The sequence below is a fragment of the Polyangium spumosum genome, assembly GCF_009649845.1.
In the GTDB taxonomy this organism is placed as follows: Bacteria; Myxococcota_A; Polyangia; order Polyangiales; family Polyangiaceae; genus Polyangium; species Polyangium spumosum.
Map to the genome: position 1 here is coordinate 115344 of NZ_WJIE01000014.1, position 107719 is coordinate 223062.

Below are 107719 nucleotides of genomic sequence, written 5' to 3' on the forward strand. Positions count from 1 at the left end.
AGCAAACCCGCGGGGCGCGCGGCACGGCCGCGGCGCGTGGAAGAGGCTGGAGATCCGGGCGCGCGCGCGAGAGGGCGGCGACGGAGCCGGGATCCAGCTTGACGCAGGCGAGGGCGGCGAGTACCTCCGTCGGCAATGGAATCGGTCGAATCGGTGGAGCCCGCCGGGCCTCCCGCGCAGAGCGGGGCTCCCGCGCGCCTGCGTCAAGCCCTGGTGACGCTGGCGCTCGTGGCGGGCATCGGCGTCTTCGGTTGGGTGGTCCACACCCACTACGCGATCCCGAAGTGGCTCTTCTGGCGGTATGCGGGCTACTGGCTCGGCACCCTCGCGGTGGGATTGGCGAGTTATGGCCTCGGCCACGCCGTGCTCCACCGGGTCCTCCGGACGCGGATGCCGCTCCTCGAGCATGCAATGGTCTCCCTGGCGCTCGGGGTCTACGGCTTCGAGATCCTGATGTACCTCCTCGGCCTGCTCGGGCTCTACCGCACGGCCACGTTTTTCGTCCTGCCCGTCGCGCTCCTCGCCGCCGTCGCGCTCCCGCTCTACCGGCACGCGCTGCACATTCGCCGCGTCATCGCCCGCTCCGCCTCGACCCGCCCGAGGCTCGGCCTCTCCGCGCTCGCCCTCGCGTTTGGCCTGCTCGGCCTGGGGATGATTTATTTTTACGTCATCACCCCGACGAACATCCAGTTCGACTCGCGCTGGAAACACATGGCCCTCGCCGAGCAGTACGCGGTGCAAGGCGCCGTGCGGCCTGCGGTCGAGGGCTGGGTCTTCACGGCCCGCCCGCATTTCACGTCGTACCTTTATACGTGGGCCTTCCTCGTCCCCGGGCGCCTCTTCGACAAGATGGAGCTCGCGGCGCACCTCGAGTTCGGCCTCTTCGTGATGACGACCGTCGTCGGCATCCCGGCCCTCGTGCGGCGCCTCGTGCCGCGCGCCGATCCGCGCTGGATCTGGGCCGTGCGCTTCGTCTTCCCCGGCGTCCTGCTCTACGACAGCTCCGTCGCCGGCGGCGCCGACCACGTCGGCGCGATGTTCGGGGCGGCGATCGCGCTCGTCCTCTTCCACGTGCTGCGCGACCTCGACCTCCGGTACATCTCGATCCTCGGCGTCCTCTGCGCCGCCGCGGCGCTCACGAAGGAGACGGTGGCCATCATGGTCGTGCCGGCGCCGCTCCTGCTCGTGGTGATTCGCGGGGCCACCCTCGGGGTGCAATCGTTCCGGGGTCGCGCCGCGCCCGACCTCGGGCGCCGCTGGCTCGTCGCGCCGCTCCTGCTCGGCGGCGTCGGGCTCGCGGCGAGCTCGCCGCTCTGGCTCAAGAACTTCCTCTTCTACGGTGACCCCGTCTATCCGCTGCTCGGCGCCAAGCTGAACGCGCACCCCTTCACCGACCAGGCCGCGTATCGATTCAAATTCGGTTATGCCGAGGGCCTGCTCTGGCGCCCGACCCGGGATCTCCGGGGCCTCCTCCAGACCCTCGTCGCGCTCGTCGATTTCTCGTTCGTCCCGAACGACTGGCCCAAGTTCCACCGGAACGTGCCCGTTTTCGGCTCGATGTTCACGCTCCTGCTCGGCTGCCTCCCCTTCCTGAAAAAGACGAAGCGGATCTGGCTCGTCGTGCTCCTCGTGCACGTCGGCATCTTCGTCTGGTACAGCGTCCATCACCAGGACCGCTACCTCCAGGCGCTCATGCCGCTCATGACGGCGGTCACGGCGGCGATCGCGCTGCGCGTCTGGCGCTCGTTCGGCACAGGCGCGCGTGTCGCCCTCGCGACCCTGCTCGGGCTGCAGATCGTGTGGGGCGGCGACGTGTATTTCTTCCAGACGCACGCCCACGCGCGCTCCCCGCTCAAGAACAGCATCGACCTCCTGAGCGCCGGCTTCGAGAAAAAATACGACGCGCGCTTCGACATCCAGGGACACTGGCAGGAGGTCGGCCGGGCGACGCCCCCGGACGCGAAGCTGCTCCTGCACATCTGGCCCGACCACCATGCCCACGTCGGGACGTGGCGCAGGACGGTGCTCGACGCGTACCTCTGGCAATTCGGCGTCGAGTACGGCGCGGCCGGCTCGACCGAGGGGGTCCGCACGACGCTGCGCGACCTCGGCGTCACGCACGTCTTCGCCGAGCCCAACAAGGAGAGCGACGCCGCGAACTCGATCGCGGCCGACCTCCTCTTCTGGGACTTCGTCACCCACCTCGGCGGACGCAAGACCATTGGCCAGGGGGTCCTCGGCGTGGTCCCGGACAAGCCCCTCCCGGCGCCCTCGAATGACCTCGTCGCGGTCCTGACCTGCACGACGGCGCCGCCCAAGGGCCTCTTCCACGTGCGGGACCTGCGCGTCCTGCCGTTTGGCCCGGAGAAGTTCCCTGCGCCCGTCAAGCCCGCGAAGACCAAGGAGGAGGCCGAGGCCCTGCTCGTCCATGCCCAGTTCGCGGTCTTGGAGCGTGACTGTTACGCCAAAAAAGCCAAGCCCGCCGGCCTCGGGGGTGTGTTCGAGCTGATCGCGAACCGCAGGAAGTACGGGCCCTTCAAGCCGATGGAGCTCTACCGCCGCCGGCCCTCCGTCCCGCCGCGGCCCCTCGCGCCCTGATCAGTTCACCCGCGCCGCCTGCGGGGCCGCCGCGACGAGCACGTCGTCCGCGCACACGTGCCCCCAGTGCCCCGTGGACTCGTCCACGATCACCACGCGCCCCATCTTGCCGACGTAGGCGCTCGTCGAGAGCTCGGCGGGCCTCAGGATCTCGTCGTTCCTGCCGCAGGCCCGCGCGACGACGCGGCCTTCGACCTCCAGGCCCACGAACGTCTTCTGGCAATCCCTCCCGCCGCCCACGAGGACGTGAATGGTCTGCCCGTCGAGCGTCATCGGCGGCAGCGCGACCTTGCCTTTCGACGCGTCTCCCCCGTGATACCCGTTCACGAAGCCGCGCCCGAGCCACCCTGTGACGTCCGACTGATTGCCGATCGGGCCCGCCGCCGGCGCCTTGCCGAACGCCGTGCCCGTGACCTCCGTCCCCTTGGGGAACGCCTCGTCGAAGCGCCATTGCACGGAGAAACGCGCCGCGAAGGTGCGCACGTCGGGATCCGACTCGGGCAGCTCCATACGCGCCGCGCGGAAGAGCTCGACCCCGTTGCCGGGCAGGTTCGCTCGGAGCCGGGCGCGGACGTCGTCTCCCCTGCCGCCCGACCAGTGGATCCCGTCGATGTAGAGGCCCATCCCGCGGCCTTTGTCCTCGTCGACGATCCGGAGCGTGGCGCTCTTTCCCTGCAGATCCTCGATTTGCCAGGCCTCGGGCGTGAGCTTCTTGTCGGTGCGGGGCCGCGCCGTGCGCGCGACCTGCCCGTCCACCACGAGCTCCACCCGCAATCCCGGGCTCGATCGGCCGCCGAGCGCGAAACGTAGCTCGGGCCGCGCCAAGGCCCCGAGGTGGATCTCCAGGGTCCCCGTGCCGTCACCTTCGTCCGGCAGCGAGGCGAGCAGGCTCTTTCCCGTCGCGCCCGGGCGTTTGCCCTGCTCGATCCGCAGCCCCGACCCCTGCACCGTCGCGCCCTTCGGCAGGTCATCCTCGAAATCGGCGATCTCGGCGAGCCGCGCCCGCAGCTCGCCGAGCAGCTTGTCCCGATCCGGGTGGCGCTCCAGGAAGACCTCGTAGAAATGCATGGAATCGAGCAGCTCGTTCCGCGGGCCGGTGCGCACGAGCGCCCGGATGTCGCGGGCCGGATCCGGGATCGAGGCGCTCTTCGCGGTCGCGCGGAGCACCTTCGCGACCTCCGGGTCCCAGCGGATGAAATGGAACGTGTGCCCGTCGACGTTCGCGCGGGTGTTTTCCTTGAACTTCTCGCCCCAGGGATTGCCGAGGTCGACGACCGCGCCCTCCGCGAGCCGATCCTCCAGGTTGCCGCGCTTCTCGTGCCCCGGCCGCCCGCGCTTCTCGATCGGCTTGTGCGCGATGCGCCGGTTGGCGAGGCCATAGAGGTCGACGATGGGCAGGTCGGCGTACCAGCCCACGAGCCCGATACAATCGATGGAGAGGCGGGGCTTCAATCCGCGGGCGACGAAGAGCTTGTCGAGCTTCTGGCCCATGCCCGCGTAGGTCGAGCCGGATTCCAGGGGGAAGACGCTCTTCAGGGGGTAAAACGTGTTCTCCTCGGCGAGGTTCCAGCGCTTCTCGTAGGGCTTGAGCACGCGGACGGGCAGGACGGCGAGCGCGACGGCGAGCGCCGCGGCCGAGCCGAAGAACACGCGGGCGGGCGCGGAGACCTCACGCAGGCGATATCGAAGGGCGACCTCGGTCGTGGCCGCGAGGATGGGCAGGAGCGAGATGAAGAAGCGATGCTCCATGAAATCGCCGCCGACCTTCATGACGTACTGGCCGTAGACGAGGGCCGAGAGGATCGCGAAGAAGCGGAGGCGGGTCTCGGCGCGGTTCCGGGGCCGGCCGAGGATCGCGGCGAGGAAGAGGGGCAACCAGAGGACGGCGCCGCTCGTGAACAGGAAATGGGCGCCGTAGACGGCGCCCTGGGCCCAGTACGTGAGGTTGCCGGATTTGGCGTAATAGGTATTCGGGAAGAAATCGCCGTACGCGTGCCAGCGCCAGAAGAAATAGGGGACGTAGATCAGGACGAGGGGGGCGCCGTAGGCGAAATAGCGGCGGAGGTCGAGCCTGTTCCAGAGGGGCCGCTCCTCGTTGTGGACGAGGTCCTCGGCGACGAGGGCGAGGCCCATGCATCCATAAAGGAGCAGGTGATCGGGCCGGGTGAGCGTGGCGGCGGTGAGGGCGAGCCCGGCCCAGAGCGCGCCATTCTTGCGGAGCGAGGCCCACATGCCGACGGCGACGAGCATCGCGGCCGGCATGGTCTCGAGGCCGGAGGAGGCGAAGGTGTGGAACGGTCGGCTCGCGGCGAGGGCGATCGCGGCGAAGGGGAAAATCGCGGGCTTCGGGCTCGCCTTGCGCACGACGAGGGCGACGAAGACGATCGCGAGCACGTACGAGGCGAGATTGCCGAAGAGCCCGGCGTGCGGGATGGAGACGCGGACCTTGGCGAGCAGGCCGAGGACCAGCGTCCACAGAAAATTCGTGTACCCCTCGACCCACTCGCCCGGGTTGAAGACGAGGCCGTCGCCGCGGGCGAAGTTGCGCGCATACCGGAACGAGATGAACGCGTCGTCACAGAGCCATCGAATCTTCCAGGCGAAGAAGAGCCCCGCGCCGACGCCGGCGAGCAGGGTGATCGCGTAGAGGACACGCTTGACGGCGCGGGAGACGCGGCCCGCGAGGAAACGCTCGAGGAGGAGCAGGAGGGCGGCGCCGAGGATCAAGCCGGCGAGGAGGGGGAGGCTCTGCTGGATGGCGGTGGCCGCGGCGCGGGCGATTTCGAGGAGGGTCACGGGGACGGGCGGGAGACTAGTACATCCAGGGGGAAGTTCTAGGGGGGTCGTGCGGGGCGGGAGGCGTGTGAGGGCGAAGGCTTCCGCGCGGATGGCACGTGAGCATCGGAGCCGGATGTATCTTCAGCCGTCGGGACTAGAACACCGCGGAGCAAGCCACCACGAGGTTGAGGAAGTTCGCATTGCACTGCGCCTGCAGCGCGGCATTCCCCCCTGCGGCGTTGAGGCAGAACGTGTACCCCGTGAGGTTGGTGTCGAGGCACAACTCGTAAGCGGCGAGAGACGCGGTGAGCGCGAGCGCGCCCTCTCCGGTATCGTCGGGCGGATCCGCGGCTTCCGGGAGGTTCATGGAGAGCCTCCTGCCACGCGCGACCTGGCGGACGACACTCTCCAGGTTCCTCCCCGCTGCATTGACGCGGTTCGCCGAGTAGCGGAGCCTCGTGGCGCTGGCGAATCGATTGCGCTTGAAGCCCGCGAGCTCGATGTAGAGCTGACGGGCTGCGTTCTTGACGGCGGGGACCGGGATCTGCTCGATCTGCGCCGGCGAGGGGAGAGAGATGTTCTGCGCGACCCGCATGAGCTCGCGCCTCCCCACCACCGCGGGCTGAACGACGAGGTCATCGACGGCCGGCGCCGCCTCGTCCTCGGGTGCCTCGACGGTCGCGACGCAGCCCTGCCCGGCGAGCAGGGTGCTTCCCGCGAGGAGCCCGAAGGCGAGCGCGGCGCGCCTCATCTTCAACTTCTGAACCCAATGGATCGAGAAAAAGCGGTTCGACATCGCGACCTCCTGGCGCCGGTTTCGACGCCTGATGAGATCGTTGAGCCCCGCGGGCCTCCGTCAATCAGGCGTGCGCGGCGCGGCGAGACGCGGCCGTCGTCCTCCCCGCGCGCCGCTCACCGGCCCTCGTTCTGCAGCCGCTCCGCGACCGAGGTGTGCACCGCGATGTACGCCGGCAGATCCTCGTGGTCGTCGTGGATCACGCGATAACCATGCTTCCCGAGCCACGCGGGCGGCCTCCCTGCGTCGAAGATGATCACCGGGGGGGTGAGGTTGCACCTCTGCTCGAGCTCCTTTCCGTGCTCGATGACGTACTTGAGCTCGATATACACCCCGTGCACGAGGCGCCGCTGCGCGCGCGGGGGCACGCAGCCGGCGAGCTCCTTCGACGACAGGTTGTACAGGTCGAGGAAATGCATCGCGCCGTGATACCTCTGCATCACGTGATACGGCACCATCCCCGCCTGGCCCGAGACGAAAGAGAGGGGCCGCTCGCGCGTCGGGCCGAGCTTCTCGAGCGTCTCCAGGAGCACGGGCAGGAGCTTCGCGTCGCGGCGGTGCGGGCGGTTCGCGAGCTCCGGGAAGGAGAGGTCCGCCATGCCGGGTTTGTCGCGCGCCGCGCGCGCGTGTTTCGTGGCCTCGGTCCACCGGTGGCTCATGTTCGAAGGCGACCGGCCGTAATCGATCACGGCGCTCAGGTTGAGCCAGAGGAGCGTCGCCCCGAACAAAAAGCCCGCCGCCGCCCGATCTCGCGCGGCGCGGTCGATCACGAAGAGCACGAGCACGACGTACGCCGGCATGGCGGGCACGAGGAATCGGGCCCCCGTCATCCAGTCGCCCCCGCTCATCAGGACGAATGCCGTCGAAGCAAATGCGAGCGCCGCCGTGAGCACGACGGACATCGGCAGACGGCGCTTCACCACGCCCCAGGCGACCATGACGAGCGCCACGCAGAGGAGGGGCACGTACGCCGAATTCGTCCCCTCGAAGCCCGCTCGCGCGTAACGAAACCCGTGCTCGAGGTCGAACCCCCCCGATTTCATGGCCGCGGGGTTCGGCACGGCGCTGCCGAAGACCACCTTGCGATAGATGACGAGCGCTGCCACGGACACGACCGACGCGCCGAAGATGTGCAGGCTCCTGAAAAAACGCCGCCGCGCCTCCCCCGTCTTCTCGAGCGCGCGAAGCAAAAACGAATACGTCGCCGCCGTCGCCGCGAGCCCCAGCAAGATCACGGGTGACTCCGGCCGCGCGCCGGCGAGACCCGCGGATACGAGGACGACGGGCGCGAGGGCGCGAAGGGCCTGGCCACGCGTCCGCGCCGCGGGCGGGTCCGCCTCCACGTACCGCGTGATCACGAGCACGGCGAGCACGCCGAGCAGCGCCGTCATGGAGGTCTCCATGCCGCTCGTGCTCCAGTACAAGAAACACATGCTCGTCGCGAGCAGCGGCGCCGCGAGCGGCGAGAGCCGCGGGGACACGCCACGCGCGAGGGCCGTCACGACCCCGAGGGCGAGCGCCGCGCAGCCTATGCTGGTGATCCAGCCGAGGAGCGGCGCGCCCGCGCCCGTGAGCTTCTCGGCGAGCGCGAGCCACACGACGAGCGAGAGGCTCGAGCTCTGCTCGATACGCTGGCCATTGTAATTGACGATCGACCCGAATCGCGCGAGCGCGTGGGAGGCCCAGTACGTGATGTGGCTGTCGTCATGCCCGGCCGAGGGGAAGTAGGTGGCGCCGAGCACGACGCCGAGGAGCAGACCCAGGGCGAGCCCGACCCAAGGGGCATGCTCGCGTAGCCGTTGCAGGAGACGCGTCATCATCGTGACCTTCGCGCCTCTCCTACCACGAGTTCCCCCACCCCGAGCACACGCACGCCCCTCCCTCCCCGCCTGGATCGTCCCCCGTGCCTCACGCACGGCCCTCGCTCGCCGTCTCCATCCCCCTCCGCGCGCCACGCAAGATGCTCCCTCGGCGCTCCGAGTCACCCCCGCGCCTCACGCAAGATGCTCCCTTGGCGCTCCGAGTGACCCTCGTGCGTCACGCAAGATGCTCCCTCGGCGCTCCGAGTGACCCCCGTGCGCCACGCACGACGTCCACACCCGACACCAAGCGCGCCCCGTGCGCCCCCCACGGCGCCCCTCCTCACCTACGACCCGACGATCCGCCCCCGATTCGCCTCGTACCAGGCGATCGTCTTCCCCAGCCCCTCCTCCAGCGTCGTCCGCGCCTCGAACCCGAACCACTCCCGCGCTCGCGTCACGTCCAGCATCCGGCGCGGTTGACCGTTCGGGCGCGACGTGTCCCACACGATCGCCCCCTCGTACCCACACCCCTGCGCGATCCGCCCCGCCAGATCCCGCATCGACACCTCACGCCCCGCGCCCAGGTTCACCGGCTCCTCGCCGTCGTACCGCTCCGCCGCCAGCACCAGCCCCTCCGCCGCGTCCTCCACGTACAAAAACTCCCGCGTCGGTGAGCCGTCGCCCCAGAGCGTCACCGTCTGCTCGCCCGAGCGGCGCGCCTCCACGAACTTGCGGATCATCGCCGGGATCACGTGCGAGTCCTCGAGGTCGAAGTTGTCCCGCGGCCCGTAGAGGTTCACCGGGAAGACGACGACAAACTTCGACCCGAACTCTTTCCGGTACGCCTGCGCCATCACGAGCAGCGCCTTCTTGGCGATGCCGTACGGCGCGTTCGTCTCCTCCGGATACCCGTTCCACAGGTCCTCCTCCCGGAACGGCACCGGCGCGTATTTCGGATAAGCACAGATGGTCCCTGCCACCAGCACCTTCGGCGTCCCCGCCCGCCGCGCCTCTTCGAGCACGTGCAGCCCCATCTGCATGTTGTCCCGGAAGAACGTGCCCGGGTGCCGCCGGTTCGCGCCGATCCCGCCCACGCGCGCCGCCAGATGCAAGACCAGGTCGGGCCGGACCGTTTCGAAGAGAGACCGCGCCGCCCGCGCGTCCGTCAGATCGAACGCCGACGAGCGCGGGACCACGACCTCCCGCGCCCCACGCGCCTTCAGCACTTCCACGACGTGCGAGCCAAGGAACCCGGCGCCGCCGGTGACGAGGATCTTGGAGGAAGTCAGAGGAAACATCGGCATGGGAAGCACGACCCGGACGTAGGCGATACCAAACCCCCCGAGCGAATGCAGCCAGTCGATCGAGAAATAGCGAGAAGCACATGCCGCGCAGAGTCCGCCCCAAGAAGCTCTTCCTCTCCATCGGCGAGCGCCTGAAGGCGTTTCGCCTCGCGGCAGGGCTCACCCAGGAGGAGGTCGCCGAAGGCCACGACCCGGACGAGTCGTTCGCCAACAAGGGCCACATCTCCAGCATCGAGCACGGCCTGGCGAACCCGACCGTCGAGACGTTGCAGCGTATCGCCGAGGCCCTCGGCGTGGAGCTCGTCGACCTGGTCGTCTCGCCCGACGAGAGCCCCCGTCACGCGCTCATCGCCCTCTCGCGCACGCTCTCCGACGAGGCGCTCGCCGAGATCCTGAAGAAACACGGGCCCGTGCCGGAGCTCGTGCCCCGCAAACGGAAACGGATGCATCACCGGGCGAGCGGGGCGCGGTCGAAGGCGCGGTGACTACCGGGACATGCCCCGGTACCACGCCACGAACCGCTCGATCCCCTCCCGAATCCCCGTCGTCGGCGTATACCCGAGCGAAGCGCGCGCGCGCGTGATGTCCGCGATCGTGTGCTCGACGTCGCCGACGACGCTCGGCCCGCGGTGGACGATCGCAGGCTTGCCGAGGGCCTCGGAGAGCAACACGACGACCTCGTTCAACGTCGTCGGCGCGCCGCCGGCGCCGAGGTTGTACACGCGGTAGCCCTCGCCCACCCGGTCGATCGCGCGGAGCGTGCCGTCGATCACGTCGTCGACGTAGGTGTAGTCGCGGCTCGCCTCGCCCGTGCCGTAGAGCTCGATCGGCTCGCCTCGATCGATCGCGCGGCAGAAGGCGTGGATGGCCATCTCGGGGCGCTGGCGCGGGCCGTAGACCGTGAAGTAACGCAAGCTCGTCACGCCGAGGCCGTGCGTGTGCACGAGCGCGCGCAAGACGAGCTCGGCCGCGCGCTTGCTCGCGGCGTACGGGCTCAACGGCTCGTCGGCGTGGTCGTCCTCCGCGAAGGGAAAGCGCTTGCTCGCGCCGTACACCGAGGAGCTCGACGCGAAGACGAAGCGGCGCACGCCCCGCGCACGAGCGTGCTCGGCCAGGCGCGTCGTGCCCTCGACGTTCACGCGCTGGTAACGCGAAGGCGAAGAGAGGCTCGGGCGCACGCCCGCGAGGCCCGCGAGGTGCACGACGACGTCGAAGTCCGTCGCCGAAAAGACCTCGGTCACGGCCGCCTCGTCGAGCAGGCAGGCCTCGACGACGTGGGCGCGGCCGCGGATCTTCGCGAGGTTCCGCTCCTTGAGCGAGCGCGGGTAGAACGGGTCGAAGCTGTCGAGGCCAACGACGGTGTCGCCCCGATCGAGCAGGCGCTCGGCGAGGTGAGATCCGATGAACCCGGCGATGCCGGTCACGAGCAGCTTCATCGCGGGCGCGAGGGTAGCACCGCGATCTCGTTCTGCCTGCACGGGAGGCGCTCGTGCGGACGGACCGTTCTGCTATCCTCGGCCGCCGTGAGCGCCGTGGACATCACCCAGCCCTCCCCGGGCGAGCCTGCCGCCATCGCCCTGACCCGGAAGGTGGGCGAGAGCCCGGTGATCCTGCTGCCGCGGGTCTCGCTCGTGGTCCCCGGGCTGAACGAGTCGGCGAGCCTGCCCGAGCTCGCCCGGCGTATCCACGAGGCCCTCGCGGGCAAGGAGCAATACGAGCTCATCTTCGTCGACGACGGCAGCACGGACGACTCGTGGTCCGTGATCAAGCGCCTCGCCTCGGAGAACCCGAACATCCGCGGCGTGCGCCTGCGCAAGAACTTCGGCAAGGCCCAGGCCCTCACGGCGGGCTTCCGCCGGGCGCGTGGCTCGATCTACGTGACGATGGACGCCGACCTGCAGGACGACCCGGCCGACCTGCCGAACTTCTTCACGAAGCTCGAGGAGGGCCACGACGTCGTGGTCGGCTGGAAGGTGCAGCGCCTCGACCCGACGAACCGCCTCTTGCTGTCGCGGATCTTCAACGGGACCGTGGGCCTTCTGACGGGCGTGAAGCTGCACGACATGAACTGCGGCTTCAAGGCGTACCGGAGCGAGGTCATCCGCTCGATCCCGATCTACGGCGACCTGTTCCGGTTCATCCCGGCCCTCGCGGCGTCGCAGGGCTTCAGCGTCACCGAGATCCCGATCAAGCACCACGCGCGCAAGTACGGCCGTTCGCGCTACGGGCTCGAGCGGATCCTGCGCGGCTCGTTCGACCTGATGAGCGTGCTCTTCTTGACCCGCTACCAGAAGCGGCCGATGCACCTCTTCGGCTTCGCGGGCCTGCTCCTGGCGGGGATCGGCGTGCTCATCGAGGCCTACCTGACGGTGCTCTGGTTCCTCGGGCACAAGATCGGCGACCGGCCGCTCTTGATCCTCGGCGTGCTGATGATCGTCACGGGCATCCAGCTCTTCTCGACGGGCTTCATCGGCGAGTTCCTCACCTACCAGTCCCAGACCCGCCACCTCGAAGACGAGCCGCCCATCCGCGAAGAGACCCTGTGATCCCCACCTCGTAGCAGCACGCGGCAGTGCGCTCCTTTCGCGCACTCGACGCTGCCGCTGCCGCTGTGCGCGATCCACGCTCGTCCCCAGCCCTGGATCCTGGCTCTCACAGCCCCCAAACGTTGACGCGCCGCGCGGAAGGCGACCCCCGACAAACCTTCCGCCAGACGCCTCGCCTCGGCGCGCGTCTGTGCCCCGGCTGGACGAACCTTCCGGCGGAGACAACCTCTCCACGCTCTGGCCGCGAGCTTGCATGGGCGTTCGCGCGCGCGACCCACGTCCACGAACTGCGAGGCGATACCTCATGGCGCTCGACCTATCGATCTCCCACGGACAACGTACGGCCCTTGGTCCTCAGCCCGACACGGACGGGCAGGACCATGCACAGCCCGCGTCCACGTCCCGCGCGGACGACGTGTCCCCGGTGACGCGAGCCCTGACGCTCGCGCAAGCGCTGGCCGACGCGCTGGTCGATACCGGACGCTTCGGGCTCAGCGCCGCAGCACAACACGAGCTCTCGCTCGCCCACTCGCTCGCCTCCCACGTCGTGGACATCCTCGCCAGCCTGCCCCCCGAGTCCGTACGGACGAGGACGCCCGCCTCCGACGCGGAGGAATGATCTACACGGCCCTCAGGACGGCGGCCCCGCCTCGATCGCCCGCCGGTACCGCTCCCGCCGCGTCCCGTCCTTCAGGATCTCGTACGCCTCGTCGAGCACCTCGATCACCAGGCGCACGTCGCTCTGGAGGTCGGCCGTCGCCGCCGTGAGCAGGCGCGAAGGCTCGAAGAAGCGCCGGAGCTCCAGGTACGCCCGCCGGATTTCGTAATTCGTCGCCGTCCGCGTGATGCCGAGCAACGCGAAGTAGTCGCCATCCTCGACGAGCGCGAGCCGCGCCCGCACCCGCATCCGGATCGCCTCCTCGTCGAGCGGATCCTCCGCCGGTCGGCGCTCGGACGTGGTCGCGCGCGCCGGCACGAGGGCCACGAGGACCTCCAGGCAAACCAGCGCATACAGAAGCGTCGCGACGTCGGGCCCGGTGCGTGACGTGTGCTCACCCACGGTGCTGCCGGGCGCCTGTCCCACGAGCGTGGCTTCGTCCGGCAGGAGCGCGCATTCGGAGAGGAGCGACATGCGCGGGCCGGCGTCGAGCCGCGCGGCCGGGCCGCCGAGGCGCGCGAGGGCGAGCTCGGGCGGGATGACGCGCCGGACGATCTCGACGAAGACCTCGGCCCCGGTGGCCCCGCCGAAGACGTTGGGCTCGGCGCGAAGGCGCCCCGGCGGCTCGGACTCGAGCTCCAGGGTGCCAGCCTCGACGAGGATCGCCCGGCCGATGATCCACTCGGCGTGGGCGCGGAGGACGGGCCAGAGCGCGTCCTGCTGGAGAAAACCGTGCGCGATCAGCGCAGCTCCTGCGTGCCGGCCCGAGGGCGGGAGCTTGCCCACGAGCCGGTGCGCGACGTCCCGCTCGATGTCGCCGCGGGCCGAGAGGAAGGAGAGGAGCGCCTCGTCGGCGAGGCCCGAGCCCGCCGTGACCACGTCGCCGTCCTGCAGGACGATCCGCCGCACCGAGCCGCCGTCGTTCATCGCGAGCGAGCCCGTGGCGCGGCTGGCGATGGCGCGGGCGAGGGCGCGCGGCGCGTCGCCGGGCCCGAGCACCGTGGGGCGGGCGCTCGTCGGGCCCTGCGCGCCACGCGCGGGCTGCGAGGACGGGAGCGGCGCAGGCGGCGGCGGCACGGGCGGGGCGAGGCGCACCGAAGGCGGCGGGGCGTCCGAGTTCCGCGTGAGGATGCTGGGAGCCGTGGGGGGAGATTGGGGGTTCGGGGGCGTAGCTCCGCTCGCCGGAGCATAACCCCCGAGCGTCGACGCCAGGCGAACGGCGCTCGACCAGCGCGCTGGAAACACCGTCGGCGGCGGGACGTCGATGACAGGCTCGATCACGGGCGGCGGCGGGCGCGGCGGCGTGGGCGTGGCGACGGGGCGGGAGTCGGCCGGCCGGCCGGGCGTGGTGTCCATCGGCCGGACCGGCGTGCCCGCGTCGGGATCGGTCCGGCTCGGGCGCGGCTCCCAGGCGGTCGCCGGGGCCTCGGACATGGCGCCGCGTGCCTCGGGCGAGCGCGGGGTCGAGCGCCCGGGCGCGGTCGTGCCGGCGGCGGTCGACTCGCTCGGCTGCGGGGTCGGCGGCATGTCGAGCGCGAGGTCGCCGATGCTCGGCGGCTCGAGGGAGCCGGTCTGGGAGAGCGCGGGGTTCGGGGCGAAGGGCGCCGAAGCGTTGCCTTCGGTCGTGGCGAACGCGCCCGTGGTCAGGCTCAAGGCGTTTGGCCCGGTGCCCGGGTCGATGCCGCCGGTGTGGCCGAGGTCGGACTGGGAGCTGTCGGCCTCGGCGTCGAGGGGCTCTTCGAGGATGGCGAGGTACTCGTCGGCGAGGACGATGTCGACCTCCTCCTCGGCGATCGCGGGCGGGGGCGCGGACGAGGCCGACGTGGTCTCGGCGAGCACCCGCTGCTCGGCCGAGGCGAGCAGGCTCATGAGCTCGGGCGAGACCTGCATGGGGTGCGCGGGGAGCAAGGTGGGAGGCGACGGCCCTTCGCCGTCGTCGGGCGGGAAGATCGACGCGCCCATCTCGGCGAGCTCGGGGGCGCCGGGGAACGCGGACTGGAAGGCCGGGGGGAAGGCGCCGCTGCCGTCGTCGAGCAGGCCGGGCGGGATGGTCTCGCCGGGCCGGATGGCGGCGACGCCGCGGTCGTCGACGATCGAGTCGTCGAGGTCGAGCGGGGCCGGCTCGGCGAGCGCGGCGATCTGGGCGACAATCGCGTGGATGTCGAGTGGCCTCGCGAAGGAGCGGCCGGCGGCGGAGGTCGCGCCGATCTCGGCGGCGCGCAGGTGGCTGCCGAGACAAACGAGCTCGGCGTCTGCGCCGCCGGGCAGCTCGCGCAGCCGCTCGATCGCGTCCCGCGCGCCGGGTTGATCGATGTCGACGAGCAGGACCCTCGGCGACTCGTCGAGCACGCGCGCCTCGAGCCGCTCGATCGGCGCGAAGGCCACGGCGAAGCCTTGCGCGCGTAGCGCCGCGGCGATCGTTTGCCCTTCGGCGGAGGCGTCCGCGATCAGGATCACGTCGCGACGCGGCGTGTTCGGGGCTTCCTCCATCGCGGGCACGGCGTGATCCTTCGACCCGATGCGGCAGGCTGTCAACGCGTGCTCCTCGGGCTCTTCCCTTCCTACGTCCAAGGCGGGGTTCGTTCCAACATTTGGGCCGATCCTGGCCGCTCTGGTGGTAGCCTTCCGTCGATGTCCGCCTTCGGCACCCCCCACGAGCTCGCCCTCGTCGCCTTCCTGGTCGGGCTCGTGGTCATCCACTCGGTCGTCCCGCGGATCGGCGAGGCCATCGGAGGGCTGTTCGAGCGAGGAAACAAGGGCAACGGGGCGCCGAAGGGCGCCGGGTGACTTGCATTCTACGTTTGCAGAACGTAGCGTCGATACATGGCGGAAGCCCCGCGTGATCTCGCTCTGATCCGCGACGAGAAGCGCGCCTCCATCGTCGCGCAGATCCCCGCGGGTTACAGCCCCACGTTCCACTTCGTGTTCCCCGGCCTGCTCGGGCTCTCCGTGCTCGTGGCGTCGCTCCTCGGGATCGAGGCGCTCCGGCCGATCGAGCTCCTCGCGGTGCCGATCACGCTGCTCGCCGGCTTCGGCTTCGAGTGGCGCGCGCACAAGGACATCCTGCACAAGCGGATGCCGCTGCTCGGCGTGCTCTACGAGCGGCACGAGCTCAGCCATCACGTGATCTACACCGACCGCGACATGGCCATGAAGGGCCCGCGCGAGATGTGGCTCATCCTGATGCCGCCCTACGCGATCGTGCTCGTCTTCTTCACGCTCGTCCTGCCGCTCGCGGTGGGCCTGACGTACGCCCTCGGCACGAACGTGGCCATGCTCGCGACGGCGACGTCGATGGTGTTTTTCCTGTCGTACGAGTGGCTCCACCTCGCCTACCACCTGCCGGACGAGCACCCGATCGCGCGGATCGGCCTCGTCGCCCGGCTCCGCGAGCATCACCGCCGCCACCACGAGCCGCGCCTGATGAAGCGCTGGAACTTCAACGTGACCGTGCCGCTCTTCGACTGGCTGCACGGCACGACGTGGTCGCCCGAGCGGGAGGCGCGGCGGCGCGAGCGGCAGGCCTCGCGGCAAGCGAGCCGCGCCCCCTCCTGAAAAACGTGGTAGGGCTTCGGCCCGTGCAGACGCGCACGCGAAACGCCCTGGTCTTCGCGGCCACCGCGGCCGTGGTCGTCGCGGCCGTCGCGTGGTTGTGGCAAAAACGCGAGGTGGCGCGCCCGCTGCCCGGGACGCTCGACGCGATCCCCGAAGGCGCGTTGCTCGTGGCCACGGCCGACCTCGGCGCCCTCCGGCGCTCGCCGTCCTTCGCGCCCCTGCTCTCCGAGACCCGCGAGATCCCCGGCCTCGGCAAGGTCCGCGACGTCTGCGGCTTCGATCCGATGGCAGGCCTGAACGAGCTCGGCGTGGCCGTGCCGGCGGCGGGTGAAGGCGGCGACTTCGGCCTCGTCGCCTCGGGCACGATCGACCCGGACGCCCTGCTCGCATGCGCGAGCAAGGTCATCGAGGCGCGCGGCGGCCGCTCGGTGGTGAACCCGATCGGCGGGTTTCGCACGGTGCGCGACGCGAGCCTGTCGACGAGCGGCGCGGAGATCGCGGTGCGCGAGGGCGGGCCCGTGTTGCTCGGCGCGGGCAGCTACCTGCGCTCGATGATCGACGCGGCCGAGGGACGCGTGCCCTCCGCGCGCGCCGACAGCGATCACACGAAGCTCGCCGCGGAGGCGGGCCCGGGCGCGTTACGCGTGACCGTGGTGCTCACGCCCGAGCAGCGGCGCACGTTGCTCGAGGAGATCGCGCTCTCCGGCGCGCAGGGCTCGCCGGCGGCGTCGGTCGTGGGCCTGGGCCTCTCGGTCTCGATCGGCGAGCGCGTGGGTTTGTCGGCGGTCGTGGCCTGCGACGCGGCGGCCCCGTGCGCCGAGCTGGCGACGGTCTTCGAGGGAAGACGCGTGGCGCAGGCGGACGACATGCTCGTGCGCCTGATGGGCCTCGGGCCGATCCTCTCGCGGCTCGAGATCGGCGCGAAGGGCCCGCGCATCTCGGCGCGCGTGGACATGTCGACGGACGAGGCGACCGAGCTCGTGACGCGCGTGATCGCGTTGCGCGCTGCGGCAGGACGGCAGCGAGATCCGGTGGACGAACCGCGCGAGCCTCCGCCTCCTCCGCCGACGGCCGCGCCGACCTCGTCTTCCTCTGCGGGCCCGGCGCCGGACAAGGACGTCTTCGGGCATCGCTGAATCTTCCGGACCCGTCCGATTTTCGAGTGCAACGAACGGCGCGGGGCTCGTCTAGACTCGGCGTCCCATGTCTACGCCGAACGAGACCATCCCTGGCCGCCTGTTCAAGCAGGCCGAACGCAGGCCCGACGCGCCTGCCCACCACGTCAAATCGGGCGGCGTGTACCGGCCGAAGAGTTATCGCGAGCTCGCGGACGAGGTCAAACGCCTGGGCAAGGCGATGATCGCGCTCGGCCAGAAGCCGGGCTTCACCACGTGTATCCTCGGCTTCAACAAGAGCGAGTGGGTCGCCTTCGACGTCGCGACGATGGCCGTGGGCGGCGCGCCCGCGGGCATCTACACGACGTGTTCGCCCGAGGAGGTCGCGTACATCGTCCACCACGCCGAGAGCGAGATCGTCCTCCTCGAGGACGGCGGGCAGTGGGCGAAGATCGAGAAGATGCTGGGCGAGCTGCCCCGGCTGAAGCACGTGGTCACGATGCGTGGCGCGCCGCGTATCGATCATCCGATGGTCGTCTCGTACGAGGCCTTCCTCGACAAGGGCAACGACGTCAGCGACGTGGACTTCTTCGCGCGGATCGACGCGCTCGAGCCGCAGGGCCTCGCGACGCTCATCTACACCTCCGGCACGACGGGCCCGCCCAAGGGCGTGATGCTCTCGCACGAGAACCTCGCGTGGACCGCGGACGCGGCGCAGAAGCTCGTCGGCGGCAACGCGCAGGACAGCGTGCTCTCGTACCTGCCGCTCTCGCACATCGCCGAGCAGATGTTCACCATCCACGGCTGCATCACGATGGGCGCCGCGGCCTACTTCGCCGAGGGCATCGACAAGGTCCCGGACAACCTGAAAGAGGTGCAGCCGACGCTCTTCTTCGGCGTGCCGCGCATCTGGGAGAAGTTCTACGCGGGCGTCCAGGGCAAGCTCAAGGAGGCGAAGGGCGCGAAGAAGGCGCTCGTCGCGTGGGCGATGGACGTCGCGCGCGACGCGACGGCGGAGAGGATGCGCGGGCGCGAGCCACGCGGCGCGCTGGGGCTGCAGTACAAGCTCGCGCAGAGGCTCGTCTTCTCGAAGCTCAAGGCGGCGATCGGCCTGTCGCGCGCGCGCACGTGTGTCTCCGGCGCCGCGCCCGTCTCGAAGGAGATCCTCGAGTTCTTCGCGAGCCTCGACATCATCGTCTCCGAGGTCTATGGCCAGAGCGAGGACACGGGCCCGACGACGTTCAACCGGACGAACAACACCAAGCTCGGCACCGTGGGCACCAAGCTCGACGGCGTCGAGGTGAAGATCGGCGAGGACGGCGAGATCCTGGTGAAGGGCCCGAACGTGTTCCTCGGCTACTACAAGGAGCAGCAGGCGACGGCCGACACGCTCGTCGACGGCTGGCTGCACTCGGGCGACCTCGGGCAGTTCGACAAGGACGGCTTCCTGTCGATCACGGGGCGCAAGAAGGAGATCATCATCACGGCAGGCGGGAAAAACATCGCCCCGAAGAACATCGAGGCGGCCCTGAAGAACCACCCGCCCATCGCCGAGGCCGTCGTGATCGGCGACCGGCGCAAGTTCCTCACGGCGCTCGTGGTGATCGATCCCGCAGCCGCCGGCGAGCTCGCAGGGGCACCCGGGGCGGACCTGGCGAAGCTGCGCGAGGATCCCTCGGTGGTGGCCGCGGTCCAGAAGGCCGTCGACAGTGTGAATTCCACGCTCGCTCGTGTGGAGACCGTGAAGAAATTTCACATCCTGGATCGGGCCTTCACGATCGAGAGTGGTGAGCTCACGCCCACCCTCAAACTCAAGCGCCGCGTGGTCCACGACCACTACGCCAGCGAAATCGACCGCATGTACGAAGGCGCGAACGACGCCTGAAGTCGCCGCAGATCCCCCGGGCGAGCCCGCTCCGTGCTAACGGACGGTCGCCATGCACGCCGTCACCTTCGACTTCGGACAAACGCTCGTCGCGCTCGACACGGACCTCACGGCCGCGCGCCTCGCCGAGCGGAGCCTACCGTTTGACCCCCAACGAATCGAGGTCGCCCTCCCCGAGGCATGGCGCGCCTACGATGACGCCATCCACCGCGGGCTCGGAGGGCACCCCTGGAAGGTCTTCATGCGCGCCCTGCTCGAGCAAGCTGCCCCCTCGCCGCTCGGCGAGGAGGCGCTCGCGGACGCGGTGGATTTCCTCTGGTCCGAGCAGCCGCGCAAGAACCTCTGGCGACGGCCGATCCCCGGCATGCTCGAGCTCGCCGACGACCTCAACGACGCGGGCGTGCCCGTCGGCATCGTTTCGAACTCGGAGGGGCGGCTCGCCGAGCTCGTCGCCGAGCTCGGCTGGGACGATCGTTTCCTCGTGATCGCCGACAGCGGCAGGCTCGGCATGGACAAGCCGGACCCCGCGATCTTCGCCTGGACCGCCGCGCGGCTCGGCAAGTCGCTCGATCGGATCGTGCACATCGGCGACTCGCTCGCGGCCGACGTGGAGGGCGCGCTCGCCGCAGGCATGCGCGCCGTGTGGTTCGGCGGAGATCCGAAACGCGCGCTCGGAGAGAAGGCGCGCGTCGCGAGGGACGCGAGCGAGCTCAGGAGGGTGCTCGCCGACCTCGGCGTGCCCGGGGTGGCCGAGCGGGCGCCCGCGCCTACTCGAGCTTCGAACCGGCCTGGATCCAGGCCGCGATCGACTTGATCTCGGCCTCCGTCAGGGGCTCGCCCGAGAGCGGCATGAGCGCCGTCATGTCCGCGCGCCCCTCGCAGTGCGGATCCACCTTGCAGAGCAGGTAACTCGCCGCCGGTTGCCCCGGCACCACACGTTGCGCGCCCGTCTGCACGGAGGGCGCGTTGATCACGTTCGCCAGGAACGTCTCCGCGTCGGGCGTGAGATCCAGGTCCCCCACCTTGTCCGTGGCGTCGTGGCACTTCGCGGTCGCGCACCGCGAGCCCATGAGCGTACGCACGCTCCCCCACGTGCCCGCCGTGTTCGGATCGGGCGCGTCGGGGTCGGTGGGGCAGTCTCCGTAGTCGATCGGATCGAGGCTCGAGAGCTCCCCCGCCTCTGCGTCCGGCTTCATGCCCCGGATCCAGCACCACACCGCCCGCGTCGCGAGCGCGCTCCACGTGCGCTCGATGAGCGGCATGCGCGGGCCGAGCGTGTCCGAGAGCAGCCGCTTGTAGAGGTAACTCCGCCCCGGATCACCCGGCGAGACGAGCGACCACGGCGCGGCCGAGGGATGCGCGCTGCCGTTGCCGTTCGCGTCGCCGACGCGCACGCGATCGAGATCGGTCACGCGCACGTCGAGGAAACCTTTCAGCGCGGCGGGCGCCGCGCCGAGGCCCACGAGCACGCCCGACGGCGTCGGTCCTGGGCTGATCGTCGCGCCGTCGAGGGGCACGCTGAGCACCTCGACGCCCGCGTCGTCGAGCCTGCGGATACGCGTGCCGGCAGGGCCGGTCGACGGCACCGGCGCGCCGAGGACAAGCTCCACAATCGACGGCGGGAAGGCCTCGTTCTGGGCGATGTAGACCTGCAAGATCTCCTGTTCCAACCCGCCGAGCACGAGTTTGTCCCCGGGCCGCTCGCACTCGTCGGGCACGAGGCTCGGCTCGGCCGCGGCGATCTGGCAGGGCGCGTTCACGAGCGCGAGCATGTCCTTCACGGCGCCGAGCTCGGGGTACTGCCGCGACGCGTGGCACACGCCCTGGTTGAGCGAGCACGTCTGCGCGACGCCGAGCTGATGCAGCGCCGCGATGTTCGGATAGATCAGCTCCGCCGGATCGTCGCTCCCGCCCGCGCCGCCGCCGCCTGCGCCGCCGCTGCCGCCTGCGCCGCCGGTCCCGCCCACGCCCGCGCCGCCTTCGCCGCCCGTGAGCATCACGTCCTCGTCGGCCCCGCATCCGGCCAGAAGCGCGAGGGTGATCGAGACAGCGCCGATCACCCTGGCCGCGCGCGACAATCCCATCCGAACCGCCCTTTCCGTTACAGCTTCTTCGCGCTGATCGTACCCGGCCCGCAGGTGATCGTGTACGGCGCGCTGATCTGCCCCGCGACGTACGACACGTAGCCGCACGTACCCTCGTACGAGATCTCCGACGGCGTCAGCTTCGGCACCTCGGTCGCGTCCTTCGCGGGGATCCCGCCGAGCATGAACTGCGGCGCCGCGACGAGGACGCCGCAGAACGAGCGCAGCTTCGCGTCGAGGCCCGTGAGGTTCGTGTCCTCGAGCGTCGCCTGCACGAGCGCCTCGATCTGCGGCTTCTCGGTCGTGGGCTCGACCCACGGCTCGCCGAGCAGGCGATCCTTCAGCGCGATCACCGCGTCGCCCACGGTCGCGCCCGGCGTCGCCTGGGCTCGCGCCACGATCTTGTGGATGAAGTCGTTCCCGCTGAGCGGCTTGCACGCGCCGTACGACGCCTCCCACGAAAGGCGCCCCTGGAAGTCGAGGCCGCGGAAGCCCGGCTCGGCGTCCTTCAAGGCGAAGCCGATCGCGAGCTGGAAGCCCTGCTCCGTGCCGTCGTTCGGATACTCGCTGTAGTGCGGCCACTCCATGGCGCGGTGCAGGCTCCGGCGCAGCGGGCGCGACGAGATCGCGAAGACGCCGTCGGCGGGGCTGTTGCCGCGCCGGCCGAGGTCCTTGTCCGCGATCGTCCACGGATCGAAGATCCGCGGCACCTCGTACGGCGCCGCGCCGCAGCCCTCCTCGGGCGCCTTCAGGTTGAAGGCCGGGTGCGCGAGCATGTCGCTCAAGAGCTCGCGCAACGAGAAGTGCGACGCGACGAACTTCTCCGTGAGCCCCATCAAGATGTCGCGCTGCACCTCGGTGCGCGGGAAGTAGTTCGCGATCGTCAGGCGCGTGCCCATCACCTCGGCCCACACGACGTCGACCACGTTCTGCGCGACCATGTACGCGAACGCTTCGTCCGGATCGGCGAGCACGCCGCCCGGCAGGCGGCGGAGCCCGTGGGCCGCGAGCTGATCCACGCCGCGCTTGAGCGAGCGCTCGAGGTCCCACACGCTGGCGCGGCGGCCCTTGTTCGGGGCCTCGGGCGTGGAGCGGATCGAGCCGAAGTACGTGTCGACGCCGAGCGGATCGTCCTCCGAGGGCACGCGGAAGGTGCCACACGCGTTGCCGTTCCAGCCGTAGGGCGCGCTCCCGCCGCCGTCGCCGACGCCCCAGTAACGCAGCATCGAGATGGCGCGCATCTCGTCCGTGCCCTTCGTCTCTTGCTCCTCGATCGGGTGCATGCCGGCCGAGTTCCCGTAGAGCGCGACCTCGAAGAGCCCCGGCACCGGCCACGCGCGGTTCAGCGCCGGATCGTCGCTGTACGTCACGGAGAACTCGCTGTTGTGGCAGGTCAAGCACACGCGATCGCGGTGCAGGTACGCGCGCTCGAAGATCGCGCCGAAGTTCTGCCGCCGCGCGCGCTCCATCTCGTACTCGCCCACGTTCGCGCCCGAGTACGGCTGCGACATCATCGCGAAGAGGTTCGCGCGGTAGACGGGCGAGAGGTCGTCGAGCTCGATCGCCGACGAGAGCAGGTGGTTCATGGTGAAGGCGAGCGGCGGCGACTTCGCGGTCGCGTCGTTGTCGCGCACGTACGCGGCGAGGCCGCCGCTGTCGAAGGCCGCGGCCGTCGGCGCGCCGTAACACTGCTGCAGCGACTTCGTCTCGATGCGGTTGACCCGCAGCGTGTCCATGAAGAAGTCGCTCCACCGCTGCCGGAAGGCGTCCTCGCGCATGAGCGCGCGCGCCACGATCTTGCGCGCGTTCACGAGGTCGTCGCCGTACGGAGGCAACGCGCCGCCGAGCTCGCCGAACTTGCCGGCGGCCTCGAGGTCCGCCTTGCGGAGCGCGGTGATCGCGTCCGTGTACGCGTTCACCTCGGCCTGGCCCCACGGCTTGCGGCCGCTCACCGCGACGATCGCGCGGCGCACCCAGGCTTGATCACTCGCCTGGCACTCGGTCCACACGTGCTCGGGCGTGTGCGGCCTCGGCTCCTCGCCGCCGCCCCCGCCCTCGCCGCCGCCGCCCGTGCCGTGCACGTCCTCGCCGCCGCCCCCGCCGGCGCCCGGCCCGGTCGGAGGGTCGGGCTCGTTCCCGCCGCCGCTGCACGCGGGCATCACGGCCATCGCGGCCGCGCAGGAGATCACCAGGGTGAGGGCGGGGAGCCCGAAGAGTTGCCTCGTCTTCATGCCACCACCCCCAGTTGCCGCTGCTGCACGAGGAGCGCGGCGTCGATCTCCGTCGAAGCGCCCGGCACGTCGGAGACGTTGAAGCTCTCCTGCGCGAAGGGCCAGATCCCCAGCGAGAGCAGCGCCGCCATGCGGTTCTCCTGCGGCGTCGAGGCGACCACCGCGCGCCCGTCCTCTCCACACGCGCCGAACACGCCCTTGCCGGTGGAGCGCACCGGGCCGCCGATGAACACGATCGGGAAGCCGTACGGCCAGTGGTTCCTCCCCTGGCTGCCTTGCTTGAACGGGCTCCGCCCGAACTCCGTCGTCAGCACGATCAGCGTCTTGTCGAGGTCGATCTTCGCCGGGTTGTTCTCGCCCGGCGCGTTCACCATCGAGAGGAGCTGCCTCAGCGTGTGCGAGAGGTTCCGCGCCTGCGTGAACGAGTTCTCGCCGTGCGTGTCGTAACCGCCGCCGCCGTCGGCCGAGATGAGCCCCGTGTCGACGATGCACACGTACCTCGCGGGCACCGTCGGGTGCTTGAGCAGGTGCGCGGCGAGCTTGAGGTTCATGCTCATCGCGTCGGTGTTCGCGGTGTCGCCGCAGTTCGACCCGCCGATCTTCGTGAAGAACTGCGGCTCGAGCACGCCCGAGATCGCCTGCGCGTTCGCGATCGAGCTCGACGCCGCCTCGAGCTCGCCGAGGCGCGGCGCGCGCAGCGGGTTCGCTTGCCCCTTCCAGCGCAGCCGCTCGTGGTACCGATCGATGTAGCCCTGCATCAGCGCGTCGTACTGCGCGCGGTTCCCCCCGACGGTGCCGCGGGCGAGCAGGCTCGTCAGGTCACCGGCCGCGTCGACCTTGATGGCGAGCGGGCGCGCCGCGCCGGGGTGCATGCCGATCGACACGACGCTGCGCACGTTGTCCGTGGGCAGCCCGTTCGCGCCGTTCGACATCAGCGCGTACGAGTACGGCGCGCGGCCGGCCACGTTCTCGCGCTCGAGGAAGTACCGCTGCACGTGCGCGCCGAGCCCCGAGAACGCCGGATGCCCGAGCCCGCGACCGCCGAGCATCATGGGGATCGCGCCCTCGTGTGGCTCGAGGTCGTGCGCCGAGACCGAGATACGCGTCCGCTCCATCACGTCCGGCCGCTCGCGCAGGGGCATGACGAAGGGCCCGAGGTGCACGGCTTGTCCGAGCGAGTCGGCGGCGAAGGGCTCGGTCAGCGGGCCCTGGAAGGCGCACTCTGCGACGGCGGCCTCGACGTGCCCGGAGTTCAGGTACGCGTGCCACTGCGTCCCGCTCGCCTGTCCGAGCGACGGCACGCAGTAAAACGACTCGTACTGGCTCACGCCGCCGTAGAGAAAGATCTCGAGGATGTTTTCGGCCTGCAGCTCGGGCGGCAACATCGCGCCCGCGGCCTCCTTCGGCACCTCTCCGAACGCGCGCGCTTGCCGCATGCCCCAGAGCGATACGCCGAGACCGCTGGCCGCGGTGGCGGCGACGAGACCTGCGCCCTTGAGAAAATCGCGACGCTTCACGTGAGCCTCCGTGCCTCCGTGCCGAGACGAACCGAGCCGCTCGGCACACGTCTACGTTCTCTCGTGCAGATCGGGTGGTCAATCAAGTTTTCATCGGTCTTCCATGGGTTCCGATGAGGGCGTGAAATGCCGCGTGTATCGAAGACCGACGGCAAGGACGTCGCCTTGACGCACCCCGGCGCGGCTCTTGTCCCGAGGGGGACGCCTCGCGTCCCCCTCTCGGCCAGGCGGAGCCCGGCCGATTCACCCCCTTGAGGCGAGCTCGCTTTCGCGATCTCGCGAGCATCGAACGGTTCGATGCTCTATCATCCGCGCCGATGTCGCGCGTCGTCTGGTCCTCGTCCCTCGCCCTCTTGCTCGTTGGTTGTGCTGGATCGACGCCGCCGCCCGACGCGCCTCCGAATCCGAATGCGCAGGCGAGCGCCCCGCCGCCCGCGGAGGCCGCGCCGCCCCCCGCGGCGAGCGCCGCGCCCGAGGCGCCGAACAAGCCAGCGGACGTGGCCCCCGCGCCCGCGCCCGAGGCGCCGAAGGGCAGGCTCCCGCCGGCCGAGATCCAGAAGGTCGTCCGCGGCAACTTCCAGGTGATGCGGACCTGCTACGAGAAAGGCCTGCAGAAGAACCCGAGCCTCGAAGGCCGCATCGCCGTTCGTTTCGTCATCGGCACGGACGGCAAGGTCCAGAGCGCCGGCGAGGACGCGCAGGCCTTCCCCGATCCCGCCGTCGCCAGGTGCGTGCTCGACGCCTTCCAGGCCCTTCAGTTCCCGCAGCCCGAGGGCGGTATCGTCACGGTCGTGTATCCGATCCGGTTCGCGGCGAACGCGGACGATTGCAAGACGACCACGGAGGAGAAGGACGGCATTCGCACCGTCTCGCTCACCTGCGAGAAGCAATCGATGAAGGTCACGGACATGCCCGTGAAGGCCGTGGACGACAAGCTCGCGGAGGCATTCCTCACCGGATTCGAGCAGCAATCGCCCAAGATGCGCCGCACCCGCACGAAGCCGACGATCGAAGGCAAGAGCTGCTGGATGACGTCGGTCGACGGCGTGACCTGGTCGTCGATGCTGCTCGTCACGGAGGCCGTCGCCGGCCGCGCGCTCGTCGTCTCCTGCCTCGACGAGAGCCAGGGAGGCACGTCCGCGAAATGTAATACGATGGTCGCGGACATCATCAAACGTACGGTCGCCCCGCCCGTGGTGGCCACGCCCGAGGCCACGCCGAAGCGCCCGCTGCCCACGACCACGGTGACCGGCAGCGGATTCTGAGAGGGTGTTCCACAGGCTGCTGCGCGGCGCGATGCGTCGGTCGGACTCGCTCAGCGTACAGAGTACGCCTCGCTCGCCCTCCCTAGCCTCGCCCCGCTCGCGACGCCTGTGGAACACCCTCTGACGGCTCTCCCGGATCTTGCCGCCTCGTCCGCGGCCCTGTACGTTCGCCCGCATGCCCTCGCCGCTCCCGCGCCGCCTCTTCCTGGTCGGCGCCGCGCTGCTCGCCCTCGCCGCTGGCTGCAACTTGAAGACGCGGGGCCCTGCGCTCGCCGCCGCGACCCCGGCGCCTTCGTTTTTGCTCCCCGCGCACACGGGCGAGGCCGTCTCCCTCGCGGACCTCACGCAAAAAGGCCCCGCGGTCGTGGTGTTTTACCGCGGCCACTGGTGACTGTACTGTCGTAACCAGCTCGGGCAGCTGGCAAGCTTGAACGACAGGTTCCGCAGGCTCGGCGTGGGCCTCGCGGCGATCAGCGTCGACACCGAGGCGGAGTCCCGCGCGCTCGCCGATAAGCTCGGCGTCCGTTATCCGCTCCTGCGCGACGACGGATTGAAGACCGCGCTCGCGTACGGCGTCGCCATGCAAGGCCAGGACATCGCGGTCCCCGCGGTGTTCGTGATCCTGCCGGATGGGCGAATCTTCTTCCGGCAGGTCGGCGAGAGCATCAACGACCGGCCGAGCAACGCAGAGCTGCTCGATATCGTCGATCGCGCGCTGGTCGAATCACGGCGCGATTGAGCGGCGCCTCCGCCCCCGAAGCGCCGCGAGCAGGCCGAGGCCCACGACGACCCCCGCCGCGCCTTCTTCGCCCGTCACGGCACAACCGCCACATCCGCTCGACGCGCGCGTGGGCGGCGGTGCGTTCGGCGGAGGCTCGCCGGGCGCGCTCGATTCCTGCGGAGCAGCCTCGTCCCGCGCCGGGGGCCGCGCGACGCCGGGCGGATCGGGCCGTTTTCCGTCGGCTGCATAGTCGAGCGTCACCTTCTGCCCGTCGTCGAGCGAATAAACCACCTGCGCGAGCCGGGCGACGAAGACCCCGGCGTCGAGCTTCTCGACCCGCACGACGTCGTGCACCCCCTTCACCGGCCAGCGCTCGGGCACGTAATGCACCGGCGAGATCCGGAGGCCCGACGAGATGAGCGTCTTTTCCTTCTCGAAGAACGCTTCGAGGTCCTCTCCCTGGAGCTTGCGCAGCGAGGACGCCTCGAAATCGGCCTTCTTCATCGCGTAAACGACGGGGTTGACATACTTCCCCACGATCATCGGCATCTGGCCGAGCACACAGAGCTCGGGGTTGGGCGCGCCGAAGGACGTCGTGTACGGGTGCGCCAGGAACACGTGGTCGGGGAAGTTCGAGCCGTTTTCGAGAGAGAACGTGTACTCGACACGTTTCTCCCCGTCGGGGATGAGATCGGCCCGCGCCTCGCCGGCGACGAGCAGCCCGAGCGCGGCCAGGACGAGGAACGTGCGTCGCGTCTTCATGAAATCATGCCCTCGCGCTCCATCCTACACGCCCCGCCCACGTCCCCGGCCAAAAACTTGTCCCACGCCCCGCGTCCGTGAGACCCCCCTCCCACCATGACGATCCCCCGCTCGCAGGCCGAGCTCGTCACGCTGCGCAAGCTCGCCCAGGACCTGGCCGCTGCGCGCAAGGAGCGCCCGACGAGCGTGCACCTCCTCGCCGCCATCGCCTCCCGGGAAGGTCAGGCCGGCGAGCTGCTCCGCGAGCGGCGCCTCGAGGCAGACGCGCTCCTCAAGGCAGGTCGATCCTTCGACGAAGACAGCCCCGATCCTCTCGCCCGCGCCGTCGTCGCGGCCCGCGAGCTCGGCAAGCGCGCTCCCCTCGGCGAGCCGAACGCCCTGCACTTGATCCTCGCCCTGCTCGCCGACCGCAGCTCCGCCGCGCACCGCGCCCTCGTCCAGGCCGGCGTCGATACGGCGCGCCTGCGCACGGCGGCCATGCAGCGCTCGCTCGGGGTCGTCGCGGCGCGGCGATTGCCGCAAACGGCAGGAGGCAAGACCACGGAGGCCGATCGCCGGCCCGCCCTGCAGAAGCCCACGCGGATCGACCTCGACAAACCCACGCCCACGAAAAGGCCCACGGGCACGGGCGTCACGGTCCCGCTTTTCCCGCCGCCGGGTCGCCTCGGCCAGGAGCAACGACCGCCCGCGAAATCGGCTCCGATTCCCCCGACCAGCGCGACCGCGACGCCGATCCCGCTCTCCGCGCCTGCGCCCGCGAAGCCCGCCGAGAACCCCCCGAAGCAGGCGGCGCGGCAGGACGCGGCGATCGTCCCTGTGATCCCGGAGGGGCACCCGCTCGCGCTCGATCGGGCGAAGACGCCGACGCTCGCCGCGCTCGGGAAGAACCTCACGCTCGCGGCTTGCCTCGGCGAAATGGAGCCCGTCATCGGCCGGGACCTCGAGGTCGACGCGGCGCTCGATATCCTCGCCAAGAAAAACCAGAATAGCTGCCTGCTCGTCGGGCCGGCCGGCGTCGGGAAGACCTCGGTCGCGCGTGGCATCGCCGAGCGCCTCGCCCGCGAGGCCGACGCGGACCCCTCGTCGGCGCGGCTCTTCGTGGAGCTCGCCGTCTCCGAGCTCGTCGCCGGCACGGGGACACGTGGCGCGCTCGCCGAGCGCATGAACGCCATTTTGCGTGAGATTCGCGAGGAGGGGCGCGTGGTCATCCTCTTCGTCGACGAGATCCACGAGCTCTTCTCGGGTGGCCTCGACGAGGCCACGGCCGAGATCAAGCTCGCCCTCGCCCGCGGCGACCTCCGGATGGTCGGCGCCACGACGCCCGAGGAGCAGAGGCGCTCGTTCGAGCCCGACCCCGCCCTCGCGCGGCGATTCTCGGTCGTCGAGATCGAGGAGCCGGACGAGGAATCGGCGTTTTTGCTCTGCAAACAGGTCTGCGCCGGGCTCGGCGCGCATCACGGCCTCTCGTATGCGGACGAGTCGATCGCGTCCGCGGTCTCGTGGTCGGTGCGATACCTGCCGGGCCGCGCCTTGCCTGACAAGGCGATCGGGATCCTCGACCTCGCCGGGGCCCGCGTGAAGCGGCGCGCGGGGCCTGGAAAACTCCCGCCCGTGGGTCCGCCCGAGGTGGCCGAGGTCCTCGCGAGCCTCGCCGACATCCCCGAGGAGCGATTGCTCGAGACCGACCGCGAGCGAATGCTCAACCTGGAGAAGCTGCTCGCCGATCGGGTCGTCGGCCATTCTGCGCCGCTCGGGCGTATCGCGCGGGTCTTGCGCCGCAATGCCGCTGGCATCCGGGCGGATCGGCCGCTCGGCACGTTCCTCTTGCTCGGCCCGACGGGCGTCGGCAAGACGGAGACCGCGAAGGCCATCGCCGAGGCGCTCTTCCATTCGGTCGACGCCATGACGCGGCTCGACCTCTCCGAATACAGCGAGGCGCACGCGACGGCGCGTCTCATCGGCGCGCCGCCCGGGTATGTCGGGCACGAGGCCGGCGGTCAGCTCACCGAGGCCGTGCGCCGCCGCGCCTACCAGGTGATCTTGCTCGACGAGATTGAAAAGGCGCACCGCGACGTGCTCGAGGCCTTCCTGCAGGTCTTCGACGAGGGCCGCATGACGGACGGCCGCGGCCGGCGCGTCGATTTCACGAACACGGTCATCGTCTTGACCTCGAACCTCGGCGCGGCCGAGGCGGGCGCCCTGAAGAGCGAGCGCTCCGTGGGTTTTTCGCGGGGCGCGACGCAGGTCTCCCCGGACAAGCTCGAATCCACGATGCTCGCCGCCGCGCGCGGGGCGCTTCCGCCGGAGCTCTACAATCGCATCGACGAGGTCTTGGTCTTCGGTCCCCTCGGCAAGGTCGAGGTGAAGGAGGTCGCGCGCAGGCTGCTCGCGGCGCTCGGCCGGGGGCTCGAGGAGAAGGGGATCCGGCTCGACGTGGAGCCGGCGGTGCTCGACGTGTTGCTCGCGGAGGGCGGCTTCGACGAGGGGCTCGGCGCGCGCCCGATGAAGCGCGCGATCATGCGGCACGTCGAGGCGCCGATCGCGGAGATGATCCTGCGCGGGGAGTTGCCGTCGGGATCGGTGGCGCTGCTGTCGGTGGATCGAGGGCAGATCGTGGTCGATGCGGTGGATGAGGCGGGGGGGGAGTTGGCGACGGGGGCGTGAGGCGCTCTGGCCCCGGCGCCGCGGCTCCCGCTACTCGTTTGCCGTGAGGACCTGGTAATAGACGGAGAGCTTCTCCTCGCCGCCATACCCGAAATTGCAGTTTTCCCCCACGATCTTTCCGGGCTGCCAACCGCGATATTGTGCTCGGCAGATGTACAGGTTGGGACGTCCGGGCTCGTAGCCGCCGGAGACGGCGCCTTCGGGGACGACCCCGTGGCTCGCGTCGATCCACTGGACACGCCATTGGTCCCCTACGAGCACCTCGTAGGCATTGAGGAGGACCTCTCGCCCGCCCCAGCCGATGTTGCAGTTCGCTCCCACGATCTTTCCAGGGTGCAGCCCTCCCTGATACCACCCGTGACAGATGTACAGAATGCGCCCCGGCTCCGAGCCACCAGGGATCGCCCCCGGGGGCACGTAGCCGTTCGTCCCGAAGACCCACGAAAAGCCCTCCGGCAGCGCGATCGCCGAACGAAGCGCGAGCCCCGAAGCGACCATCCCCGAAAGAAGAGCAAAGCCCACCGCCAGCTTGCGTTGCACCCTCTTCAGCATTCTTCACCTCCCGCGCGGAATCGGTGCAACGATCGAGCCACGTGTGCGAGCGCAACACGCGCAAGGGGTCCGGGGCCCCTCGGCGAGGCGGCCGGCCCTCGGCGGAAATCTTCCCCGGAGTCGAGGCGCCCGGACCGCCCCGTTCCCCTCGCCACCTCCCCTCCCTCGCGCACGCAAGGCGCTCTCCTCCTTGTGCCCCAACCTCCAAAACAGGGACAAGCACCCGACAGGAGCGGCGCGGACCTTCTGCACGACGGGAAACGGGCTCTCCACGCCCGCGACACCCCACCCGCGCGCCGGGAAATCGCCTCGCCCGATCCGTGGAAAGGCACTTGCTCGCCGCGCAAACGCCTCTCCACGACCTCGGCGGTGCGTTACCTCACGCGCAAGCGCCCTTCCGGGGACGTGGAAAGGCATTTGCTCGCGACGCAAACGGCCTTCCGGCCTCGTGGAAGCGTGTTCGCCCGCCGCGCGGGCGCGATTCCTGGATGTGGAGAGCTTGATTCTCGAAAGGAGGAGGCGCCCCTCGCGTCCTCTCCTCCCGATTACGCTTCGGCGCCGTCCTTCGGGGCCGCTTCTTCGTCCGTATCCGCCGCGCCGGGCGCGGTCGCGCTGGGCCGGAAGAACGAATCCGCCGCCTTCGTGTCACCACTTCATTACTTATTGCGGATCGTGGCCAAGATCCTCGGCACGTACGACGAGCCGACGGGGGACCACGCGGAGAAGCGGGCCGCGTTGCTCGCGCCGGTGGTGAAGCAAAACGAGGCCATCCGGCAGCACCTCCGCGCGCGGAGGAGCGCGCCGGATGTGGATCCGAAGACGGGGGAGGAGCTGCTTTCGGAGGAGGCGGCGCCGGGGGACGGGGGCTGAGCGGAACACGCTCTCGGCCTCGCGTGTCGATCAAGACCCCCTCGCGTTTCCGTGCGTCGCGGGGTAACATGGCCCCGCTCGCCACGGAGATCTCCCCATGAAGCGCCCCCGTCCTCTCGTTGCCGTCGCGCTCGCTACGCTTTGTCTCCTTGGTGTGGGCCTGGGGGCGTACCAAGGCGAGTCGGGGCGCTCGACGGGGTCGAGCGTCGAAGTCTGCAGCGACGTCGAGGCGCTGTTCGAGGGCTACTGCAAGCCCGGGCTCGAGGGGAGCCGGTGCGCGACCGTCACGGATGCGTACGCGGACGCGTGCCAGGCTGGCTGCGTGATGGGGGTGTGCCCACAGCAGGTACCATGCACGGGCCACGACCCGATCTGGTGCACTTCCTGCGACGACATGTTGGGCGCACGATTCTGGGATGACATCAATGCATCGTCATCTCGCTGCGGGGAAAAGCTTCAAATCGAACGTCGGAAGGTGAGCAACGACGAGTTTGCCACTTGTTTCAAGGCAGACATGGAGCAGCATTGTCGTGCGCTCACCGGCACGAATTGGCATGCGAAGCTCCAGGCTGCCCTGAGGCAGTGAGCGACGCGAGCAAGCACCACAGGGGGCAACCGCCGCGCGCAAAGCCCGCTGACGTCACTCGGAGCCCCCGACCCCTCCCTCACCGGGCGCTTCGCTGACCCCTCCCTCGCCGCCGATGCCGTCGGCCCCATCGTCGTCGAACCAGTAATCACCGCTCCCGGCCCCCACGCCGACCGTGACCAAGGTGCCTCCCGAGGGGCTGGGTCCCCCAGGTCCGCCCGATCCCCCGTCCGCATCGAGGCAGATGATCGCAGGAGACACCTCGATCTTGCAATCAGGACTGAAACCCTTGCGCCTGACGGCTTCGATGCAGCGATTCCTGTTCCACGACTCTCTCTGGCGATCGACGATGGTCGGGTCGTCTCCTCCTTGGAGCGCAAATCTATCATCGGGGCGCCCGCCATAGCGGGGGCAAGTAAGGACCACGTTGCATTTCATCTGAGGTCCTTCGATTTGTTGGTTGTTCTCTGTGTCGGTTCCCCTCGCCGGATTCTTGCACTCATCGTCGGTGCACCCCGTCGCGAACGCGACACTCCATACCGCGAACAACCCGATGACGATCGTATTCATACATTCCCCACCCGGCAGCCCCCGCTCCTGCGGTCTGCGCGAATCACCCGCTCGGGCCATGCGTCGATGCGCGGCGCACGCGTGCGATTCGAAGTGTGGCTTCCGATTGCCACGCCGCGCACGAGGAGGCCAAATTTCCGTAACGCTCACAACCCGGCTCTGCCGGTTTGCGCTCGATCGCAGGCGCAGAGTAGGCGGCTTCGTTATGCTCCGACGTCTCGCGCCTGCGTGCCCGACCCGAATCTCGTCGTGCCCCCTGCGCAGTGCGAGCCGTGCACCTGCCCGCCTCCGAGGCCACGTGTGTCGGGCTTCCCTCCGCCATCGAGGTCCGCGCTGGTACGGGCGGGGAGGATGGAGCCCCCTCGCTCCCGCGAGTCGTGCCCAGCGACGAGCGCGCAGCCCGCGGTCACGAAGCCGAAGGCCGCATGCACGTTACTGTTCGTCGAGCAACCTCTTTGGTCGCTCGTCGACTTGGTCAGGTCTCGCGACCCACGAGCCTGCCGCTTCTCTCGATACCCGTCTTAAAGCCCCACGTCCTCGGACGAAGCCATCGACGACGGCGCCGTCGACACGCCGTTCGACGACTCCGGGCGCGGGGGCCGCTGGCGGCGCTCGCCGCGGCTCACCGCGCGATCTTGCCCCTCGTCCTTCGGGGCTTCCGCCTTCTTGCCCTTGTCGCCGCCCTCGCCGGGCTTCTTGCGCAGGCTGATCCGGTCGGCCTCGCGCATCGTGAGGCAGGCGCGCAGGCCGTCCTTCAGCGTGCGCAGCGTCATCAGGCCGCCGAGGTGCACGCCGATCTCCACGAGCGTACGCGCCACGTCGGGGCGAACGCCCGTGAGGATACACTTCGCGCCGAGAAGCTTCGCCGCGTGCGTCAGCCGCACGAGGTGCGCGGCCGTCATCGTGTCGACCACGTCGACGCCCGTCAGATCGATGATCACGTACTCCGCGCCGCGATCGGCGATCCGCTGCAGGAGCTTCTCCGTCATCTCCGCGGCGCGCGCGCTGTCGATCGCGCCGACGAGCGGGAGCGTGAGCACGTCGTCCCACACGTCGATGATCGGCACGCTGAGCTCGCGGATCGCGATGCGTTGCCGCTCCACCGTGGCGAGCTGCTCCTCGAGGTCGCGCCGCGACGCCTCGAGATCACTCATCGCCTTGTCGTGCTCTTCGCGCGTCTGCTTGAGCTCGCGCAGGAGCACCAGCAGGCTCTCCTCGAGCGCACCGAACCGATCCTCGGTCAGCGCGCCGGAGAGCCCGATGGCCTCGTCGAAGGCCCCGACCGAAGCGAGCGAGAGCGCCTCCAAGACGCGCTCGATCCGCTTCCCCTCCACCACCACCGACTCGTCGGTCGCGTCCGTCATCCCCGATGATCTCCCGATGCGTCCCTCCTACATACGAGAAAAGACCCACGAGCATCAAGGTCCACCTGACGCGGAGGCGCGGGAAACCGTGCTCCCCCCCGAGACGTCGCGCGGCGCGGGTCCGGGGAGAGCGGAAATCCGGCCGCTCAGGGGGGCGGGAGGACCTTGACGGCGATCTCGGCGTCGGTGTCGGTCGTCGTGAGGGTGACGATGGCGTCGCCGGGCTCGCCGCCCACGAAGATGAAGACGGCGCGTGGCTCGTCCGCGGCGGGCCGCTGATACGCGTCGCCCGGCGCGAGCAGGTCCACGAAGCCGGGCAAGACGCGCACGATCGCGGGGTCGCTCGAGCTCGCGGTCGCGTTCTCGCAGGGGTCGCCCACGTAGGTGCACTCGATCGCGAGCGCGATGCCCTGCGAGAGGCGCACGTCCTTGGCGGCGTTGTCAACCTCGGCGACGGCCGTGGGCGGCGCGACGGTGAGGGCGACGAGGGTAGGCTCGCAACCCGCGGAGAACACGGCGGCGGCGAGCAGCCAAAGGGAGGCGCGGGGGCTCACGGGTTCACCTCCAGCACGGAGAGCGCGACCGCGACCTCGATCCCGACGGCCTTGACGGTGACGTTCGTCTCGCCCGCCTTCGTGGCGACGATCCGCCGGCTGCCGGGCACGCCCTCGTCGAGCATCATGACCACCTGCGGATCGGCCTCGAAGGCCGCGTCGAGCTCGCCGAGCAGGCGCTGCGGGCCGCGGTGCGGCGCAGCGACGAGGGTGAGCTCGTCGCCGACGAGCATCTCCATCGCGGCCGGCAGGGGCGAGGTCTGAAGGCCCCCGCGCGTCACGCGGTGGAGCCTGAGCGCGTCGGCCTCCGCGACCCAGACGTGGAGGAAATCCACGACGATATCGCCTTCCATGGTGATGAGCATCGACGCGAGCCCCGGCTCCTTCGCGTGGATGCGGGCGTCGTGGATGGTGAAGACGTCCGGGTTCGCCGAAGCGAACGAGAGCGGCGGGGTCGCGCTGCCCTCGGAGGTGACGGAGACGTCGATGGGCAAGGCGGCGCCCTTGGCGATGGGGGCGTCGATGCCGGAGACGGCGCAGACGAGCTCGCTCGGAGGACAAGCCGCGGTCGTATCCGTCTGGCCGAGCGCGCCGGCCGAGCCCTGGGCGCATCCCGTCACGAAAACGAGGAAAGGAAGCAAGAGGCGAAGGATTGGCATGGCCTCCCGACTTTACCATCATCACCGGCGCGGCGATTGCACGATGAGAGGTGTTCGGGGGAGGAGCCCCCGATGAGGCACGAAAGGGGAAACGGGGATGGCGACGTCGCTCCTTACGACAGTCGAGAATCGCTCGAGCGTCGATGCATGGGCGGAGGCCGTGCACCGGCCGGTCCAGTCGGTCCTGCAGAAGCGGCCGGAGCTCCGGACCACGCTCGACGGGACGTGGCTCGGTCACCCGCTGCACGCGGCGCTCACCGATTTCCCGGTCGGCGCGTGGGCGACGGGGGTCGTCCTGGACATCGCCGGGCTCGGACGGCCGCGGAAGAAGGGCCTGCACGACGCGGCGTTCACGGCGCACGCCTTCGGCCTGGCGGCCGCGGGCGTGGCGGCGCTCGCCGGGCTCGCGGACTGGAGTTACCTCGACGGCAAGCCGCGGCGCGTGGGCTTCGTGCACGCGGCGCTGAACACGGTCGCGGCCGGCCTCTTCGGCATTTCGTTGCTCCTGCGGAAAAACGGGCGGCGCGGCGCGGGCATCGCGGCGTCGACGACGGGGTTCGCCGTGGTGATGGGCAGCGCGTGGCTCGGCGGGGTCATGTCGTACCATTACGGGATCGGCGTGAGTCACCGCGCCTTCGAGCAGGGAGGCCCCTCGGGCTTCATGCCGGTGCTGCGGAATGACGAGCTCGCCGAAGGGCAGCTCCGCCGCGTGGTGGCCGAGGGCGCGCCGATCCTGCTCGCCCGCGCGAACGGGCGCGTGCACGCGATCGGCGATACCTGCACGCACCTCGGCTGCTCGCTGAGCCGGGGCCGCCTCGACGGCGAGCGCGTGGTCTGCGCCTGCCACGGCTCGCAGTTCCGGCTGCGCGACGGGCGGGTGATGGTCGGGCCCGCGACGGACTCGGAGCCACATTACGAGACGCGCGTGCGCGACGGCCAGATCGAGGTCCGGCGCTCCGGGCTCGACGGCGCTTCGTAGCCGGGTCCGCCCGCCGCTCCTTGGGCCCTCGTTTGCATCGGGACGTCGTGGACGCCGCCTCGCGGCAGGAATCGCCCACGGAGCAAGGAATGGTCCGTACCGAGAGCGTGGCCGATCATCATCGAAAAGCCGCCGAGCATTTCGAGAACGCAGCCGTGCACCATCGGATGGCCGCGGAGCAGCACGAGCGAGGAAATGAAGCCGAGGCCCTCCGGCACGCGATCGAAGCCCGGCGGTATCACGAGCAGGGAATGCGGCACGAGCAGGAGGCCGAGAAGCGGCACGCCGCGTGAAACCAGTCGTCCGAGGAGGAAACCATGACATGGCCCCGATGGATGAATGTCGCCCTAGGTATCTGGCTGCTGATCGCCCCGGGGGTGCTCGGGTACGTCGACGCACGCGCGGTGAACAATGACCGCCTGCTCGGCATCCTGGTCGCGGCCTCGGCGATCGTCGCGCTCTGGGCGCCGAAGGCGCGGTTCGTGAACGTCGTGCTCGGCGCGTGGCTGATCATCGCGCCGTTCGTCCTCGGGTACTTCGGCGGCAGGGCCGTGGCGAACGACATCGTGGTCGGCATCGCCGTCGCGGTCTTCGCCTTCATCCCGAGCCGCTCCGTCACGCGCACCACGACGACCCCGGGCAACACGAGCGGCCTGAGCTGAGCCTGATCGAAATTTGGCCCGGGACCTCTCTGCATGGGAGGTCTCGGCCATGTCCATCCGCGTCGCCCGGCCCTGGCTCGTGGCCTCCGGCCTCGCGCTCGGCCTCGTCACGCTCCTGCCCCTGCCCGCGCGAGCCTGGGTCGACGTGCACGTCGCGGGCGACGACGTCCGCGTCGACGTGAACAAGGACGGCTCGGCCCGCGTCGAGCACAAGATCACCCTGCGTGTCTCCGGCGGGCCGCTCAAGTCGATCGACCTCAAAGGCATCGACGCCGACGCCGTGCCCGAGCCCGACGGCTACGTGGTCCCGGCCCGCGACGCCGCCACGAACTCGCTCGCGTCGGCCTCGCCCGTGAGCACGGAGATGCTGCCGCCGCCGAGCCGCCCGCGCGAAGACGGCGCGCCAAACCCCTCGGCCATGCGCATCCGCTTCGACGCCGACAAGGGTCTGTCGCGGGGCGTGTTCGTGGTGTTCGTCCGTTACCGGACCGAGCTCTTCCGCCGCGGCCTCGTCCGGCGCGATGGCTCCATGGCCCGCCTCCGCTGGAGCGGGCTCGTCTGGGAAGACGGCTTCGACTCGGCCCGCGCCACCTTCGTCCTGCCCGCCGGCCCGACCGAGCCGCGCCCCGACGAGGCCGCCGCCGCCGAGGATCCCTCGAGCGAGTCGGCCGCGCCGCCCTCGGTCCTGTCCACGATCCGCCGCGGCGCGGGCAAGGACGAGCTCGAGCTCCTGCGGCCCTACGCGCCCAAAGGCGAGCCCGTCAGCTGGCTCGTCCGCTTCGACGCCCGCGCCCTCGACGTCACGGCCCCCCGCGCCGAGCCCGCCCCCGCGTCGGCCCCCGGGCCCGCCGCGCTCGCCCCCGACAGGCGCCTCTTCGTGCTGATCGGCGGCGGCGTCGCGTTTGTCCTGTATGCCCTGCTCGTCGCCCTCAAGTCGCGCGAGGTCGAGCGCGCCGCGCGCGCCGCCGGCGCCGAGCCTCGCCCCTTGATCCCGGCCCCGCTCTTCGTGCGCGCCACGGGCGCGGGCCTCGCGCTCGTCGCGGGCCTCGCCTTGCAGCTCGCCTTGCCCACGGGCACGGCGGGCGCGCTGCTCGTCGCCCTCGCCGCGGCGCTCGCGGCGTTCCGCGCCCCGCGCTGGATCCGCGCCTCCTCGTTGCGGGGCCCGGGCACGTGGCTCCCGGTCACCGAAGAAGAGGCCTTTTCCCGCGCCGCGCGGCCCCGCGGCGCCCTGCTCGACGTCTCCACGCGCGCCGGAAAGGCCCTCTTCGCGCTCGGCCTCGGGCTGCTCGGCGTCGGCGTGTGGTTCGTCTCGCGCACCTCGATGTACCACGCCGAGCTCTTCGCCTACGACGTGGTGGCCCTGCTCGCGCTCTTCTGCACGGGCCGCCTCGCCGAGCTGCCGCCGGATCCGGTCGCCTCCGCGGCGCCGCTCCTTCGCGACGTGGCCAAGCGCGTCCGAAAAGCGACCAAAAAGGCGGGCGAGGAGGTGCGCATCGTCCCGCGTTTCCGGGTGCCCGAGGGCAGCGCCAAGGCCGACGAGCTCCGTCTCGCGGTCGTGCCGCGCTCGCCGCTGCCGGGTTTCGCGGGGCTCGAGGTCGGCGTGGTGCTCACGCCGGCCGCGGGCTCGACGTTGCGCTCGCCGGAGGTGCTGCTGCGCGTGACGTCGGGGACGGCGTGCGAGGAGGCGACTTCGGCGATCACGCGGCAGGGCCGTTCGCAACGAGGAAAGCGCCCGACGGAGCGCGCCATCACCCTGGTCCCGCGCTTGCCGACAGCGTGGATGACCGCGGATCTCGTCACGCGCCTCGTCGGCCTGCTGCGTGAAGGTCGCAAGGCCGCGGAGGAGCGCTCGGGGATCCGCCGCTCCGCCCAGGTCGTCGCCGCCTCCGAGGACGGCCGAGCGGCTTGACGCCGGGCAGGTTTTCCCGCTTGTTTCGAGGGCGCCCGTGACCGCCCCTCCCGACAAACCCCCGCGCCTGTTCGCCCGGATCGCCGCTGTCGTGTTGCTGCTCGGCGTCTTCGGCTTCCTGGTCGCCGCGCAGAGCGACCCCTCCGCGCCCGCGCCTTCGGCCTCGCCGGCGGGCGGAGAGCCGCCCCCGCCCGCCGAGCCCTTCGGCCCGAGCCCCACGCCGCCCGATCCAGCGCTCGTCGTGTTGCTGGACGGCATGACGGTGGGGCACGAGGTGAATGGGTGGAAGGTGGTGAACTTCTACCCGACGAACGAAAAGGTCGCGTGGGTGGAGCTGCAAAGAGGCGAGTTGTTCTTCTCGGTGGGGATCGGGCCCAAGGGGACGGGCAAACCACCGCCGCCGATCCAGACGGACGTGTACGAGGTGGGCTACGGAATGCAAAGGCCGCGGGACGCGGGGATCTCGCAGCAGGAGATGACGGCGGCAGCGGAGTATGTGGCGACGCGGATCCGGAAGCGGGAGAAAGAGGTCCCGCGGCCGAGGGGGTTGTAGAAGGATGCTCTCTGCGCTGCACATCAAGGACGTGGGCCCCGCGGACCGGATGGATCTCGAGTTCGGCGAGCGGCTGAACGTCCTGACGGGCGATAACGGACTCGGGAAGAGTTTTGTCCTGGAGGTCGCCTGGTGGGCGCTCACGGGGACGTGGGTGGAGCGGCCGGTGTTGCCGCAGCGGGGGAAGGAGGAGAGTGCGGAGATCGTGCCGGCAGTGGCGTGGCGTGGAAAGAATCCCACGAAGCCGCACAAGCTTCATGGCCTGCCGCAGTTCAACCGCGTGGTTCAGCAATGGGAGCTCCCTTTCCAGTATCACTCAAGGGGCTACCAACCGCACAACAACATTTACACGCCCGTCTGGCTCCTCGACACGTTTCCAACGCTCTACGTGCGCACCAACGGAGCATTTGCCTTGTGGGATCCGGCACGGAATCATCAGATCGGCACGGTCGATCTCTCCGGTCCCACCACAGCAGTCGTCGCGGTTCCACCCTTCGTCTTCAATGAAGCTGCCGTCTGGGATGGTCTCGAACACAAGGGCAAACCTCTCTGCAACGGCCTGATCGAAGACTGGGTTACCTGGCAACTCGAGGCGCAGAACGAGACGGATCACCCGTTCCACCTCCTCACGCGCATCCTCACCCGGCTCTCCCATCCGGACGAACCCATGAAACCGGGCAAGCCCGTTCGTCCTTACCTCGACGATGTACGAAGGTTCCCCGCCATCGAGCTGCCTTACGAAACGATCCCCATCACGCACGCCTCCGCAGGCATGAAGCGCATCATCGCGCTCACCTACGTGCTCACGTGGATGTGGTCCGAGCACGTACGGGCTTGCTCGATGCTCGGCTGGAAGCCCGCGGAGCGCGTCGTCGTGCTCTTCGAGGAGCCCGAGACGCACCTGCATCCGAAATGGCAACGCCACATCGTGCCCGCGCTGCTCGACGTGCTCGGCTCGTTGTCTTCAGAGATGCATCCACAGGTCCTGCTCACGACCCACGCGCCGCTCGTGCTCGCCTCACTCGAACCGATCTTCGATGAGGAGCGGGACAAACTCATTCACTTCGGGCTCGAACGCAACCAGGTCAGCGTGGAGGAAATCCCCTGGACCAAACAGGGAGACACCGTCAACTGGTTGGTCTCCGAGAGCTTCGGCCTGAAGCAAGCCCGCTCCGCCGCAGCGGAAATCGCAATTGAAGCAGCAGAAGCCTTCATGCGTGGGGACCTCGGTGCGCTCCCGGAGGGACTGCGCACCAGCGAGGACATTCACCAGGAACTGCTCCGCGTGTTGCCCGGGCACGATCCCTTCTGGCCACGATGGATCGTGCACAATGAGAAGCGAACGGAGGCTCCGTGATCCCTGTCAAGCGCGTCCCGGAGCCTCCCGATTTCGACGCTCGTGCTCGCAAACCCGGTCAGGAATGGCTGGCGAAGAATCCTGGCGCACGACGTCCCAAAGACTACTGGTCGCCCTTCAAGAGCATCCTCGACGACGGCTTCGGACATCGATGCGGGTACACGGCCATGTACGAACCCGTAGGATCGATCGATCACTTCGTGAGCTGCAAGAACGAGCCACGCCTCGCCTACGAGTGGAGCAACTACCGCTTCGCGCAGGAGTGGATCAACAAGAGCAAACAAACGCTCGATGAAGCCGTCCTCGATCCTCACGAGGTCGAAGACGGTTGGTTCGAGATCCTGCTTCCGTCTTTGCAGCTCCGGGTGACGGACAAGGTTCCTCCGTCCCATCGATTCCGGGCGGAGTTCACCCTGACTCGTCTTCGCCTGCGGGACGACGAACGGACGCTACGACAGCGCCGAGAATGGTACCGCATGTATCAGGAGGGCGAGATCAGCCTCGAAGGTCTGCGCGCAAAGGCTCCGCTCATCGCCGCTGCGGTCGAAAAACAGAGCGCCGCGTCAGGCCAGGCCCCCTCCCGCTGAATCACCCGCCCTCTTCCCCCACGATCGCCCCGATATCCCCCGGAAGCGCCGAGCTCGCCGTGAACGCCGGCACCTTCGCGTCCCCGCCCCACGTGATCCGCGACGCGTGTAATGCATGCCGCTCGAGCCCCGGCACGCTCGCACCGCCATAAAGCGTGTCCCCCGCCAGCGGATGCCCGATCGCCGCGAAATGCGCGCGAATCTGGTGCCGCGACGCCTTCCCCGCACGCGCCTCCACCAGCGCCCATTCGCCCCGCTCCGACACCTTTCGGTACGTCGTATGCGCCGGCCGCGGCGAATACCGCTCCACGTCGCGCGGGTGCACGCACGGGTATACCCGACGCCGATCCTTCGGGTGTGGCGCCAGCGGGATCTCGATCGTCCCCGTCTCCGGCAAATCCTTCGCCGCGCAGACCAGCAAATATCGTTTGTCGAGGCGCTCTTCCTTGATCGCCCCCGTCAGCACCTCGAACGCCTCCCGCGTCCGCGCCGCCAGCACGAGCCCGCTCGTCTCCGTGTCCAGCCGATGGCAGAGCCCAGGCTCCCGCGTCGAAAAGCCGATCCCCGCGCACTCCGGGTAACGCGAGACCAGCGCGTTCGCCAGCGTGCCTCGCTCCCCAGGCTCGAGCGGCGCCGTCGGTTGCCCGGCCGGCTTGTCGAGGACGACCACCTGGTCCGTCTCGAGCACCACCACGAGCGGCGCCTCCGCGTCCGGCAGCGCCCCGCCCGACAAGGACGCCGGATCGAGCTCGACCGAGACCACGTCCCCCGCCCGCGCCACGTCCCCCTTCGACACCCGCCGCCCGCGCTCGCCGCCGCCCTCGTGCAGGCGGACCTTGCCCGCCTCGAACAGCCGCTTCGCCCCCGCTCGACCGAGCGTCGGCATCACCTCGAGCAGGAGCTTGTCCAACCGAACCCCCGCCTGCACCTCGTTCACCGTGATCTTCATCTTCTTGCCGTCTCGTTCGAGCGGACGAACCTCTACCGCAACGCCCCGCTCCACGATAGCCCCACGACGGGCGCGCGCCGCTCTCCCACGATGCTCTGCCCGATCACCCCGAAGACCGGCATCGCGCCCTCCACCAGATCGTGCGCTTGCTTCCGCGGCTTCTTCGCCGGCTCCGCCTTCGGCTTCGTCATCAACCACCCGATCGCCGCCCCTGCGAGCGTCATGCCGCCCGTCAGCCCCACCCACGCCCGCTGCTGCGTCTCCGTCGGCCCGTCGAGCAAGAGCGGGCTGCCGAGCGCCGCTCCGCCGAGCCCGCCGAGCAGCGCCCCGAGATCCATCGCCACCACCCGATGCGCCGCAGGCCGCCAGTGCACCGCGAGCGCCGCCGCCCCGAGCCAGCCGAGCCCCGCGCCGTAGCCCATCCCCGCGATCGGGAACGCGTCCACGTTGCCCCGCACGAGCGCCTCCGTCATGCCCCCGAACACGAGCCCGAGCCCGCCGCCCGAATGCGCGAGCAACGCGCCGCCCTCCGACATCCCCCGCAGCGCGAGCCCCAGCGTCGAGAGCGTGAGCCCCGTCGTGCCCGCCACGAGCCCCGCCGTCCACTGCTCGCCCTCGCCCCCCGAGCCGCCGAACCGACCCGCGTAGATCAGGTGCCCCGCGAGCGTCGGCCACCACGCGCCCGACGCGAGGAACCACGCCGATCCCACCCCGACGTCCCACTCCTCCGCGGCCAGGATCGACATGACCAGCCCGCCCCCCGCGCCGACCGCGAGCAGCGGATACAAAAGCCGCGGATCCTCCGACCCGCTCGCCCGCTGGATCGAGTACCCGAGCAGCCCGCCGAAAAGCGTCGCGTTCACCCCGAGCGCCGTGCGGCCCGCGCTCTTCGCGGGGTACGTGAGCGTCCCCGCGGGCGCGCGCGTCGGCTCTTCCTTGCGCACAGGCGACGCGCGCAGGGCCGTGACGAGGTCCCGCAACATCACCACCGCGCGCACCGGCAGATCGACCCGGCTCGTCCGCTCGATCCGCACGCGCAGCTCGGGCGAGGCGGCCTCCACGAGCACGATCCGCAGCTCGATCTCGTCGTCCCGCGCGCGCACGCTCGGCACGATCAACGTGCCGCCGAGCGAGCCCGCGAGCGCCGGGAGCTCCGCCTCCTCGGGCGCCTGGCCGCGCTCGTCGAGGTCCAGCACGAGCCCGAGATCCTGCGCCGCGTCCGCGAGCAACGCGTCGAGCTGCCCCGCGATCGGCGCGAGCTCCGCGCCCTCGCCGTCCGCGCCCACGCCCGCGGGCTTGCGCGTGATCTTCGTGGGAAACAGGACCGCCGAGCGGCCCGTCACCGCTTGGGGCTTCGGATCGCCTTGCGGCGTCCTGCGCCCCAAACCCCCAGCCGGCTCTGCCGTCGCCGGGCCGCTCGTCCGCGGCGCCTCGGCCGAGGCAGGACCCGCGGAGCCGAGCGCCGCGAGGACCACCAGGAGCCGAGCCGCGCGGCCGCCTCTCAGAACATCACCACGCCGCTCGCGAAGACGTCGAAGGTGTTGCTGTCGCTCACCCAGAAGCGCCTCCCGACCGCGTTGATCGTGGGACGATAGTTCGGGTTCGGAATACCCGTGGCCGAGACGAACTCGCCGACGTTGAGCTCGTTGCCGCTCTTGCACGGGCCCGACTGACCGATGTCGTCCTTGAACGTCGGGTTGCACGGCTGATCCCCGCTGATCCCGTGCTTCTGATCGTGCGTGAACCCGATGCCCAGCGTGAACTTGACGAACTCGCTCGCCTGCCACGTGACCGAGCCCTGCCCGCGGATCGACGCGTACTGCTGCACGTCGGTCAGGCCCGTGACGTACGTCTTCTGCGAGTTCTGGTCGATGATCGAGATCGGCTCCCGCATGCCCGCCGGCGCGTTCTCGTTGAAGTTCGGGTTGCGCTGGTACTTCGCCCACTGCGGCTGGCGCATCGAGCCCGCGCTGCTCGACCCGATCGCGTCGAAGATCTCCGAGTAGTCGCGGCCCTCCGACGTGTACGTGCCCTGCACGCGCATGTCGAAGGTCAGCCGGCCGAACTTCTCGCGGTTCTCCCACGGGATGATCATGAGGCCGAGCGTCATCGTGCCCCGGATCGGCGGGCGGTTCACGAGCGAGCCCTCGAGGTCCGTGATGCCGTAGTCCGAGTCCTCCTGCTGGAACTCGAAGAGCGCCGAGAAGCCGCCGTACGGCTCGAGGTACTTGATGCGCTTCGAGACGAGCGTGTGCACCTCGAGCCCGATCGTCCCGCGCGTCACGCCCGGATCACGCTCGCCGACGTCGAAGCCCTCGAGGTCACCGTCGCGCACGCCGTCGCGGTCGATGTCCGACGGATGCGCGCACTGGAGCTGGCCCGTGGCGGGCTGCGTGTTGCACGCGTGCATGGGCGTGCCGAGCGCGAAGCGACCCTCGACGCCGAAGAGCAGCGTGGGCTTCGTGCGATCCCGCGCCTGGTTCATGAAGGCGCTCGTGTCGATACCGACCGCGAGGTACTCGAGGCCGCTGCGATCGGGCGAGGTGAACGGCAGGCCGAAGAGCTGCTCGCCCGGCGCGCCCGCGAGCACGATGTTCTGCACGTTCGAGCTGCCGTCGAGGTCCGTGAGCTCGCGCGAGTTGTTGAGGATGATCGGCGCGCGGAAGTAGACCGCGAGGTCCTTGTAGACGCCGATGTCGACGCGCGGGATCAGGCGTGACGTCTGCTCGCTGTACGAGGCCACGTTGAGCAGGTTCGACGTGAACCCGCCCGACGTGAGGCCCGGCCCGAAGATGTTCGTCTCGCGCTGGATCTTCGCGCTCTTCGTCGAGTACTGGAAGCCCAGGCTGATCGCGATGTCGAACGGATCGCCGTCGTCGAAGGCGTCGATCACGTTCACCACCTCGCCGGGCTCCTGCATCACGCGCGGCTCGGTGGCGCTGCGCGGCTCATCGGCGAGCGCCGAGCCCGTCACGAGCGTCACGAGCGACGACGCGAGCCCGACGGCGAGACCGAGGCGAAAGCCATTGCCCTTGCGATCGCAGAACTTTACGCCTTCCATGGCAGACCTTTCCGTTGGACGGACGCTACCGGCGCCGGGCGGAACGTGTCAATCAGAAGTGCATTTCAGGGCCCCGACGGGGGCGATTGTTCCGAGGGGGGCTCGGGGAGGTAGCTGTCGCGCGGCCGCGGCTCGGTCACGGGCGCGTCGTCCGGCCCCGGCTCGATCTCGTCCGGGAAGATCGCGTCCGTGATGTCCTCGGCGTTGAGCTCCTCGCGCGCCGAGCTGAGATCCCGCGAGGTCTGATCGAGCCTGTCGGCGAGCACGCCGAGGAACTGCCAGAGCAGCTTCACCGCGAGCTCGTGCTCCTTGCGCAGGATCTCGAAGAAGTCGTTGCGGTGCAAAACGATGAGCTCACTCGGCTCGATCGCCGTCACCGTGGCCGAGCGCGGCATCGCGCGGATCAGCGCCATCTCGCCGAAGTGCTCGCCGGGGCCGAACTCGTTCAGCAGCGTCTCGCCGCGGCTGATGCGCACCTGGCCCGAGAGCACGATGAAGAGCTCGTCGCCGCGATCACCCTCCGCGACGACGACCTGATCGACGTCGTACGAGAGCACGTCCGCGACCTGCATGATCCGGAGCATCTCGCGCTCGGCCAGGCGCGAGAAGAGCGGCATCTTCGCGAGCACCTCGCGCTTGAGGTGCAGGCGCCGCGCGCGGTTGTCGTCCTGTTTGTCGCCGGCGCCGAGGCGGACCAGGATCGCGGTGATGTTGTCCTTGCCGCCCTTGCGGTTGGCGAGGTCGATGAGCTCACGCGTCGCCGTCTCGCCGTCGGCCTCCTCGAAGTACGGCTCGAGCTCCGCCGTGTGCGCGATGTACCCGTGCAGGCCGTCCGAGGCGAGCAGGAACTGGTCGCCGGGCAGGACCTCGATCGTCAGCGTGTCGACCTCGACCCGCTCGTAGACGCCGACGGCGCGCGTGATCGCGTTCTTCTGCGCGACCTTCTCGATCTGATCGCGCGTGAGCTTCCCGCGCTTGATGAGCTCGTTGTAGACCGTGTGATCCTCGGTGATTTGCTGCACCTTCCCGCCGCGCAGGAGGTAGATGCGGCTGTCGCCGACGTGCGCGATGAAGCCGTGCGAGGCCACGATCAGGAGCGCCGACAGCGTCGTGCCCATGCCGCGTTTGTTCGCGTCCTGCTTGGCCTCGTCGTGGATCTTCGCGCAGGCTCGTTGCACCGCGAGCTCCATGATCGCGAGGATCTCCTTGGCGCCTGCCCGGCTGCTCACGCCCTCGCGCGCGTACTTCTCGACGACGTCCTTGTGCTTCTTGACCTCCTCGTGGATGATCCGCACCGCGAGCGCGCTCGCCACCTCGCCGGCCGCATGCCCGCCCATGCCATCCGCGACGATGGACAGCGCGAGCTTCTTGTCGACGAGGAAGTTGTCCTCGTTGTGATCACGTACGCGGCCAACGTCCGTCGCGGCGTAGAACTGGATATTTTCGGACAGCGCCATCGAGCCGCGAGGCTACCACGGGGAGTCTCGCGGCTACTACCCCCTGCCCCGGAGGCCCCTCCGGCCGTGGGAAACGCCTTCGCGCGCTCCGCAGAGCCGAGTTCCAGATGGAACTCGTGATCGCGGCGACAACAAAGGCGTCCGTCAAACGACGGACGAGTTCGCGCTTACAACGAAGGCGTCCGTCAAACGACGGACGGCTTCGCGGTCGCCCCGAAGGCGTCCGTCGAACCACGGACGGGTTCGCGGTCGCCCCGAAGGCGTCCGTCGAACCACGGACGGGTTCGCGGTCGCCCCGAAGGCGTCCGTCGCCAAAAAGTCGGCTTCGCGCCCGCCGCGAGGTTGCCATCGGGCGCCCGTGACCCAGGTTCGCATCGTGGTGACGAGGCCGGTCGCCCGACGCGCCGCCGTGCTGCGCGAGAAGACGGAGAAACCGGATGGACGCCCCGCACGCCGTGCTGGAAGTGCTCGCAGCCCGTGGTCTGGACGTGCGGAAATGCCGCGTCCGCGTGATGAGGTCCTATCGATATCGCCCCATTTTCCATTACTCGCTCACCTGCTTCGACGAGGCCACGGGCGCCCTCGTCCGGAAGGTCGTCATCGGCAAGCGTTACGCCGGCGAGGGCGGGGCCGCGATGTTCGAGGTCCTGCGTGAGCTCTGGCAGAATGGATTCGGCGGCGACCCCCGCCTCACCATTCCAGAGCCGATCGCCTACGTACCCGCGCTCGGGCTTCTTCTCCAGGACCTCGCCCGAGGAAAGGATCTCCACCACCACATCGATCATCCAGCGCGCTCGCTCCGACACGTACGCCGGGCGGCGCGGTGGCTCGCGAAGCTCCACGGCATGCCCGCTTCGCGCGCCCCGCTCTTGCGCCTCTCGGACGAAGCCGAGAGCGCCGCCCGGCACGGCCGCGCGCTGGGCGAGCTCTTCCCCGCGTTCGCCCGCCGCGTCGAGGCGATCGCCGGGCGCGTGGTCGCCTCGATGACGACGCTCGGCGCGCGCCCCTCCGTGCCCACCCACGGGGATTTCCAGCCGAAGAACATCCACGTCTCGGGCGACCGGATCACCGTCTTCGACTTCGATCGTTTCGCCCTCGGGCACCCCGCGCGAGACCTGGGTCAATTCATCGCGCAATGCCTGACCATGTCCTACACGCGCGCCGGGACGTTCCGCGAGGTCGAGCCATGGAACGCGGCCTTCCTGGAGGAGTACCGGCGTCACGCCCCGCCGGAGGCGACGTCGGCGCTCTCGACCTTCGTGCCGCGCTCGTTCCTGGAGATCCTGCATCACAAGCTCTTCGTGTTTCCCGTGGCCGATCCTTCCTTCCTGCCGGCTTGGCTCGACGCGTGCGAGCAGTGGGAGGACCTCGGCTGACATGGAGCGAAAATGCCATGCAGGGATCGAAGAAGCAGCCGGCGCTGGCCATCGTGCAGCATGGACACCAGTACCTGATCACCGACGGGTACGACAATCGCGAGGGCCTCTCGGAGGTGCTCGAGGGCTTCGCGACGGTCTTCGCGTTGCACCTGAAATACGAGGTCCCGCTCAACCTCCACCTGAGCGGGACGCTGATCGAGGCGATCGCCTGGCACGCGCCGTCGTTCTTCGGCTGGATCCACGCGCTCCGTCGCGCCGGCCTGCTCGAGCTCCTCGGCAGCACCTACGCGCAGAACATCATGCCGTTGTTCTCCGACGAGCACAACCTCCGCCAGATCGACGAGGCGCTCTCGCTCTATCGACGCCACCTCGGCGTGGAGCCCGAGGCGATCAAGGGTTTCTGGGTCCCGGAGCGGGTCTGGCATACCGAGAAGCTCGCGCGCGTGCTCCGCAGCGACTCGCTCCTCAATGGGGGCTACGCGTACGTGCTGCTCGACGATCGGCTGGCGTATCCGCTCGACGGCCCCTACGCCTTCAGCGCGCGTCAGCGCTTCGACGCGCGCACGCCCCCCACCGGACGCGCGCACGAGGCGCCCCCGGGGGGCGACCTCCCCTCGCTCCTGCCTTACCGCCTCGAGAATGGCGAGGGGCTCTGCGTCGTGCCGATCTCGGCCGTCCTGCGTTATGCCGTCCCGCCGCGACATGCTCGGCAATGGGAGGACGCGCGGGAGGTTTTGCGTCGCGTCGCCGCGGCCCCCGCGGGGGCGATCGCGGTCTACGGCGACGACCTGGAGAAGGCGGCCGCGGTGGGGCCGTGGACGAACGGTCGCTGGACACGCGCCAAGGTCGATCCTTATGAGAAATGGCTCGCCTGGATCGGGGCAGGGGCCGAGGTGAGGCCGGTCCTCCTCGCGTCGTTTTTGCGTGAGCACCCTGCGAGCCCTCCGCGTCGTGTCGACCCGGGCACGTATTTCGAACTCGCCCACGGGATGCGCGCGGGGGAAGATTATGCCGGCTTCTGGCTGGGCTCGTCGTGGCGGCCTCACCGCGAGCTCCTGCTCGAGGCCGAGGCCTTGCTCCGGCGCGCCCGCGCCCCCCGCTCGGGCCTCTGGGAGCTCGCGTGGAAGCAGCTCATGGCCTCGAGCTGCGAGACCGCCTGGCACGACGTCGGGCAGGACGGCGAATGCCGCCCGGCGCCGTGGGCGCGGGCGATCTGCGCGCATGCAAAGAGCGTCTTCGTGATCGCCGCCGCCGCCGAATGGCAACGGCAGCGCGACGGACGCGCCCACGTCGAGCGCCTGGACGTCGATCACGACGGCGCGGACGAGGTGATCCTCAAGAACGATCACCTCTATGCCGTGCTCGCGCCGGATCACGGAGGCCGCCTCGTTTATCTGTTCGACCTGACGGCGGAGGGCGGGCGGCTCGTCGTCGGCAACCCGGCGGACGACTGGAACTGGCAGGAGGAGCAGAACCGCTACATGGAAATACCCTCGAACCACCCGGGCGCCTTCGCCGACGCCGGGCACGAAAAGGACCCTTACCGGGTGCTCGCGGCGTTCACGCGGGAGGGCGGCGTCGAGGTTCAGCTCGTCCATCACGAGCCCGAGAGCCCGCTCGCCGGGGCGCTCAAGGTCTTTCGTTTGGCCGCGGACGCGCGGCGGATCGACGTCTCGTACGTGCTCCCGCGCGCGCCCGAGCGTTTCGGCGTCGGTGTCGCTCTTTCACCCGATTATCTGTCGCTGCTACACGAAGGAGGACGGGCGCTTCGGCCCATGAAGCGGAACGCGACGCGAGGGTGGCGCAACCGGACGGCCTCGGTATGGGTCCACATCCCGCCGGGCGAGCCGGTGATGTGGGATCGACCCGAGCGCCCGGCGTGTGGACACGGCATGCTCCTGCGAGCGACGGCCTACGGCCGCTCCTTCGGCCTGTCGCTCGGCGTGGGCGCGATGCCTTCGCGGCGCGACGCCGCGCGGGCACGGCGAGAGCCGCGGCGTATCGAGGCGATCGGCGAGGCGCTCATGGCCTACGACCTGGGCCTCTGGGAATCGGTGCGGCCCCTGCCAGGGGCCAAGAACGACCATTACGAGATCACCACGAACCGCGGGCGGTACGTCCTCCGGCGGTCCCGGCCCACGAAGACGCTCGAGGCCCTGCGCTTCGAGCACGAGCTGATGTCCTTTTTGCGCTCCCGCGGTCTGCCGGTCCCGGCGATCGTGCCCCCCGCGGCCGGAGGTACATGGGTGGTCGTGGAGGATCACCTGTATCGCGTCACGGCCTTCGTGCACGGCGCCCCCTACCGGTCCGGCGAGCTCCGAAAGCTCCAGGCGGTCGCGCGCGCGCTCGGCGCCTACCATCAACACGCGGCGGCGTTCCGGCCGTCCGCGCCCTGCCCCGGAGAGCCCTCGCTCGAGGAGGGCTTGCGCGAGCGTATCGCCAGAGGCCCCGCGCGTAGGGCCGACGCTCCCGCGCGCCTCTCCGCGCTGCATTCTCGCGCGCTCGCGCAGGCGGAGGCGACCCTCGTGTCCCTCGCGCCCCTGTATTCGACGCTTCCGCGGCAGCTCATCCACGGGGGATGCCGCCGCGACAGCTTCGTGTTCTCCGGCGACGACCCGTGCGGCCTGCTCGACTTCGACAGCGCGCGTTTCGAGGCGCGCGCGCTCGATCTGGCCGTGGCGATTCACGACTTCGCGAGGATGGAATGCGCGGCGGCGCTGGATCTGGCCGTCGTGGCCGCGTTCGTGGAGGCCTACCAGGCAGTGGAGCCGCTCTCCCCGGTCGAGCTCCACGCGCTACCGCTTTTGCTGAAAGCGAGGCGGCTGAAGCGGCTCCTCGGCCGGTGCGCGCGGCTCTCGGGCTGTGACGCGCCGACGCAGAAGGACATGGCCGAAGCCGAGCAGGAGGCCGCTCGCATTCAATGGCTCGAGAGCCACGAAGCGGAGGTATACGCAGCGCTGGCGAGCCTCAAAGCGGATCGCCGCGGAGCATCGAGAGCAGCACGCGCTTCTCGGTGGCGTCGGTGACGACCTCGAGGACGCGGTTGATCTCGCGCACGGCGGCCGCGACGAGCAGGGCGCGGGCCCGCGGATCGTCCTTCGCTTTCGCGGCGAGGGCGCGCACGGCCGGATGTGAGCGGTTGAGGACGAGCCGGCCCGATTTTGCGTCGAACCGAAGAGGCCGCCCGGTCCGCGCATAACGCACGCCGGTCACGACCTTCGTCGGCGCGAGGCCGAGTTTGTCGATCGCCGCGAGCAACGAGGGGCCGAGCTCACGCGTGGCCGGCGACGCAGGCTCGGGCGGGTCGAAGAGGTGCACCACCCGCGAGACGAGCCCGAAAAACCACGTCGAGGCCGGCTCCTCCTCGAAGACGTCGGGCGGCGCCGGGCGGCTCGGCTCGGCGACGTCCGGCGCGACGAACGGCGTGACCTCCAGGATCGACGGCGCGGGCGCGGGCGCAATCGAGGCCGTTTCAGGTACGGAGGGCTCGGCGGGCGCGCCGCGCGGCGGGACTTGCCATTTCGTGAGGAACTCTTCCGCCTGCGCGACCACCCGCGCCCGCAGGCGCTCGCGCGGCGCGTGCCCCTTGATCCCGTCGAAGCCCTTGTTTGCCGGGAGGTGATCGTCGTTCACCACGGCGAGCAGCGGCCAGCCGTCGCCCTCGAGCATCCGGCAGAGCGGCCGCCGCGTCGTGTACACGTGAATGCCACGCGCGGCGGCGTGTTCGGGCGCGAGGATGCCGATCTCGCCCGAGACGCCCTCGCCGCGGAAGGGCAGGACCTCCAGGCATTTCGCCCGCTGCTGCGCGTCGAGGCCGACGAAATCGAGCGGCGGGGCATTCCTGCGCTTCTCCGCCGCAAGCTCGCGCCGGAGCGCCTGCGAGACGTCCTCGAACACGGCGCGCGAGCGGATCGCCGCGATCTCCTCGGCCGTGAGGGCGAGCGGCGGGCACGGGCGCGGCGCGGTGGGATAGGGCGGCGGGAAGTCGACGTAGGGATAGGGGCGCACGCCGGAGGCCTCGATCTCGGCGAGCGAATGGTACGCGCCGAGGATGTCCGGAAAGACGCGCATCGCGGCGCGGCGCTTGGAGAGGGTCCGATCCTTGCGCGAATGGGCGACGACGACGCGGCGGAGCGAGGTCCGCACGAACGCGGGCAGCTCGTCGAGCTTGCCGTCGAGGCCTTCGAGGTGCTTCTTCGCCGATTTCGTGAGATCCACGGCGAGCTGATGCTTGTCCTTCTCGTCGAGCTCGACGTCCCAGGCCCGCACCTTCGCGCGGAAGGGGAACATGCCCTCGACGTCGAGCGCCACGTTCTCGCCGCGCAAGGTCTCGACCTGCACGTCGGCGCGCCCGCTCTCCGTGAGCTCGATTTCTCCCTCGTAATGCGAGTTCAAGGCGGCGAGATCGACGCGGAGCAAAGGATGCGCCGGCGACCCCGAGAGCCTCGGCCGCCCCTGCCCCGCCTCCCCCGTGCGCCGCGCCTGCAGCGCCGCGAGGGCGTCGCTCACGTCGACGAGCTCGTAGCCCATGAAGCCGAGGATCTCCCGCACGAGGTCCCCCTCCCGCGCGGGCGGCAGGTACACGATCGGCGCGTCGAGCTCGCTCGATCCACGCGCCGCCGGTTGCCAGGCCGAATACCGCGCCCGCCCGAAATAGAGCCTGGACGCGCCCGGGACGAGCTCGGGGAACGCGCGCTCGTCGCCTTGCACCGTGGGCCAGCGGAAATCGACGGCGCGGAGCGCGAAATCCGCCTGGAGGATCTCGGAGCGCGTGGCATCGGCGGCCGAGACCCTGTAAAGCGCGGCGACGAGGCGGAGGGCCCGCAGATCGCCAAAAAACGCCGCCTGCTCTCGCCCCTTCGCGCGCTCGACGAGCCCGGCCGCGAGCGAGCAGGCCGCCGCATACACACGCGCCTCCGCGGTCGCCACGCCCGCGGGCGTCACGTCCGAGAAGGGCACGACGAACACCTCCGAGGCGAGGTGGATCCGCGCCACGACGGGGACGGGCATTCCCGTGAGCGCGCGCGTGCAGAGCAGCCGTTTGTCGAGGAGGAACTCGACCTCGGCCGCGTGCATTTCGAGCCCGCGCCGCGGGAGGGCCGCCGCGACCGACATCGAGGTTTGGGTGGGCTCCTCCTCGTACCAGAGCGCGGTGAGCCCCTCGGGCTCGGCGAGTGGCCCGCAGACGAAGGGATCGAGCGCGGGTTTGGCGTGGAACGAGCGCCGCTCCCATTCGGTCTGCGCGCCCTTCCTGCGCGCCTCGAGCTCGTCCCGCGCGTCTCGGGCGCGCCCGCCCGCCCACCGCTCGAACGCATACGCCTCGCGGTCGTCGACGCAAAAAACCGGGCGCCAGGAGAGGGTGGGAAAATCCGGCTTCGCGCGGAGCAGCGGGATCGGGGCCGGGGGCGGATGCCATTGTTGGATGGATGCGAGCGAGGCGAGCCTGGGCGCCCCCTGCTCGTCGAGGACCGGGACGAGCGGGAGCGCCTCGATCCGCGCCGCGAGCTCGCCATTTCGGTGCCGGGTGACCGCCTCGACGAGATAAGCCCGGAGGAGCGGGCCCGGCTCGCCCGTCGGGGCGCCCCGCAATGACGTCCGCGCCTCCGGATCCCCTTCGAGGGCCGCGACGATGCGCCGCAAGAGCTCGTTGCGCACGGGCACGAGGAAAGCGGCGTCACGCGTCCACGCGATTCGATCCCACGAGGGCGCGGGGACGATGCCGTCGTATTCGACGACGATCGTGGCCGGCTCGATGTATTTGCTGGTGGCGACCGTCTGGAGCAAGACCCCCGCGTGGAGCCAGAGGATCTCGTCCTTGCGCGCCGCCGCGATGACCCCACGCCCGTGCGGGACCTCGAAAGGCATGGAGGGCAGGACCTCGGCGGACGGCCCGGCTTCGCGCCGCGACGCGCAGAGGTCGTGGAACATGGCGAGCCGCGGCGGCGCGGGCTCGCGGGGTGGGCGCAAGGCGCGGGCATAAGGGACCAGCGTCACGCCCCGAAAAACCTTTTCGAGCCAGCCGAGCTCGAGGTCCGTGACGGCCACGACGGGCCGCTTGTCCGGAGCAACCCCCGTAGTCCCCGGGGGCACGTGGCAAAGGGCGTTCGTGCGGTCGACGTAGGTGCGGAGCTCGGCGAGGCTCAAAGGGAGCCTGTCCGGATCGGCCGACGGCCAGAAGCTCCGGGTCCAGAGGGGGGTATACGCGGAGAGCAAGGGCTCGGCCGGAGGATGTTCGACGCCGAGCGCCTCGGCCGCGAGCACGAACGCCCCGACCGCCGAGCGCGCGAGCGCGCGGAGTTTGTCGAGGTCCATGGCCCCTCTTCCCTGGGCGATCCGCTCGACGTGCGAGCCGAGCGCGAGGAGCGAGAGGCGCGTGAGCTGAAAAATGGCGAGGCGCAAAGCTTCGCTGTCGTGCACGCCCTCGTAGGAGAACTTCGGCAGGATCTGCCCGTCCCAGGCGAGGGCCGCGTCGATCGCCAGCGGGAGTTTGTCGCGGTCGATGGTGATCGTGTCGAGGTGCCGCCCCTCGACGTAGACCCGGACCGACGAAGGCCGCTGCCCCGAGCCGATCCCCTCCGCGCCGAGCGCGAGCTGCCCGCGCAGCCCGCGAAAAGGGCCGTCCTTGATGTGGAACGACTCCTTGACGATGTGATCGGGCTCCGGCGGCACGGCGGGTTCGCTGCTCGGCCGCGCGTGGAGGCGGCGCCTGCGCTCGTGCGCCACCTGCGCGGCCGAAAGGCGCGCGTCCGCGGACTGGCGCTCGAAATCGACGAGGATACGCTCGACGAGCCGCCCCCGGAGCCAGACGACGTCTTCGAGCCAGGGCGCGAGCTCCGCGGGCGCCGGCTCGTCCCCCTCGTACACGAAGACGGGCGCATTGCCCCGCGAGAGCAAGACCATGGGCGTGAGCGGCCCACCCACCGCATTGCGGAGCAGCGGCAATTCGAGGATCACCCGCGCCTGGTCCCCCACGTCCGTCCCGCGCTGCAAGGCCCCCGCCGCGACACAAACGAACGCGCCGAGCGCGTCTTCGAGGCGGGCTTTGTCGTGGTCGAGGACCTCGACGTCCGGCAAGGGTTTTCCCTCCCCCGTGACGAGCGCGACGAGGGTGCGCAGCGCATCGACGAGCCCGCTGCGCGCCGCCTGCTCCGCGCGCGACGCGAGCCCCGAATCCTCGCGTAATGCCGAGCGAGACGCATTCGTGGGCAGCTCGTCCGCGTCGACGAGGACGCGGACCGGGAGCTCGACCTGCGCGTGCGCCGCGCTCGGGAACATGGGCTCGGCCGCGAAGGGCCGCCGCAAGAGGAGGACGCCGAGCTCGAGATACTCGACGACCGGCGGCCCCGCCTGCGCCGCGAGGATCTCCACGGCCCCGCGCTTGATGTCCCGCTCGCGAAACCACACGCGCAAGAGGGCCGGCGGCCGAGGCGAAACGGAGAGCTTCTCCGCGCCCCGCCGGAGCGCGAGCGGCGCGTCCCGCAAGGCGTCGACGAGCAGCGTGATCTCGCGCGGCAGCTCCCGCTTCGCCGCGCGCTTCAGCGTCTCGAGCCCGAGGCGCCTCCGCACCTGCACGCGGACGCCACGCGCGGGCATTCCCTTCGGCGAGACGACCCGCTCGATTTCGGGCAGCGGCGCGTCCTCCCCGGCGAGGACGGACGGGACGAACCTCACGCGCGTGGCCTTCGCCTCTCCCGCGGCGCGGCTATGAATGTCGACGAACGAAGGCCCGAGCCCGAGCGCCGCATTGACGCCGAGCGCGAGCCCGCGGAGCGCGCGCCCCGTGCCCCCCGGATCGCCGAGCACGTGATCGAGCAGCCGCGGCAGCTCGCCCTCCGGGACGGGCTCGCCGTCGAACACGAGGACGACGTCGTCCGTGTCGTGTTGCACGTCGAGGAACGTGGCCCCCGAGGCCGCCGCGGCCCGCGCGATCTCGGCGGCATACAGGTGCAAGTCGACGAGCAGGTGCTCGCGCAGCTTGGCGAGCGCGCGCCGCGCGTCGACACGAATACGCCCCCGGGCGAGGATCTCGCGCCCCTCCTCCGCCGTTCGACTCATGCAATCACCTTCGCCGAAGCCTCGATGAGCGAATCGGAGATTTTACCGGCTGGGTCCTGGCGCGAGAGCAGGAGGACCCGCGCGAGCAAATGCGCCGCGACGAACGTATCGTCCCGGGCCCGCTCGCGCGCGGCGATGACGACCTCGTCGTGCACGTGGAGGAGGAGCCCGCCCCGGACCTTCTCCTCGGCCCACCCCCGCTCGGCAAAAGCAATACGACACAACCAGGCCCCGACCCCGACGCAGCGCACGTCGCCCTGGACGAGGACACAAGGCGCGGAGACATAGGTATTCGGTCGCGCGAATGCCACCCGATCGACGCGCATCCCCGCGCCGCGCAGGGCCTTCTGCAAGCCGAGGCAAAGCTCGTGATCGGACGCCGTGACGTCGTCCGCCGAAACCTCGCGCCAGAGCACCCAATGTTTTTCGACGGCGAGCGGCCCCGGCAAAGGCCCGCGTGAAGAGAGCGAGGCGACGATGGCCGGATGCGGCGCGAGCACGACGGGCTCGCCGATCTGCGCGAGCGAAAGGCCGAGCTCATCGACGACCGGCGCGACGAACATCTCCTTGCGCCGAAAGAGCTGCTCCTCGGAGGCGACCGGCTTCCCCTCCCAGGGCGCGACGAGCGGCAAGACGATCTCGTCTTTGCGCAAAACCAGCGGCGCCGCGCAAGCGGCCTCGAGCAAGGCGACATAAGAAAGGACGATCTCCTCGTCATGAGGCGGCTTCGCCCGCGCGAGATCCCGCGCCGCACGCGCGAGCCGCGAGACGAGCTCCCGCCGGAGCGACCCCGAGACGAGCTCCCGCACGCGCGCGACGGCTTTGTGGAATGCCTTGTCCCGGAGCACGTTGTCGCGGCTCAACGTATGCCGCAAATGGGGGCTATCGACCCGGAATCGCACCTGCTCGAGCCCGGGCAGGAGGGGCTCGGTGGTCTCGAACAGGGTGAGCCCGCGATTGTAAAACCCCGCGAACGTGGCCTTGCCCCACGCCGGATCCTCGGGCGCGGGCGGCGTCGCGCAGAACCGATCGGTCCCGGTCGAGGGCCCGACGACGATATGCTCGCCGGCCCGATGCGTCTCGACGAAGATGGGCGCCGGCACCCCGAGGGGCCCGTCGATCCGCCGCGCGCCGCTGCCCTCGTGGTGATCCGGATCGACGACCTGGAGCTCGATGGAGACGGCCGCGTACCTGCACCACCGCAAGAGCGCCCCCTCGATCCGCGCCCGATGCTCCTCGAACCGCGCCGCGTCCATGGTCTGATGCAGCGAGACGCGTGTCCCGCTCCCCTCGCGCGGCGCGAGCCTCTCGAGCTCGTACCGATGGTCGCGAAAGAGCCGCACCCGATGGGACACGCCCGCGCGCCAGGTGTCGATCTCGACGACCTCGGGATCAACGGCGAACACGCTGACGAACCCGACGCCATACTTGCCGATCTTCGACGAATCCCCCTCCTTGGAGGAATTGAACAGGGTGAGCAGGGGCCCCTCGATGACGGCCCGATCCATGCCCGCGCCGTCGTCCTCGACGACGGTCGTGACGCTCGCCCCCGCGCGCTCGATCCGCACGACGATCGCCGTGGCCCCCGCGTCGATGCTGTTCTGCACGAGCTCACGGACGAACGCATGAGGATCGGCGAACTGCCGGACCATCTCGGCCACGGGCCCAGCCTCGGGCCTCTCGGCCACGTCGCGCTTGCGCTCGGAACGATACGGCACGCCGCGAGGTTACCACAACCCCGCGGCGCCGCGGATTGACAAGCTTCGTGCGGACGTTACTCGAACGTCGCCTGGAGGCTGAACGGCCCCCCCTTGGCAGGCGGGATCGTATCGACGACGACGGTCACCTCTTTGCCCGCGACGAGCGGCAAGGCGAGGTCCTCGACGCTGTTCGGGGGCCAGCCCGTGTTCGAACACGAAAGCAGCGTGGCCTCGGTCGCGGCCCCGCAGCCGTCGAGCACGTAGAGGGCGAAATTCTCGCTCGACTCGTCGACGTGCAGCTTCAGCGTCCCGTCCTTCGGCGCGACATAACGATACATCACCTCGCCGCCGGTGCTGAAGGTGCAGTACCCGTCGGTGTTGTTCAGGTCCGGCGCGCTCAGGGTGTCGCCGACATTGGGCGCCGACGTGGAGAGCGCCGCGAGGCCATTGCAGACCGCGGGCCAGTCGGGGCTCAGGCAATCGGCCGAGCAGAAGCCCTCGTCCTGCATCGTATTGCCGTCGTCACAGGCCTCGGGTCCGACGGCGACCCCATCGCCGCAGACCGCCGGCGTGAAGGCCGCGCGCAGCGTGAAGGGACCCACGTCCGGGATCGCGTGGCCACGCACGACGATCATCACGGGGCCGCTCGGCGCGGTCGCGAAGTCGAGCTCGAGCTCCTCGGTCGAAAGGGCCGTGCTCTTGCAGGCGAGCTCGCTGCCGCTCGGATCGGCGCAATCGCCGAGCACGAGCAGATCGAGGTCCACGTCCGACGTGAGGCGCAGCGAGAGCCGGCCCGGCCCCGGCACGTCGAAGGAGAACGTCTTCGAGGGCACCACGATATAGAGCTCGCAGCTCCCGCCATACCCCGTGGACCCGCCTTCCGTCGTGCTCTGGAGGTCGACGTCGAGCGGGAGCGGCTCGGCGGACTGGCAAAGCACGTCGAACTCGGCCGTGTCGCAGTCGCCCGCGCATCCGTCGCCCGAGGCGGCGTTGCCGTCGTCGCAGATTTCGTTGAGCGGGTCGAGCACGCCGTCGCCGCAGGTCGGGGTCTTCCAGCAGATGCCGATGTTGGTATTCGAGAAGATGCCCGCGCAGTATTCACCCGCGGGGCAATCGTCGTCGCCCATCCGGCACATGCGCTCGCAATGCTCGACCGTCTCTTCGGGGTAGAGGCTCAAGCAGAGGCCGCGGAACGCCTCGCCGTCGGCGCCGCAGCCTCGATACGGCACCCAGCCCGGCTGGCAAGCGCCGCCGATCGGCGCCGGATCTCCGCTCTCGGGCGCGAGGCACACGTTCGACAGGCCGCACACGCGTCCTTCGGGGCATCCGGGGTCTTGCGTGAGGAAACCACAGGTCTTTTCGCACGCGGCGGGCACGCCCGCGCAAATGCTCCCGACCTCGCAGCCCGTCGAGACGTCGGGCTCGTCGCACGCCTCGCCGGGCGCGCCTTCGCCCGTCGGACGGCAGACGCCGAGGTTCTGCACGGGGTCGATGGCGATACATTCTTCGCCCGCGGAGCAGCCGCCCGAGGCGAACGGGGTGCACGCCTTGTAACAAGCGCCGATCGAGTTCTCGCTGGGCACCTGCGCGACACATTGCTCGCCGTCGGGGCAAAGGAGGTCGAACGTGAAGAGGCACTCGTACGGCGCGCATGTCTTCGTCTTCGGCGAGCAGACCTGGAGCTTCGTGTTGCCGCAGTCCTCGGCCTTTTCGCAGGGAATGCCGTCCACCGGCGTCGTGTCGAACGACCACGAGGGGATCACGAAGCAGCCGCCCCCGGGCACGGCTTCCCACGTCCCATCCTCCTTCCGCGCGACCTCGGAGAGCGTGACGTTCTCGACCTTGCCGGCCGCGATGCTCGAGTCGTTCGGATCGAGCTTCGTGAGCTCGATCGTGCCGCCCGTCTGGAAAAACGTGCGCGTCGGGATCTCGCTCGAATCCGGCGTGATCACCGTGACGCAATGCTGGCAGGTCCCGTAAGCGTCGTTCGGCGCCGCCCCGAGATCGAAGGTGCCGGACGCGAGCGGAGGCAAATGCGGGGACGTCCACTCGTTGTAGAGCTCGATCACGGCGAGCGTCTGGTATGCATCCTGGGCCCCGGGCGATACCTTCGCCTGCACGGAGAAATAGGCGTCCGTAAAGCGATACACCTGCGTGAGCGAGACGTCGAGCGTGGGGCATCCGCCCTCCCCGCCCTGTCCGCCGGCGCCGCCCGAGCCGCCCGTGTTGTCCGGCGGCCTCGGGACGTCGTCCGAGCAACCCGCGAGGAGCGCCAGCGCGCACCCTGCCGTGGCAAACATAAGCTTACGAATCATGATCATGACCTCGTCGTTAAGACTGGGCCGGAACCATGGCGGACGGAGCGCGGCGCGTCTCGTTGAAGTTTTGCTTCAAGGCAGGAAAAAAGACGCCCCGACCCACCGCGTGGAGGAGTTTGTCCGGCGGGCAACGGGGGCACATGACGGACGCCCCCGTTTTACGCGTCAATCGAACGAGAGCTCCGAGAGCAGGTAGGCGAGCGCCTCGGCCTCGTCGGCGAATACGGGCGCCCTGCCTTTGTCGCGGGTCATACGCGCGGCCTGGAGCTTGCCCGTGGCGCCCTCGACGAGGACGGCCGAACGCGCGAACCCCGAGAGGAGCCGCGCGCCGGCCTCGCTCATGCGCCGCTCCAGGTCGAGATCCGTGGCCATCGGCGCCTCCCGCGAGTCGAGGAGCAGGACGAACTGGCCACGCATGAGCGGCGGGAAGAACCGGTCGAAGAACACGAGCAGGTCCGTCAAGGCCGGATCGTCGAGCGGGACGTCGGTCCGGCGGACACGCAAGAGCCGCCCGGAGGCCTCTCGCGACAGCACGAACTGGCTGGACCGAAAGACCTCGCCTTCCGTGAGCCTCGCCCTGCTCATGCTGCTCGCCATGACGAACCCCAGTCTATCGCATTACGACGGACGGTGTCAGCAGGTGCGGGCGTACGGGGCACGATTTCATCACTTGCAGACCAGCTTGCCATTCTGGCAGGCGCCCGAACAGCACTCCGCGTCGTCCGCGCAGCTCTCGCCGACCGCCTTGCAGAGAGCGGCGCTGTCGTCGACGTCCGCCACGCTGCCGCCGAGGAGGTAGCCGAGCGCGTCCTTGACCTGCAGGAGGCCATGACCAAACGAAGCGTCGCGGCCGGCCGCGCCGAGGTCCATCGCCTTCGCGTTGAGCGCATTGCGGATCTGGGTGTTCGTCGCCGTCGACCTCTGGCTCCAGAGGAGCGCGGCGGCGCCCGCGACGTGCGGCGTCGCCATCGACGTGCCATTCCACCACTCGTATCCCGAGCCCGGCTTGTCCCGGGTCGTACTCAGCTCGGCGGTCGCGCCGAGCCACTTCGCGAGGAGGTCCTTGCCGTCGTCCCCTCGCAGGGTGATCGCCGGGATCGTGCTCGTCACGCCCGCGCCGAGCGAGTCCCAGAACCAGCCGGAGACGGTGTTGTAGACGATCACGCCCCTGCCGCCGGCGCTCTGCACCTTCGCGACCTTGGTCGCGGCGGTGACCGTGCCACGCTTGCAAAGCACGATCTTGTTCGCCCACGCGGCGTTCATGGAATCGCACAGGCCGCCGTCGACGAGCGCGCCGGTGGCCTTCGTGATCGCCGCACCCGTGATGAGCCCGCCGTCATCCACGTTCGAGCCCACGCTGATGCGCGGCGTCGCCCAGGGGACGGTCGAGAGCACCCCGACGCCCGGCGCGGCGATCTCGACGTCGGCATTACGCTGCGAGAAGCTGGCGAGCGCCTTGTTCGCGTCGACGGCCGCCACCGACACGACCGACGAATATCCGGCCGGATACAACGTCGACGTGTTGCCGGCGTTGCCCGCGGCCGCGATCGAGAGGACGCCGGCGTTGTAGGCGCTCTGGAAAGCGAAGCTCTCGAAGAAGCTCGATCCCGAGCCGCCGAGGCTCATGTTGACGACCTTCGCGCCCGCACTCCTGCACCTGTCGAGCGCGTTCACGAGGGACGAAGCGTATGCCCAGGAGCAATTGTCGCCGAAGACGCGCACGATATATAGGGATACGTTTCTCGGGGCGACGCCGACGACGCCCCGCGTGTTGGCCGCCGCGGCGATGGTGCCGGCGACGTGCGTGCCGTGGCCGCAGCCGTCCACGTTCCAGGGTAGGTTGCCATTGTACCCGCTGACGGGGATGCCCTGGAGATCGGCGTGCCCGGTGTAGAGGCCCGAATCGATGATGCAGACCTTCGTGCTAGCGGCGCTCAGCTCCGTGGGGTCCACGTCCGACGCCTGCACCAGATCGATGCCGTACGGCGGCCATTGCGTGGAGAGCTCGCGTCGCGGGTCGACCTCGATGTACTCGACGTTCGGGTTCTTGGCGATGGCTTGAACGGCCGGCTCGGGCAGCGTGACGGCGAGGGCGTCGTGGTCGGGCAGCTCGAGCTCGACCTGGCCGCCTCCGGCCGCCGCGAGCACCTCGCTTCGCTTGGAATAATTTTTGAACTTTACGATGTACCGGCCATCCGGGGAGAGGGCGGCCGGGGCGGTCCCCACGTCCTCCTCCGCGCCCTCGTCCGCGCCTTCTCCGCAAGCCAAGAGGCCAAACGAAAAGAGCACGCCAATGATTACACGTCCAAGCCTGTGTCTCATGTCGGTTCCTTCCGGGATGGACGAATGCACGACGTCCGATCGATTCACGATCGACGTCGTGGTCGCCACGTCGAAGTCGACCACCAGGGCAAGGGACTCTGCCCCGCAAATGCGATGTTAGCAACAATCCATGGCTCGACGAGGGAACCGCCCAGCGCGGTTCACCGCCGGAGCAAAAGCCCACGACGCAACCATCCGGCCGCCCAGGGCCGTAGGTGCCCCGGCGTAAACGCGGAATTCTGGAGGGAATGCGGAAGTGCGATCAGGAAGCGCCGGGAGCGTGGCCCGCCTGCACGCGGGCGGGCCACGGATCCCCTGTCATTGTCGCCGAGCCGCCTTCATTGGCAGGCCATCCCCACCTCGTTCGCCGGACCGACATCGCCGAGCTGCGCCTCGACCATATCGAACCCGAGGCCCATGGAGATGCCGTCGCACGTCTTCGTCGGGTCCTGGCTGCCGTCGGTCAGGATGTCCGACGCCTGCCGGACCTGATTCACGAGGTTATCGAACAGCGGATTGCCGCACAGGCTGAGCAGGGCGCCGATCTTGTTGACCTCGGCCACGAACTCCTCGGTGTTGAGCACGCCGCCGATCATGCCGCTCGTCGCGCTCTTGCGATCGTCGGAGAGGTTCATGGTCATGCGCGCCGAGTACAAGGTCAGCTTGATCGACGTGCTGTCGTTCGCCGTCCGCACCGGGACCGAGAGGATGACCTGCACGTTTTTCCCCGAATCGTAGAGCGTGCCCGTCACCGAGCTCTTCGGGAAGGTGATCGTCGTCGAGAGCGGATCCATCGGATCGCTGAGGAGCGCGGGCTCGACCGGCCACGTGTCCGTCCCGTCGAACTTGGGCATCGCGCCGAGCGCCGTACCGCCGAAGAGCAAGGTGTTGAGCGCCGGGGCGTCGCCCGACGCCGGCAGGCACTCCACCTTCGTCAGCGCGGTGAAATTGCCGTTCTGGATTCCATTGTTGACGTCCTGGACCCACGTCGGATACAGCGAGAGGATCGTGGGCAGGAGGTTCTTGCCGAACGAATTGTCGATGCCGTCATCACCGTCCGGGTGCGCGTTCTGCGCCGAGCCGCCCGAGTTCGGCATGCATACGTCGCTCGAGAGCCCGGTCGACACCTGGCCGTCGACGTTGAAGCCGAATTTCTTCCACTCCCCGCTGTTCCCCTCGCCGAAGAAGAGCTCACGGACGGCGAACACCGTGCCCTCCTTCGTCGGGCAGCTCGCCACGGCGCCGCCGCCGCCGCCGTCGCCGCCCTCGCCGCCGCTGCCCGAGGAACTCGAGGAGGAGGTGCTCCCGCCCGCCCCGCCGCTGCCGCCCCTGCCGCCGGTGTTGTCGCTGTCCACGCCGCCGCCGCAGCCCACGGCCGCGGCGGTGATCACGGTGGTCACGAACGCGAGGGCCCAATGCATTCGATCCATTTTAAGCATGTCGTCCTACGTTTTCTTGGTTAAGGGTCGAGGGTCAAGCCATCAATTGAGGACCGAGTTGCAGCCGAAGAGCACGTCGACCTTCGCGTTGAGGTCACCCTGCACCGTGGTGCAAGACGTGGGGCAGAGGATGATCTTCGTCGGATCCACGTTGTTGTCGTAGTACCAGCCAGGCAGATCGCTGCAGTCGCCGAGATCGTCGGCGCGGGGGATGATCTTCGGCGTGCCCACGCCCTTCGGCATGTACGTGAAGTTCACCTCGTTCGGCTCGATCTCCATGCCGTTCGGCGCCTCCGGGATCTCGAAATCACAACCGAGCGCCTCCTGGCGGATCTCGGCCATCTTCGCGGCGAACTCGCTGATGTCCTGCGTGATGTCGTAGGCCTTGTTCGTCCCGCCGCCCACCGCGATCTTGTTGAGGGTCGCGATCTGCGAGCCGGCCACGCCGATGACATAGGTGCGCACGCCGTTGTAGTTGCGCGCGCTCTCGGCGATCGCCGCGATGTCGTCCACCGTCTTCGGCTCGCAGCCGAGGGGCTCGCCGTCGGTGGCGAGGACGACGACGACCTTGTGCGTCGGGTTCGCCTCCTGGTGAGCGGTCGCCGCCGAGAGCACCCCCTTCAGCGCGCCCCAGGTCGGCGTGCCGATGCCCGTGGCGTCGAAGGGCATGGAGTTCGTCAAGGAAAACGCATTCTGCGGCAGCAGGCCGATGGGCACGTCGAGGAGCGCGTAATGCGTGGGGTTGCAGTCGTACGGCTCCTGGGTCGGGAAATAGACCATGCCGGCGCCGATGCCAATCGAAGCCGGATCGTTGAAGAACGTGTTCAGGGCCGATTTGGTCCCGTTCCACTTCCCGCCCGACATGCTGCCCGACTGGTCGATGAGGAAGATGATGTCGAGCGGGATGCGGCGGGCCTCCGCGTTCGTCGTGGCGCAGGCGCCGCCGTCCCCGCCGCCGCCGACACCCCCGTCGATGTCGAATCCCCCGGCGCCACCCGCGCCGCTCCCGCCGGCGCCGCCCTCGCCGGAGGAGCTACTGCTGGGGTTGCCCGTCGTCTCCCCGTTGTTCCCCGTGGCGCACCCTCCCCACGCGGCGGCGACGCAGGTCAGGGTGAGCGACGCAAAGATAAGCCTATGAAGCTTCGTACTGCAACGCATGGACTGCCCCTCACTCGATGAAGATATCGTCGATGTAGACACCGGGGTGGGTCCCGGAAGAATCGCTCTGGAAGCCGAAGCGCAGGCGGACGACCTGACCCGCATAAGCCGAGAGATCGGCCTGGAAGAGCTGCCAGCCGAGCGCGGACTGGTTCCCACCCCACGCGGGCTGGGTGGCGATGGTCAGCGGGTACGGCGGCAAGACGCTGTTCAGGACCGAATAGGTCATCCCGCCGTCGGTGCTGATCTTCAGGTTGACGCCGTCGTACGTCGAGCCCTCGGTATGGAGCCACATCCGGAACGTCAGCTTCGGGTTCGCCGAGGCCGTGAGGTCGATGTCGGGTGACGTCGCGGTCGTCCCCGCCCACGTCTGAAGGACGTTGTAATTGCTGGCGAGCTGCGTGGCGAGGCACTGCGTCCCGACGTATGCGGTCGCGGGGCCGACGCTCGAGGGGACGCCGCACTGCCAATCGCCGGTCAACGTCCAGCCGTCCGGGCACGCGCCCTCGAAGCTCGTGTAGTACGCATTCGACTTGACGTTGAAGGTGAACGTCTTCTCCGCGTAGTTCGAGGGCAACATCGGCTCCTCCGCGACGCGCACGGTGACCGTCACCGGCCCGGCCTCCGCCGCCGAGGGCGTGCCCCCGAGCAAACCGGTCGCCGGATCGATGGTCATCCAGGCCGTGTTCTGGCCGCCGGGCTTGATGCTCCAGAGCGCGTTCGCCGTGCCGCCCACCTTGGCGATCTGCGCCGAATAGGCCATCCCCGCATACACGTCCGGCAGCGGCGACGTCGTGGTGATATAGGTCGGGATCTGCAGCGGCTCGGCGACGACGACCTCGTCGACGTAGACGCCCGGGAAGACCGTGGCGCCGTCGCTGCGGAACGCGAAGCGCAGGATGACCGTCTGTCCGGCATAGGCGCTCAGATCCGCCATATAAGGCTGCCAGCCCACCCCCGACTGATCACCGCCCCACGCGGGCTGGCTGAGGATGTTCAGGCTGTAGGCCGGCGTCACGGCCGTGACCGTCGAGAAGCTCTGCCCGCCGTTCGTGCTGACCTTCAGGTTCCAGCCGTCGAACGAGCCGCCCTCCGTGTGGACCCAGGCCCAGAAGGAGACCATCGGGCTCGTCGCCCCGGTCAGGTCGATGGGCGGCGAGCTCGCGACGGCGGACGTGAAGAGCTGATTGACGTGGTACAGGCCGGCGACCTGCGTGGCGAGGACGCCGCTGCCGATGTGCGCCGAGGCCGGCCCCACGTTATCGGGCGTGCCGCACTCCCAGTCGCCGCCGAAGGTCCAGTCGCTCGGGCAGACCTCGAAGCCCTCGTGGAGGTACGTCGAGCAGGTCGTGACCGGGCCGCCGCCCTCGCAAGCGCCGGCCACGCATTGCTCGCCGCTGGTGCAAGCGTTGTAGTCGTTGCACGGGCTGCCATTGGCCGCGAGCGAGGCGAGGCACTCGCCTTTCACGTCGCACGAGCCCACCTGGCACTCGGCGATGCCGTCGGTGCAGGTGGTGCCGACCGGCGCGGGCGCCGGGGAGCAGAGGCCGTTCGCGGGGTCGCACTCGCCTCGCTGGCAGCCGACGTTGAGCGCCGAGCAATCCTTGGGCGCGCCGCCCACGCATTGCCCGGACGAGCACCGCCGGTTGACGGTGCAAAGGTCGCCCGTGAGCACGCACGGGACGTTGTCCTTGGTGGGGTCGGGTTTACCGACGCACTTGCCCGTGGCCGGATCGCAGGACACCTGGTTGCACTCGCTCAGCGGCGAGAACGTGCAGTCCTTGGGCTCGCCCACGCACTGACCGATCTTGCATACGCCGTTGATCTGGCAGAGGTCCTTCGGGCTGCACGGCGTCCCGTCGTTCACCGGCAGGGTGTCGCAGGACTTCAATTCTTCGTAGCAAATGATCGACGAGCACTCCGGGTTCGTGATCCCGCAGGTGTTCTGGGTGCCGCCGACGCACGTGCCGTTGTCGCAGGTGTCGTTCGTGGTGCAGAACTTCCCGTCGTCGCAGCCGGTGCCCTTCGGCGCGGGGACCACGACGCAGGTGTTCAGCGGACCGGCCACCTGCCCGGTGTTGCACACCGCGACCATGCACTGCGGCGTCTCGAACTTCGAGCAGTCCACGCCGCAAGGCCCGAGATCCGGCCCCGCGTCTTCTTCGACGGGGCCAGCATCTTCGCTGATGGGTACCTCGCCCACGGTGCAGCTCGCGAGCATCCAGGTCACCGGGAGCAAGAGCAAAGGAAGAAAGTTTCTGATGCGACCGTGCATAACCTCGTCATCCATGTACCACACCTTGAAGCCGCGCGGGTACAGGGAGCAGGCCATTTCTTGCTGTACCCCCCGCCTCCGGGCCCCGAGCACGGATCTGTTCTTGATTTTTCCCCCGACTTGTGCTCGCCGCCGGCCAGCCGAGCGCCGACGACGCGCGATCGCGGGGGGCACGCGCGCGGCGAGCCCCCCACCGGCGCCCCGGATTTCCGTTTGGCCGGCAAGTCTCCGATTGGGCCGTCGAAATGGCTCTCACCAGCGCGCCGGCGAAGCCGAGACCGGCGGGGGCGAGGCCTTGACAGGGCCGGCTCCGGACACAGGATGTGCAGCCCGAATGAGCACCCAGGCCTCCCTTCACCTCGCCCGAGCCAGCAAAGCCGCGAAGCTGATGAAGGAGGCTACCTCGCAGGAAGAAGCTGCGCTCTTGCTGGAGGCGGGCCTCTACGAGCTGAACGCGGCCCTCGCCGCGGCGCCGAAGGCGATCGCCGAGCGCGTTCAGCGTGTGGTGAACGACATCGCCCGGCAGATGATGAGCGTCGTCCACGAGGATGTGCTCACCGAGGCGGTCGAGGCGGCGCAGGCCTGACGGGCGCGGCGGTCCTGGAGGGCGCCGTCGATAGGGGCCCGTCCACCGAAGAAGCGTCACCCATGTCATCCATTCATGCCACGCATGTCGCCGACGCTCCGACCGGGGCCGAGCTCTCGCGTTCGCTCGTGCTCCTCCTGGCCGCCGGCGCCGGGCTGAGCGTCGCGTCGCTCTATTACAGTCAGCCGATGCTCGGGGTGCTCGGCGCGGAGCTCCACGCCGACGACCGGCTCGTGGGCCTCTTGCCGATGGCGACGCAGCTCGGTTATGCCCTGGGGATCTTGCTGCTCGCCCCCTTGGGCGACCGCTACGACCGGCGCCTCATCATCCTGGCGAAGGCCGCGTTGCTCTCCTTGGCGCTCCTCGTGGGCGGCTTCGCCCCGGGGGTCGGCTCGCTGCTCGGGGCGAGCCTGGCCGTCGGGCTGACGGCGACGCTCGCGCAGGACATCGTGCCGGCCGCCGCGACCCTGGCGCCGGAATCGCAACGCGGCAAGGTCGTGGGCACGGTCATGACCGGCCTGCTCCTCGGCATCCTGCTCTCGCGCGTGGTCAGCGGCCTCGTGGCCGAACATCTCGGCTGGCGCGCCGTGTACATCGCCGCCTCGGCGGGCATTGCGATGATCGGCGTCGTCACGTGGCGGGGCCTGCCGCGTTTCGCGCCCACGACCCAGCTCGGTTATCGCGCCTTGATGGGCTCGCTGGTCGCGTTATGGCGCCGTTACCCGGCGCTGCGCCAGGCGACGCTCTCGCAGGCATTGCTGTCTCTCGGCTTCAGCGCCTTCTGGTCGACGCTCGCGGTCATGCTGCGCGAGAGCTTCCACCTGGGCAGCGCCGCCGCCGGCGCGTTCGGGCTGGCCGGCGCGGCGGGCGCCCTCGCCGCGCCGCTGGCCGGGCGTCTCTCCGACCGACGCGGACCGGAGCTCGTCACGCGCCTCGGCGCAGGGTTGACCGCGGTGTCGTTCGCGAGCATGGGGCTCTCCCCCCTCTTGCCGACCCCGGCGCAGCTCGGCCTGCTCCTCGTCGCCGCGATCGGCTTCGACTTCGGCATCCAGGCCTCGCTGATCGCGCACCAGACCCTGGTGTATGGCATCGAGCCCGGCGCGCGGAGCCGCCTGAACGCGCTCCTCGTGACCGGTATGTTCATCGGCATGGCCGCAGGCGCGGCGCTCGGCAGCGTGGCGCTCTCGCAATGGGGCTGGATGGGCGTCGTCGCGCTCTCGACGGCGGCCTCCATCGCCGCGCTGGCAGCGCGGATGTCAGGTCGAACGGGCACGGAGCGCGGCGCGGCGCGCACGTGACCGCGGCGCCGCGGCTCACCTCGGCGAGCTCGTTCGCGGACCGGCGTTGTCGTCCTGCGGCGGCGCGCGTAAGGTGCGCGGCCCATGAACCTTTTGGATCGCCGCGCGCGCGGCCTTCTCCTTTGCAGCACCCTCGCCCTCGCCGCCTGCGGCGGTGACGAAAATCCCCCTCCCCCTCCCGCGGGCCCGGGTACGCCGGAGCTGCCGGCCCCCCTGGTCGCGGGGACGCCCGAGACCGACGCCCTCGCCGACGCCCCGGCCCGCTGCGGGCAGGCCGACCACGCCTGGCAGAGGGATCTCTCGCTCGGCGAGGTCACCACGCATCGGGCGACGGCCACCTATCCCAAGGGCCTGCTCGACGCAATCGCGGCCGAGGCGCTCGGCGACCTGCCCGTCTCGCTGAAGTACGACGTCGTGACCCACGCCTTCACGTACGTGACGCAGGATCGCGGCGAGACGGTGGAGGCGACGGCGCTGCTCGCGTGGCCGACGACCGTCCCCGAGGACGCCGAGGCGCTGCCGACGCTGATGGTCCTGCACGGCACGAGCGGATTCACGGATGGATGTGGCCCGAGCTCGGCGACGGAGACCGCGGCGCTCGCGGCCGCGCTCGCGTCGACCGGCTACATCGTCGTGGCGCCCGATTACATCGGCCTCAAGAACGAGGCGCCGCCCACGGGCTTCTTGCATCCGTATCTGGTCGGTCAGGCGACGGCCATCGCCTCGCTCGACGCGGCCCGCGCGGTGCTGCGCCTGCCCGAGGAGATCCGCGAGGGCGGCGCGCGGCCCTCGGCGCGCCTCGTGGTGGTGGGCGGATCGCAGGGCGGGCACGCGGCGCTCTGGGTCGATCGTCTCGCGCCTTATTATGCGCGCGAGCTCGACATCATGGGCATCGCGGCCACGGTCCCGCCCGCGGACCTGCTCGGCGAGGGCACGCTCGCGCTCACCACGAAGCGAGACTCCACCGCCAACATCATCGCCTTTTACGGCGCGAGCGCAGGGTGGTACGGCGCGGATGACAAGCTCGCGGAGGTGCTGCTCCCGCCGCTCGATCAGGACGTGCCCGCGGCCCTGGGATCGGGCTGTGATCCCGGGGATGTCCTCTCGGGCAGCGAGATGCTCTCGTCGATGTTCCAGCCCGCGCTGCTCGACGCCGTCGCGTCGGGCAAGCTCGGCGAGCTCGCGCCGTGGGGCTGTATGGCCACCGAGAATGGCTTGCCCACCACGAGCGTGTCGCGCATCCAGAAGGACGCGGCGAGTTATGGCATCCTCTTCGTCACGGGCGAGTCGGACACGCTCGTCGACACGCCGACCGAACGTGCTGCATTCGAGGCGCTGTGCGAGGCGGGGATGCCCATGCGTTACCTCGAGTGCGCCGGCGCCTCGCACACGAAGGCCACGACGTGGGCGCTGCCGGAGATCCTGACCTTCCTCGAGGAGCGCGTCGCGGGCAAACCCTTCGAGAAGGCCTGCGCCGCGGGCGCCCCCGTCACCTGCGCGGGGACCCCGGCGCCCTGAGGGCGTCCGCGATCCCACGCCTCACGCGCCGAGCTCGAAGAGCTGCATCGCCACCAGCGCGACACAATCGGGCTCGCGCGAGTCCGATACGATCTGCCGAAGCTCGTGGAAATATCGCACGTGCAAGGCGCGCAGCCGCTCGAGGTCGGCGCGCGCGACGCTGACCAGGTTGTAGGAATACAGGCCCGGATCGCCGCGAAGCTGCCGGCGCGCGGCGACGTCGAGCCAGTGCGCCTTCAATCGTTGTCGCGGCTCGGCCGCGCCGCGGGTCATGTCGACCGTCTCGGCCGTGGCGGCGTACCGCCCCTCCTGCCATCGGACCAGGCCCGCCCGCAACAGGGCTTCGAGGCAAGCGCGCACCTCGTCCTCGGGCAAACCGAGGCGCGCGGCGACCCAGGCGTCGTCATGGCAAGAGAGGGCGGCGTAACTCGCGAGCTCGAGGACACGCAGGACGGCGTGCGACCAGGGCAGCTCGGTGGCGATCCGTCGGCGCTCCTCCAGCACGCGAAGGTCACGCGCGACCGAGGGCAACCCGCTCGGGGGGACGAAAAGGGCGAGGAAATCGAGGAGCCGGTCGGTGGTCGCGTCGACGATGGCCAGCACGTCGGGGAGCCGCGGCTGGGACGTGCCGGCCATGAAGCGCGACACCTGCGACGCGCTGCGCCCGATACGCGCGCCGATCTCGGCGTTGCTCAGGCCTCCTTTGAGGGCCTGAAAGAGGATCGCCGTGAGGGCCGGGTCGGAGACGGCGACGTCCGCGCCGAGGGCCGACTCCTGACGCACGAAATCCGAGAGCGCGCGATGAACGTCGATGCCGTTGTACGCCGCGACGCGCAGCAGGGTGGGCAGCGTGGGAAAACGCCGCCCGGACTCCCAGCCGAAGGCGACGTTCGTCCCGTACCCGAGCCGCCGGCTGAGCTGCCGTTGCGAGCGCCGGCCGCGGAGCGCTCGGCAGAAATCCTTCGCGATCTCGGCAAAGTACGCCAGCTTGTATCGCATATATGCACATAGTATAGCAGATCGGCGCGATGGAGAATGCGTATGTGCACTACGCGGCGCTTGCGCTCACGGCGCTGCTGCGGCAAGACAGGGCGCAGGAGGCTTTTGATGAACGCACGACTTGCGCTTGGGCTTTTGATGGGGCTGCTCGTGGGGTGCTCGCAGACCGGGGGGCAGACGGGGGAGATCGCCGCGGATCCCTGCGACTTCCAGCCCGGAAGGACGGGAGGAGGCTGGCCGCGCGTGGACCATGGCCTCACCGACCCGACGCCGGTGGGCGTGAGCGGCCAGGAGGCGATCGACGCGACGGGCGGGTCCGGGAGCTTCGAGGTGGCGTGGGCCAATGGAAAGAAGAGCGCCGTGAGCTGGTCGCTCGCCGCCGATATCGAGAGCTCGCCGGTGGTGCAATCCATCGACCGCAAAGGCGACTGCGGCGACGAGCTCTTGCAGGTCCTCGTGCTCGGGGACTTCTCGAGCGCCGATGGCACCCTCGATCACGAGCAGCGAGGGGAGCTTTATCGGGGCGAGGACGGGGCCTCGGACCTTCGTCTGGCCTTTTTCTTCAACGAGAACCCGTTCCCGGACGTCCACGCAGGCGGCGGGGCGGGCGATAGCTGCGCAGATTGCAGCGGCAACTTCGAGCTCTCGTTCGAATTGCGCTGGGAGGCGGGCGCGTCGGCCCCGCGGGGCCGCGTGGACCTCATCGAGAACGGGAAGCTGCTCGGCGAAGTCGGCACGTTCTAATCGTTCGAACGGAGCGGGCGCACCTCCGCGCCCTTGATCTCCAGCACCTCGGGTTTGCCCCCGTAGTACTTCGACATCCCCACGTCGATACGCCAGACCTGCTCGTCACACGCGGAGGTGATGCCGCCGCGCTGCACCGTGTGGCCGACGACCATACGTTTGGCCGGGATCAACGCCAGGGTCTCCTTCAGCACACGACAGTCCTCCGGACCGGGCGCGGCCGAGTAACGCCGCAGCCAGACAGGGCCGTCCTCCGCGGTGATGATCGCGGGCACGTCCTTCGCAGAGCCGTCCATCCAGGCGCGCGCCTCGCGGTTCATGCGATCGATGCCATAACGGACGTGCTTGGGCGAGATGCCCCCATGCACGAAGACCGTGTCGCCGACGACGGCGATGAGGTCGCGCTTCGCGAGCATCTTCGCATACGGGCCGCCGGGGAGAAACGCGGCCGCGCGCGCCCTGGCCGGCTCCGCCACGCGGTCGAGGCGCCGATCCGCGGTCGCGACGCCGGAGACCCCCACGAAATCCTTGAATGCGTCGTCGGTCACGTAGCGGAGATCGAGCTGGACGTTCATCACCTCGTGGTTGCCGTTGAGCGCGATCACGGCGCCGCCCGCGCGTTTGGCCTCGTCGGCGAGGCGCTCGAAGAGGTCGAGGATGTCGCGATCCTCGTCGCCGCGATCGATCTCGTCTCCGACCTGCACGATCATGAGATCCTTGCCGACCCAGTGATCCTTCTCGTCGATCGCCCCGGCCATTCGAAGCGCCGCGCGTGTCGCCGCGAGGTCGCCGTGGACGTCGCCGATCGCGACGATCCTCGCCGGCGCGGCAATACGCTGCACCGGCGTGGGGGCCGCCGTGGCGGTCGGCGTGGGGGCGCCGGAGGCCACCTTCGGCCCCGTGGTGATCGGGGCCGCCGCGGGGCCCGGCTCCGGGATGCTCTTGTCGCAGGCGGTGAGGGCGAAGACGAGGAAAACGAGGGAGGACGAGCGGATCCGCGGGTGCATCGCCCTCGCTTCTACCACAGGGCCCCGTCGGATTCATGCCGATCCTCGCGCAGCGACGCCACGAGCGGTGTAGAGTCGCGCGGCGATGGCCACGATCCACTACGCGCCCGACGGGATCTCCGTCGATGCCCCGGAAGGACAGACTCTCCTCGCCGCCGCGCTCTCCGCGGGCGTTCCGCACATTCGCGCCTGCGGCGGCAATGCGCGCTGCTCCACGTGCCGCGTGGTCGTGCTCGAGGGGCTCGAGCACGTCGACCCTCGCAATGAGCGGGAGCAGTCGCTCGCCGAATGGTTCGGGCTGCCGCCGAGCGTCCGCATGGCGTGCCAGACGACCACGCGTGGCCCCGTCCGCGTCCGCAGGCTGGCGCTCGATCAGGAGGACGTGCAGATCATCAGCCGTCTCCGCGCGGGGAAGGCGGCCGCGCTCGGGGCCAGGCTGCCCGTCGCGATCCTCGTCGCCGATATCCGCGGCTTCACGGAGTTCTCGGCGTCGCTCGAGCCGTATGACGTGATTTACGTGCTGAATCGTTACTTCGAGGCCATGGGGCGCGTCGTCGCGGCCGAGGGAGGCTTCATCAACAACTACATGGGTGACGGCCTCTCGGCGCTCTTCGGCGCGGACGGGCAGCCGGAGGCGGCCTCGCGCGCGGTGCGGGCGGCGCTCGGGATGCTCGAAGCCACGGCGCAGCTCGCGCCGTACCTCGTGACGAGCCATGGCCGGGCCTTCGACATCGGGATCGGGATCCACCTCGACGAGGTCGTGGTCGGGCCCGCGGGCGCGAGCGACACGAAGCTCGTCGCTGCCATGGGCGGCGCGGTCGACTTCGCCTGCCGCGTCGAATCGGCGAACGAGGAGGTCGGCAGCCGGCTCCTCGTCTCGGAGCCCGTCTACCGCGCGGTCGCGGACAAGGTCTCCGTGGGGCGGACGGCGCGTATCGCGGCAAAACGAGGTCCGGCCGACTGCGCGCTGCACGAGATCACGGCCCTCCGCTGAGACGCTGCATGAACGAGCGAAAGCAGAGCGGCGAGCACGTCATCGCGCGGAACCGCGCGGCGACGTTTCATTACGAGCTGTCGGACCGGTACGAGGCGGGCATCGTGCTGCGCGGGAGCGAGGTGAAGTCGCTGCGTGAGGGGCGCGTGCACCTGACCGACGCGTACGCGGTGGTCGAGCGTGGCGAGGTATGGCTGAGGAACATGCACATTGCGTCCTTCCTCCACGCGCGCGCGTTCCCGCACGACGAGCGCAGCGCGCGCAAGCTGCTCCTCCACGCGAGCGAGATCCGGCAGATCGAGCGCGCCATCATGCGCGAGGGCTACACGCTCGTGCCGCTCGACCTGCATTTCCGGAATGGCCACGTGAAGGTGGCCCTCGGCGTCGGCCGCGGGAAGAAGGTGCACGACAAGCGCGCCGCCATCGCCGAGCGCACGGAGGAACGCGAAGCGCTGCAAGAGCTGCGCGCCCGACAGCGCCGCGGGGGGTGACGCCGGCTTTTAATACTCCCGGCACTTGCCAAGTGGACGTTCATGCGCAATAAGAGGTCGCCACCCACGGGAGATATCATGGTAAATAAATCGCGCTTCCTTGCAATCGGTCTCCTGGCCGCCCTCGCCGTGCCCGCCTGCGCAGCGCAGGATCCTGCGCTGCCGGAGGAAACGGAGTCGACAGCCTCCGCCGCCACGGCGACCCGGATCTATGCCTCGGAGGGGGACCTCGACTTCTCGTTCGAGACGCTCGGCACCTTCGAGGAGCGCGACGGCGTCCGCGCGCTCATCCTGCGCGGCACCGCGAACCGCTACCTGAAGAGCGTGTTCAGCTTCGTTCCCGATGACGCCTTCGGACAGGCGAACATCATCAGCGAGCGGCGGCTCGAGGTCGTGATCCACGAGGGCCACGAGCTGAATAGCTTGCTCTCCGGCCTGCCGCTCTTCGTCTCCATCAACACCTTCACGGGCACGCCCAACCAGTACACCGCTCGGGTCGAGGTCTCGGCGCGTTTTTACGATTTCCTCGGATCGAGCGACATCTGGATCGACGAGGCCGTGCAGCCGTTCTACGCCCTCAACGGCACCGACAACGTCGTCTATCGCGGCGGCGCCGACGTGCTCGGAAACCCGCTCACCGTCACGGCGCCCGACGGCGCGCCGACGGTCTTCCCCGTCGATGCGAACAGCTACCGCCTCGACTGGTCGTACGCGAATCTGCATGACGCCATCGATCCGCACACGCAGTACCTTTCCTTCAGCGCGACGCGCCCCGACGGGACCCTCGCGAAGAAGAGCGCGCGCCTCGTCGCGCGCGTGACGGGCCTCGCCCTCACCTCCGGCGACCCCTACACGGTATGGCCGACGCCCGCGTGCGAGCCTTCGGTTCACGCCTGCTACCTCAGCCAGCCCGCGGGAACGACCGATTTCGCGGCGTGTGGCTCCTACCGCCAGGTGCAGCGCTGTGTCCATGCGGATGCGTGCGACGTGCTGCAGGAGCCCCTCTCGCTCGCCTCGATCGACGCTTCCTCGCTCGAGCCGGCGCGCGCGGCGTGGAACCAGGGATCGAGCGGCTACAACTGGCGCAATCTCCAGCCCATCGCCGCCTACGATACGCCGGAGTGCCCAGCGGCGCCGGTCACGATCGCGAGCGTGGTCGACGAGATCGCCTCCACGGATCAGAACCAGCCTGCCTCCGAATACGGCACGTTCACCGATCGCGCCGGCCTCTCCGCGACCACGTTCTTCGGAGCGAACGGCGGCAGCGCCCTGCTCGCCGCGATCGACGCCTTCGCGGGCGGCGGCGACATCGAGGCGTGGTATTACAGCGAGCAGGTGTCGTGCCACAACTGCACCGACTTCATCACCCGCGTCGTGCTTCTCTACCCGGATAGCGGCGTGGTCCTCGTCCTCGACGGCAATTACGGCTACGACTCCTGACCGAGGCCCGCGGCGCGTCAAAACGCTCCACCCACCACCGCGCCGCCGGCGAGCGGCGCGACGTACCAGGAAAAACCAGGAGCAGGCCGCCGCGGTCGCCCCGCGCCGGCCGTACCGCCGGAGCGGCGGTACTCTTCCCAATCGTCGATCGCGGCGGTCGGCATCGTGAAGATCTGCGCTTCGCTGAGCGCGATTCCGATCGTCGCGCTCAGCGCGCCCGTCACCGGCCTGCCATACCCCAGCGCCAGCACCAGCCCGACGCCCGTGGACACCGTGCCGGACAGCACGTGATTGAACCATTTGCGGCGGAGCACCTCCGACTCCGCGCTCTCGCGGAGCAGGCGCTCGCCGCGCGCGAGCTTCTTGCGTCGCTCGTCGGGCGTCGCGTCCGGCATCGCTCGCAGATCGGCGGCGGCGTGGCGGGCGGGGAACGGGACGAACGAAAGCGGGATCAAACCGAGGGACGACCCGACTGCGCCGACGGCGGCGTCCGCGCGAAGGCCCGGGTCGGTGATGGCGACGGCGACGGCGCCCTGCCCGACCGTCAGCGCGGTCCACCCCGTGTACCAGCCATACCACCATCGGTTCGCCGGGGCGGTCCCGCGATCGAGGCGCGCCTGGAGGAACGCGATACGCCGCGCGACCTCCGCGTCCGACCGCGGCGGCAAGCCTGCCGAGGGGTCGGCCCGCGCGGAGACTGCGGCGAGCGAGATCGTGGAGGCGACGAGAAGAGCGAGCTTGGTCCGGTGCATCATGGGAACCACCGCGGTTGCGTGGCTGCACCGTAACCGATTCGGTGGTCCGCGAGCCCCGGAATCGCTCCGGGGACTCGCAGAACGCGAATCGACCAGTCACCAGAAGGCGCCGCAGGGGCCCGGGTTGAACCGACACGCGACCGGCACCGGCACGGGCCGAGCCACCGGCACCGCGTACGGCTGCGGCACCGGCACCGGGTACGGCTGCGGAAACGCCACCGGCACGGGCACGGGCCGCTCCACCACCACCGGCACGGGCACGGGCACGGGCCGATCCACGGGCACCGCATAGGGCTGAGGCACCGGCGTCGCGACCGGCACCGGATAAGGCGCGGGCACGGGCAAGGCCCCAATCGGGCCGCAGCCGAAGGCGCCGAACCCGCAACGTCGGAATTCTTGTTCGGCCACGCCGAGGGCCTCCTCGTCCGCTTGCTCCTCGGCGAAAATATCTTCGTATTCCTTCTCGAGCGCGGCCGTGGACTCCATTTCTTCCGGAGCGACCGTCTCTGCCGCGCATCCCGCGCCGAAAACCAACGCCGAGGCGCCGAGCGCCAGGAGCACCATCTTCGTCGATGTACGGTTCATCTCCACCACTCCTTCCGTTTCGACGAGCCGAGACGGGAGCAGCGCACGCACACGAAATGAAGGCGCTGCGGCCTCGTTCGGCCCGGCCACCCCTATCTTCGGTCCCGGGCGAGCGACGTCGAGCGCCGATGTCGAAGACGCCCGCAGTTCGCGGCTGGGCGGTCGGCGTTTCGACCCGAGGGCAACTCTCTTCTCGGTGAAAATGGGAAAGCTTCAGGGATGACGAGGGCGGACCGGCGCGGAAGCGCTCGCGGCGATGAATCAGGGAGTCGTGTCGAGGAGGAGCGTCACGTCGTTCACCACGGAGGGATAACGTCGGCGGCTCGTGCGCAGGCGTCTGCGTCGAGCCTCGACGCGAGCCAGCTCGTGACGCAATCGTCCGCGGCGTCTCCCGGGACCAGGATGACGCCGCCCTTGTGCGCCTCCACGCCTCGCCCCTTCCGGAGGAAGGTGAGCCGCTCCGGCGCCTCGCCCTGCTCGCCGACGACGAGGCTCATCCACTCGGGCTCCAGACCGACCACGGATCGATAGCTGGCCTCGTATTCGGCCTCGGTCGTGGATCCCGAGCCTGGGACGTCCGAGGGCGAGAGGCGAAGCCCCGAGCTCGTGTAGAGCCGCAGGTTCCGCTCTGGTTTTCCATGACAATCGAGCGTCGCGCATCGCGGCTCGAGCGCGTCGAGGACCGGGGGAAAGGCCGCGCGGCTCGGCAGTTGCCACGAAGCGTCGGGTTCGATCTCCTCGCTCGGGATGCAACCCAGGAGGGCCAGCGACAGCGAGGCGACGGGGAGGAGCTTTTTCATGGACAACCCGCCTCCTCGGGCTCGCCCTCGAATGGAATCATGTAAATGGGCCCGGCCGAACCCGGGCCCGGCGCGGGGGCGTGGCAGCTCGCGCACGAGCCGTCGCCGTTCACCGGGGACTCCATGACCTGCGTCCACCCCTCGCGCTCGACGCGGACCCACAGCGGCCACGCCGGCTCGTAATCGCCGGGGCGAACGAAGAAATTCCCGGCGCAATTCGTGGCCACGCGATACGTGTTGCCCAGACCGTCGGCGAAGTGCACGAGCGCAGAGGCGGCCGGCTGGGCCCCATCGATGCGCAGGTGAATCGTGCCGGCGACGCTGAAGGGGGTCGACGTGGAGCCGTCGTGGCATACCAGGCAAGGTTGCCCCGCGCGATGGAGCGGGCCCGCGGGGACGCCGGGTAACTCGTCGCCGAGCCTCACGACCGCGTCCTCTCGAAGCGGATCACCGCACCCGGACGAAGCGGCGCAGAGCCCCAGGACCACGATCCAAGCGGCTGCGCGCTTGCTGGATGACGAAAGCAACATGACGAACGATCGGCCTTGCCAGGTTGGCCGCGCGCCGGTATACTGGAAATGAAAGTCAAAGTCAAGAACAGGTCTCATGGCTTCGTCGAACCTCCACAATGGTCGCCGCGCATGGCGCATCTGGCCCTCGTTCGGGCTCGTAGCGGCCTTCGTCGCCGGCTGCGGCCCGGCCAACGGGGGCGACCCCGCATTCTGGACACCTTATCGCGGCGGCGGTGGCGCTCCCCCGGACTCCGAGCTGACGTCCCCTTCGGCCTCCGCGGGTTCGGGAGGTGGGGGCGCGGGCGGCGGAATGGCTGCCGCGGATGGGCTCGTCTTTCACTTCACGACCGTCTCGGTCGACGGAGAGTACGCGCCGAAAAACGTGGGCGCGGTGTGGATCACCGATGGGCAGGGGACGTTCGTGAAGACGCTCGAGCTCTGGGCGGCCAAACGCGCCAAGCACCTCGTGCAATGGGACGTGGCCTCGGGCGCGAACATCGTCGACGCCGTGACGGGCGCGACGCGGAAAAACCATGGAGCACACGCGTCCTCCTGGAACGGGACGAACCTCGAGGGCATGCCCGCGCCGGACGGCGAATACCAGGTGCACGTCGAGTTCACGGAGTGGAACTCCTCGAGCAAGAGCGAGCCGGACGGGCCGACGGTGTCCATTCCCTTCACCCGTGGTTCGGCGCCGCTGGATTTCGTCCCGCCCGACACGACGGGCTTCACCACCATGCGCCTGGTGTACGAACCGTGAAGCTCCAAAAATGGGTGGGCCGCGGCGCCGCGGCCGTCGCGACGTGGGCCGTTTGCACGTGGGCCGGGCCGTCGGAGGCCGCAGAGGCGCGGATCGAGGCGCCGTCGTCCCGCGTGACGAATCTCTTCTCCCTTTCGCTCGCGCAGGACCTGGGGCTACACGTAGGGACGAACCCGTGCGCGATGCGAAACCAGATCGAGGGCGGCTTCGCGTGTTTTCGGGCGTCGGGGACGCAGTACCACGGCGCGCCGCTGCCCGACCCGGCGGGAGACATTCGCGCATTTCCCGGGCTCGCGACGACGCGGCTCCTGGGCGGCTACGATCGGATTCTCTCCGGCAACGTCACGCTCGGGATACGCCTCGGATGGGTGCTACGGGGAGGTGGACCGCGGCCGGACGGCGCCGAAGGCCCGAGCTTCTTGCCCTTCCACGGCGAAGCGCGCGTCGGTTATACCTTCGGCAGAGACCCCTTCCAGCACGAGGGGCTACGCTTCTTGTTGTTCACCTGCGGAGGGATCGCGCAGGTCGACACCAAATATCGCCTCGTCGTCACGGAGGACCTTCAGAAGCCGCCGCCGGCAGGCCAGCTCGACAACCCGCCGGTGCAGGAGCTCGCCGTGTACCGGAAATCAGGTACGGCCTTCTTCGGGGGTGGAGCTTCCCTCGCTTATGCCATTTCGCGGCGGTTCGGGGTCTCGGTGGGGGCCAAGGTGATGCGGATGTTCCCCTCGAACGGGACCGCCGTCTCCCTGGAGCTCGGGGGCACGGCGGCGTTTTGAGCTCACGACCTCATTCGAAGGAAGCCTGCGCGGACAGGGCCGAGAAGAACCCGATGCGACGCGACACGTACAGGGCGTCGAGGAAAGAAGTGTACGTGCCGTCCACCTGGAGGCTCATCAAAAAGCGGGAAGAGAGCTCCACGGAGATCCCGCCGCCTCCGGTCAGCGTATAGAGAGGGCCGAGCTCACGATCACCCGTGCGAATCACGGGGACATCGAGGGTGCCCGGCTCGGGGCCCTGCACCTCGTAGGCGCGACGCCAGAACGTGGCTCCGGACTGCACGTGCACCCGCGCGTGGGGCCAGATCGTCACCCGCCGGCCGACGTCGAGCATGTACCTCGCGTCCGTCGTGCTCGCTTTCAGGCCCCAGGAATCCGTGTACAACCGCTCCTCCAGGCGAAGCGTGGCCCCGCTGAACCGGTGCGAAATACGCGCCGCGAGGGCATGACGATCGCGGAGCCGTGGGAGCTCCTCCAGCGGGCGCGCGTCGAGGCGCATGGCATTCACCTGCTCGACGCTGGCGCCCGGGGGGACGAGACCCGCCGTGCCGACCTCGAAGAGCGGGACGTACCGATAAGGTTTGCTCTGGTTGCCGCGCTCGAGGATCCCGTCGATCTGGACGGTGACGAGCGTCGAGCGACCGAGGACGATCGACGCCCCTCCCGTCAGGCTGTGCGTGTGCAGCTTGCGCTGGAAGACCTCGAAAGGCGTACCCGCGCGACCTGCGGTGTCATTTCGATAGGAATACCCGAGGAACAGGGTGACGTTTTTCTGGGCCAGATCCAGCGTGCCGCGGACGCCACCCGAGAGGGAGAGGTAATCGGGCTCGGAGGAGAAGGATACGTCGGCGGAGGCGCCGAGGTCGTTCGAGCGAAACGCCCCGCCGACCGATCCCGCGTGGCGCGTCTCCTGGAAGGGGGGCGAGGCGCTGGCGACGATATCGGGGGACGCCGCCGTGACGACGTCCACGAGGTAATGGCCGGAGACGGACCAGCCAGCGAGCGGATTCTCCACGGTCCCGGCGATGGCCGGGGTGAAGACGTCGACGTGATTGTCGTCGGTATAGATGGACGTCTCGGCGTTCACCTTGGCCGAGAGGGCGGGAGGCTCCGCGGCCGATAACGATCGGGCGAGGGCCACGAGCAGAAACGCGCTCGTGACGCTGGAGGAAAGGCGCACCTGGCTCATGTGCCCTCGTTTGCGCGCAGCAGGTTCTCGCCGTCAGGTCTCGTCGTCTTCGTCCTCGTCGTCGTCCTCGTCTTCGTCCTCGTCGTCCTCGTCGTCCTCGTCGTCCTCGTCCTCGTAATCGTCCTCGTCCTCCTCCTCCTCCTCGTCCTCGTCCTCGTAATCGTCGTCCTCGTCGTCCTCGTCGTCCTCGTCGTCCTCGTAATCGTCGTCGTCGTGATCGTCGTCGTCGTCGTCGCTCGGCTCGGTCGGGCTTGGACTCATGCCGCCCAGACCACCGCCACCTTCTTCGGTGGGTGCATCCGGGCTGCGGAACGTACGCTGCTCGTCATGAGGGCCCTCCATCGCGGCACATGCAGGCACGAGGACGAGGAGGAGCGCCAGCGCGGCGAGCGTCCAGCGGTCGATGTAGAGGGTTCGATCGTTCATAAAAACTCCTTTAGATCTGCCTTTCAAGCGACCCACGAGGGGCCCGTCAGTGCTGGTGATGCCCGACCGGCGCGTCGACCTGGATATCGGCCATCATGCCTTTTTCGCTGTGCTCGGAGATGTGGCAGTGGACCATCCAGCGCCCGGGATTCTCGAAATACGAGAGAATGGTCGCGCTCTCGTTGCCGCGCACGTGCACGGTGTCCCGCAGGCCGGGCTCGAAGACGGGCGCTCCGCCACGCGCGACGACCTGGAAGAACTGACCGTGGATATGGAAAGGATGCGCAGGGCTCACGTTGCTCGTCAACGTGATCGCCACGGGGACGTTCGGCTTGAAGGTGTGCAAGAGGACGTGCTCGTGGCCCTCGCCCACATACGCAGGCACACCATTGATGGTGAACTGGACCTCGTTGTCCACCACGCCGCCCGAGAGCTTCCATTGCAGCGTCTCGGCCGGCTCTACGTCGACCCGGGGGAGCTCGACGAGCGGATAGATCGGCTCCTCCGCCTTCACCTCGCCCTCGACGGTCGCGCGGGCGTACGCGATGGGCTGTTCGACCACCTGGTTGTTCTCGTCGAGGACCTGGATCAGCGCCTCGAGCACGACCTCGGTCGCGTCCGCGTGGGGCCGCACCTCGAAATCGTATCGCTGGCCGGGCGCGATATCGACACGCTCGAGCGTGAACGGCTGCGGCAAGAGGCCGCCGTCGGTGGCGATGACGCGGACGTCGGCGCCCCGGATCCGCAATCCGTGGGCGAGCGCGTTCGTCGCCTGCACGAAGCGCCACCGCTCGATGGCGCCGCGCGGGATCGAGAACGTGAACGGCTGGCCCGTCTCCCCGTTGACCACATTGCCGTTGACGAGCAGCGTATTGCCGACGCGCCCCGCGCCGATATCGGGGCCGCTCTCCTGGAACGCCGAGACCTGATTGTTCGCGCCGAGCCGGATGTCATCCGCGACGAAGAGCCGCTCCGCCGAGAAGGTGGGAAACTCTCTCTCGTGCACCACGATCGCGCCATACAAGCCGCGTTCGAACTGCTCGATCTGGTGGAGGTGGGTGTGATACCAGTACGTGCCCGCGTCGGGCACGATGAAATCGTACGTGAACGACGCGCCGGGCTCCACGGGGGCCTGGATCATGGGGGAGCCGTCCATCGCGTCGGAGATCCGGAGCCCGTGCCAGTGTACGACCGTCGACTCGTCGAGCTCGTTTTTGAAATGGACGATGACCCGGTCGCCCACGCGCGCATGGAGGAGCGGGCCGGGGAATTGATCGTTGTAATTGAGGAGCCGCGTCGCGATGCCGGGACGGAGGGCGACCTGGTTTTTCCGCGCGACGAGGTCGACCTCGACGATACGCGGGTCGAGGTTCAGGTCCACGAAGGGCGTGAGCCCCTCGATGGGCGGTAGCGGCGGCAACACCTCGGGCGGGACGCCGCCGCCGGCCGCAGTCGTCGTCGCCGCATCATCGTTGCCACATCCCGAGAGGACGCCGGTGAGGAGTAGTAAGAACAAATACATGCGCATGGCTTCCGAACTTCGCGTGAAGACCCCGCGGAGCCTACCGAAACCAACACAGATGACAATGAAAATCGTTTTCAGTTGCGGCAACCGAGAAAAATTCAACCTTGCCAAATTATTTCTCTGTTGCTGCAGCAAATTTGATGGCTGGACAACGTTCTGTCCGACATGAAATCGATTTTCATTGTCAATTGCAGAAACCGAAGGTAGCCTCGGTCCGGGCCGACCCGGGAGAAGCCGTCGTGAACGACGCTGTCCCCGCGAACCTCACAGGCGCCCTTCCGCGGAGCTTTCCATGAAAACGACAGCCTTCTGGCCGTGGGCCCTGGCCCCGGCTCTCGTCTTGTGTGCGGGCACGGGTTGCAGCGACGCAGGGTCAACCGACCCCGGGGGGAGCGCAGGCTCGTCCTCCGCGAGCTCCGGCAGCGGTGGCCAAGGTGGTTCGGGTGGAGGGGCCGGCGGCGCGGGTGGCGGCGGCGGCGCGGGTGGCGTCGGCGGCGAGGGCGGCGAGGGCGGCGCATCCGCCGACCATGCCCCGCCCGTCGTGACCCTCGCAGGGCCGGGCGACGGCGCGCTTCTCCGCACGGCTCGTTTGCTCGTCTCCGTGCACGCCGAGGACGCGGGGGGCCTGGCGAAAGTCGAATTCACGTGGAACGGCGCCCCCGCGACGGCGCTCGACGTGACCCATGGCGCCACGATGTTCGATGCAGCCGTCGACGCGCGGCCGACACGCGGGAAAAACACGCTCGTCGTCGCGGCCGAGGACCTCGCCGGCCATCGAACGGAGGTGCCCCTCGAGGTGACGTTCGAACGAAGAGTCGGCGCCGGAGGGTCTCATACGGGCGTTATCGTGTCGGGGAAGGTCGCGGCGTGGGGCCGCAACAACCTCGGGCAGCTCGGCCTCGGCGGGGGCGACACGACGTCGCGCTTCGAGCCCGTGCTCGTGCCCGGCATCGAGGAGATCACCGCCCTCGATTTTCGACAGAATCAATCCCTCGCGCTCCGCAAGGACGGCGCCCTGTTCGTCTGGGGGACCAACACCGACGGCCGGCTCGGCCTGGGCTCGCCGGAGATGCTCGACGCGGTCCATCGCGACGTCCCCACGCAGAACACGAGCCTCTCCGGTGTGCTCGCCGCGACGTTCGGCTACGATCACACGCTCGTCTTGCTCGAGGACGGGACGGTCCGCGCCTTCGGCGACAATAGCTCGGGGCAGCTCGGCGACGGCACGACCGAGGACCGCCATTACCCGGTGACGGTCGCGGCGCTCGAGGACGTCATCCAGGTCGTCGGTGGTTCGAAGCATTCTCTGGCGCTGCGGCGCGATGGCACCGTATGGGCGTGGGGGAGGAACCTGTATGGCAACCTCGGCCAGGGGAGCGCGGATGGGGAGCCGCATTCGACGCCGGTCGAGGTGCCGGGGCTCTCCGACGTCGTGCACCTCGCTTCGGGGCGGGATCACGTGCTCGCGCTGCGCGCGGACGGGACGATCATGGCGTGGGGGCTCAACCAGAGCGGGCAGGTGGGCAATGGGATGAGCGGCGCCGACGCGGAGGCTCATTCACCGACGGCTGTCGTGGGGTTGACCGACGGGGTCGCGGTCTTCGCCGACGGGAACTACAGCTTCGCCGTCCGGGCGGACGGCAGCGCGGTCGGCTGGGGGCAGAACTTCAATGGGCAGCTCGGCATCGGCGGCGACGATACCGTCGATCGAAGCGCGCCGGACGCGCCGCTCTCGATACCCGCGACGCTCGAGCTCGACCCCGGGGCGACACACGCGATTGGCGTGGCGCCGGACGGCGCGATCTACACGTGGGGATGGAGCACGAACGGGAGCCTCGGGCGGCCGAATTTGCTCAACAACTGGGCGTATCCGACGCCGGGGCTCGTGACGCTCCCATGAGGCCCCGCGCGTTTGTCGTTCTGGTCCTCGCCGGGTGCGCGCTCGGCGCGTGCTCCGGCGACGGGCCGTCGAAATCGAATTCGACGGCCGGGAGCTCGACGGGATCGGGGGGCTCTGGTGGGATGGCCAAAGGCGCAGGAGGAGGCGGCGCGAGCTCGAGCGGTGAAGGAGGCAGCACGACCCCGCCGGCCGAAGAGGCCACCCTCACGCTCGTGAGCCCGCCGCCTGGCATGGCATTTCAGCGCCGTAACGTGGATGTGGACGTCGCGTTCACCGTGTCGGGAGGGGGCGCGACGGTCCGGCTCCAGCGCGGCGAAGAGATCGTCGACGAGCGGATCATCGACGCGTCCGTGACCGCGGGGACGGCGCGGATGCGGCTCCCTCTGTCGCGCGGCGTTTCGCCGTTTGTCGTGACGATCGTTTCGCCCTCGGGGACGGCCGCCGCGGAGGCGCACCTGGTTGGTGGGCGTCTCGTGGCAGCATCCCTCGACACGATGTACGCCGTTCGCGACGGGGCGATCGTGCAATGGGGCGGCGGCGCCCCGATTCCCACCGTGAGGGACGCGCCGGCGGGGATCGTCTCCGTGGCCGAGGGCGGAGGTTCGCTCTTCGCGCTCGATACCGAGGGGCACGTGTTCGTGGCGACCGCGGGACAGCCGGCGTTCGAGGCCGTGGCAGGGCTCGAGGACATCGTGGCCCTCGCGCCCGGCGGAGGGCATGGCTTGTTTCTACGCGCGGACGGTCGCGTCTTCGCCGCGGGGCAGAATGGTCGCGGGCAGCTCGGCGTGGGTGATACCGAGAGCCACGCCGGGATCGTCGAGGTCGTCACCTCGGCCGAAATCGTCGCGATCGCCGCCTCGGACGACGCGTCGTTCGCCGTCGACGTGAACGGCCTCGTCCACGCGTGGGGCTCGAACGACGAGGGCCAGCTCGGGATCGGCGACGAGGACATCTCCCCTCACCCCGCGCCGCTCATCGTGCCGAATCTCGAAAATGTCGTCGACGTGGCCGCCGGGCGGGACCACGTCCTCGCTCTGACCGCCACGGGCGGCGTGTATGCATGGGGGCTCGGCTCGAGCGGGCAGATCGGGGACGGTTCGGCCGGCATCCTGGCTTCCAGGCCGCAGCCCGTTCCCATTGTATTGCCGGATGGAGCGGTCGCGCTCGACGCTCGCGGAAATACGAGTTATGCGGCGCTCGCGAGCGGAGAGCTTCTCGGGTGGGGTCAAAATAGCCTCGCGCAGCTCGGCGTGGGCGACACCCAACAACGCACCAAGCCAGCGCCGTGCCTGGTCGGCGGCGTGCGCGCGGCCGCCGCGGGCCTCACAGGTGCCATTGCCCTGGACGACGTCGGCGGCCTTCAGGTATGGGGCTCGAATACGAGCGGGCAGCTCGCCCTGCCGCTGCCGCCGGAAGGCCCGGAGCGTTCGAGTGCGCCCGTTGGAGTGCCCTGGCCGTGATGCCCCGAATGGCGCGATGGATTGCCCTCCTCGCAGCGATCCCCCTCGGATTCGCGTGCTCCGACCCGCATGTCGACGCGAGCACGAGCGGGACCGGCGGCTCTTCATCGAGCGCGGGCGGCGGCTCGGGTGCTGGGACGGCCGGCGCGGGCGGAGCCACGCCGGCATCGTTCGAGCCCGGGGAAGAGCGGCCCGGGGGCGACACGACGATCGAGACGCGTGACGAAAAGAGCTTCTTGCGCCCCGCGGCGAATCTATCTCTGGAGCGGCTGGGGACGTTCGAGGCCGGGCTCGCGCTCTTCGACGTCGCCTGGACCGTGGGGGGCGAGGTCGATCGGGACGGACTCGGCCCGACGTACGTCGGGACCTCCTGCCGGAGCTGCCATTTTCGAGGTGGCCGAGGCGCACCGCCGCCCCCCGGTCAGCCGATGACGTCGATGCTCGTGCGGCTGTCGATCCCCTCGGAGGACGGCGCGACGTTCGTCCCCGATCCCCGCTATGGCGATCAGCTCCAGAACAAGGCCATCCCCGGCGTATCACCGGAGGGGTGGTTTTCTGTCGAATATGCCACGAAAGCAGGCTCGTACGCAGATGGCACAGCGTACGAGCTGCTCGAGCCGGCTTACCCTGCGCACGATCTCGCGTTCGGCCCCCTCGCGGCGGGGACCCGTATTTCACCACGGGTCGCGCAGCCGATGATCGGGCTCGGCTTGCTCGCCGCCGTCCGCGAGGAGGACATTGAGGCGCTGGTCGATCCCGAGGATAAAAACGGCGACGGGATTCGCGGACGCAGGAACCATGTCTCCGTCGAGGGAGCGATCTCGCCCGGGCGCTTCGGGTGGAAAGCGAACGAGGTGGATCTCGCGCGCCAAACCGCCGGGGCCTTCCTCGGGGACATCGGCATCACCTCTCCTCTGCGCCCGACCGACAATTGCCCACCCGCGCAGGCGGGCTGCATCGCGGCCGCGGGCACGACGCTGGACATCGACGCGGCTCGCTTCGACGCGATCGTCCTACTTTCTCACCTCGTCGCCGTACCCTATCGCCCGGACGCCGCCGACCCCGAGGTGCTCCTCGGAAAGGCGCTGTTTTCGCAGGCGCGTTGCGGCGCGTGTCATACGCCATCGTTCGTCACCGGCCCACTCGCGGGTTTTCCCGAGGTAGAAGGCCAGCGGATCTACCCGTACACCGATCTCTTGATTCACGACATGGGACCGGGGCTCGCCGACGATCGCCCCGACCACGAGGCGGGAGGTCGCGATTTCCGGACGGCGCCGCTCTGGGGCGTCGGCATGACGAGCTCGGTCTCCGGACACACGCGTCTCCTGCACGACGGGCGCGCCCGGAGCATCGAGGAGGCCATCCTCTGGCACGGAGGCGAGGCCGAAGCCTCGCGCGAGGTATTCCGCGCATTCTCGGCGTCGGACAGGGCTCTGCTGCTTCGTTTCGTGGGTTCCCTCTGACCGAGCGACGGACGCCTCTCTCGCCGTTGATCAAATCCGCCGGCGTGCGCGGCCCATGGCGTAGGCAATGCCGCTCTGGAGCGTCCCCTTGGTGACGAGCCTGGCGAGGTCGAGGTCGAGCTCCACGATTGCGCGCGCGAAGTCGGGGCGCATGCCCGTCAGGACGACCTCGGCGCCGACCAGGCGGAGCGCGCTCGCCGATTGGAGCAATGCGCCCGCCGCGCGCGCGTCCACGCGCTTCATCCCCGTCACGTCGATGATGACCGTCCGCGCCCTGTGCTGCTGGGATCCGTGGAGGACCGCCTGCATCATCGCCTCGGCGCGTGGTGCGTCCATCGTCCCGATGAGGGGGAGCACGAGGATCTCCTCGGTGATCGGGATGAGCGGCATCGAGAGCTCCTCGAGCCGCGCGCCTTGCATCTGGATGATCTCCTCCTGAAGCGCGGCGCGCGCGCTCTCCGCTTGCGCGCGCTCCTCGAGCTCGCGCGAGAGGCGCTCGTTGGCCGCGGAGAGCTCCTCGGTGCGGAGGGCGATCCCCTGCTCGAGGTGCTGGTTGAGCTCCCGGAGCTCGGCGCTCACCGATTGCAGCCGATCATAAAGCATCGCGTTCTCGATGGAGATGACCGCCTGCGCGCAGAGCATCTGCAAGAACTCCAGCCGCTCCTCGGCGAACGCGCCCGCGGTGCGGTTGTGCTCGAGGTACAAGACGCCGCGGCAACGGCCCTGGTGGGTCAATGCGACGGCGAGCACGCTCTGCGGGGCGGCGCTCCTCACGTGAGCGTCCGCCGCGAAACGCGGATCACGCGTGGCGCTCTCCAGCACCAGCGGCTCTTGCGTGCGAGCCACGTATCGGACGACGGATTGGGCCAGATCCGCGCGCGCTTCGAGGGGGGTGTCGAGCCGGGACTCCACGAGATCCGGGCTGACCTGGAACCGGGCCTCGACGACCCACGTCCCGCCCCGCTCGAGGATCAAAAAGCCACGCTCCGCCCCGGCATTGGCGAGGATGATGCGCATCAGCCGCTCGATGAGCTGATCCAGGACGATCTCGCTGGAGAGCGCCTGCGCGGCGCGAACGGCTGTCGTCAGGTCGAGCAGCTTGCCGACCGTCGAACGGTTGGTGAGGGTCGTCGAGACAACCTCGACGGCAGGGGCGGGCGGCAGGGCCTGCGCAGACAGGAGGGCCCTGTGTCTTCTCTCGAGCTGCGCGACCTTGACCGAAGCGCCCCAGCGGAGGTAGCCATCATGAGCCTCGATCAAATACGTGCGGGCATTCTTCGATTGCCCCCGCCCGAGGAAGAAGAGGCCATACAGCTCGTTCGCGATCGCCTCGTCCTGCGCGAAGCCGTGCTTGCCGGCCAGCGCGATGGCCTGCTCGTAAGCGTCGATGGCTTCGCTGGGGCGCCCTTCGAGCCTCGCGATCTCGGCCGCGACGAGGGCGTGCCGATGGGCGGTGTTCTCCGGGCAGGCTTCCGCGAGCGAGGAGAGCTTGTCGCGATAACGCACGAGCCGCTCCAGGAGGCGCGGCCTCTCCTCGGGCGACGCGCCCGGGTGCACCGCGGCGAGCACGAGGCTCGCATGAAATGGCAGATCGGTCGGCCAGTGATGTCCCACGACCGCCGCCGCGGCCTCCTCGGCGCGCTCGATGAGCGGGAGCGCCGCGGAGGGACGGTCGTGCAGGTAAAGCGTGAGCGTCTTGTAGGTGAAATAGAGGCCTCGGACAAACCCCATCGCGACCGGATCGAGGCCCGCGACCCACGCGGCCTCGTCGAACGCCTCGTCGCTGAAGGACGCGGGGCTCTCGGTGTCTCCACGCATGCAGGCGATCGCCTGCTGGACCGCGAGGAGCTGCGCGCTCGACATGGGGTTCTGGATCCGCTTCAGGATGGCGCCGCTGCGGCGCACCTCCGCGGTCACGACGTCGAGCGGCTCGCCCATTCGAAAGAGCGTCACCGGGACGAAGACGCACGCGAACGAGCCATACACGAGCTCGCCCGACTGCAGGCTCAGCTCCCGGGCCCGCGCGAAATGCGGGAGCACCTGCCGCAGCGGATGCGCATAACCGGCGAACGTCGCGAACGACTGGGTCACCTTGCAGAGGAGCGCCGGGTCGCCGTGCGCCTCGGCGAGCCGGAGCCCGACCTCGCCAAAGACGCGGCTCTCGGCATAACGCCCGAGCGCCCCGGCCAGATAGAACCCGTACGACACATAAGATTGAGCCGTCGCGCCGCAATGGCCACGCGTCATCCCGCGCAAGGTCTGCGTCGCGAGGACCAGCTTCCAGAACCGGATGTCGGTGCAATACGCGGGGACCAGCAGATCGGGGAGGATCCGGGCCGCCGCGAGCTCCTCCGGGTCCGTGAGCTCGGGCGACGCGAGCAGCGCGCGGGCGCCCCCTTCCGCGAGGAGGTGCTCGATCCGCTGCGCCTCGCGCGTCGCGGCCTCCTCCGCCTCCTCCGGGGTCGGGGGGAGGTCGACGCCGAGCAGCGCGAGGCCCGCGCGCCCCGCGTCCATCGCCTCGGAGAACCGCCCGAGCGAGGCGTACATGATGACTCGCACGCCGTATGCGTCTGCGCGTTGCCACGCGCGGCCGGCCCGCCCGAGGATGAGGTCGATGAGCGCGTCGGCCTGGGCGGAGCGGCCCGCCATGGCCTCGCACTCCGCCTGATCCCGGACGAGCGCGAACGTCAGATCGTCTTCGCCAGCCCACCCCTCGTCGTGGATCATTACGAAGCCCGCCGCGAGGAAGGCCGCCGCCTCGCTGTACGCGCCTTGTCCCTTCGCGGCTCGGCCGGCCTGCAGGTCGAGCCGCGCGACCGCCCGCCTCTCCGCGCCGTCCTGGAGGTGAGCGGCGCCCGCATTGAGCTGGCGGGCCGCCTCGAAGAGCTCCTCGGGCCGCGCGCCCTCGCCGAGCGCGAGGTGGAGCCGCCGTCCGATCCGCAGGTGAAGGCCGGCCCGGACCTCGGCCGGGGCCAGCGCGTACGCAGCCTGCTCGACGCGATCGTGCAGGAATCGATAACGCGCGTTGATCGCGGTATCCCCGTCCGCGGTATCGAAGCCACCTGCGACGCCCGGGACCTCGCCGTCCCCCGACGTCGGCAGGAGCAGGTAGTCCTGATCCAGGGGCACGATGAACCCCTCCCGGAGCGCGGGCCATAACGATGCGGCCACGCGGCCCAGGGGCTCGTCGGCGATCGCATGCAGCGTCGCCAGGTCGAATTCGCGGCCGACGCACGCCGCGATGGATAACATCCGCTGGGCGCGAGGATCGAGCTGCCCGAGGCGCGTGGCCATGAGATCGGCCACGTTGTCCGCGATCTGCGCCGCCGCGATCTCCGCGTCGTCCCACGTCCATCTCCCCTCGGCTCGATCCGCGCGGAAGAGGCCGTCGCGATGGAGCGCGAGGAGGAGCTGCGACAGGAAAAACGGATTGCCGCCCGTCTTTGCCCATAGCTGCCCGGCGAGCGTCCGGAGGCGCGCGGGATCGCTCCGCGGGAGCGTGTCCCCGAGCAGCCTCACGACGCTCCCCTCGTCGAGCGGGCGGATCGCGAGCTCCGTCAGGGTCACGCCCTGCTTCCGGATCTCGCTCAGCGTCAATCGAAGCGGGTGCGCGTCGTCCACCTCGGTGTCCCGATAGGCACCCAGGAGCACGACCGCGCGCCCGGCCGGATCCGTCGTGAGCAGGCGCATGAGCCAGAGCGACGCGGCGTCGGCCCATTGCAGATCGTCGATGAAGAAGACGAGCAAGCGCTGCGGGCCGGAGAGGGCGCGGACGAAGCTCTGCATCAGCATCCCGAGCCTGTTCTGCACCTCGACGGGACCCGCGGAGGGGGCGGGCGGCTGCGGGCCGATGACACGCTCGAGCTCGGGGACGAGGTCGATGAGCAGCGCGCCGCCCTCGCCCAGCGCCGCGAGGAGCGCGCTCCGTCGCTCCGCGAACCGATCCGGCGGCTCGCTGAGCACGCCCTTCACGAGCTCGCGGAAGATCTGTATGAACGCGCTGAACGGCATATCGCGGCGGAGCGCGTCGAACTTGCCGGCGACGAGCTGGCCCCCACGAAGCGCGAGGGCGCGCTGCACCTCCTGCACGAGCACCGATTTGCCGACGCCCGCCGCGCCTGCGAGCAGGACGATCTCCGCCTCGCCGCGGCTCATCCTGTCGAACGTCGAAAGGAGGGCCGCGACCTCGGCTTCGCGCCCGTAGAGCTTCTCCGGAATGGTCAGCGTATCGCGGATGTCCCTGCGCCCGAGCTCGAACGCCTCGACGGCGCCGCCGGCGTCGAGCGCCGTGACGCACCTCGAGAGGTCGGCCGCGAGCGCGGCGGCCTGCTGATAACGGTCCTCCGCGGCCTTCGCGAGCAGCTTCATCACGATCGCCGACACGACCTCCGGGATCCCGCTCCGCCGCTCGTGAGGGGGCGCGGGCACCCTCGCGGCGTGGCTGTGCACCAGATCGATGGGGTCCTTTTCGTCGAACGGCGGGGCGCCGGTCAGCATTTCGTACATCGTGGCGCCGAGGGCGTAGAGATCCGCGCGGGAGTCCACCGTGCGCCGGAGGAGGCCCGTCTGCTCGGGGGCGATGTAGCAGAGCGTCCCTTCAATGAACGCGTGCCCCGCTGCCGGTGGGCTCTCGTGGGACAGGAGCGTGGCGATGCCGAAATCGATGAGCCGGACGTCGGCGGGGCGCTCTCCGACGAGGACATTGTTCGGGTTTATGTCTTTATGGATGACGCCGCGCGCGTGGACGCCGTCGAGGATCCGCGCGAGCGCGAGCGCGATGTCGAGGCAGGCGCGGAGCTCGAGCGGGCCGCGTCGCAGGCGGAGGGCGAGCGATTCGCCGCCGGTGTCCTCCAGGATGAGCGCGAGGCCGGCGCCGTACCCGACGAGCGCGTGGGCCTTGATGATGCCCGGGCCCTCCAGCATACGCAGGAGGGTGTGCTCGTGGCGCAACCTGGCCAGCTCGCGCGGGCGCGGGCGATCCCCCCTCGTCACCTTGATCACGACAGGTGCGCGGTCGCTGTCTCGGAGGCCACGAAAAAGGGCCACCGCAGGCCCCTCGTGAATCAGCTCGCGTCCGGAATAACCTGGGATGAAGACCGTGGCGTCCATCTTACAGAGCGTTGCCCTTTCGGCCCCGAACGTCGTACGGGCCAAGGTTTCACAACGCGGAAAATCCGTCAACGACGATCCGACCCTCATTTTCGTGTCCGGGCGACCAATGAATGACAACCGTACCGGTCACTACAAACAAATGCCGCGGCGCGCCAATCCGGCGGCGAAACGGGAGCTAGGTCGAACAATGTCCGTGCCTTCAAATCAAAATGCCGCGTGCGCCCAGGACGGTGCTATGCTGTCGTTATCTCGTGCGCGCCGACCCGTTCTGGATGGCTCATGACCGCGCGGGTTGTCATGCGCGTCGGCGCGGCGGGATTGAAGTAACCATCGATGTCATGAGGTGACCCATGTCCAAGAAAGCTCAGATCAGGCACAAGCTCGAGATCCAGGAGCTCGTCGCCAGGTTCGCCGATCTCGTGAACCGCAAGGCGATGAATGAAATGCACCACCTCTTCACGCCGGACGCGGTGCTCGACATCCCCGGCTTCTCGCAGCACATCGTCGGCCGCGATAACATCATCACGTTCCTGACCGACATCCTGAGCCTCTGGAGCGGTATCGTCCAGGCGGTCCACTCCGGCACCGTGGAGCTCGTGTCGGACACGCACCCCCAGCGGGCCACGGGGCGCTGGTACCTGAGCGAGTTCGGCGTGAAGGAGGGCGTCGACACCTATGCAGGTGGCGTCTACAGCGATGACTACGTGCGGACGGCGAGCGGATACCGGTTCACCCGGCGTCGATTCGACCTGCTTTACCTCCGCGCCGGGGCGAGCGTCACGGCCCAGCCGTTCCCCTCCGACCTGCCCTGAAAGCCTGCCCCGCGCCGACCTCGCGAGCCCCGAGGCGGGGCTCGCGCGTCATCGGCATACGTAGGGGATAGCGGCGCCTGCGGCGTTGCATTCTTCGTCCGAATTGCAACCCGTGCTCTTGCACAGTCCATTCACGCAAACGAAGTTGTCCTCGTCGAGGGTCGGCGGCGAACCCGGGGGGGCGCAATCGGCCACGACGCCGCACGTGCGCACGCACGTCTTGAGGGGCAAGTCGGGGAACTGCGCGCACACCAGGGCGGGATCCTTGAGGGCATCGATACATTCCTGGGTGGAGCCGCAGCCCACGTCTCTGCAAAGACCATCGACGCAGGCGAAGTTGTCGGCGTCCTTGGTCGCAGGGGCGCCCGGATGGAAGCAGTCGTTGACCGTCGTGCACGGGAAGTAGCACTGGTTGCTGGTGTACGGGGCTGGGCTCGGCCCGCACACCGACGTGGTCTTGAATTGGTCGGTGCATTCCTGCGACGAGTTGCAGCCCTTGTATTCGCATGCGCCCGCGACACAATCGTAGTTGTCTGCGCCGTAGATCGGGATGTTGCTCTTGGTGCAGTCGGCCGGGGTGCTGCATGCCTTGCGGCACGATTTCAACGGCCCTCCGCCGCTGGAGCCGCCGGCGCCGCCGGCGCCGCTGCTGCTGCTGCTGCTGCTGCTGCTGCTACCCGAGCTGAATCCACCGGCGCCGCCGCTCGACGCCGAGCTGCTGCTGCTGCTGCCCGAGCCGAATCCACCGGCGCCGCCGCTCGACGCCGAGCTGCTGCTGCTGCTGCCCGAGCCGGATCCACCGGCGCCGCCGCTCGACGCCGAGCTGCTGCTGCTGCTGCCCGAGCCGAATCCACCGGCGCCGCCGCTCGACGCCGAGCTGCTGCTGCTGCTGCTGCTGCCCGAGCCGGATCCACCGGCGCCGCCGCTCGACGCCGAGCTGCTGCTGCTGCCCGAGCCGGATCCACCGGCGCCGCCGCTCGACGCCGAGCTGCTGCTGCTGCTGCCCGAGCTGAATCCACCGGCGCCGCCGCTCGACGCCGAGCCGCTGCCGCTGCTGCTGCTGCTCGACGAGCCGCCCCCTGCGTCCGGGGAAGCGGCGCTCGTCGATTTGCTGACTCCCGCGCCCGTGTCACTCGAACAGCCGGCCGAACCATGGATCGCCAGCACGAGCCAGGTCGCGAATAGACAGAATTCCGATCGAGCAAGGTTTCCCGTGTCCCGCATCACGCGAGGGTGTCGCACGATGGTAAGGGCGTCAACAACCACGAACCGCACGTCCCTGCGACAATCCATCGCGCCGATCCACGTACCCCACGCGCGGCGCCCGATCGTCCTTGACAACCCATAAGTGTTGGCTTATGGGTTTGGCATGCAGAGCGCGGCCGTGGTCGAAGACAAGGTCTTCCAGGCGCTGGCGGACCCCAGCCGCCGGGCGATCTTCGAGTCGCTCACGCGTGGCGAAGCTGCGGTGAAGGACCTCACGGCGCGCTTCGACATCTCGCAGCCGGCGGTCTCGCAGCACCTCGCCACGTTGAAAGACGCCGGCCTGGTGAAGGGCCGGCGCGAGGGGCGCTGCGTTTACTACCGGGTGGAGCCGCGCGGGATGAAGCCGCTCATCGACTGGATCGCGCACTACCGCGCCTTCTGGACGGAGCACGTCGATCGCCTCGAACGACTGCTGGAGAAAATGGACGAATGAATCTCACCGACACGACCGCACAATCGCAGACGGAATCCATTTCATTCGAATTCGATTTGCATCATTCGCCCGAGAAGATCTGGCGCGCGCTCACCGACCCCGTGCTGCTCACCGAGTGGCTCCTGCCCGTCGCCGGGCTGAAGCTCGAGCCGGGGGCCGCGTTCACCTTCAAGACGCAGCCATACCCCGGGTGGGACGGCACCGTGAATTGCCGGATGCTCGAAATCGAAGCGCATAAAAAGCTCAGCTACGCGTGGGTCGTCGGCGACATGGAGCTCGACACCGTCGTGACGTTCACGCTCACGCCCACGGCGGCGGGCACGCGCCTGTCCCTCGTGCAATCGGGCTTCAAGCCGCACCAGAAGCAGAACTTCGGCGGCGCGCGTTACGGCTGGAAGATGATGGGCGGCAAGCTCGTCGACCTGCTCGCGAGGGTCCCGTGAGCATGAGCCAGCACCCCGCAAACAACCACGACCTGATCCGCGTCAAGGGCGCCCGCGAGAACAACCTGAAGGACGTCAGCGTCGAGATCCCCAAGCGGCGGCTGACGGTGTTCACGGGCGTCTCGGGCTCGGGCAAGTCGTCCCTGGTGTTCGGCACCATCGCGGCGGAGTCGCAGCGGCTGATCAACGAGACCTACAGCGCGTTCGTGCAGGGGTTCATGCCGACGCTGAGCCGGCCCGACGTCGACGTCTTGGAGGGGCTGACGACCGCGATCATCGTCGATCAGGAGCGGCTCGTCGGCAACCCGCGCTCGACGGTCGGGACCGTGACCGACGCCAATGCGATGCTGCGGGTGCTGTGGAGCCGCCTGGGCAAGCCGCATATCGGCCCGCCCGGGGCCTTCGCCTTCAACGTCCCCTCGGTCCGCGCGGCCGGGTCGATCACGGTCGAGAAGGGAGGCGCCAAGGCCGAGAAGGTCGTGTTCAATCGCGCCGGCGGCATGTGCCCGCGATGCGAGGGCATGGGACAGATCAACGACATCGACCTGTCCCAGCTCTACGACGAGAAGAAGTCGCTCAACGAGGGCGCGATCACGATCCCCGGTTATTCGATGGATGGCTGGTACGGCCGCATCTTCCGCGGCTGCGGCTTCTTCGACCCGGACAAACCGATTCGCAAGTTCAACAAGAAGGAGCTCCACGACCTGCTCCACAAGGAGCCGACGAAGATCAAGGTCGACGGCATCAACCTGACGTATTCGGGGCTGATCCCGCAGATCCAGAAGTCGTTCCTGTCGAAGGACCTCGACGCGGTGCAGCCACACGTCCGCGCCTTCGTGGAGCGCGCGGTCACGTTCACCACCTGCCCCGAGTGCAAGGGCACGCGGCTCAACGAGGCCGCCCGATCGTCCAAGATCAAGGGGATCAGCATCGCCGACGCCTGCGCGATGCAGATCAGCGACCTCGCCGCGTGGGCGCGTGGCCTCTCCGAGCCGTCCGTCGCGCCGCTCTTGACGGCGCTGCGGCACACGCTCGATTCGTTCGTGGAGATCGGGCTCGGCTACCTCAGCCTCGACCGGCCGACCGGCACATTGTCGGGCGGCGAGGCGCAGCGCACGAAGATGATCCGCCACCTCGGGTCGTCGCTCACCGACGTCAGCTACGTCTTCGACGAGCCGACGGTCGGGCTGCACCCGCACGACATCCAGCGAATGAACGAGCTCTTGCTCCGGCTGCGCGACAAGGGCAACACCGTGCTCGTCGTCGAGCACAAGCCGGAGGTGATCGCAATCGCCGACCACGTCGTCGACCTCGGCCCCGGCGCCGGCACCGCCGGCGGTGAGGTGGTCTTCGAGGGCAGCGTCTCCGGGCTGCGGGAGAGCGGCACGCTCACCGGGCGACACATCTCCGACCGGGTCTCCCTGAAGCCGAAGGTGCGAAAGCCGTCGGGCGTCTTGAAGGTGCGCGGCGCCCGCACGCACAACCTGAAGGACGTCGACGTCGACATTCCGCTCGGCGTGCTGGTGGTGGTGACCGGCGTGGCCGGGTCGGGCAAGAGCTCGCTGATCCACGGCTCCGTGTCGGGCCGGGACGGGGTGGTGTCGGTCGACCAGGCCCCGATCCGTGGCTCGCGCCGGAGCAACCCGGCGACGTACACCGATCTGCTGGAGCCGATCCGCAAGGCATTCGCGAAGCAAAATGGCGTGAAGCCCGCCCTGTTCAGCGCAAACTCCGAGGGCGCCTGTCCGACGTGCAATGGCGCCGGGGTGATCTACACCGATCTCGCGATGATGGCCGGCGTCACCACGGTCTGCGAGGACTGCGAGGGCCGGCGCTTCCAGGCGTCGGTGCTGGAGTATCGGCTCGGCGGGCTCAACATCGCCGAGGTGCTCGACCTGCCGGTCAAGGACGCAGCGCGCTTCTTTGGCGCCGGCGAGGCGCGTACGCCGGCCGCGCACGCGATCCTCTCGCGATTGGCCGACGTGGGGCTCGGTTACCTGCGGCTCGGCCAGCCGCTCACCACGCTATCGGGTGGCGAGCGGCAGCGGCTCAAGCTCGCGACGCACATGGGCGAAGACGGCGGCGTCTACGTGCTCGACGAGCCGACCACGGGATTACATTTGGCCGACCTCGAGCAGCTTCTCGGGCTCCTGGATCGCCTGGTCGACGCCGGGAAGTCGGTCATCGTGATCGAGCACCACCAGGCGGTGATGGCGCACGCCGACTGGATCATCGACCTCGGGCCGGGCGCGGGCCACGACGGCGGGCGAATCGTGTTCGAAGGCACGCCGGCCGACCTGGTGGCGGCGAAATCGACGCTGACGGGCGAGCACCTGGCGGCGTTCGTCGGGAGCCGTCCGAAGGCGGGTTGATCTCGCACGGACGCCTGATCCGAGGCGTATCTCTCCAGCCTTCCCGCCTGGCGGCACGGGTTCGGTTCCATCTCGCGGACGAACGCGGACAAACAGGAGCGTACGACTGAATGAATCGAGGCGGGGCGATTTTCGAAATCACTTGAACTTCACCGCGGCCGTCTTCGTCTCCCCCGCCTTCACGGTGACGGTCACGGTCTGCTTCCCTCTTTCGGGATGGACGAAGGTCACCGAGTGTGTCCCCGCCGGCACGGACACGCCGACCCTGGGCGTGTTGCCGAGCGGCCGCCCGTCCAGCACCACCTTGGATACCGGGATCGAGTTGATGTTGAGCGTCCCGGTCCCCTGCGTTGCCTGGGCGTTTGCCATGCCAATCGTGGGTGCCGCGGTGGGTATGGGGCCCGGAGCGCGCGTGGGCTCTGCAGGCTCTACTGGCTCTGCAGGCTCCGACGCCGGGATCGTGCCGACGACCTCCGGCACCCGCTCAACGGGCGGCGTAGGGTTCGGTGACTCCGGCGCGACTGCCTCCAATGAAATGAGGACGGGGCTCTCTTCCCCTCGTACCACGCTCGCGGAAACGACTTTTTCGGCTTTCCCGGGAGCGGAGACTTTGACGATACGGTCTCCGGGTGCGAGGTCTCGAACGATACACGGCGTCGTCCCGCACCGCTCCATGCCATCCACAGAAATGGCGGCCTTGCTGTCGTCGCTGCCGGTGACCTCGATCCGGAGCCCCCCTTTCCTGGGAGAGAGCACGAATACACCGAGGCCAAGGACCACGAAGAGCGCCAGGGCGCCGAGCGCGACGCCCAGCTTTTTCGAAGCGCGCCGCGAGGCCGGCGGGTTCGTCGCAGAAAGTCCGTGGGTCGTGGCGGCCGATTGAGGAATCGACGTCAGGGGGGGAGGCTGGAGGGGCGCCGTCTGCTCGGGCACGCCGTAGAGCCCCGGAGGAAGCACCGCCGTCTGCACGGGCAGCGGTGGCACCGACGGCGGTTTGGGATGAAGAGGCATCGTCGCGCGCATCGATTGCTGCTTCACGAGGCCGAGCAACGCCTGCGGACGAATCTGCTGCGTCTCTCCGTCGTCGTAACCGCTATCGAGCAGCTCGGCGAACTCCCGCACGGCCTCGTCGACGCTCGGCCAGCGCTCGGCCGCGTTTTTCCGCAGGCATCTCCCCAGCCATTCGTCGAAGCCACGCGGGAAGAGGTGCGCTTTGGCGCCCGCGCGAGCGACCGCGGACGGCGTCGGATGAAGGGCCACGCCCATCATGATGTCCGCGAGGCTCCCGCGCGCGCCACCCGTCCACAGATGCCCGGGCGGCGCGCCGAGCAGGAGCTCGTACGCGATGACGCCGAGGGCCCAGATATCGGTCTGGGGCGTGATTCCTTGCGCAATGGTGATCCCCATCTTCGCGGCCATGGGCCGCATGGCGGCGCCGAGCTGCTCGGGCGCGGCGTAGGCAGGGGATCCGACCTGCGTGGCGGTTCCTTGAATGCCCTCCTCGAGGACCTTGGCGATACCGAAATCGACGACCTTGAGCATCGGAGCTCTTCCGCGGTCGTACGTGAGAAACAAATTGCCGGGCTTGAGATCCCTGTGAACCACGCCCGCGGCGTGGGCTTGCCCGAGGGCATCGGCGAGATGGCGGAAGAGGATCCGCATGAGGCCCGGCGGCACGGGCCCGCGGTGCTTGACGTATTTATCGAGCGTGTCGCCTTCGAGCAGCTCCATGGCGAGGAACGGCACGCCGCGCTGCGGGTCGATTCCGGCGTCGAACACGTTGACGATGTGCGGGTTTTCTCCGATACGCGCGCCGACCCTCGCCTCCTGGACGAACAGGTCGCGGATCTCGTCGCGCTCGATGAGCTGCGGGAGCACGAGCTTGAGCGCGCACGTTTTCCCGGTGCCGAGGTGCGTCGCACGATACACCTCGGCCATGTTGCCCTGCCCGAGCCTCGATTCGAGACGGTAGCGCCCAGCGATGACGTCGCCAGGGACCGCGGGTGCTCCCGTGGATGACATGAGGCGGGAGTGTACAGCAGGGAGTTTGGTGGGGGAAACAGGGATGCGTACTACGTTAGTGGGATTGACATGGATGCTGAGTTGGTGGGTGCCTTGGGATGGGCGCACGTGTGTGCAAATTGGTTACATGTTGACTTTTGTAAGGGACTCGTGGTGGGTGGTGGAGGATCCATGGTCGTGGCAGGGTGATGCAGCACTAACCGCACGAACTTGCTAGAGATTGTTGCAGTGCGTACGAGGATGTTTACGGGCAAACTCTGGGGTTGGTAGGGTGAACACGAGGTGTCGCGCGCATGCCGGTCCTGGAGTTGACGTTTGCCTGCGGAGAGAGCTCGCTGTTGGTGCGACGCTTTTCGGTGCACGAGTCGGTGTCGGGGTTGTTCACGGTCTCGGTGTGGGCGCGGTCCGAGAGCCCGAGCATCGACCTCGAGGCGATCATCGGGCAACCGGCGTCCTTGCGGGTCGTGAGCGGATGGCTCTTCGCGAAGCTCGGCGGCGCGCGGCTCTGGAGCGGCATCGTGAGCTCGATCGAGCAGGTGCAGGCGGTGCAGCCCGCGTCGGGCGCGAAGGAGCTGTCGACCTACTCGCTGCGCATCGTGCCCGACCTGTGGATGCTCACGCAGCGGCGAAACTACCGCATCTTCCAGCACCTCTCGATCCCGGACATCATCGACGAGCTCCTCGGCGATTGGGGCATCGAGAAGGTCTGGGAGATCGATCGCGGCAAGTATCCGAAGCTCGAGTACAAGGCGCAGTACGGCGAGAGTGATTTCGCGTTCTTCAGCCGTTTGCTCGAAGAGGCCGGAATCGCCTTCACGTTCCCGGACGACGACGCGAAAGGCTCGAAGCTGACGCTGTCCGACAAGCTCGAATCGAACACGCCGCGGCCTGGTGGCGCTCTGCCGTACGTGGACAACCCGAACCAGGAGGCCGAGAAGGAGTTCGTGTCGGGGATCCGTTTGTCCTACGGGGTTCGTCCCGGCGCGCACACGATTCGCGACTACGACTTTCGCAACCCGTCGTTCGAGCTCTTCGGCGAGGCGCCGAAGGCCGAGGGGCAGGAGGCGAAGTACGAGCAGTACCATTACGAGCCGGGGGCGTTCCTGGTCGAAGGTGGTAAGGGCGGAGGGACGCCGGTCGCGGACGACAAGGGGGTCGCGCGGTACGCTCAAGGGTTCGGCAAGGGCCGCGCGACACGCCTTCTTGGCGGAACACGGGTGGACCGGCGCGTCGTGTCGTTCGACACGAACACGATCGATCTCTGGCCCGGGCAGGTGTTCTCGATCGACCGGCATCCGCACGCGGACATCACGGAGTCGACGAAGCTGCTCGTGACCGAATTTTCGGTCGAGGGCACGCCCGAGGGCGAGTGGAGCATGTCAGGACAAGCGGTCTTCACGGACGCGCCGTACAGGCCGCAGCAGCGTACGCCGAAGCCGCGCGTCGAGGGCGTGCAGAGCGCGCGGGTCGTGGGGCCGAAGGGCCAGGAGATCCACACGGACGAGTTTGGCCGGGTACGCGTGCAATTCCCCTGGGATCGCGAGGGAAAAAACGACGACAATAGCTCCTGCTGGATCCGGGTGAGCCAGGGCTGGGCGGGGACGGGTTACGGGATGATCGTGATCCCGCGGATCGGGCAGGAGGTGATGGTGGGTTTCCTGGAGGGCGACCCGGACCAACCGATCATCGTGGGCCGCGTGTACAACGCGAAGCAGGCGGTGCCGTACAAGCTGCCGGAGCACAAGACGCGGAGCACGTGGAAGAGTGATTCGTCGCTCGGATCGGACGGGTTCAACGAGATCATGTTCGAGGATCTCAAGGGCCAGGAGCTCGTGTACGAGCAAGCGCAGAAGAACCGGCGGCGGCTGGTGAAGAATGACGAGACGATCACGATCGGGCACGACCGGCAGAAGCTCGTGAAGAATGACGAGTCCGAGAAGACGCTCGGTTTCTTGAAGGTATACGTCGGCAAGGACCAGGACATCGTCATCAAGCAGAACAAGCGGGAGCGGATCGAGGGGGATTCGCATCTGCGGGTGTACGGGAAGCGCAATCAGCGGATCGAGGGGAAACAATCGCTGACGGTGAAGGGGGATCGGCACGAGCTCGTCGGGAAGAACTATGCGATCGGGGTGAACGAGGAGATCCACGTCGCGGCGGGGACGGCGATCGTGATCGAGGCGGGGAAGGACCTGACGATCAAAGGGCCGGGGGGGTTCGTGCGGATTGATCAGAGCGGGGTGACGATCCGGGGGAAACAGGTGCGGATCAACAGCGGAGGGTCGCCGGGGAGTGGGAAGGGGAGCAGCACGGATGAGCCGGAAGAGGCGATCGAGGCCGAGGTGGATGACGTCAGCAAGACGTTGATCGGGCAGTAGGAGGAGCGATGCCGCCGGCTGCGAGGATTCTGGATCGACATACGTGCCCGCTGCACCCACCGAACGTGATCGTGACGGGAGAGGAGACGGTCATCGTCGGGTACCAGTGGCAGGCCCGCGTGGGGGACATGGAGGCATGCGGCGCGTCCATTGTCATGGGTGAATCGACGGTGATCATCGGATATAAAGACGCGGCGCGGAGAGGGGACCCGACGAGTCACGGGGGGCGGATCGCTTCGGGGTGTCCGACGGTGTTGATCGGGTCGAATCCGCAGATGGATACCCTGCGCACAGACAAACCGTTCTGCGAAGAATGCGAGCAGAAGAAGAAGGAGCGCGAGGAGCGGCGGAAGAGGGGGCGGAAGTCGTGACGGCGCCGCGGCTCATCGTGGAGGTTCGGTGGGGGAAACTCGCGGGCACGAAGATCGTGCTGAAGTCGGGGCAAACGGTGCGCGTGGGGCGGATGGCGGGCGCGGATTTCGTGGTCGAGCACGATGGGGAGATTTCGCGGCTCCATTTCGAAATCGAATGGGACGGGACGCGCGCTGTCGTGAGGGATCTCGGTAGCATCAAGGGGACGATGCTCGGGGGAAAAGCGATCGAGGGGGAGGAGGAGATCCCGCACGGAGGGTGGATTCAGGCGGGAGAGACGGATTTCATGGTGTACGTCGAGGGGAGGACGCCGGCGCCGGAGGACGAGATCGACGAGGAGGACCGGGAGGCGGCGCGGGAGGAGCGGAAGCGGCGGGAGGCGGCGGAGAAGGCGCTCGAGGAGCTGCGGGGGGTGGCGGGGCGGGAGAAGCTTTATGCGGTGGTGGATGCGGCGCGGGAGGATCGGATTCTCGAATTGCTGAGGGAGCACGTGGAGCCGCATCGGTCGCTGTATGACGGGGTCGAGGGGGAGACGCTGGAGGAGGTCGCGCCGTATCTGGTGGGGCCGATGCGGGAAGATTCGGGGCTGCTCGACAAGCTCGTCCTGGAGGGATGGGGGAAGCGGTGGGGGATCTGGTGCACGAGTGAGGAGCGGTTCGTCGAGGTGCGTCGGCATTGGCGGCGATTTTTGATGGTGGAGCTCGAGGAGACGGGGGAGCGGGTCTATTTTCGATTCTATGATCCGGGGGTGATGCGGGTGTTCTGGGATTCGTGTGAGGAGGGGCAGCGGGCGGAGCTGTTCGGGCGGGCTCGCTCCTGGTTCTTCGAGCAGGAGGACGGGGACATCGAACAGCTGAGGAGCGCGGTCGATGGCCATCCTTGAGTTGTCCCTGGCCTCCGGCGAGCTTTCGGTGCGGCGCTTCGTCGTGCGGGAGGCCGTCTCGTCGTTGTTCTCCGTCTCGCTCTGGGGTCGCTCTCCGGATCCGAGCTTCGACCTCGGCGCGATTCTGGATCAGCCCGCCACTTTTCGATCGGTCCCGGGGTATGTGCACGTCGCGGGGCTAGGCAATCGCACCTGGAAGGGCATCGTCGTCGATGCCGAGCAGGTCCACGCGCTCCAGCCTGCGGTCGGCCAGAAGGGGTTGTCCACGTATCACGTGCGGATCGTGCCTGAGCTCTTCCGACTCGGGCAGCGGCGGGGGAACCGTATCTTCCAGCACGTCTCCATCCCAGACATCATCGACGAGCTCCTCGGCGAATGGTCGATCGAGAAAGTGTGGAAGATCGACCGGGCAAAGTATCCGAAGCTCGAATACAAGGTCCAGTACGGGGAGAGCGATTACCACTTCTTCAGCCGGCTTCTGGAGGAGGCGGGGATTGCGTTCACGTTCCCGGAGGATCAGGGCGGCAAACTGACGTTCAACGATCGGCTGGAGGCGAATCCCGTCCGGTCGGGTCCGCCGATCCGGTATGTGGATCATCCGGGGCAGTCCGCCGAGCAGGAGTACGTGACGGCCGTACGGTTTGCGCGTGACGTGCGGCCTGGCGCGTACACGATGCGCGACCATGAGTTCCGAAACCCGGATTTCGCGCTCTTCGGGGAGGCGCCGCGTGCGGGTGGGTTCGAGGATCGAAACGAGCAGTACCATTTCGATCAGGGTGGGTTTCTCGTCGAGACGGGCAAGGGCGGCGGTACGCCGGTGGCTGACGACAAGGGAATCGCGCGGCACGACCAGAAGTATGGCAAGGAGCTCGCGGAGCGGTCGCTGCACGGGGAGCGTGCCGGGGTGCGGGGCGCGTCGTTCGAGGCGAACACGTTCGACCTCGCGCCGGGCGTGATCTTCTCGATGGATCGGCATCCCCACGCCGAGCTCTCGGTGGATCGCAAGCTGCTCGTGCTGGAGACGACGTTCGAGGGCACGACGGAGGGCGAGTGGACGCTGTCGGGGCACTCAGTGTTCGCCGATGTGCCGTATCGCCCGCCGCGCAGGACGGCGAAGCCGATCGTGCATGGTTTGCAGAGCGCGACGGTCGTGGGGCCGAAGGGGCAGGAGATCCACACGGACGAGTTTGGCCGGGTGAGGGTGCAATTCCCCTGGGATCGGGAGGGGAAGAAGGACGACGATAGCTCGTGCTGGATCCGCGTGAATCAGGGCTGGGGCGGCATGGGGTATGGGATGGTCGTGCTGCCGCGGATCGGGCAGGAGGTCTTGGTCGGGTTCGCCGAGGGGGACCCAGATCTGCCGTTCGTGATGGGGCGCGTATACAATGCGGTGCAGCAGGTGCCGTATCGGCTTCCGGAGCACAAGACGCGGAGCACGTGGAAGAGTGATTCGTCGCTCGGGTCGGGCGGGTTCAACGAGATCATGTTCGAAGATCTCGCAAAGAAGGAGCTCGTCTGGCAGCAGGCGGAGAAGGATCGGACGCGGCTGGTCAAGAACGACGAGTTTGCGACGGTGGGGCACGACCGGCAGAAGCTCGTGAAGAGGAACGAGCAGGAGCATACGGACGGGTTTCGGAAGCGGTGGGTGGGGAAGGACGCGGACGGGGTCACGAAGAAGAAGAAGCGGGAGCGGGTCGACGTCGATGTGAACCTCGAGGTGAAGGGGGACCGAGGGGAGCAGATCGACGGGAAGCAATCGCTGACGGTGGTGGATGAGCGGCAGGAGAAGGTGGAGGGGGCGTATGCGCTGCGGGTGGGGAAGGAGGCGCATTACCTCGCGGGGGAGGAGTACGTCGGCGAGGCGGGGGAGGCGTTCACGCTGAGGGGGCCCGGGGGGTTTTTGCGTTTCGATGGGAATGGGGTGACGATTCAGGGGACGAAGGTGAAGATCAATGTCTCGGGGAGGCCGGGGAAGGGGAAGGGGAGTAAGCCGGGGGAGCCGGAGGAGCCGAAGTTGGCGTTGCTGCCAGTGATCTCGGACCTGCGGTGGGAGAAGCCGAAGGTGCGGGTGGGTAAGCCGGTGAAGGCGATCTTCACGGTGGCGAACTTCGCGGGGAACGAGACGGCAACGGTGACGGTGTTCGAGTGTGATGCGGATGGGGGCCGGAAGGCGGTGGATCAGGTCAAGGTTCCGGTGGGGAAGACGGATGGGGATGTCGAGGTGGAGTGGGTCCGCAAGCCGGAGCAGGCGGAGGGGGATCTGATCGAGGATGCGGCGGAGGGGGATGTGGGGCCGCTGGAGTATCGGTTCGAGGTGGAGACCGAGAAGGTACGATCCGACGAGCGATCCGGAGCGTTGTGGCTTACGAATACAGTCATCATAAGTATTCTCGGTCCGGACGGCGAGCTGATCGAGGCCGGAGCGAAAGTCGTGCTCTTGGCAGGAGACAACAGCAGATACGAAGCCAGGGTCGAGAACCGCGAGGCGAGATTCGATGATGTTCTCGTAGGGAGCGTCCGTGTCCTTCTGAGCGAATGAACATCAGCGTGCCGGAACATCATGACGGATACTTTCATCAACGACCCCAATGAGGTCAACAGACTGCTCACCCTTTTCGACCCCGATTCGCTGGAACTCACCACGACAGCGATCACCAACAGTGGAATCATAACCCTCTGTGCCAACATCCGATGAGACAGCGCTCCTCCCGAAATTAGTGTAGAGAAGAGGGCGGAGACTGGACCTGACCCGCGTGCCCAAACCTTCCCATCTTCGATCCATCGATTCTACCTCCGCCC

The 107719-nt window shown here is 69.1% G+C and carries 83 protein-coding genes; 44 read left to right on the forward strand and 39 right to left on the reverse strand.

Annotated elements, in window-relative coordinates:
* Window positions 1-135: 135 nt before the first annotated feature.
* Window positions 136-2598, forward strand: coding sequence for a glycosyltransferase family protein (locus tag GF068_RS34275; RefSeq protein WP_153823738.1), 2463 nt, complete (start codon window positions 136-138; stop codon window positions 2596-2598).
* Here GF068_RS34275 and GF068_RS34280 read toward each other — a convergent pair whose 3' ends face one another.
* From GF068_RS34280 to GF068_RS34295, 4 genes are all read right to left on the reverse strand, one after another.
* Window positions 2599-5394: a hypothetical protein gene (locus tag GF068_RS34280; protein WP_153823739.1), complete on the reverse strand. Its 2796-nt coding sequence runs from the start codon at window positions 5392-5394 to the stop codon at window positions 2599-2601.
* A gap of 136 nt (window positions 5395-5530) precedes the next feature.
* Window positions 5531-6172 (reverse strand): hypothetical protein, encoded by a 642-nt coding sequence (locus GF068_RS34285; protein WP_153823740.1) that lies wholly within the window; start codon window positions 6170-6172, stop codon window positions 5531-5533.
* Window positions 6173-6288: 116 nt separating this feature from the next.
* The gene (locus GF068_RS34290) at window positions 6289-7992 is read right to left on the reverse strand and encodes a UbiA prenyltransferase family protein (protein ID WP_153823741.1); all 1704 of its coding nucleotides are present in this window, start codon (window positions 7990-7992) and stop codon (window positions 6289-6291) included.
* Window positions 7993-8318: 326 nt separating this feature from the next.
* Window positions 8319-9272: a GDP-L-fucose synthase family protein gene (locus tag GF068_RS34295; protein ID WP_153823826.1), complete on the reverse strand. Its 954-nt coding sequence runs from the start codon at window positions 9270-9272 to the stop codon at window positions 8319-8321.
* Between the two features lie 86 nt (window positions 9273-9358).
* Between GF068_RS34295 and GF068_RS34300 the strand changes: the two genes are divergently transcribed.
* The gene (locus tag GF068_RS34300; protein ID WP_153823742.1) at window positions 9359-9763 is read left to right on the forward strand and encodes a helix-turn-helix domain-containing protein; all 405 of its coding nucleotides are present in this window, start codon (window positions 9359-9361) and stop codon (window positions 9761-9763) included.
* Here the strand turns inward: GF068_RS34300 and GF068_RS34305 are convergent, their stop codons facing one another.
* A complete protein-coding gene (locus tag GF068_RS34305) occupies window positions 9764-10714 on the reverse strand; it encodes an NAD-dependent epimerase/dehydratase family protein (protein WP_153823743.1) in 951 nt (316 codons plus the stop codon). It lies immediately after the preceding gene.
* A gap of 87 nt (window positions 10715-10801) precedes the next feature.
* Between GF068_RS34305 and GF068_RS34310 the strand changes: the two genes are divergently transcribed.
* Both GF068_RS34310 and GF068_RS34315 read left to right on the forward strand, forming a co-directional pair.
* Complete coding sequence (locus GF068_RS34310; protein WP_338046691.1) at window positions 10802-11824, forward strand: glycosyltransferase family 2 protein; 1023 nt, start codon at window positions 10802-10804, stop codon at window positions 11822-11824.
* A 424-nt stretch (window positions 11825-12248) separates the two neighbouring features.
* Entirely contained in the window at window positions 12249-12443 is a 195-nt protein-coding gene (locus GF068_RS34315; RefSeq protein ID WP_153823744.1) for a hypothetical protein, read from the forward strand.
* Between the two features lie 12 nt (window positions 12444-12455).
* Here the strand turns inward: GF068_RS34315 and GF068_RS34320 are convergent, their stop codons facing one another.
* Window positions 12456-15053: a hypothetical protein gene (locus GF068_RS34320; protein WP_153823745.1), complete on the reverse strand. Its 2598-nt coding sequence runs from the start codon at window positions 15051-15053 to the stop codon at window positions 12456-12458.
* Window positions 15054-15113: 60 nt separating this feature from the next.
* Here GF068_RS34320 and GF068_RS34325 point away from each other — a divergent pair, with 60 nt between their 5' ends.
* The 5 genes from GF068_RS34325 (at window position 15114) to GF068_RS34345 (ending at window position 19851) form a co-directional block, all read left to right on the forward strand.
* Window positions 15114-15269, forward strand: coding sequence for a hypothetical protein (locus GF068_RS34325; protein ID WP_153823746.1), 156 nt, complete (start codon window positions 15114-15116; stop codon window positions 15267-15269).
* A 36-nt stretch (window positions 15270-15305) separates the two neighbouring features.
* Window positions 15306-16037, forward strand: a complete 732-nt coding sequence (locus tag GF068_RS34330; protein ID WP_153823747.1) for a sterol desaturase family protein — start codon at window positions 15306-15308, stop codon at window positions 16035-16037.
* A gap of 23 nt (window positions 16038-16060) precedes the next feature.
* Window positions 16061-17173, forward strand: a complete 1113-nt coding sequence (locus GF068_RS34335; protein WP_153823748.1) for a hypothetical protein — start codon at window positions 16061-16063, stop codon at window positions 17171-17173.
* A 67-nt stretch (window positions 17174-17240) separates the two neighbouring features.
* Window positions 17241-19037 (forward strand): AMP-dependent synthetase/ligase, encoded by a 1797-nt coding sequence (locus GF068_RS34340; RefSeq protein ID WP_153823749.1) that lies wholly within the window; start codon window positions 17241-17243, stop codon window positions 19035-19037.
* 52 nt (window positions 19038-19089) lie between these two features.
* Window positions 19090-19851, forward strand: a complete 762-nt coding sequence (locus tag GF068_RS34345) for an HAD family hydrolase (protein ID WP_153823750.1) — start codon at window positions 19090-19092, stop codon at window positions 19849-19851.
* On the opposite strand, the gene GF068_RS34350 is transcribed toward GF068_RS34345, so the two are convergent.
* Genes GF068_RS34350 through GF068_RS47225 form a run of 3 tightly spaced genes read right to left on the reverse strand, consistent with a single transcriptional unit; the run spans window position 19805 to window position 24869 of the window.
* Window positions 19805-21121: a hypothetical protein gene (locus tag GF068_RS34350; protein WP_153823751.1), complete on the reverse strand. Its 1317-nt coding sequence runs from the start codon at window positions 21119-21121 to the stop codon at window positions 19805-19807. The genes GF068_RS34345 and GF068_RS34350 overlap by 47 nt on opposite strands.
* A 17-nt stretch (window positions 21122-21138) precedes the next feature.
* Window positions 21139-23352, reverse strand: a complete 2214-nt coding sequence (locus tag GF068_RS34355) for a hypothetical protein (protein WP_153823752.1) — start codon at window positions 23350-23352, stop codon at window positions 21139-21141.
* Window positions 23349-24869: a DUF1501 domain-containing protein gene (locus GF068_RS47225; protein WP_153823753.1), complete on the reverse strand. Its 1521-nt coding sequence runs from the start codon at window positions 24867-24869 to the stop codon at window positions 23349-23351. The genes GF068_RS34355 and GF068_RS47225 overlap by 4 nt, the downstream gene beginning before the upstream one ends.
* A gap of 317 nt (window positions 24870-25186) precedes the next feature.
* Here GF068_RS47225 and GF068_RS34365 point away from each other — a divergent pair, with 317 nt between their 5' ends.
* The 3 genes from GF068_RS34365 to GF068_RS34375 all read left to right on the forward strand — a co-directional run bounded on the left by GF068_RS34365 (window position 25187) and on the right by GF068_RS34375 (window position 26873).
* On the forward strand, window positions 25187-26134 hold the full coding sequence (locus GF068_RS34365) for an AgmX/PglI C-terminal domain-containing protein (RefSeq protein WP_170319847.1): 948 nt from the start codon (window positions 25187-25189) through the stop codon (window positions 26132-26134).
* Between the two features lie 175 nt (window positions 26135-26309).
* A complete protein-coding gene (locus GF068_RS34370; RefSeq protein WP_153823754.1) occupies window positions 26310-26525 on the forward strand; it encodes a thioredoxin domain-containing protein in 216 nt (71 codons plus the stop codon).
* Window positions 26526-26873, forward strand: a complete 348-nt coding sequence (locus GF068_RS34375) for a peroxiredoxin family protein (protein ID WP_153823755.1) — start codon at window positions 26526-26528, stop codon at window positions 26871-26873.
* On the opposite strand, the gene GF068_RS34380 is transcribed toward GF068_RS34375, so the two are convergent.
* Complete coding sequence (locus GF068_RS34380) at window positions 26859-27617, reverse strand: MYXO-CTERM sorting domain-containing protein (RefSeq protein ID WP_153823756.1); 759 nt, start codon at window positions 27615-27617, stop codon at window positions 26859-26861. The two genes, GF068_RS34375 and GF068_RS34380, sit on opposite strands and share 15 nt — an antisense overlap.
* A gap of 96 nt (window positions 27618-27713) precedes the next feature.
* Here GF068_RS34380 and GF068_RS34385 point away from each other — a divergent pair, with 96 nt between their 5' ends.
* Complete coding sequence (locus tag GF068_RS34385) at window positions 27714-30281, forward strand: AAA family ATPase (protein WP_153823757.1); 2568 nt, start codon at window positions 27714-27716, stop codon at window positions 30279-30281.
* A 30-nt stretch (window positions 30282-30311) separates the two neighbouring features.
* Here the strand turns inward: GF068_RS34385 and GF068_RS34390 are convergent, their stop codons facing one another.
* Complete coding sequence (locus tag GF068_RS34390; protein WP_153823758.1) at window positions 30312-30833, reverse strand: DUF3421 domain-containing protein; 522 nt, start codon at window positions 30831-30833, stop codon at window positions 30312-30314.
* 672 nt (window positions 30834-31505) lie between these two features.
* Between GF068_RS34390 and GF068_RS34395 the strand changes: the two genes are divergently transcribed.
* Window positions 31506-31703, forward strand: coding sequence for a hypothetical protein (locus tag GF068_RS34395; RefSeq protein WP_153823759.1), 198 nt, complete (start codon window positions 31506-31508; stop codon window positions 31701-31703).
* Between the two features lie 640 nt (window positions 31704-32343).
* Here the strand turns inward: GF068_RS34395 and GF068_RS34400 are convergent.
* From GF068_RS34400 to GF068_RS34415, 4 genes are all read right to left on the reverse strand, one after another.
* The gene (locus GF068_RS34400) at window positions 32344-32859 is read right to left on the reverse strand and encodes a hypothetical protein (protein ID WP_153823760.1); all 516 of its coding nucleotides are present in this window, start codon (window positions 32857-32859) and stop codon (window positions 32344-32346) included.
* 521 nt (window positions 32860-33380) lie between these two features.
* Window positions 33381-34223, reverse strand: coding sequence for an STAS domain-containing protein (locus GF068_RS34405; protein ID WP_170319849.1), 843 nt, complete (start codon window positions 34221-34223; stop codon window positions 33381-33383).
* Between the two features lie 146 nt (window positions 34224-34369).
* Entirely contained in the window at window positions 34370-34777 is a 408-nt protein-coding gene (locus tag GF068_RS34410) for a hypothetical protein (protein WP_153823761.1), read from the reverse strand.
* On the reverse strand, window positions 34774-35436 hold the full coding sequence (locus GF068_RS34415; protein ID WP_153823762.1) for a hypothetical protein: 663 nt from the start codon (window positions 35434-35436) through the stop codon (window positions 34774-34776). Before GF068_RS34415 ends, GF068_RS34410 begins: the two co-directional genes overlap by 4 nt.
* Window positions 35437-35533: 97 nt before the next feature.
* On the opposite strand from GF068_RS34415, the gene GF068_RS34420 reads away from it, so the two are divergent.
* The 7 genes from GF068_RS34420 (at window position 35534) to GF068_RS34450 (ending at window position 41483) form a co-directional block, all read left to right on the forward strand.
* A complete protein-coding gene (locus tag GF068_RS34420) occupies window positions 35534-36415 on the forward strand; it encodes a Rieske (2Fe-2S) protein (protein WP_153823763.1) in 882 nt (293 codons plus the stop codon).
* A gap of 89 nt (window positions 36416-36504) precedes the next feature.
* Window positions 36505-36708: a hypothetical protein gene (locus GF068_RS34425; RefSeq protein ID WP_153823764.1), complete on the forward strand. Its 204-nt coding sequence runs from the start codon at window positions 36505-36507 to the stop codon at window positions 36706-36708.
* Window positions 36709-36732: 24 nt separating this feature from the next.
* Window positions 36733-37077, forward strand: coding sequence for an SPW repeat domain-containing protein (locus tag GF068_RS34430; RefSeq protein WP_153823765.1), 345 nt, complete (start codon window positions 36733-36735; stop codon window positions 37075-37077).
* Between the two features lie 49 nt (window positions 37078-37126).
* Window positions 37127-38986: a hypothetical protein gene (locus GF068_RS34435; RefSeq protein ID WP_153823766.1), complete on the forward strand. Its 1860-nt coding sequence runs from the start codon at window positions 37127-37129 to the stop codon at window positions 38984-38986.
* A gap of 37 nt (window positions 38987-39023) precedes the next feature.
* A complete protein-coding gene (locus tag GF068_RS34440; protein WP_153823767.1) occupies window positions 39024-39539 on the forward strand; it encodes a hypothetical protein in 516 nt (171 codons plus the stop codon).
* A 4-nt stretch (window positions 39540-39543) separates the two neighbouring features.
* Window positions 39544-40896, forward strand: coding sequence for an AAA family ATPase (locus GF068_RS34445; RefSeq protein WP_153823768.1), 1353 nt, complete (start codon window positions 39544-39546; stop codon window positions 40894-40896).
* Window positions 40893-41483 carry a hypothetical protein gene (locus GF068_RS34450; protein WP_206079608.1) on the forward strand — a complete coding sequence of 197 codons (591 nt, stop codon included), beginning with the start codon at window positions 40893-40895 and terminating at the stop codon, window positions 41481-41483. The genes GF068_RS34445 and GF068_RS34450 overlap by 4 nt, the downstream gene beginning before the upstream one ends.
* A gap of 1 nt (window position 41484) precedes the next feature.
* Here GF068_RS34450 and GF068_RS34455 read toward each other — a convergent pair whose 3' ends face one another.
* From GF068_RS34455 to GF068_RS34470, 4 genes are all read right to left on the reverse strand, one after another.
* Entirely contained in the window at window positions 41485-42486 is a 1002-nt protein-coding gene (locus tag GF068_RS34455) for an RluA family pseudouridine synthase (RefSeq protein WP_338046692.1), read from the reverse strand.
* Window positions 42465-43907, reverse strand: coding sequence for a hypothetical protein (locus tag GF068_RS34460; protein ID WP_153823769.1), 1443 nt, complete (start codon window positions 43905-43907; stop codon window positions 42465-42467). The genes GF068_RS34455 and GF068_RS34460 overlap by 22 nt, the downstream gene beginning before the upstream one ends.
* A 26-nt stretch (window positions 43908-43933) precedes the next feature.
* On the reverse strand, window positions 43934-45493 hold the full coding sequence (locus GF068_RS34465; RefSeq protein ID WP_153823770.1) for a hypothetical protein: 1560 nt from the start codon (window positions 45491-45493) through the stop codon (window positions 43934-43936).
* 65 nt (window positions 45494-45558) lie between these two features.
* Complete coding sequence (locus GF068_RS34470; protein WP_153823771.1) at window positions 45559-46950, reverse strand: Stp1/IreP family PP2C-type Ser/Thr phosphatase; 1392 nt, start codon at window positions 46948-46950, stop codon at window positions 45559-45561.
* Window positions 46951-47387: 437 nt separating this feature from the next.
* On the opposite strand from GF068_RS34470, the gene GF068_RS34475 reads away from it, so the two are divergent.
* On the forward strand, window positions 47388-48326 hold the full coding sequence (locus tag GF068_RS34475; protein ID WP_153823772.1) for a phosphotransferase family protein: 939 nt from the start codon (window positions 47388-47390) through the stop codon (window positions 48324-48326).
* Between the two features lie 17 nt (window positions 48327-48343).
* Window positions 48344-51355, forward strand: coding sequence for a phosphotransferase (locus GF068_RS34480; RefSeq protein ID WP_170319850.1), 3012 nt, complete (start codon window positions 48344-48346; stop codon window positions 51353-51355).
* On the opposite strand, the gene GF068_RS34485 is transcribed toward GF068_RS34480, so the two are convergent.
* The 8 genes from GF068_RS34485 to GF068_RS34520 all read right to left on the reverse strand — a co-directional run bounded on the left by GF068_RS34485 (window position 51297) and on the right by GF068_RS34520 (window position 67611).
* On the reverse strand, window positions 51297-56384 hold the full coding sequence (locus GF068_RS34485) for a hypothetical protein (RefSeq protein WP_153823774.1): 5088 nt from the start codon (window positions 56382-56384) through the stop codon (window positions 51297-51299). The two genes, GF068_RS34480 and GF068_RS34485, sit on opposite strands and share 59 nt — an antisense overlap.
* Window positions 56381-58102 carry an ATP-binding protein gene (locus tag GF068_RS34490; protein ID WP_153823775.1) on the reverse strand — a complete coding sequence of 574 codons (1722 nt, stop codon included), beginning with the start codon at window positions 58100-58102 and terminating at the stop codon, window positions 56381-56383. The genes GF068_RS34485 and GF068_RS34490 overlap by 4 nt, the downstream gene beginning before the upstream one ends.
* A 56-nt stretch (window positions 58103-58158) precedes the next feature.
* Window positions 58159-60399 (reverse strand): DUF4215 domain-containing protein, encoded by a 2241-nt coding sequence (locus GF068_RS34495; protein ID WP_153823776.1) that lies wholly within the window; start codon window positions 60397-60399, stop codon window positions 58159-58161.
* 168 nt (window positions 60400-60567) lie between these two features.
* Window positions 60568-60999 (reverse strand): hypothetical protein, encoded by a 432-nt coding sequence (locus GF068_RS34500; RefSeq protein ID WP_153823777.1) that lies wholly within the window; start codon window positions 60997-60999, stop codon window positions 60568-60570.
* Window positions 61000-61068: 69 nt separating this feature from the next.
* Window positions 61069-62724, reverse strand: a complete 1656-nt coding sequence (locus tag GF068_RS34505) for a S8 family serine peptidase (RefSeq protein ID WP_153823778.1) — start codon at window positions 62722-62724, stop codon at window positions 61069-61071.
* Between the two features lie 338 nt (window positions 62725-63062).
* The gene (locus GF068_RS34510; protein WP_153823779.1) at window positions 63063-64154 is read right to left on the reverse strand and encodes a hypothetical protein; all 1092 of its coding nucleotides are present in this window, start codon (window positions 64152-64154) and stop codon (window positions 63063-63065) included.
* Window positions 64155-64205: 51 nt separating this feature from the next.
* Window positions 64206-65321 (reverse strand): vWA domain-containing protein, encoded by a 1116-nt coding sequence (locus tag GF068_RS34515; RefSeq protein WP_153823780.1) that lies wholly within the window; start codon window positions 65319-65321, stop codon window positions 64206-64208.
* A gap of 10 nt (window positions 65322-65331) precedes the next feature.
* Window positions 65332-67611 (reverse strand): choice-of-anchor J domain-containing protein, encoded by a 2280-nt coding sequence (locus GF068_RS34520; protein ID WP_153823781.1) that lies wholly within the window; start codon window positions 67609-67611, stop codon window positions 65332-65334.
* A gap of 373 nt (window positions 67612-67984) precedes the next feature.
* On the opposite strand from GF068_RS34520, the gene GF068_RS34525 reads away from it, so the two are divergent.
* The 3 genes from GF068_RS34525 (at window position 67985) to GF068_RS34535 (ending at window position 70998) form a co-directional block, all read left to right on the forward strand.
* Window positions 67985-68182, forward strand: coding sequence for a hypothetical protein (locus GF068_RS34525; RefSeq protein ID WP_153823782.1), 198 nt, complete (start codon window positions 67985-67987; stop codon window positions 68180-68182).
* 62 nt (window positions 68183-68244) lie between these two features.
* The gene (locus tag GF068_RS34530; RefSeq protein ID WP_153823783.1) at window positions 68245-69480 is read left to right on the forward strand and encodes an MFS transporter; all 1236 of its coding nucleotides are present in this window, start codon (window positions 68245-68247) and stop codon (window positions 69478-69480) included.
* Window positions 69481-69564: 84 nt separating this feature from the next.
* The gene (locus GF068_RS34535) at window positions 69565-70998 is read left to right on the forward strand and encodes a lipase family protein (protein WP_153823784.1); all 1434 of its coding nucleotides are present in this window, start codon (window positions 69565-69567) and stop codon (window positions 70996-70998) included.
* Window positions 70999-71019: 21 nt separating this feature from the next.
* On the opposite strand, the gene GF068_RS34540 is transcribed toward GF068_RS34535, so the two are convergent.
* Window positions 71020-71997, reverse strand: a complete 978-nt coding sequence (locus GF068_RS34540; RefSeq protein WP_153823785.1) for a DUF4423 domain-containing protein — start codon at window positions 71995-71997, stop codon at window positions 71020-71022.
* 108 nt (window positions 71998-72105) lie between these two features.
* Between GF068_RS34540 and GF068_RS34545 the strand changes: the two genes are divergently transcribed.
* Window positions 72106-72741 carry a hypothetical protein gene (locus GF068_RS34545; RefSeq protein WP_153823786.1) on the forward strand — a complete coding sequence of 212 codons (636 nt, stop codon included), beginning with the start codon at window positions 72106-72108 and terminating at the stop codon, window positions 72739-72741.
* Here GF068_RS34545 and GF068_RS34550 read toward each other — a convergent pair.
* Window positions 72738-73748: a metallophosphoesterase gene (locus tag GF068_RS34550; RefSeq protein ID WP_153823787.1), complete on the reverse strand. Its 1011-nt coding sequence runs from the start codon at window positions 73746-73748 to the stop codon at window positions 72738-72740. The genes GF068_RS34545 and GF068_RS34550 overlap by 4 nt on opposite strands.
* Before the next feature lie 85 nt (window positions 73749-73833).
* On the opposite strand from GF068_RS34550, the gene GF068_RS34555 reads away from it, so the two are divergent.
* From GF068_RS34555 to GF068_RS34565, 3 genes are all read left to right on the forward strand, one after another.
* Entirely contained in the window at window positions 73834-74742 is a 909-nt protein-coding gene (locus GF068_RS34555; RefSeq protein ID WP_153823788.1) for an adenylate/guanylate cyclase domain-containing protein, read from the forward strand.
* A gap of 8 nt (window positions 74743-74750) precedes the next feature.
* Window positions 74751-75233, forward strand: coding sequence for an SsrA-binding protein SmpB (gene smpB, locus GF068_RS34560; RefSeq protein WP_153823789.1), 483 nt, complete (start codon window positions 74751-74753; stop codon window positions 75231-75233).
* 78 nt (window positions 75234-75311) lie between these two features.
* Window positions 75312-76673, forward strand: a complete 1362-nt coding sequence (locus tag GF068_RS34565) for a hypothetical protein (protein ID WP_153823790.1) — start codon at window positions 75312-75314, stop codon at window positions 76671-76673.
* Window positions 76674-76690: 17 nt separating this feature from the next.
* Here GF068_RS34565 and GF068_RS34570 read toward each other — a convergent pair whose 3' ends face one another.
* From GF068_RS34570 to GF068_RS34585, 4 genes are all read right to left on the reverse strand, one after another.
* A complete protein-coding gene (locus tag GF068_RS34570; protein ID WP_153823791.1) occupies window positions 76691-77428 on the reverse strand; it encodes a hypothetical protein in 738 nt (245 codons plus the stop codon).
* A gap of 96 nt (window positions 77429-77524) precedes the next feature.
* A complete protein-coding gene (locus GF068_RS34575) occupies window positions 77525-78013 on the reverse strand; it encodes a hypothetical protein (RefSeq protein ID WP_153823792.1) in 489 nt (162 codons plus the stop codon).
* A gap of 296 nt (window positions 78014-78309) precedes the next feature.
* Window positions 78310-78813: a hypothetical protein gene (locus tag GF068_RS34580; protein WP_153823793.1), complete on the reverse strand. Its 504-nt coding sequence runs from the start codon at window positions 78811-78813 to the stop codon at window positions 78310-78312.
* Window positions 78810-79421, reverse strand: a complete 612-nt coding sequence (locus tag GF068_RS34585) for a hypothetical protein (RefSeq protein ID WP_153823794.1) — start codon at window positions 79419-79421, stop codon at window positions 78810-78812. Before GF068_RS34585 ends, GF068_RS34580 begins: the two co-directional genes overlap by 4 nt.
* On the opposite strand from GF068_RS34585, the gene GF068_RS34590 reads away from it, so the two are divergent.
* Together GF068_RS34590 and GF068_RS34595 are read left to right on the forward strand one after the other, a co-directional pair.
* Window positions 79420-80085 carry a DUF2271 domain-containing protein gene (locus tag GF068_RS34590; RefSeq protein ID WP_153823795.1) on the forward strand — a complete coding sequence of 222 codons (666 nt, stop codon included), beginning with the start codon at window positions 79420-79422 and terminating at the stop codon, window positions 80083-80085. The two genes, GF068_RS34585 and GF068_RS34590, sit on opposite strands and share 2 nt — an antisense overlap.
* Window positions 80082-80864 carry a hypothetical protein gene (locus tag GF068_RS34595; protein WP_153823796.1) on the forward strand — a complete coding sequence of 261 codons (783 nt, stop codon included), beginning with the start codon at window positions 80082-80084 and terminating at the stop codon, window positions 80862-80864. Before GF068_RS34590 ends, GF068_RS34595 begins: the two co-directional genes overlap by 4 nt.
* 10 nt (window positions 80865-80874) lie before the next feature.
* Here the strand turns inward: GF068_RS34595 and GF068_RS34600 are convergent, their stop codons facing one another.
* The 3 genes from GF068_RS34600 to GF068_RS34610 are packed head-to-tail and all read right to left on the reverse strand — an operon-like array spanning window position 80875 to window position 84007.
* Complete coding sequence (locus GF068_RS34600; protein ID WP_153823797.1) at window positions 80875-82053, reverse strand: DUF3570 domain-containing protein; 1179 nt, start codon at window positions 82051-82053, stop codon at window positions 80875-80877.
* Window positions 82054-82086: 33 nt separating this feature from the next.
* The gene (locus GF068_RS34605) at window positions 82087-82479 is read right to left on the reverse strand and encodes a hypothetical protein (protein WP_153823798.1); all 393 of its coding nucleotides are present in this window, start codon (window positions 82477-82479) and stop codon (window positions 82087-82089) included.
* A 46-nt stretch (window positions 82480-82525) separates the two neighbouring features.
* Window positions 82526-84007, reverse strand: coding sequence for a multicopper oxidase family protein (locus GF068_RS34610; protein ID WP_153823799.1), 1482 nt, complete (start codon window positions 84005-84007; stop codon window positions 82526-82528).
* A 289-nt stretch (window positions 84008-84296) separates the two neighbouring features.
* Between GF068_RS34610 and GF068_RS34615 the strand changes: the two genes are divergently transcribed.
* The 3 genes from GF068_RS34615 to GF068_RS34625 are packed head-to-tail and all read left to right on the forward strand — an operon-like array spanning window position 84297 to window position 88827.
* Window positions 84297-85904, forward strand: coding sequence for an RCC1 domain-containing protein (locus tag GF068_RS34615; RefSeq protein ID WP_153823800.1), 1608 nt, complete (start codon window positions 84297-84299; stop codon window positions 85902-85904).
* Window positions 85901-87364, forward strand: coding sequence for an RCC1 domain-containing protein (locus GF068_RS34620; RefSeq protein ID WP_153823801.1), 1464 nt, complete (start codon window positions 85901-85903; stop codon window positions 87362-87364). Before GF068_RS34615 ends, GF068_RS34620 begins: the two co-directional genes overlap by 4 nt.
* An 8-nt stretch (window positions 87365-87372) precedes the next feature.
* The gene (locus GF068_RS34625) at window positions 87373-88827 is read left to right on the forward strand and encodes a di-heme oxidoreductase family protein (RefSeq protein ID WP_170319851.1); all 1455 of its coding nucleotides are present in this window, start codon (window positions 87373-87375) and stop codon (window positions 88825-88827) included.
* 30 nt (window positions 88828-88857) lie between these two features.
* Here GF068_RS34625 and GF068_RS34630 read toward each other — a convergent pair whose 3' ends face one another.
* Entirely contained in the window at window positions 88858-94026 is a 5169-nt protein-coding gene (locus GF068_RS34630; RefSeq protein ID WP_153823803.1) for an AAA family ATPase, read from the reverse strand.
* 263 nt (window positions 94027-94289) lie between these two features.
* Here GF068_RS34630 and GF068_RS34635 point away from each other — a divergent pair, with 263 nt between their 5' ends.
* Window positions 94290-94751 (forward strand): nuclear transport factor 2 family protein, encoded by a 462-nt coding sequence (locus tag GF068_RS34635; protein ID WP_153823804.1) that lies wholly within the window; start codon window positions 94290-94292, stop codon window positions 94749-94751.
* 48 nt (window positions 94752-94799) lie between these two features.
* On the opposite strand, the gene GF068_RS34640 is transcribed toward GF068_RS34635, so the two are convergent.
* Window positions 94800-95357: a DUF7478 domain-containing protein gene (locus GF068_RS34640; RefSeq protein WP_153823805.1), complete on the reverse strand. Its 558-nt coding sequence runs from the start codon at window positions 95355-95357 to the stop codon at window positions 94800-94802.
* Here GF068_RS34640 and GF068_RS34645 point away from each other — a divergent pair.
* The 4 genes from GF068_RS34645 to GF068_RS34660 are packed head-to-tail and all read left to right on the forward strand — an operon-like array spanning window position 95329 to window position 99265.
* Window positions 95329-96099, forward strand: coding sequence for a hypothetical protein (locus tag GF068_RS34645; RefSeq protein ID WP_153823806.1), 771 nt, complete (start codon window positions 95329-95331; stop codon window positions 96097-96099). The two genes, GF068_RS34640 and GF068_RS34645, sit on opposite strands and share 29 nt — an antisense overlap.
* Window positions 96100-96120: 21 nt before the next feature.
* Window positions 96121-96450 carry an ArsR/SmtB family transcription factor gene (locus GF068_RS34650; protein WP_153823807.1) on the forward strand — a complete coding sequence of 110 codons (330 nt, stop codon included), beginning with the start codon at window positions 96121-96123 and terminating at the stop codon, window positions 96448-96450.
* Window positions 96447-96893, forward strand: a complete 447-nt coding sequence (locus GF068_RS34655; protein ID WP_153823808.1) for an SRPBCC family protein — start codon at window positions 96447-96449, stop codon at window positions 96891-96893. Before GF068_RS34650 ends, GF068_RS34655 begins: the two co-directional genes overlap by 4 nt.
* A gap of 2 nt (window positions 96894-96895) precedes the next feature.
* Complete coding sequence (locus GF068_RS34660) at window positions 96896-99265, forward strand: ATP-binding cassette domain-containing protein (RefSeq protein WP_153823809.1); 2370 nt, start codon at window positions 96896-96898, stop codon at window positions 99263-99265.
* Between the two features lie 138 nt (window positions 99266-99403).
* Here the strand turns inward: GF068_RS34660 and GF068_RS34665 are convergent, their stop codons facing one another.
* Complete coding sequence (locus GF068_RS34665) at window positions 99404-101395, reverse strand: protein kinase domain-containing protein (RefSeq protein ID WP_153823810.1); 1992 nt, start codon at window positions 101393-101395, stop codon at window positions 99404-99406.
* A 185-nt stretch (window positions 101396-101580) separates the two neighbouring features.
* Between GF068_RS34665 and GF068_RS34670 the strand changes: the two genes are divergently transcribed.
* From GF068_RS34670 to GF068_RS46610, 4 genes are read left to right on the forward strand one after another with little or no spacing between them, the layout of a single operon-like run.
* Window positions 101581-103665 (forward strand): type VI secretion system Vgr family protein, encoded by a 2085-nt coding sequence (locus GF068_RS34670; RefSeq protein ID WP_153823811.1) that lies wholly within the window; start codon window positions 101581-101583, stop codon window positions 103663-103665.
* Window positions 103666-103673: 8 nt separating this feature from the next.
* Window positions 103674-104036, forward strand: a complete 363-nt coding sequence (locus tag GF068_RS34675; protein ID WP_153823812.1) for a PAAR domain-containing protein — start codon at window positions 103674-103676, stop codon at window positions 104034-104036.
* Complete coding sequence (locus GF068_RS34680) at window positions 104033-104920, forward strand: DUF4123 domain-containing protein (RefSeq protein ID WP_170319853.1); 888 nt, start codon at window positions 104033-104035, stop codon at window positions 104918-104920. Before GF068_RS34675 ends, GF068_RS34680 begins: the two co-directional genes overlap by 4 nt.
* The gene (locus GF068_RS46610; protein WP_275939314.1) at window positions 104907-107459 is read left to right on the forward strand and encodes a type VI secretion system Vgr family protein; all 2553 of its coding nucleotides are present in this window, start codon (window positions 104907-104909) and stop codon (window positions 107457-107459) included. Before GF068_RS34680 ends, GF068_RS46610 begins: the two co-directional genes overlap by 14 nt.
* The last annotated feature ends 260 nt before the right edge of the window (window positions 107460-107719 follow it).

Bases quoted from the DNA above. Each gene is read 5' to 3' on its own strand.
- GF068_RS34275 (WP_153823738.1), top strand. From the start codon at position 136: ATGGAATCGGTCGAATCGGTGGAGCCCGCCGGGCCTCCCGCGCAGAGC.
- GF068_RS34285 (WP_153823740.1), bottom strand. From the start codon at position 6,172: ATGTCGAACCGCTTTTTCTCGATCCATTGGGTTCAGAAGTTGAAGATG.
- GF068_RS34290 (WP_153823741.1), bottom strand. From the start codon at position 7,992: ATGATGACGCGTCTCCTGCAACGGCTACGCGAGCATGCCCCTTGGGTC.
- GF068_RS34295 (WP_153823826.1), bottom strand. From the start codon at position 9,272: ATGTTTCCTCTGACTTCCTCCAAGATCCTCGTCACCGGCGGCGCCGGG.
- GF068_RS34300 (WP_153823742.1), top strand. From the start codon at position 9,359: ATGCCGCGCAGAGTCCGCCCCAAGAAGCTCTTCCTCTCCATCGGCGAG.
- GF068_RS34305 (WP_153823743.1), bottom strand. From the start codon at position 10,714: ATGAAGCTGCTCGTGACCGGCATCGCCGGGTTCATCGGATCTCACCTC.
- GF068_RS34325 (WP_153823746.1), top strand. From the start codon at position 15,114: ATGTCCGCCTTCGGCACCCCCCACGAGCTCGCCCTCGTCGCCTTCCTG.
- GF068_RS34330 (WP_153823747.1), top strand. From the start codon at position 15,306: ATGGCGGAAGCCCCGCGTGATCTCGCTCTGATCCGCGACGAGAAGCGC.
- GF068_RS34340 (WP_153823749.1), top strand. From the start codon at position 17,241: ATGTCTACGCCGAACGAGACCATCCCTGGCCGCCTGTTCAAGCAGGCC.
- GF068_RS34345 (WP_153823750.1), top strand. From the start codon at position 19,090: ATGCACGCCGTCACCTTCGACTTCGGACAAACGCTCGTCGCGCTCGAC.
- GF068_RS34350 (WP_153823751.1), bottom strand. From the start codon at position 21,121: ATGGGATTGTCGCGCGCGGCCAGGGTGATCGGCGCTGTCTCGATCACC.
- GF068_RS34355 (WP_153823752.1), bottom strand. From the start codon at position 23,352: ATGAAGACGAGGCAACTCTTCGGGCTCCCCGCCCTCACCCTGGTGATC.
- GF068_RS34365 (WP_170319847.1), top strand. From the start codon at position 25,187: ATGTCGCGCGTCGTCTGGTCCTCGTCCCTCGCCCTCTTGCTCGTTGGT.
- GF068_RS34370 (WP_153823754.1), top strand. From the start codon at position 26,310: ATGCCCTCGCCGCTCCCGCGCCGCCTCTTCCTGGTCGGCGCCGCGCTG.
- GF068_RS34380 (WP_153823756.1), bottom strand. From the start codon at position 27,617: ATGAAGACGCGACGCACGTTCCTCGTCCTGGCCGCGCTCGGGCTGCTC.
- GF068_RS34385 (WP_153823757.1), top strand. From the start codon at position 27,714: ATGACGATCCCCCGCTCGCAGGCCGAGCTCGTCACGCTGCGCAAGCTC.
- GF068_RS34390 (WP_153823758.1), bottom strand. From the start codon at position 30,833: ATGCTGAAGAGGGTGCAACGCAAGCTGGCGGTGGGCTTTGCTCTTCTT.
- GF068_RS34400 (WP_153823760.1), bottom strand. From the start codon at position 32,859: ATGAATACGATCGTCATCGGGTTGTTCGCGGTATGGAGTGTCGCGTTC.
- GF068_RS34405 (WP_170319849.1), bottom strand. From the start codon at position 34,223: ATGACGGACGCGACCGACGAGTCGGTGGTGGTGGAGGGGAAGCGGATC.
- GF068_RS34415 (WP_153823762.1), bottom strand. From the start codon at position 35,436: ATGCCAATCCTTCGCCTCTTGCTTCCTTTCCTCGTTTTCGTGACGGGA.
- GF068_RS34420 (WP_153823763.1), top strand. From the start codon at position 35,534: ATGGCGACGTCGCTCCTTACGACAGTCGAGAATCGCTCGAGCGTCGAT.
- GF068_RS34425 (WP_153823764.1), top strand. From the start codon at position 36,505: ATGGTCCGTACCGAGAGCGTGGCCGATCATCATCGAAAAGCCGCCGAG.
- GF068_RS34430 (WP_153823765.1), top strand. From the start codon at position 36,733: ATGACATGGCCCCGATGGATGAATGTCGCCCTAGGTATCTGGCTGCTG.
- GF068_RS34435 (WP_153823766.1), top strand. From the start codon at position 37,127: ATGTCCATCCGCGTCGCCCGGCCCTGGCTCGTGGCCTCCGGCCTCGCG.
- GF068_RS34445 (WP_153823768.1), top strand. From the start codon at position 39,544: ATGCTCTCTGCGCTGCACATCAAGGACGTGGGCCCCGCGGACCGGATG.
- GF068_RS34465 (WP_153823770.1), bottom strand. From the start codon at position 45,493: ATGGAAGGCGTAAAGTTCTGCGATCGCAAGGGCAATGGCTTTCGCCTC.
- GF068_RS34470 (WP_153823771.1), bottom strand. From the start codon at position 46,950: ATGGCGCTGTCCGAAAATATCCAGTTCTACGCCGCGACGGACGTTGGC.
- GF068_RS34475 (WP_153823772.1), top strand. From the start codon at position 47,388: ATGGACGCCCCGCACGCCGTGCTGGAAGTGCTCGCAGCCCGTGGTCTG.
- GF068_RS34480 (WP_170319850.1), top strand. From the start codon at position 48,344: ATGCAGGGATCGAAGAAGCAGCCGGCGCTGGCCATCGTGCAGCATGGA.
- GF068_RS34485 (WP_153823774.1), bottom strand. From the start codon at position 56,384: ATGAGTCGAACGGCGGAGGAGGGGCGCGAGATCCTCGCCCGGGGGCGT.
- GF068_RS34495 (WP_153823776.1), bottom strand. From the start codon at position 60,399: ATGATTCGTAAGCTTATGTTTGCCACGGCAGGGTGCGCGCTGGCGCTC.
- GF068_RS34500 (WP_153823777.1), bottom strand. From the start codon at position 60,999: ATGGCGAGCAGCATGAGCAGGGCGAGGCTCACGGAAGGCGAGGTCTTT.
- GF068_RS34505 (WP_153823778.1), bottom strand. From the start codon at position 62,724: ATGAGACACAGGCTTGGACGTGTAATCATTGGCGTGCTCTTTTCGTTT.
- GF068_RS34510 (WP_153823779.1), bottom strand. From the start codon at position 64,154: ATGGATCGAATGCATTGGGCCCTCGCGTTCGTGACCACCGTGATCACC.
- GF068_RS34515 (WP_153823780.1), bottom strand. From the start codon at position 65,321: ATGCGTTGCAGTACGAAGCTTCATAGGCTTATCTTTGCGTCGCTCACC.
- GF068_RS34520 (WP_153823781.1), bottom strand. From the start codon at position 67,611: ATGGATGACGAGGTTATGCACGGTCGCATCAGAAACTTTCTTCCTTTG.
- GF068_RS34525 (WP_153823782.1), top strand. From the start codon at position 67,985: ATGAAGGAGGCTACCTCGCAGGAAGAAGCTGCGCTCTTGCTGGAGGCG.
- GF068_RS34530 (WP_153823783.1), top strand. From the start codon at position 68,245: ATGTCATCCATTCATGCCACGCATGTCGCCGACGCTCCGACCGGGGCC.
- GF068_RS34535 (WP_153823784.1), top strand. From the start codon at position 69,565: ATGAACCTTTTGGATCGCCGCGCGCGCGGCCTTCTCCTTTGCAGCACC.
- GF068_RS34540 (WP_153823785.1), bottom strand. From the start codon at position 71,997: ATGCGATACAAGCTGGCGTACTTTGCCGAGATCGCGAAGGATTTCTGC.
- GF068_RS34545 (WP_153823786.1), top strand. From the start codon at position 72,106: ATGAACGCACGACTTGCGCTTGGGCTTTTGATGGGGCTGCTCGTGGGG.
- GF068_RS34550 (WP_153823787.1), bottom strand. From the start codon at position 73,748: ATGCACCCGCGGATCCGCTCGTCCTCCCTCGTTTTCCTCGTCTTCGCC.
- GF068_RS34555 (WP_153823788.1), top strand. From the start codon at position 73,834: ATGGCCACGATCCACTACGCGCCCGACGGGATCTCCGTCGATGCCCCG.
- smpB (WP_153823789.1), top strand. From the start codon at position 74,751: ATGAACGAGCGAAAGCAGAGCGGCGAGCACGTCATCGCGCGGAACCGC.
- GF068_RS34565 (WP_153823790.1), top strand. From the start codon at position 75,312: ATGGTAAATAAATCGCGCTTCCTTGCAATCGGTCTCCTGGCCGCCCTC.
- GF068_RS34570 (WP_153823791.1), bottom strand. From the start codon at position 77,428: ATGATGCACCGGACCAAGCTCGCTCTTCTCGTCGCCTCCACGATCTCG.
- GF068_RS34575 (WP_153823792.1), bottom strand. From the start codon at position 78,013: ATGAACCGTACATCGACGAAGATGGTGCTCCTGGCGCTCGGCGCCTCG.
- GF068_RS34580 (WP_153823793.1), bottom strand. From the start codon at position 78,813: ATGAAAAAGCTCCTCCCCGTCGCCTCGCTGTCGCTGGCCCTCCTGGGT.
- GF068_RS34590 (WP_153823795.1), top strand. From the start codon at position 79,420: ATGGCTTCGTCGAACCTCCACAATGGTCGCCGCGCATGGCGCATCTGG.
- GF068_RS34585 (WP_153823794.1), bottom strand. From the start codon at position 79,421: ATGAGACCTGTTCTTGACTTTGACTTTCATTTCCAGTATACCGGCGCG.
- GF068_RS34600 (WP_153823797.1), bottom strand. From the start codon at position 82,053: ATGAGCCAGGTGCGCCTTTCCTCCAGCGTCACGAGCGCGTTTCTGCTC.
- GF068_RS34605 (WP_153823798.1), bottom strand. From the start codon at position 82,479: ATGAACGATCGAACCCTCTACATCGACCGCTGGACGCTCGCCGCGCTG.
- GF068_RS34610 (WP_153823799.1), bottom strand. From the start codon at position 84,007: ATGCGCATGTATTTGTTCTTACTACTCCTCACCGGCGTCCTCTCGGGA.
- GF068_RS34615 (WP_153823800.1), top strand. From the start codon at position 84,297: ATGAAAACGACAGCCTTCTGGCCGTGGGCCCTGGCCCCGGCTCTCGTC.
- GF068_RS34620 (WP_153823801.1), top strand. From the start codon at position 85,901: ATGAGGCCCCGCGCGTTTGTCGTTCTGGTCCTCGCCGGGTGCGCGCTC.
- GF068_RS34625 (WP_170319851.1), top strand. From the start codon at position 87,373: ATGGCGCGATGGATTGCCCTCCTCGCAGCGATCCCCCTCGGATTCGCG.
- GF068_RS34630 (WP_153823803.1), bottom strand. From the start codon at position 94,026: ATGAGGGTCGGATCGTCGTTGACGGATTTTCCGCGTTGTGAAACCTTG.
- GF068_RS34635 (WP_153823804.1), top strand. From the start codon at position 94,290: ATGTCCAAGAAAGCTCAGATCAGGCACAAGCTCGAGATCCAGGAGCTC.
- GF068_RS34650 (WP_153823807.1), top strand. From the start codon at position 96,121: ATGCAGAGCGCGGCCGTGGTCGAAGACAAGGTCTTCCAGGCGCTGGCG.
- GF068_RS34655 (WP_153823808.1), top strand. From the start codon at position 96,447: ATGAATCTCACCGACACGACCGCACAATCGCAGACGGAATCCATTTCA.
- GF068_RS34660 (WP_153823809.1), top strand. From the start codon at position 96,896: ATGAGCCAGCACCCCGCAAACAACCACGACCTGATCCGCGTCAAGGGC.
- GF068_RS34670 (WP_153823811.1), top strand. From the start codon at position 101,581: ATGCCGGTCCTGGAGTTGACGTTTGCCTGCGGAGAGAGCTCGCTGTTG.
- GF068_RS34675 (WP_153823812.1), top strand. From the start codon at position 103,674: ATGCCGCCGGCTGCGAGGATTCTGGATCGACATACGTGCCCGCTGCAC.
- GF068_RS46610 (WP_275939314.1), top strand. From the start codon at position 104,907: ATGGCCATCCTTGAGTTGTCCCTGGCCTCCGGCGAGCTTTCGGTGCGG.